This window comes from Pigmentiphaga sp. YJ18 (assembly GCF_038066655.1).
Lineage (GTDB): Bacteria > Pseudomonadota > Gammaproteobacteria > Burkholderiales > Burkholderiaceae_B > Pigmentiphaga.
The window spans coordinates 335,154-446,312 of the sequence record NZ_JBBUKU010000003.1 but is presented as its reverse complement, the minus strand read 5'-3'; the positions used below and the strand labels follow the sequence as shown (position 1 = coordinate 446,312).

The 111,159-nt window shown below is 67.8% G+C and carries 103 protein-coding genes, 1 tRNA gene and 2 pseudogenes (1 of these 106 cut by a window edge); 55 read left to right on the top strand and 51 right to left on the bottom strand.

The genetic code is table 11. The features are described from left to right. The first annotated feature begins 18 nt into the window (after positions 1-18). Together WKR98_RS21920 and WKR98_RS21915 are read left to right on the top strand one after the other, a co-directional pair. Positions 19-831 (top strand): DODA-type extradiol aromatic ring-opening family dioxygenase, encoded by an 813-nt coding sequence (locus WKR98_RS21920; RefSeq protein WP_124690912.1) that lies wholly within the window; start codon positions 19-21, stop codon positions 829-831. A 58-nt stretch (positions 832-889) separates the two neighbouring features. Continuing rightward, entirely contained in the window at positions 890-1,309 is a 420-nt protein-coding gene (locus WKR98_RS21915; RefSeq protein ID WP_124690911.1) for a RidA family protein, read from the top strand. Here WKR98_RS21915 and WKR98_RS21910 read toward each other — a convergent pair. From WKR98_RS21910 to WKR98_RS21870, 9 genes are all read right to left on the bottom strand, one after another. Then, positions 1,306-2,187: an alpha/beta hydrolase gene (locus tag WKR98_RS21910; RefSeq protein WP_124690910.1), complete on the bottom strand. Its 882-nt coding sequence runs from the start codon at positions 2,185-2,187 to the stop codon at positions 1,306-1,308. The genes WKR98_RS21915 and WKR98_RS21910 overlap by 4 nt on opposite strands. Positions 2,188-2,205: 18 nt before the next feature. Then, positions 2,206-3,195 carry an ABC transporter substrate-binding protein gene (locus WKR98_RS21905; protein ID WP_124690909.1) on the bottom strand — a complete coding sequence of 330 codons (990 nt, stop codon included), beginning with the start codon at positions 3,193-3,195 and terminating at the stop codon, positions 2,206-2,208. A gap of 54 nt (positions 3,196-3,249) precedes the next feature. Continuing rightward, a complete protein-coding gene (locus tag WKR98_RS21900; protein ID WP_124690908.1) occupies positions 3,250-4,035 on the bottom strand; it encodes an ABC transporter ATP-binding protein in 786 nt (261 codons plus the stop codon). Next, positions 4,032-4,775 (bottom strand): ABC transporter permease, encoded by a 744-nt coding sequence (locus tag WKR98_RS21895; RefSeq protein WP_161567908.1) that lies wholly within the window; start codon positions 4,773-4,775, stop codon positions 4,032-4,034. Before WKR98_RS21895 ends, WKR98_RS21900 begins: the two co-directional genes overlap by 4 nt. Continuing rightward, a complete protein-coding gene (locus WKR98_RS21890; protein WP_124690906.1) occupies positions 4,772-6,166 on the bottom strand; it encodes an amidohydrolase family protein in 1,395 nt (464 codons plus the stop codon). The genes WKR98_RS21895 and WKR98_RS21890 overlap by 4 nt, the downstream gene beginning before the upstream one ends. 15 nt (positions 6,167-6,181) lie before the next feature. Beyond that, entirely contained in the window at positions 6,182-6,979 is a 798-nt protein-coding gene (locus tag WKR98_RS21885) for an IclR family transcriptional regulator (protein WP_124690905.1), read from the bottom strand. 128 nt (positions 6,980-7,107) lie between these two features. Then, a complete protein-coding gene (locus tag WKR98_RS21880) occupies positions 7,108-7,467 on the bottom strand; it encodes a VanZ family protein (protein ID WP_124690904.1) in 360 nt (119 codons plus the stop codon). Positions 7,468-7,542: 75 nt separating this feature from the next. Continuing rightward, complete coding sequence (gene aqpZ / locus WKR98_RS21875) at positions 7,543-8,238, bottom strand: aquaporin Z (protein WP_124690903.1); 696 nt, start codon at positions 8,236-8,238, stop codon at positions 7,543-7,545. 138 nt (positions 8,239-8,376) lie between these two features. Further along, complete coding sequence (locus WKR98_RS21870) at positions 8,377-9,078, bottom strand: GntR family transcriptional regulator (RefSeq protein ID WP_124690902.1); 702 nt, start codon at positions 9,076-9,078, stop codon at positions 8,377-8,379. An 85-nt stretch (positions 9,079-9,163) separates the two neighbouring features. Here WKR98_RS21870 and WKR98_RS21865 point away from each other — a divergent pair, with 85 nt between their 5' ends. From WKR98_RS21865 to WKR98_RS21835, 7 genes are all read left to right on the top strand, one after another. Further along, positions 9,164-10,006 carry a fumarylacetoacetate hydrolase family protein gene (locus WKR98_RS21865; RefSeq protein WP_124690901.1) on the top strand — a complete coding sequence of 281 codons (843 nt, stop codon included), beginning with the start codon at positions 9,164-9,166 and terminating at the stop codon, positions 10,004-10,006. 67 nt (positions 10,007-10,073) lie between these two features. Then, positions 10,074-11,042: a tripartite tricarboxylate transporter substrate binding protein gene (locus WKR98_RS21860; protein ID WP_341434663.1), complete on the top strand. Its 969-nt coding sequence runs from the start codon at positions 10,074-10,076 to the stop codon at positions 11,040-11,042. Positions 11,043-11,077: 35 nt separating this feature from the next. Beyond that, positions 11,078-12,070, top strand: a complete 993-nt coding sequence (locus WKR98_RS21855; protein ID WP_341434662.1) for a zinc-dependent alcohol dehydrogenase family protein — start codon at positions 11,078-11,080, stop codon at positions 12,068-12,070. A gap of 16 nt (positions 12,071-12,086) precedes the next feature. Beyond that, positions 12,087-12,668, top strand: coding sequence for an amino acid synthesis family protein (locus tag WKR98_RS21850; RefSeq protein ID WP_341434661.1), 582 nt, complete (start codon positions 12,087-12,089; stop codon positions 12,666-12,668). Positions 12,669-12,693: 25 nt separating this feature from the next. After that, on the top strand, positions 12,694-13,236 hold the full coding sequence (locus tag WKR98_RS21845; RefSeq protein ID WP_124690898.1) for a VOC family protein: 543 nt from the start codon (positions 12,694-12,696) through the stop codon (positions 13,234-13,236). A gap of 108 nt (positions 13,237-13,344) precedes the next feature. Next, entirely contained in the window at positions 13,345-14,568 is a 1,224-nt protein-coding gene (locus WKR98_RS21840) for an IscS subfamily cysteine desulfurase (RefSeq protein ID WP_305037037.1), read from the top strand. Positions 14,569-14,701: 133 nt separating this feature from the next. Further along, on the top strand, positions 14,702-15,925 hold the full coding sequence (locus tag WKR98_RS21835) for a CaiB/BaiF CoA transferase family protein (RefSeq protein ID WP_124690897.1): 1,224 nt from the start codon (positions 14,702-14,704) through the stop codon (positions 15,923-15,925). Here WKR98_RS21835 and WKR98_RS21830 read toward each other — a convergent pair. Genes WKR98_RS21830 through thiS form a run of 3 tightly spaced genes read right to left on the bottom strand, consistent with a single transcriptional unit; the run spans position 15,862 to position 17,670 of the window. Further along, positions 15,862-16,647 carry a helix-turn-helix domain-containing protein gene (locus tag WKR98_RS21830; protein WP_161567907.1) on the bottom strand — a complete coding sequence of 262 codons (786 nt, stop codon included), beginning with the start codon at positions 16,645-16,647 and terminating at the stop codon, positions 15,862-15,864. The two genes, WKR98_RS21835 and WKR98_RS21830, sit on opposite strands and share 64 nt — an antisense overlap. Before the next feature lie 32 nt (positions 16,648-16,679). Then, positions 16,680-17,456 (bottom strand): tRNA (guanosine(46)-N7)-methyltransferase TrmB, encoded by a 777-nt coding sequence (trmB, locus tag WKR98_RS21825; RefSeq protein ID WP_370282526.1) that lies wholly within the window; start codon positions 17,454-17,456, stop codon positions 16,680-16,682. Positions 17,457-17,469: 13 nt separating this feature from the next. Then, complete coding sequence (gene thiS, locus WKR98_RS21820; protein WP_124690894.1) at positions 17,470-17,670, bottom strand: sulfur carrier protein ThiS; 201 nt, start codon at positions 17,668-17,670, stop codon at positions 17,470-17,472. Positions 17,671-17,958: 288 nt separating this feature from the next. Between thiS and WKR98_RS21815 the strand changes: the two genes are divergently transcribed. Genes WKR98_RS21815 through WKR98_RS21800 form a run of 4 tightly spaced genes read left to right on the top strand, consistent with a single transcriptional unit; the run spans position 17,959 to position 21,989 of the window. Further along, on the top strand, positions 17,959-18,975 hold the full coding sequence (locus WKR98_RS21815; protein WP_161567906.1) for an ABC transporter substrate-binding protein: 1,017 nt from the start codon (positions 17,959-17,961) through the stop codon (positions 18,973-18,975). Further along, entirely contained in the window at positions 18,968-19,774 is an 807-nt protein-coding gene (locus tag WKR98_RS21810; RefSeq protein ID WP_341434660.1) for an ABC transporter ATP-binding protein, read from the top strand. The genes WKR98_RS21815 and WKR98_RS21810 overlap by 8 nt, the downstream gene beginning before the upstream one ends. Before the next feature lie 6 nt (positions 19,775-19,780). Then, positions 19,781-20,545, top strand: a complete 765-nt coding sequence (locus WKR98_RS21805) for an ABC transporter permease (protein ID WP_124690891.1) — start codon at positions 19,781-19,783, stop codon at positions 20,543-20,545. 7 nt (positions 20,546-20,552) lie between these two features. Continuing rightward, positions 20,553-21,989, top strand: a complete 1,437-nt coding sequence (locus WKR98_RS21800) for an FAD-binding oxidoreductase (protein ID WP_124690890.1) — start codon at positions 20,553-20,555, stop codon at positions 21,987-21,989. Here the strand turns inward: WKR98_RS21800 and WKR98_RS21795 are convergent. Further along, a complete protein-coding gene (locus WKR98_RS21795) occupies positions 21,986-22,951 on the bottom strand; it encodes a Bug family tripartite tricarboxylate transporter substrate binding protein (protein WP_124690889.1) in 966 nt (321 codons plus the stop codon). The two genes, WKR98_RS21800 and WKR98_RS21795, sit on opposite strands and share 4 nt — an antisense overlap. A gap of 231 nt (positions 22,952-23,182) precedes the next feature. On the opposite strand from WKR98_RS21795, the gene WKR98_RS21790 reads away from it, so the two are divergent. The 11 genes from WKR98_RS21790 to WKR98_RS21740 all read left to right on the top strand — a co-directional run bounded on the left by WKR98_RS21790 (position 23,183) and on the right by WKR98_RS21740 (position 34,888). Further along, positions 23,183-24,784 carry a rhodanese-like domain-containing protein gene (locus WKR98_RS21790; protein WP_124690888.1) on the top strand — a complete coding sequence of 534 codons (1,602 nt, stop codon included), beginning with the start codon at positions 23,183-23,185 and terminating at the stop codon, positions 24,782-24,784. An 18-nt stretch (positions 24,785-24,802) separates the two neighbouring features. Further along, a complete protein-coding gene (locus WKR98_RS21785) occupies positions 24,803-26,191 on the top strand; it encodes an MmgE/PrpD family protein (RefSeq protein WP_341434659.1) in 1,389 nt (462 codons plus the stop codon). A gap of 32 nt (positions 26,192-26,223) precedes the next feature. Next, positions 26,224-27,591 carry an MmgE/PrpD family protein gene (locus WKR98_RS21780; RefSeq protein WP_341434658.1) on the top strand — a complete coding sequence of 456 codons (1,368 nt, stop codon included), beginning with the start codon at positions 26,224-26,226 and terminating at the stop codon, positions 27,589-27,591. Next, the gene (locus tag WKR98_RS21775) at positions 27,588-28,559 is read left to right on the top strand and encodes a Bug family tripartite tricarboxylate transporter substrate binding protein (RefSeq protein ID WP_124690885.1); all 972 of its coding nucleotides are present in this window, start codon (positions 27,588-27,590) and stop codon (positions 28,557-28,559) included. Before WKR98_RS21780 ends, WKR98_RS21775 begins: the two co-directional genes overlap by 4 nt. After that, positions 28,556-29,326: an SDR family NAD(P)-dependent oxidoreductase gene (locus WKR98_RS21770; RefSeq protein ID WP_124690884.1), complete on the top strand. Its 771-nt coding sequence runs from the start codon at positions 28,556-28,558 to the stop codon at positions 29,324-29,326. The genes WKR98_RS21775 and WKR98_RS21770 overlap by 4 nt, the downstream gene beginning before the upstream one ends. Before the next feature lie 40 nt (positions 29,327-29,366). Beyond that, positions 29,367-30,347: a Bug family tripartite tricarboxylate transporter substrate binding protein gene (locus WKR98_RS21765; RefSeq protein WP_161567905.1), complete on the top strand. Its 981-nt coding sequence runs from the start codon at positions 29,367-29,369 to the stop codon at positions 30,345-30,347. Positions 30,348-30,370: 23 nt separating this feature from the next. Then, positions 30,371-31,798, top strand: coding sequence for a 3-isopropylmalate dehydratase large subunit (gene leuC / locus WKR98_RS21760; RefSeq protein WP_341434657.1), 1,428 nt, complete (start codon positions 30,371-30,373; stop codon positions 31,796-31,798). Between the two features lie 10 nt (positions 31,799-31,808). Continuing rightward, positions 31,809-32,444 carry a 3-isopropylmalate dehydratase small subunit gene (leuD, locus tag WKR98_RS21755; RefSeq protein WP_341434656.1) on the top strand — a complete coding sequence of 212 codons (636 nt, stop codon included), beginning with the start codon at positions 31,809-31,811 and terminating at the stop codon, positions 32,442-32,444. Further along, entirely contained in the window at positions 32,441-33,802 is a 1,362-nt protein-coding gene (locus WKR98_RS21750; protein WP_341434655.1) for an MmgE/PrpD family protein, read from the top strand. Before leuD ends, WKR98_RS21750 begins: the two co-directional genes overlap by 4 nt. 30 nt (positions 33,803-33,832) lie before the next feature. Further along, the gene (locus WKR98_RS21745; RefSeq protein WP_124690879.1) at positions 33,833-34,024 is read left to right on the top strand and encodes a rubredoxin; all 192 of its coding nucleotides are present in this window, start codon (positions 33,833-33,835) and stop codon (positions 34,022-34,024) included. Between the two features lie 102 nt (positions 34,025-34,126). Continuing rightward, positions 34,127-34,888, top strand: a complete 762-nt coding sequence (locus WKR98_RS21740) for an IclR family transcriptional regulator (RefSeq protein WP_341434654.1) — start codon at positions 34,127-34,129, stop codon at positions 34,886-34,888. Here WKR98_RS21740 and WKR98_RS21735 read toward each other — a convergent pair. Further along, positions 34,880-36,244, bottom strand: coding sequence for an MmgE/PrpD family protein (locus tag WKR98_RS21735; protein WP_341434653.1), 1,365 nt, complete (start codon positions 36,242-36,244; stop codon positions 34,880-34,882). The two genes, WKR98_RS21740 and WKR98_RS21735, sit on opposite strands and share 9 nt — an antisense overlap. Before the next feature lie 11 nt (positions 36,245-36,255). Beyond that, positions 36,256-37,431 (bottom strand): amidohydrolase family protein, encoded by a 1,176-nt coding sequence (locus tag WKR98_RS21730; RefSeq protein WP_341434652.1) that lies wholly within the window; start codon positions 37,429-37,431, stop codon positions 36,256-36,258. A gap of 229 nt (positions 37,432-37,660) precedes the next feature. On the opposite strand from WKR98_RS21730, the gene WKR98_RS21725 reads away from it, so the two are divergent. The 9 genes from WKR98_RS21725 to WKR98_RS21685 all read left to right on the top strand — a co-directional run bounded on the left by WKR98_RS21725 (position 37,661) and on the right by WKR98_RS21685 (position 49,202). Next, complete coding sequence (locus WKR98_RS21725; protein WP_124690875.1) at positions 37,661-38,833, top strand: amidohydrolase family protein; 1,173 nt, start codon at positions 37,661-37,663, stop codon at positions 38,831-38,833. 33 nt (positions 38,834-38,866) lie between these two features. Beyond that, positions 38,867-40,354, top strand: coding sequence for an FAD-dependent tricarballylate dehydrogenase TcuA (gene tcuA / locus WKR98_RS21720; RefSeq protein ID WP_124690874.1), 1,488 nt, complete (start codon positions 38,867-38,869; stop codon positions 40,352-40,354). A gap of 5 nt (positions 40,355-40,359) precedes the next feature. Then, complete coding sequence (gene hglS / locus WKR98_RS21715) at positions 40,360-41,712, top strand: 2-oxoadipate dioxygenase/decarboxylase HglS (protein WP_341434651.1); 1,353 nt, start codon at positions 40,360-40,362, stop codon at positions 41,710-41,712. A gap of 4 nt (positions 41,713-41,716) precedes the next feature. Beyond that, positions 41,717-42,466 (top strand): electron transfer flavoprotein subunit beta/FixA family protein, encoded by a 750-nt coding sequence (locus tag WKR98_RS21710; protein WP_124690872.1) that lies wholly within the window; start codon positions 41,717-41,719, stop codon positions 42,464-42,466. 11 nt (positions 42,467-42,477) lie between these two features. Beyond that, complete coding sequence (locus WKR98_RS21705; RefSeq protein WP_341434650.1) at positions 42,478-43,410, top strand: electron transfer flavoprotein subunit alpha/FixB family protein; 933 nt, start codon at positions 42,478-42,480, stop codon at positions 43,408-43,410. Between the two features lie 21 nt (positions 43,411-43,431). Beyond that, positions 43,432-46,236, top strand: coding sequence for a molybdopterin oxidoreductase family protein (locus WKR98_RS21700; protein WP_341434649.1), 2,805 nt, complete (start codon positions 43,432-43,434; stop codon positions 46,234-46,236). 4 nt (positions 46,237-46,240) lie between these two features. Continuing rightward, positions 46,241-46,861: a 4Fe-4S dicluster domain-containing protein gene (locus tag WKR98_RS21695; RefSeq protein WP_124690869.1), complete on the top strand. Its 621-nt coding sequence runs from the start codon at positions 46,241-46,243 to the stop codon at positions 46,859-46,861. After that, positions 46,858-47,793 (top strand): dimethyl sulfoxide reductase anchor subunit family protein, encoded by a 936-nt coding sequence (locus WKR98_RS21690; protein ID WP_341434648.1) that lies wholly within the window; start codon positions 46,858-46,860, stop codon positions 47,791-47,793. Before WKR98_RS21695 ends, WKR98_RS21690 begins: the two co-directional genes overlap by 4 nt. A gap of 95 nt (positions 47,794-47,888) precedes the next feature. Beyond that, positions 47,889-49,202 carry a purine-cytosine permease family protein gene (locus WKR98_RS21685; RefSeq protein WP_341434647.1) on the top strand — a complete coding sequence of 438 codons (1,314 nt, stop codon included), beginning with the start codon at positions 47,889-47,891 and terminating at the stop codon, positions 49,200-49,202. Positions 49,203-49,208: 6 nt separating this feature from the next. Here the strand turns inward: WKR98_RS21685 and WKR98_RS21680 are convergent, their stop codons facing one another. Both WKR98_RS21680 and rarD read right to left on the bottom strand, forming a co-directional pair. Continuing rightward, entirely contained in the window at positions 49,209-50,840 is a 1,632-nt protein-coding gene (locus WKR98_RS21680; protein ID WP_341434646.1) for a tannase/feruloyl esterase family alpha/beta hydrolase, read from the bottom strand. Positions 50,841-50,981: 141 nt separating this feature from the next. Then, a complete protein-coding gene (gene rarD / locus WKR98_RS21675; RefSeq protein ID WP_341434645.1) occupies positions 50,982-51,899 on the bottom strand; it encodes an EamA family transporter RarD in 918 nt (305 codons plus the stop codon). Between the two features lie 187 nt (positions 51,900-52,086). Between rarD and WKR98_RS21670 the strand changes: the two genes are divergently transcribed. Continuing rightward, a tRNA-Gly gene (locus WKR98_RS21670) sits at positions 52,087-52,160 on the top strand. 87 nt (positions 52,161-52,247) lie between these two features. On the opposite strand, the pseudogene WKR98_RS29285 reads toward WKR98_RS21670, so the two are convergent. From WKR98_RS29285 to WKR98_RS21650, 4 genes and pseudogenes are all read right to left on the bottom strand, one after another. Then, positions 52,248-52,340: pseudogene (locus WKR98_RS29285) on the bottom strand (transposase); the annotation flags it as partial. 79 nt (positions 52,341-52,419) lie between these two features. Next, the gene (locus WKR98_RS21660; RefSeq protein WP_341434644.1) at positions 52,420-53,712 is read right to left on the bottom strand and encodes a type II toxin-antitoxin system HipA family toxin; all 1,293 of its coding nucleotides are present in this window, start codon (positions 53,710-53,712) and stop codon (positions 52,420-52,422) included. Further along, entirely contained in the window at positions 53,712-54,038 is a 327-nt protein-coding gene (locus WKR98_RS21655) for a helix-turn-helix domain-containing protein (protein WP_341434643.1), read from the bottom strand. Before WKR98_RS21655 ends, WKR98_RS21660 begins: the two co-directional genes overlap by 1 nt. Before the next feature lie 342 nt (positions 54,039-54,380). Continuing rightward, positions 54,381-54,875, bottom strand: a pseudogene (locus tag WKR98_RS21650) (HipA domain-containing protein); the annotation flags it as partial. A gap of 162 nt (positions 54,876-55,037) precedes the next feature. Between WKR98_RS21650 and WKR98_RS21645 the strand changes: the two are divergent. After that, positions 55,038-55,907, top strand: a complete 870-nt coding sequence (locus tag WKR98_RS21645; protein ID WP_341434642.1) for an alpha/beta fold hydrolase — start codon at positions 55,038-55,040, stop codon at positions 55,905-55,907. Positions 55,908-55,922: 15 nt separating this feature from the next. Here the strand turns inward: WKR98_RS21645 and WKR98_RS21640 are convergent, their stop codons facing one another. The 4 genes from WKR98_RS21640 to WKR98_RS21625 are packed head-to-tail and all read right to left on the bottom strand — an operon-like array spanning position 55,923 to position 59,574. Then, positions 55,923-57,125, bottom strand: a complete 1,203-nt coding sequence (locus WKR98_RS21640) for a mandelate racemase/muconate lactonizing enzyme family protein (RefSeq protein WP_341434641.1) — start codon at positions 57,123-57,125, stop codon at positions 55,923-55,925. After that, the gene (locus WKR98_RS21635; RefSeq protein ID WP_341434640.1) at positions 57,112-57,789 is read right to left on the bottom strand and encodes an RraA family protein; all 678 of its coding nucleotides are present in this window, start codon (positions 57,787-57,789) and stop codon (positions 57,112-57,114) included. The genes WKR98_RS21640 and WKR98_RS21635 overlap by 14 nt, the downstream gene beginning before the upstream one ends. Positions 57,790-57,805: 16 nt before the next feature. Further along, positions 57,806-58,591 carry an SDR family oxidoreductase gene (locus WKR98_RS21630; protein ID WP_341434639.1) on the bottom strand — a complete coding sequence of 262 codons (786 nt, stop codon included), beginning with the start codon at positions 58,589-58,591 and terminating at the stop codon, positions 57,806-57,808. Between the two features lie 2 nt (positions 58,592-58,593). Further along, the gene (locus tag WKR98_RS21625) at positions 58,594-59,574 is read right to left on the bottom strand and encodes a Bug family tripartite tricarboxylate transporter substrate binding protein (RefSeq protein WP_341434638.1); all 981 of its coding nucleotides are present in this window, start codon (positions 59,572-59,574) and stop codon (positions 58,594-58,596) included. Positions 59,575-59,673: 99 nt separating this feature from the next. Here WKR98_RS21625 and WKR98_RS21620 point away from each other — a divergent pair, with 99 nt between their 5' ends. After that, positions 59,674-60,597, top strand: a complete 924-nt coding sequence (locus tag WKR98_RS21620; protein ID WP_341434637.1) for a LysR family transcriptional regulator — start codon at positions 59,674-59,676, stop codon at positions 60,595-60,597. A 43-nt stretch (positions 60,598-60,640) separates the two neighbouring features. Further along, entirely contained in the window at positions 60,641-61,384 is a 744-nt protein-coding gene (locus WKR98_RS21615; RefSeq protein WP_161567901.1) for an IclR family transcriptional regulator, read from the top strand. 24 nt (positions 61,385-61,408) lie between these two features. Here the strand turns inward: WKR98_RS21615 and WKR98_RS21610 are convergent, their stop codons facing one another. Genes WKR98_RS21610 through WKR98_RS21595 form a run of 4 tightly spaced genes read right to left on the bottom strand, consistent with a single transcriptional unit; the run spans position 61,409 to position 65,061 of the window. After that, positions 61,409-62,404, bottom strand: coding sequence for a Bug family tripartite tricarboxylate transporter substrate binding protein (locus WKR98_RS21610; RefSeq protein ID WP_124690836.1), 996 nt, complete (start codon positions 62,402-62,404; stop codon positions 61,409-61,411). A 43-nt stretch (positions 62,405-62,447) separates the two neighbouring features. Beyond that, a complete protein-coding gene (locus WKR98_RS21605; protein WP_341434636.1) occupies positions 62,448-64,061 on the bottom strand; it encodes a rhodanese-like domain-containing protein in 1,614 nt (537 codons plus the stop codon). 30 nt (positions 64,062-64,091) lie between these two features. After that, complete coding sequence (locus WKR98_RS21600; RefSeq protein ID WP_124690834.1) at positions 64,092-64,643, bottom strand: hypothetical protein; 552 nt, start codon at positions 64,641-64,643, stop codon at positions 64,092-64,094. Between the two features lie 10 nt (positions 64,644-64,653). After that, positions 64,654-65,061, bottom strand: a complete 408-nt coding sequence (locus WKR98_RS21595; protein ID WP_161567900.1) for a VOC family protein — start codon at positions 65,059-65,061, stop codon at positions 64,654-64,656. A 146-nt stretch (positions 65,062-65,207) separates the two neighbouring features. Here WKR98_RS21595 and WKR98_RS21590 point away from each other — a divergent pair, with 146 nt between their 5' ends. Continuing rightward, entirely contained in the window at positions 65,208-66,164 is a 957-nt protein-coding gene (locus tag WKR98_RS21590) for an alpha/beta hydrolase (RefSeq protein ID WP_341434635.1), read from the top strand. Positions 66,165-66,175: 11 nt separating this feature from the next. Here the strand turns inward: WKR98_RS21590 and WKR98_RS21585 are convergent, their stop codons facing one another. Together WKR98_RS21585 and WKR98_RS21580 are read right to left on the bottom strand one after the other, a co-directional pair. Beyond that, entirely contained in the window at positions 66,176-66,976 is an 801-nt protein-coding gene (locus WKR98_RS21585; protein WP_124690831.1) for an IclR family transcriptional regulator, read from the bottom strand. Next, on the bottom strand, positions 66,976-67,785 hold the full coding sequence (locus tag WKR98_RS21580) for an IclR family transcriptional regulator (protein ID WP_341434634.1): 810 nt from the start codon (positions 67,783-67,785) through the stop codon (positions 66,976-66,978). Before WKR98_RS21580 ends, WKR98_RS21585 begins: the two co-directional genes overlap by 1 nt. A gap of 229 nt (positions 67,786-68,014) precedes the next feature. Here WKR98_RS21580 and WKR98_RS21575 point away from each other — a divergent pair, with 229 nt between their 5' ends. The 6 genes from WKR98_RS21575 (at position 68,015) to WKR98_RS21550 (ending at position 74,585) form a co-directional block, all read left to right on the top strand. Further along, positions 68,015-68,461: a MaoC/PaaZ C-terminal domain-containing protein gene (locus tag WKR98_RS21575; RefSeq protein ID WP_124690829.1), complete on the top strand. Its 447-nt coding sequence runs from the start codon at positions 68,015-68,017 to the stop codon at positions 68,459-68,461. 31 nt (positions 68,462-68,492) lie between these two features. Next, a complete protein-coding gene (locus WKR98_RS21570) occupies positions 68,493-69,632 on the top strand; it encodes an acyl-CoA dehydrogenase family protein (protein ID WP_341434633.1) in 1,140 nt (379 codons plus the stop codon). Between the two features lie 65 nt (positions 69,633-69,697). Continuing rightward, a complete protein-coding gene (locus WKR98_RS21565) occupies positions 69,698-70,678 on the top strand; it encodes a Bug family tripartite tricarboxylate transporter substrate binding protein (protein ID WP_124690827.1) in 981 nt (326 codons plus the stop codon). A gap of 90 nt (positions 70,679-70,768) precedes the next feature. Beyond that, the gene (locus tag WKR98_RS21560; RefSeq protein ID WP_341434632.1) at positions 70,769-71,428 is read left to right on the top strand and encodes an FABP family protein; all 660 of its coding nucleotides are present in this window, start codon (positions 70,769-70,771) and stop codon (positions 71,426-71,428) included. 162 nt (positions 71,429-71,590) lie between these two features. Beyond that, on the top strand, positions 71,591-73,897 hold the full coding sequence (locus WKR98_RS21555; RefSeq protein ID WP_341434631.1) for a PKD domain-containing protein: 2,307 nt from the start codon (positions 71,591-71,593) through the stop codon (positions 73,895-73,897). Between the two features lies 1 nt (position 73,898). Then, positions 73,899-74,585 (top strand): cohesin domain-containing protein, encoded by a 687-nt coding sequence (locus WKR98_RS21550; protein ID WP_124690823.1) that lies wholly within the window; start codon positions 73,899-73,901, stop codon positions 74,583-74,585. A 34-nt stretch (positions 74,586-74,619) separates the two neighbouring features. On the opposite strand, the gene WKR98_RS21545 is transcribed toward WKR98_RS21550, so the two are convergent. Then, on the bottom strand, positions 74,620-74,925 hold the full coding sequence (locus WKR98_RS21545; RefSeq protein WP_124690822.1) for a hypothetical protein: 306 nt from the start codon (positions 74,923-74,925) through the stop codon (positions 74,620-74,622). A gap of 164 nt (positions 74,926-75,089) precedes the next feature. Between WKR98_RS21545 and WKR98_RS21540 the strand changes: the two genes are divergently transcribed. Beyond that, positions 75,090-75,794, top strand: a complete 705-nt coding sequence (locus tag WKR98_RS21540; protein WP_341434630.1) for a hypothetical protein — start codon at positions 75,090-75,092, stop codon at positions 75,792-75,794. Positions 75,795-75,813: 19 nt separating this feature from the next. On the opposite strand, the gene WKR98_RS21535 is transcribed toward WKR98_RS21540, so the two are convergent. The 3 genes from WKR98_RS21535 to WKR98_RS21525 all read right to left on the bottom strand — a co-directional run bounded on the left by WKR98_RS21535 (position 75,814) and on the right by WKR98_RS21525 (position 78,395). Further along, positions 75,814-76,377: a hypothetical protein gene (locus tag WKR98_RS21535; RefSeq protein ID WP_238160159.1), complete on the bottom strand. Its 564-nt coding sequence runs from the start codon at positions 76,375-76,377 to the stop codon at positions 75,814-75,816. 100 nt (positions 76,378-76,477) lie between these two features. Next, positions 76,478-77,374: a hypothetical protein gene (locus WKR98_RS21530; protein ID WP_341434629.1), complete on the bottom strand. Its 897-nt coding sequence runs from the start codon at positions 77,372-77,374 to the stop codon at positions 76,478-76,480. Positions 77,375-77,474: 100 nt separating this feature from the next. After that, complete coding sequence (locus tag WKR98_RS21525; RefSeq protein ID WP_124690819.1) at positions 77,475-78,395, bottom strand: LysR family transcriptional regulator; 921 nt, start codon at positions 78,393-78,395, stop codon at positions 77,475-77,477. Positions 78,396-78,524: 129 nt separating this feature from the next. Between WKR98_RS21525 and WKR98_RS21520 the strand changes: the two genes are divergently transcribed. Genes WKR98_RS21520 through WKR98_RS21500 form a run of 5 tightly spaced genes read left to right on the top strand, consistent with a single transcriptional unit; the run spans position 78,525 to position 83,780 of the window. Then, a complete protein-coding gene (locus WKR98_RS21520; RefSeq protein WP_124690818.1) occupies positions 78,525-79,226 on the top strand; it encodes a pirin family protein in 702 nt (233 codons plus the stop codon). A 36-nt stretch (positions 79,227-79,262) separates the two neighbouring features. Further along, entirely contained in the window at positions 79,263-79,943 is a 681-nt protein-coding gene (locus tag WKR98_RS21515) for a hydrolase (protein WP_124690817.1), read from the top strand. 58 nt (positions 79,944-80,001) lie between these two features. Continuing rightward, positions 80,002-80,280: a XapX domain-containing protein gene (locus WKR98_RS21510; protein WP_124690816.1), complete on the top strand. Its 279-nt coding sequence runs from the start codon at positions 80,002-80,004 to the stop codon at positions 80,278-80,280. After that, complete coding sequence (locus WKR98_RS21505; protein WP_124690815.1) at positions 80,277-82,163, top strand: amidohydrolase; 1,887 nt, start codon at positions 80,277-80,279, stop codon at positions 82,161-82,163. Before WKR98_RS21510 ends, WKR98_RS21505 begins: the two co-directional genes overlap by 4 nt. Before the next feature lie 12 nt (positions 82,164-82,175). Further along, positions 82,176-83,780, top strand: a complete 1,605-nt coding sequence (locus WKR98_RS21500; protein WP_341434628.1) for an MFS transporter — start codon at positions 82,176-82,178, stop codon at positions 83,778-83,780. Here the strand turns inward: WKR98_RS21500 and WKR98_RS21495 are convergent. The 3 genes from WKR98_RS21495 to WKR98_RS21485 all read right to left on the bottom strand — a co-directional run bounded on the left by WKR98_RS21495 (position 83,759) and on the right by WKR98_RS21485 (position 88,057). Beyond that, entirely contained in the window at positions 83,759-84,139 is a 381-nt protein-coding gene (locus WKR98_RS21495; RefSeq protein WP_341434627.1) for a hypothetical protein, read from the bottom strand. The two genes, WKR98_RS21500 and WKR98_RS21495, sit on opposite strands and share 22 nt — an antisense overlap. Before the next feature lie 220 nt (positions 84,140-84,359). Beyond that, positions 84,360-86,855 carry a penicillin acylase family protein gene (locus WKR98_RS21490; RefSeq protein ID WP_341434626.1) on the bottom strand — a complete coding sequence of 832 codons (2,496 nt, stop codon included), beginning with the start codon at positions 86,853-86,855 and terminating at the stop codon, positions 84,360-84,362. A gap of 233 nt (positions 86,856-87,088) precedes the next feature. Continuing rightward, the gene (locus WKR98_RS21485; RefSeq protein WP_124690811.1) at positions 87,089-88,057 is read right to left on the bottom strand and encodes an AraC family transcriptional regulator; all 969 of its coding nucleotides are present in this window, start codon (positions 88,055-88,057) and stop codon (positions 87,089-87,091) included. A 99-nt stretch (positions 88,058-88,156) separates the two neighbouring features. Here WKR98_RS21485 and WKR98_RS21480 point away from each other — a divergent pair, with 99 nt between their 5' ends. Beyond that, positions 88,157-89,371 carry an MFS transporter gene (locus WKR98_RS21480; RefSeq protein ID WP_124690810.1) on the top strand — a complete coding sequence of 405 codons (1,215 nt, stop codon included), beginning with the start codon at positions 88,157-88,159 and terminating at the stop codon, positions 89,369-89,371. Positions 89,372-89,395: 24 nt separating this feature from the next. Here WKR98_RS21480 and WKR98_RS21475 read toward each other — a convergent pair whose 3' ends face one another. Beyond that, on the bottom strand, positions 89,396-91,687 hold the full coding sequence (locus tag WKR98_RS21475; protein ID WP_124690809.1) for an NADP-dependent malic enzyme: 2,292 nt from the start codon (positions 91,685-91,687) through the stop codon (positions 89,396-89,398). 132 nt (positions 91,688-91,819) lie between these two features. Here WKR98_RS21475 and WKR98_RS21470 point away from each other — a divergent pair, with 132 nt between their 5' ends. Then, the gene (locus WKR98_RS21470) at positions 91,820-92,818 is read left to right on the top strand and encodes a LysR substrate-binding domain-containing protein (RefSeq protein WP_341434625.1); all 999 of its coding nucleotides are present in this window, start codon (positions 91,820-91,822) and stop codon (positions 92,816-92,818) included. Between the two features lie 7 nt (positions 92,819-92,825). Here WKR98_RS21470 and WKR98_RS21465 read toward each other — a convergent pair whose 3' ends face one another. The 6 genes from WKR98_RS21465 to WKR98_RS21440 form a co-directional block, all read right to left on the bottom strand. Further along, positions 92,826-93,500 carry an ankyrin repeat domain-containing protein gene (locus tag WKR98_RS21465; RefSeq protein ID WP_341434624.1) on the bottom strand — a complete coding sequence of 225 codons (675 nt, stop codon included), beginning with the start codon at positions 93,498-93,500 and terminating at the stop codon, positions 92,826-92,828. Positions 93,501-93,851: 351 nt separating this feature from the next. Next, positions 93,852-95,579: a sensor histidine kinase gene (locus WKR98_RS21460; protein ID WP_341434623.1), complete on the bottom strand. Its 1,728-nt coding sequence runs from the start codon at positions 95,577-95,579 to the stop codon at positions 93,852-93,854. A 101-nt stretch (positions 95,580-95,680) separates the two neighbouring features. Further along, a complete protein-coding gene (locus tag WKR98_RS21455) occupies positions 95,681-96,343 on the bottom strand; it encodes a response regulator transcription factor (RefSeq protein ID WP_341434622.1) in 663 nt (220 codons plus the stop codon). Positions 96,344-96,518: 175 nt separating this feature from the next. After that, positions 96,519-97,610 (bottom strand): 4-oxalomesaconate tautomerase, encoded by a 1,092-nt coding sequence (locus tag WKR98_RS21450; protein WP_341434621.1) that lies wholly within the window; start codon positions 97,608-97,610, stop codon positions 96,519-96,521. Between the two features lie 2 nt (positions 97,611-97,612). Further along, on the bottom strand, positions 97,613-98,623 hold the full coding sequence (locus WKR98_RS21445) for a Bug family tripartite tricarboxylate transporter substrate binding protein (protein WP_341434620.1): 1,011 nt from the start codon (positions 98,621-98,623) through the stop codon (positions 97,613-97,615). A gap of 198 nt (positions 98,624-98,821) precedes the next feature. Next, positions 98,822-99,967 (bottom strand): 2-methylaconitate cis-trans isomerase PrpF family protein, encoded by a 1,146-nt coding sequence (locus WKR98_RS21440; RefSeq protein ID WP_341434619.1) that lies wholly within the window; start codon positions 99,965-99,967, stop codon positions 98,822-98,824. 144 nt (positions 99,968-100,111) lie between these two features. Between WKR98_RS21440 and prpR the strand changes: the two genes are divergently transcribed. Together prpR and WKR98_RS21430 are read left to right on the top strand one after the other, a co-directional pair. After that, positions 100,112-102,040, top strand: a complete 1,929-nt coding sequence (gene prpR, locus WKR98_RS21435) for a propionate catabolism operon regulatory protein PrpR (RefSeq protein WP_124690801.1) — start codon at positions 100,112-100,114, stop codon at positions 102,038-102,040. Positions 102,041-102,113: 73 nt separating this feature from the next. Continuing rightward, entirely contained in the window at positions 102,114-103,007 is an 894-nt protein-coding gene (locus WKR98_RS21430; RefSeq protein ID WP_341434618.1) for a LysR family transcriptional regulator, read from the top strand. Positions 103,008-103,016: 9 nt separating this feature from the next. Here WKR98_RS21430 and WKR98_RS21425 read toward each other — a convergent pair whose 3' ends face one another. The 5 genes from WKR98_RS21425 to WKR98_RS21405 all read right to left on the bottom strand — a co-directional run bounded on the left by WKR98_RS21425 (position 103,017) and on the right by WKR98_RS21405 (position 108,725). Further along, positions 103,017-103,169, bottom strand: a complete 153-nt coding sequence (locus WKR98_RS21425; RefSeq protein WP_161567898.1) for a hypothetical protein — start codon at positions 103,167-103,169, stop codon at positions 103,017-103,019. Positions 103,170-103,186: 17 nt separating this feature from the next. Beyond that, positions 103,187-106,132, bottom strand: coding sequence for a putative bifunctional diguanylate cyclase/phosphodiesterase (locus tag WKR98_RS21420; RefSeq protein ID WP_124690799.1), 2,946 nt, complete (start codon positions 106,130-106,132; stop codon positions 103,187-103,189). 78 nt (positions 106,133-106,210) lie between these two features. Beyond that, the gene (locus WKR98_RS21415; RefSeq protein ID WP_124690798.1) at positions 106,211-106,963 is read right to left on the bottom strand and encodes a hypothetical protein; all 753 of its coding nucleotides are present in this window, start codon (positions 106,961-106,963) and stop codon (positions 106,211-106,213) included. A 153-nt stretch (positions 106,964-107,116) separates the two neighbouring features. Continuing rightward, a complete protein-coding gene (locus WKR98_RS21410; RefSeq protein WP_124690797.1) occupies positions 107,117-107,869 on the bottom strand; it encodes a TSUP family transporter in 753 nt (250 codons plus the stop codon). Positions 107,870-107,921: 52 nt separating this feature from the next. Beyond that, positions 107,922-108,725: an IclR family transcriptional regulator gene (locus WKR98_RS21405; protein WP_341434617.1), complete on the bottom strand. Its 804-nt coding sequence runs from the start codon at positions 108,723-108,725 to the stop codon at positions 107,922-107,924. An 83-nt stretch (positions 108,726-108,808) separates the two neighbouring features. Here WKR98_RS21405 and WKR98_RS21400 point away from each other — a divergent pair, with 83 nt between their 5' ends. After that, complete coding sequence (locus tag WKR98_RS21400; RefSeq protein WP_341434616.1) at positions 108,809-109,780, top strand: Bug family tripartite tricarboxylate transporter substrate binding protein; 972 nt, start codon at positions 108,809-108,811, stop codon at positions 109,778-109,780. A 14-nt stretch (positions 109,781-109,794) separates the two neighbouring features. On the opposite strand, the gene WKR98_RS21395 is transcribed toward WKR98_RS21400, so the two are convergent. Further along, positions 109,795-111,159, bottom strand: the 3' portion of a protein-coding gene (locus tag WKR98_RS21395) for a class I adenylate-forming enzyme family protein (protein ID WP_341434615.1). Its footprint extends 129 nt past the window's final position; only the last 1,365 of its 1,494 coding nucleotides appear in the window; its start codon lies beyond the right edge, outside the window — the gene reads right to left on this strand; the stop codon is at positions 109,795-109,797.

The following is a 111,159-nucleotide window of genomic DNA, read 5'->3' as shown; positions in this document are numbered from 1 at the left end:
CCTGAAGAGAGAAAAGACATGCCCATAGCAAGCGCATTTCTGGTGCCGGGAACGCCGCTGCCGCTGCTGCGGCGGGACAATCCTCCCTGGGAGGCCATCGCCCGCGGCTATGAAGCCGCGGGGCAGGCGCTGGCCGCAAGCAAGCCCGACGTGGCGCTGATCTATTCCACGCAATGGATCGCCGTGCTGGACCAGTTGTGGCAGACGCGCGGCCGCATCCAGGGCTCGCACGTGGACGAGAACTGGCACGAGTATGGCGAACTGCCGTTCGACCTTCGCGTCGATACCGACCTGGCGAAGGCGTGTATCGCGTCCACGGCGCAGATCGGCGTGCGATCGCGCGAAGTGGACTACGACGCCTTCCCCATCGACACGGGCAGCATCGTTGCCACGCATTTCCTGTTGCGGGGACTGGACATCCCGGTGGTGCTGACGTCCAACAACCTCTATCACGACGGGCAGACCACCGAAAACCTGGGCCGCCTGGCCGCCCAGGCGGCGGATGCGCAAGGCAAGCGCATCGCGGTGATCGGCGTCGGCGGCCTATCGGGTTCGAGTTTCCGCCAGGACATCGACATCGCCACCGACCACATCGTCAACGACGAAGAAGACCGCGCCAACCGCGAGATGCTGGCGCTGCTGGAGCGCGGCGACGTGGCCGAGGTACGGGAGAAGGCGCCCGACTACGCGCAGTCCGCCCGGGCCGACATGGGCTTCAAGCATCTCTACTGGGTGCTGGGAGCGCTGGGAGGGCAGTACAAGAAGGCCCGCACCCATGCCTACGGCCCGGCCTTCGGCAGCGGCGCGGCGGTCGTCGAGTTCCAGCACTAGGGCTATGCCCGGCCTCTCGCGGCATGCCGCGAGGGGCTTTCATGCAGCGAGTCCCCTCATGGCATCTTCTTCATCCGCGGTCGTGTCCGGCCGCGCGGCTCCGCTCGGCCGCTACCCGCATTTCCGGCGGGCCGGTCCCTTCCTGTTCGTGTCCGGGACCAGCTCGCGCCGGCCGGACAACACCCATGCCGGCGTCGAGATCCTGCCGGACGGCGTCCGCCTGGACATCCGCGAGCAGACCCGCGCGGTCATCCAGAACATCGCCGCCATTCTGCAGGAGGCGGGAGCGAGCCTGTCCGATCTGGTCGAGGTGTCCACGTTCCTGGTCGACATGGATGACTTCGCCGGCTACAACGAGGTCTACAACGAGTTCTTCGGCTACGACGGCCCCGCGCGCACGACGGTGGCCGTGCGCCAACTGCCCCATCCCAACCTGCTGATCGAAATCAAGGCCGTGGCCTACGCGCCGCTGGACTAGGAGCAACGGGGCGCGGTGCCGTCGCGCAGCCAGGCCGAGACCTTCCGCACCCACGGGTGGGCCGGGTCCGCCAGTCCCAGCGCCGTGTCGAAATGGCCGTGCTCCGGATAAACCTCGCTCGTCACGCCCGAGGGCTGGCGCGCCAGAGTCTGGGCGGCCAGCAGGTTGCTGGCGATGATGCGCGGAAAATCGCGTTCGCCATGGCTCAGGAAAAAGGGCGTGCGGTTGCCTTCCATCTGGTGCAGGGGGCTGGCCGCCGGCGCATCTTCCGCCTGGGCCAGGAAGACCTCGTAGATGCGCGCTTCTCCGCTGCCCGGTTCGGGCGCGTCGAAGACGAGGTTCAACTGCGAGCTGACGGGAAAGCAGGCCTTGATCGTATCGGGCGGCAGGCCGGCCCGCCGGAGCAGGTCGTGCCTGAGCGTCGCCAGCGCGTACAGGTGCCCGCCGGCCGAATGCCCGCCCACGTGGATGCGATCCGGGCTGCCGCCGTAGTCCGAAATATGGTCGTGGACCCAGCGCAGGGCGGCCACGCAATCGTCCAGCGGAGCGGGAAACCGGACGCCGGGCGCGAGCCGGTACGAGACCGAGACGAAGATGGCCGGCGTAGCGACGATGGCGGGCGCCATCAACCCCATCCATTCCTTGTAGCCATGGCTCCAGGCGCCGCCGTGCGCGAACACCAGCACGGGCAGGCCGTCCAGTGGCTGGTCGGGCTGGTAGACGTCCACCTTCTGCCAGTAGTCGCTGCCGTAGGGCAGGTCCAGCACGCAGCGGGTGCGTCCCGCCGCTTCCCGCGATAGCGCCAGCGCCTGCCGGGCGTAGGTCTCGGCTTCCTCGGGATAGATGGGGGATTGGGCGGGCAGGTCGTCAAAAGCCATGGGATCGTCCAGGATGGGTCACTTGGGAACGAAGCGCGTGGTGAACGCGGCGGGCGGAACGCTGTCCAGGAAGCCGGCGCCCATGACCTCGTTGGACAGGCGCGCGAAGTTCCCCAGGTAGCGGATGTACTCGTCGTTCCAGGTCAGCACGTAGTCGGCGTTCACCCGTTCCTGCAGGATGCGCACGTTGTTGGCGTCGAAGCCGAACTGCTTGCCGTAGGCGACGAATACCTCGGGATGCGTCTTCACGTAGTTCACCGACTCGATCCAGGCGCGGACGAAATTGGCCAGCGCCTCGGGACGGGCCTTCATGAAATCGTCATTGGTCGCATAGCCGGTCCAGAGGAAGTCCTCGCCTACCTTCTCCTTGTAGACGTCGGCCAGGTTGCCGATGGAGCGGAACTTGCCCGAGGCGATTGCCTTGGCCGCCAGCGGATCGAACAGCAGGGCGGCCGAGATCTCCCCCTTTTCCAGCAACGAGGGCAGGAGGCCGGGGCCGGCATACTGCAATTGGCCACCGGTGCCCGGGTCATAGCCGAAATACTTGCTGGTCAGTACCCGCAGCAGCACCGTCGCGGTGCCGGCCGCGCCCGCGTACGAGCCGATGCGCTTGCCCTTGAGGTCGGCCAGCGAACGGATGGGGGAATCCTTGGCGACGAGCACGTCCAGCGAAGCGCCGCGGCCCACCGGATACAGCATCGTCACCGGCACGCCCTTGCTGCGGAATTGGGCGAAGGCCGTCCAGCCGCCGAAGCCGACGTCGACCTGCTTGCCGCGTATCGCGGTGAACAGGCCGTCCAGGGTGGGGTAGACCGAGTACTCCACCTTGAGTCCGTACTTCTTGTCGATGCCCTGGGACACCATGACCCCGGAGGCGATGCCGTTGACCGACTGCGCCAGGTCGCCCAGCCGGATCGTGACCGGTTCGGCGGCCTGCGCGGCCGGATACCAGGTTGCCGCGGCGAGCAGGGCCAGACGGCAAAGTCGAATTGCGAGCGATTTCCACATGCCAGTTCCTTGACGAAGATGATGGGCCGGCCGAGCCGGCGGATACGCCCGGAGCTAGGGCGTGGCAGGCGCCGCGGCTTCCGCGACTTCGAGAAACAGCTTCACCACCCTGCGGTTGATCTCGAAGATCTCGGGGTCGTCGTAGTCCCGCGGCCGGGCTACGTCTATGGGTATTTCCTGCTGCACTTCGCCCTGGGACATCATCAGGATGCGGTCCGACAGGAACGAGGCCTCGTACGAGTTGTGGGTCACGAAGATGATGGTCTTGCCGGTGTCGCGCCAGATGTCCAGCAGGTCCACGCGCAGCCGCCGCGCGGTCAGCTCGTCCAGCCCGCTGAAGGGTTCGTCCATCAGCAGCACGTCGGGTTCGACACACAGCGCGCGCACCAGCGCCAGGCGCTGGCACATGCCGCCCGACATCTGGTGGGGGTAGTGGCCGCGGAACGCATCCAGCCGCGTGAGGTGGAAGTGGCGGTCCTTCAGCTCGGCCCGGCGCGCGGCGGGAATGCGGCAGCTGCGCATGGCGAAGTCCACGTTCTGTTCCGCGGTCAGCCACGGCAGCAGGCGGGGTTCCTGGAACAGATAGCCGATGCGCAGCGGCGGCTTGCCCGCCTTGAACTTGCGGCCGCCCACGTCGATTTCGCCGCTGTAGCGGGGATCGAGGCCGGACAGGATGTTCAGGAAGGTGGACTTGCCGCACCCCGACGGGCCCAGGATGCAGATGAACTCGTTCCTGTGCACAACGAGGTCCAGGCCCTTGAGGACGCGCAGCGGCGCCGCGCCGTCGCGGCCCGGGAATTCCTTGACCAGGTTGCGGACGGAGAAGACGACATCGTTCATAGTTCCACCCTCGGGCGCCAGGAGAAGAGTCGATGCTCGATCGGCTTGAGAATCGCCAGTTCGATGATCAGCATCACGATGGTGAACAGCAGCGTCCACGCCAGCACCTGGGGCATGTCCGCGAGCTGGTACCAGTAGAAGAGCTGGAAGCCGACGCCGTTGGGGCGGCCGATGAGTTCGACCAGCACGGCGATCTTCCAGATGATCCCCAGGCCGAAACGCACCGAGGCCATCACATAGGGCAGTACCTGGGGCAGGACCACGCGCCGGAAGACGGTCCAGCGATCGGCTTCGAACACGCGGGCCATCGCCACCAGCCGGGTGTCGATGTTCTTGACCCCTTCCCACAGGTTGATGGCGATCGAGGGAGCGGCGGTGATGCCGATGGCCACGATGGTGGCCGCCTCGTTCAGCCCCAGCCAGATGAAGCACACCAGCGCGTAGCAGAGGCTGGGGACGGTCAGGCCCACCATCACCCACAGGTCCAGGGCTCGCTCGACCTGCCGGTACAGGCCCATCAGCACGCCGATGGGCACGCCTATCAGCAGCGCCAGCGCGAGGCCGGCGGTCACCCGGGCCAGCGTCATCCACAGGTGGACCAGGACGTTGCCGGCGGCGATGTTCTCCACCAGCGTCTGGAGCGTTAGCAAGGGGCCGGGCAGCACCGAGGCCGTGAAGGCCAGGGACAGCAGCCACCACAGCGCGATCGCCGCGGCGACGGAAACAAGCCTAATCATCATGGGGTTCCTTGGGAGGTCAGGGTGCGATGCCGCGGCTGGCGGACCCCGGCCTTGGCCAGGGCGTGCCCGGCCAGTTCCTCGGCGCGGTCCAGCAGGGCGGTTTCGTCGATCCGGGTCAGGCGGCGGCCCCGCATCAGCCATTCCCCGTCCACCATGGCATCGCGCACGTCCGTGCCCCGCGCGCTGAAGACCAGGGCCGCTTCGAGATCGAAGGCCGGCACCAGGTGGGGCTGGCGCAGGTCGAGCGTGATGAGGTCCGCCTGCTTGCCGCTTTCCAGCGAACCCGTCCGGCGATCCAGGCCGAGCGCGCGCGCCCCTTCGATGGTCGCCATGCGCAGCGCCCGCCGCGCGTCCAGCGCATGGGGATCTCCCGCCGCGGTCTTGGCGGTCGCACAGGCGTACTTCATGCTCTCGAACAGGTCCTGGCCGCAGTTCGCGGCGGGTCCGTTGGTGGCGAGCCCGCAGTTGATGCCGGCTTCGAGGAATGGCGTCAGGGCGGGAAATCCCGTGCCCCAGAAGAGCCGGGTCTGCGGATCGAGAACGACCGAGGTGCCGGTCTCGGCCAGCAGCGCGATCTCGTTGGGGGAAAGGTCCGACACGCCCACCGCCTGCACGTCGGGGCCGAGACAGCCGGTTTCGTGCAGCAGTTCGACGTTGCGCACCGGCCGGCCGTAGTGGCGCTCGATGATGCGGTTGAACTCGCGCGACTCGGCCACGTGCATGTGCAGGCTAATCCCCAGTTCCGTGGCGAGCGCCCGACTGGCGCGCAGCATGGATTCGTCCAGCGTCCACGGCAGCAGCGGGCCGAAGGACAGCCCCAGGCGCCCCTGGGCACGGCCGTGCCAGCGCGCATGCAGGCTGCGCACCCGCTGCGCCTGCTGCGCCGGTGTCTCGACGAATGCCGGATCGAAATGGATCGCCTCGAAGGCACGGGCCACCACGCCGCGAACACCCGTGCCTTCCATGGCGGCGAAGGCGCTGTCTTCCGGCGACACCGAGTCCGACCGGGGGGCGAACAGGTTTTCCACCAGCGTCGTGTTGCCATTCTTCAGGTTCTCGACGCAACCCAGCGTCTGCGCCGCCAGCATGGCCTCGGCATCCAGCGCGCGCATCAGCGGCATCTGCAGGTCCAGCCAGGACAGCAGGTCGGTATTCGTCGCCAGCGTGCGGCCGAAGATCATGCACAGATGCGTGTGGCAGTTGACGAGGCCCGGCATGACCACGTGGCCGGCGGCATCGTGGCGTCGCGCCTCGAGGTCGCGGGGCAGGCCTTCCCGGGGGCCGACATACGCCAGGCGGGAGTCCTCGACCAGCACGCAGCCGCGCTCGTGGATGTCGCCGGCCTGGTTCATGGTCAGGACCACGCCGTTCTCTATCAGTATCCGTGTCATGGCAACTCCGATGGGTCAGGCGGCGGAGGCGCGGCGGGACTGCGTGGCCGAGGCCGCGTCGCTGATGTGGCGCGCGGCGGCCACCACGTGCAGCACGGCCTGTTTCAGCACCTTGTCCTGGAGGCGGAAGGCCGGCGCGGCAAGGGTGATGGCGCCGATCAGCGAACCGGATGGAAAGAAGGCGGGGGCCGATACGCTGCGCACGCCGGCCTCGATCTCGCCATCGCTGATGGCATAGCCCTGCTCGCGTATGGCCGCCAGGGACCGCTCCAGCGCCTGCGGGTCGAAAGGCTTGCCCCCGGGCCGCGCCGCGCGCAGGCGCGGCAGCACGCGCGCGCGTTCCTGTTCTTCCAGGTAGGCCAGGTGGACCTTGGCCGATGAACCCAGGTGCAGCGGCACGTTGCGGACCGGATCGACCGAGACCCGGACGGCTTGCCGGCTTTCCAATGCCACCGTGCAGATGACGCGATCGCCGATGCGCGTGGTGAAGAGCACCGTTTCACCGCTCGTCAGGGCCAGCTCGTGTACGAAGGGCTCGGCGATGGAGGCCGAGGTGCTGGGATCCTCGCAACTGCGCACGAGATTGACGAAGGCGGATCCCAGGCGATAGTTGCCCGCTCCGTCCACGTCCTCGATCAGGCCGCGTTCGCGCAGGATCTGCAGGTAGCGGTAAGTGGAGCTGCGCGAGGTCCCGAACTCCCGGGCGATGGCTTGCGCGGAATGGACGGCGCCAGGGGTGACGAACGACAGCCAGATGTCGATGATGCGTTCGAACGACGGGTAATGCTCCACACCTTCTGCCTGGATCGCCATGATCGCTCCCTGCTGAGTCCGGCTATATCGGACAAGGTGTGTCTCATTATAGGAATGCGTTTTCGTCCCTCAACGGCCAGTCCAGCCATGAGGGAATCCGGTGCTCCTATGAGGGAAACTCCCAGGCTCTAGGCCCGTCGCTGCGATCCGATCGTGGCTACCCAAGCCACGCACCAGCCGATCGCGATGCCCAGGCTGTCCGCGAACAGGTCCGCCCATTCCGCTGACCGGTCGGGTGTCATGGATTGCAGGATCTCGATCAGCGCGCCATAGGCCAGGAGGCCCAGCAGGCGCGGCCACGCGGGGCCGGGATAGGCGAAGCGCGCCAGCGCGGCCAGCACGCCGAAGCCCAGCAGGTGATTGGTCTTGTCCCACCCCGTGGTGGGCAGGGGAGTGGCGGAAGGCAGGAGGGATAGCGCGAGTATCCCCAGCAGGGCCGCCCAGAACAGCGGTTTCCATCCGCCGAAGGCGGTCAGGCGTAGATTCATCGGTGTCCGAAGTAGGCGAAGGGCGGGGAAGCTTCCCCGCCCGCCATTATCGCCGTGCTTCGAGAACGCCCGGTGTCAGTTCGTTTCTTTTTCCAGCAGGTGCCGGTAGATCAGTCCGCCGATCGCGCCGCCGACCAGCGGCACGAGCCAGAATACCCACAGCTGTTCCAGCGCCCAGCTGCCCTGGTACACGGCCACGCCGGTGCTGCGGGCGGGGTTGACCGAGGTGTTGGTGACCGGGATGCTGATCAGGTGGATGAGGGTGAGCGTCAGGCCGATGGCCAGCGGCGCCATGCCGGCGGGCGCGCGCTTGTCGGTCGCGCCGTGGATCACGATCAGGAAGAAGGCCGTCAGCACCAGTTCGCAGACGACCGCCGCGGCCAGCGTATAGCCGCCGGGGGAGTGTTCGCCGTAGCCGTTGGAGGCGAAGCCGGCGCTGGCATCGAAGCCCGCCTTGCCGCTGGCGATCAGGTACAGGACCCCGCCGGCGGCGAGGCCGCCCACGACCTGGGCGATGATGTAGGGCACGGCGTCCTTGGCCGGGAGACGGCCGCCGGCGACCAGGCCTACCGTGACCGCCGGGTTGAAGTGCCCGCCGGAGATGTGTCCGACCGCGTAGGCCATGGTTACCACCGTCAGGCCGAAGGCCAGCGCGACGCCGGCGAATCCTATGCCCAGCTCCGGAAACGCCGCGGCCAGGACCGCGCTGCCGCAGCCACCCAATACCAGCCAGAACGTACCCAGGAATTCCGCGCAAAGCTTTTTGCTCATATATCCCCCATGTCGTGCAATGGTCGAGTAGCACGCGGAGCATGCTCCCACTGCGTTTCGTGCGCAATCGCGCCGTGATTCTATGAGGCATTTGCGCAACGCATGGCGCGGTGTTTGGGTTTGTTTAGCGTGCGGCCGTCAGGAGGCGGGCGCGGTCTCCATGGCCTGGAGGGCGTCGAGCACGTTGCGCTCGGTGCCGCCGATGTGACGGCGCAGCAGTTCGACCGCGCGGTCGGTGTCGCGCGCCAGCACCGCGTCGACGATGCGCTGGTGTTCGTCGTTCTTGCTGCGGTCGGTCTGTCGGTGGCGGGCCGAGAAGCGGCGGAAACGCTCCGCCTGGTCGAACAGGTTCTCGACCAGCCCCAGCAGCAGCGGCGAACTGCAAGCCGAATAGATGCCCAGGTGCAGGGATCGATGGCGGTCGGACCAGTCGTCGTCCAGCACCACGGGGCCGGACGCCAGGCGCTTTTCGACCAGGGCCAGGTTGTGGTGGGCCGCCACGACCCGGCCTTCCCAGAGGTCGTCGCCGTGTTCGATGGCGTCGCGCAGGGTCTCGGTTTCGATCATCAGCCGCAGGCGGGTCAGGTCGCGCATCGCGTCGGCATGGATGGGCGCGACGCGAAAGCCGCGGTTCTCCAGCGTCCGGACCAATCCCTGCTGCACCAGCCGGCTCAGGGCTTCCCGCAGCGGACTGCTGCTGAGCCCGAAGCGACGTTGCAGTTCTTCCACGCGCAGGCGCTGTCCCGGCTCGAAGTCGCCGCGCACGATGGCCCGGCGCAGGGCGAGATAAGCCTGCTCGGTCAGCGGCAGCGCCTCGGCGGCGGGGGTCTCCTGGATCATGCGGCGACTATGCCAGAAACGGATGTTGCGCACAAACCGAGTTTTATGCACAATAAATAAAAATATGCATAAAAAAGGAGCATGCATGCGATTCGTTTCTTTCCTCAGGAATGGGCGGGCCGGCTACGGCGTGGTCAAGGACGGCGGCATCGTGGAGCTGGGGGGGCGGCTGGACGCTCCCGACCTGCGCACGCTGCTGGCGCGCGGCATGCAGGATCAGGCCCGGGCGCTGTCGGCGCGGCTGGCGGCGGATTGCTCGCTGGCCGAGGTCCAGTTGATGCCCGTCATTCCCGAGCCCAGCAAGATCATCTGCGTGGGCATCAACTACGTGGCCCATGCCGCCGAGGCCGGCCGCACGGTCGGCAAGCATCCGGTCATCTTCCACCGGTTCGCCGACACTCTGATCGGCGCCGGGCAGCCGCTCCGGCGGCCCCGCGTGTCGGACCAGTTCGACTACGAGGGCGAACTGGCCGTGGTGATCGGCAAGGGCGGACGTCATATCGCGCCCGGCGACGCCATGTCCCATGTCGCGGGCTACACCATCTTCAACGACGCGTCGGTGCGCGACTGGCAGTTCCACACCCATCAATACGGCATGGGCAAGAACTTCGCCGCCAGCGGGCCGCTCGGTCCCTGGATGGTGACGGCCGACGAGATCGCCGACTACCGCGAGCTGGAGCTGCGCACCTACGTGAACGGCGAACAAGTCCAGGAAGGCCGGCTCGACGAGCTCGCCTTCGACATTCCCCATCTGATCGCCTATGTCTCGCAGGCGCTGCCCTGGAATCCGGGCGACATCCTGGCGACCGGCACGCCCAGCGGCATAGGCTTCAAGCGCACGCCGCCGCTGTTGCTCAAGCAGGGGGACAGCGTGCGCATCGAAGTGACCCGGATCGGAGAACTGGTGAACCCGGTCATGGACGAGTAGCGCCCCCGGGGCGCCGTCCGCGCAGCCGGCGCCCGATCCATTCCTACAAGAACCAGGAGGAGACATCATGCGCATGTGGAGATGGGTGGCGGCGGGCGCTTGCCTGGCCGCCGCGGGGACCGCGCACGCCGGCGATTTCCCGCAGCCGGGGCAGGCCGTGCGCATCGTGCATGGCTACGCGGCGGGCGGCAACGCCGACATCATTTCCCGGGTGGTCGGCCAGGAGCTGTCCAGGAACCTGGGCGTACCCGTCGTGATCGAGCCGCGCACGGGCGCGGGCGGCAACATCGCCTCGCAGTCGGTGGCGAAGTCGGCGCCCGACGGCCATACGCTGGTCATGCTCATGGGCGGCCACAGCGTGGCAGGCGCGCTGAGCGACAAGCTGGGCTTCGATCCGGTCAACGATTTCTCGATGATCTCGACCGTGATGGATTTTCCGTTCTTCATCATGGTCAAGCGCGATGCGCCTTACCGGAACATGGACGACCTGCTGCAAGCGATGAAGCGGCGCAGCGGCGGCGTCACGTACGGATCGGCCGGCGTGGGCACGACCCAGCACCTGACGGGCGAACTGCTGGCCGCGCAGGCGGGCGTGCCGCTGCTGCACGTACCCTATCGCGGCGGCGCCGCGGCGCTGACCGGCATGCTGGGCGGAGAAGTGGATTTCGTCATCGACACGGCCACCGTGGCCGTGCCGCAGCTCAAGGCCGGGACCGTACGTGTGCTGGCCGTCACCAGCCGCGAGCGCTGGAGTGGCCTGAAGGACGTGCCGACGCTGGACGAGTCGGGCTTCGCGGGTTTCGACGTCAGTTCGTGGGCGGGCCTGGCCGCGCCGGCCAGGACGCCGGCCGCCGTGGTGGACCGCCTGAACGCCGAGTTGCGCAAGGCGCTGGCGGCGCCCGAGGTGCAGTCCCGGCTGGAACAGATGGGCGGCGCGGTCGCGCCAAGTTCCCCGGATGCGATGAAGCGCCGCATCGCCGGCGAGATCGACCGCTACCTGGCCGTGGCCAGGGACAAGAACATACCCCGGCTCTAAACTGCGGCCACTTCTAGACTCCAAGGCATGGAACCGTGAAACTCGTACAGATCCACCAGCCCGGCGGGCCCGACGCGCTCGTCATCGCCAACGTGCCGGCGCCCGTGCCCGGGCCGGGCCAGGTCCGCGTCGCGGCGCGCGCCATCGGCGTGGGCCGCCCCGACGTGCTGATGCGCAACGGCACCTATAAATGGATGCCGCCGCTGCCGGCGACGCCGGGGGGCGAGATGGCCGGCGTGATCGACGCGGTGGGCGAAGGCGTCGCGCCGGAACTGGCCGGCCGGCGCGTGCTGGTCAGCGCGCGGGAACTGGTCCAGCGCGGCGGCTGCTATGCCGAAGCGATCTGCGTGCCGGCCGATGCGCCGTTCGAACTGCCGGCGGCGATCTCCTTCGAGGCCGCGCTCAGCCTGCCCAATTTCCTGATGGCCGATGCGCTGCTGAATCGCTGCAACCCCGGTGTACGGGCGCGCCGCGTCCTGCTGACCGGCGCCGCCGGCGGCGTGGCCTCGGCCGTGATCCAGCTGGCCCGGCTGCAGGGCAGCGAGGTCATCGGCGTGGTCAGTTCCGACGAGAAGGCGGCCTTCGCCACCGCCATGGGGGCCGCGCACGTGATCGATCGCCTGCGGGAGTCCATCCCGGAGCGCGTCATGGCGCTGACCGGCGGCGAAGGCGTGGACCTGGCCCTGGATCACATCGGCGCGGGCATCCTGGTGGACTGCCTGCACGCGCTGGCTCCCTTCGGCATGGCTGTGTCCTACAACATCGTGGGCGGACCGCCGCAGCCGGAGATTTTCGGGGAGCTGCGCAAGCTGGTGGGCCGCAGCCTGGCCTTGCGCTGTTTCTCCATCCATAGCTTCGACCACGATCGCGCCACGCGGCGCGCCGCCACGGAAGGCCTGATCGGCCTGTTGGCCGAAGGGCGCATCACGCCGCCCGCGGCCACCCGCATGCCGCTGGACGCCGTCCGGGATGCCCATCGCATCCTCGACGCCGGCGAAACCATAGGCAAGATCATCCTGATCCCCTGACACCCTAGGAATCCTCATGCCGCTCGTTGCCGTTCGCAAGACCCAGTTGTCCATCGAAACCATCCTGCACGAACGCGGCCCCGCGGCGGCGACGCCGCTGCGGGTGGGCACGGCGCTGGCCGTGGTCGCCAACCCCTACGCAGGCCGCTACGAGCCCGACCTGCTGCCCTTCATGCAGGCGCTGCGCGAGCTGGGGCGCGACCTGTCGCGCCAGTTGGCCGACGCGTTGGGCGGGGCCGCGAACGTGCAAGCCTATGGCAAGGGCGCGATCGTGGGCGAGGATGGTGAACTGGAACACGGCGCCGTCTGGCACGAGGCGGGAGGCTGGGCCATGCGCGAAGTGCTGGGCGAGCGCAAGGCCATCGTGCCCGCCGCCAAGACCATCGGCCACGCGGGAACGCGGCTGATGATCCCGCTGGGCCATACCCAGGCAGCCTTCGTGCGCAGCCATTTCGGCGTGGCCGAGATGACCCTGTGGGATGCACCGCGGCGCGACGAGATCCTGTTCGGCCTGGCGATGGCCACGGGAGGGCGCGTCCATGCGCGGCTGGGCGGGCTGGCTGCCCGGGACGTACAGGGCCACGACGGCCTGCGCTGACGATGGACGGATAAGGGAGAAACCCATGGCGGTATCGGCATTGCCCAGCTTGTCCCATTTCGGCATCTACGTGCACGACGTGGAGCGCATGGTGGCTTTCTACACGCGGGTGTTCGGCCTGAAGGAGACCGACCGGGGCGAGGGATCCACGTTCCGCAACACCCTGGTCTTCCTGAGCGCGCGGCCCGAGCAGCACCATCAGCTCGTGCTGGCATCGGGCCGGCCCGCGGACGCCACCTTCAGCACCGTGATGCAGATGTCGTTCAAGGTGCCGGCCATCGACGACCTGCGGCGCATCCACCGCGATGCCCTGGCCCAGGGCGCGACCGGCATGCGCGGCCTGAACCACGGCAACGCGCTGTCCATCTATTTTTCGGACATCGAGGGCAATACCGTCGAGGTCTATATGGATACTCCCTACCACGTGGCCCAGCCGCATGGCGATCCGCTCGACCTGGACCTGCCCGATTCCGTGCTGCTGGAGCAGACCGAACGCCTGTGCCGGCAGGACCCGACCTTCATGCCGCGCGAGGAATGGGAGCGTCGCTTCGTCGCGTCGCTTGGCTAGGCCGCGGGCCCGGGTGTCAATGCTGGCAGCCGGGGTATTACCTTATGGGAAGGAGGGGCAGGCTACTATGGCGGCCATCTGCAATACCGCACGTTCCAGGAGCGAAACATGCCCCAAGCCCCCATGCGCCTTCCCGTCTATATGGACTACAGCGCCACGACGCCGGTCGATCCGCGCGTCGTCGACGCCATGGTGCCCTATCTGTACGAGAAGTTCGGCAATCCCGCCTCGCGCAGCCACGCCTATGGCTGGGAGGCCGAGGAAGCGGTCGAGGCCGCGCGCGGCCACGTCGCGGCGCTGCTGAACGCCGATCCGCGCGAGATCGTCTGGACCTCGGGCGCCACCGAAGGCAACAACCTCGCCATCAAGGGCGCGGCGAATTTCTACGCCGAGCGCGGCAAACACATCATTACCGTCAAGACCGAGCACAAGGCGGTCCTGGACACCTTCCGCGAACTCGAGCGCCAGGGCTTCGAGGCCACCTACCTGGACGTGGACGAGGACGGCCTGCTGCCGCTCGAGCGCCTGGAGGCGGCCATCCGCCCCGACACCATCCTGGTCTCGGTCATGCTGGTCAACAACGAGATCGGCGTGATCCAGGACGTGGAAGCCATCGGCAAGCTCTGTCGCGAGCGCGGCGTGCTGTATCACTGCGACGCCGTGCAGGGCGCGGGCAAGGTACCCATCGATGTCCAGTCCTTCCCGGTCGACCTGTTGACGGTGACCGCGCACAAGCTCTACGGCCCCAAGGGCATCGGCGCCCTGTACGTGCGGCGCAAGCCGCGGGTGCGCATCGAGGCGCAGATGCACGGCGGCGGCCACGAGCGCGGCATGCGCTCGGGCACGCTGGCCACGCATCAGATCGTCGGCATGGGCGAAGCCTTCCGCCTGGCCAGGCTGGAAATGCAGCTGGAGTCGGCGCGCGTCGGCAAGCTGCGCGACCGGCTGCTGGCGGGACTGTCCGAGATGCAGGAAGTCTATGTGAACGGCAGCCTCGAACACCGCGTGCCGCACAACCTCAACATGAGCTTCAACTTCGTCGAAGGCGAGTCGCTCATCATGGCGATCAAGGACGTCGCCGTCTCGTCGGGGTCGGCCTGCACCTCGGCGTCGCTGGAGCCTTCCTTCGTGCTGCGCGCCCTGGGCCGCAGCGACGAACTGGCACACAGCTCCATCCGCTTCACGCTGGGCCGCTTCACCACCGAGCAGGAAGTCGATTTCGTCGTCGATCTGATCAAGGGCAAGGTCGCCAAGCTGCGCGAGCTCAGCCCGCTGTGGGAGATGTACCAGGACGGCGTGGACCTGAGCACCATCCAGTGGGCCGCCCACTAAGGGACGAGACCGGAACGGCGGGGCCGCCGTTTCGCGTGCCGAAATAACCGAAGAAAGCCCGTCACGCCGCGGTCCGGCGGGGCTATGCTGCGCGGATCCGTTTGTTTCCGGCCGCGCAGCGCGGCCTTCCGCCATGTCCGATCCTTCCGCTTCCGGCGCCCGGCGCGCCCTGTCCGGCATTCGTGTCCTCGATCTCACCTCGGCGGTGGTCGGGCCGTATGCCGCCAAGATCATGGCCGACCACGGCGCCGACGTGATCAAGGTCGAGGCGGCCGACGGCGACGTCATCCGCTGGATTGCCGGGCCTTCCCCCACGCCCGGCATGTCGGGCAAGTTCATGCACCTGAACCGGGGCAAGCGCAGCATCGTGCTCGACCTGAAGCAGCCGCGCGGCCGCGAGGCCGTGATGCGGCTGGTCGCGCGCGCCGACGTGCTGCTGATCAACATGCGCCCGCAGGCGGTCGAGCGCCTGGGGCTGGACTACGGCAGCGTGGCGCGCGCCAACCCCCGGCTGGTGTATTGCGCGATGGTGGGCTTCGGCCCGGGGCCGTACCGCGACACGCCCGCCTACGATTCCATCATCCAGGGCGGGGCGGGCGTGGCCGCGCTGTCCGAGATGGCGACCGGCCAGCCGCGCTACGTGCCCTACGTCGTGGCCGACCGCACCGTGGGCCTGATGGCGCTCAATGCCGTCATGATGGCGCTGTTCCAGCGCGAGCGCACCGGCGAAGGCCAGTGCGTGGAAGTGCCCATGTTCGAGAACATGGCGGCCCTGATGCTGAGCGAGCATCTGTACGGCGCGACCTTCGAGCCGCCGCTGTCTCCGCCCGGCGACCTGCGCCTGATCGATCCGCAGGCCAGTCCCGTCAAGACGTCGGACGGCTACGTCTGCCTGACGACCAACACCGATGCCCAGGCCTTCGCGCTGATGCGCGCCATGGGGCATCCCGAGATGCAGACCGATCCGCGCTTCAGTACCAAGCAGGCCCGCGCCGCCCATAGCCGCGAGTACTTCGGCATCCGGGCCGAGGCGATCGCTCGCCGCACGACCGCCGAGTGGCTGGCCCTGCTGAAGGAAGCGGACATTCCGGCCATGCCCTACAACACGCTGGACAGCCTGCGCTCGGATCCGCACATCGTGGCTTCCGGCCTGCTGCGCGAAGTCGATCATCCCACCGAGGGGAAGATGTGGGACCTGGCCGATCCCACCCGCATGAGCGGCCGGGACGACGCGCCATCCCGGCCGGCGCCCAAGCTGGGCGAACACGGCGCCGAGATCCTGGCCGAGGCGGGTTATTCGCCGGAAGAGATCGAGGCGTTGGCCGGCACCGGCGCGCTGGGGCCTTCGTCGGCCTGATCCATGTGCCGCAGCGGCGCATGGGCCGCCAGGATCTCCAGGGCGGTCTGCCGCAGGATGGGGATGTGGCGGTCCAGGAAGTCCCGGGTCATCGTGGAGCCGAAGGTGGTCATGCTCAGCACGGCCAGCAGTTCGCCGTCCTCGGCCACCGGCACGGCGCAGGTCGCGCTTTCCCACTCCGCGGTGGGTTGCCGGACCGCGTAGCCGCGGGCCCGCGTGGCGTCCAGGACGGCCTGGAGTTCCGCCGGGGCTCCCTCGGGCAGCAGGAAGCGCCGTTCGGGTTCGGAACAGAAGGCCAGGTAGGCCAGCCCGACCGAGGATTGCGTCATCGGATGGCGGCGCCCGTACGTGGTGGGCAGGTAGGCCAGGGGGCTGTAGGGCATGGTGCTGTAGCGCACGGCCATGCGGTCGCCGTCCAGGGTCGACAGCCCCAGCGGCCACTTGATCCGGCGCGTGGTCCGGATCATGCAGGGAATGGCCGCGTCCACGATCAGCAGCCGTTCCGAGCAGCCGTCGCTCAGGTCGCGTACCTTGCCGGTCAATTGATAGCTGCCGCGGGCGTCGACCTCGCGTACATAGCCTTCATCCCGCAGCGTTTCCAGGATGCGGAAGACGGTGGGCTTGGGCAGGCCCGTGTCCCGGTGCAGGTCCGCCAGCGTGGAATGCATGCGCGCGTTCATCGCGCGCAATACCGCCAGTCCCCGGGAGATGGACCGTATCATCGCCGCGGTTCCTTCAGGTCCGGGCGTGGCGGTCAGGCATCGGCGCGAGGAGAATAGCGGGAGGCGGGCGGGCGTTCGAAGATCAGGTCCCATACGCCGTGGCCCAGCCGCAGGCCGCGGGTCTCGAACTTGGTCTGCGGCCGCCAGGCCGGGCGCTCGGCATAGCCTTCGCAGGTATTGCACAACTGCGACTCGCCGCTCAGCACTTCCAGCATCTGTTCGGCATACGGCTGCCAGTCGGTCGCGCAATGCAGATAGGCGCCTGGCGCCAGCCGGCTGGCCAGCAGCTCGATGAAGGCGGGCTGGATCAGGCGCCGCTTGTGGTGCCGCTTCTTGGGCCAGGGATCGGGAAAGTAGATGTGCACGCCCGCCAGCGAGGCCGGCGGAATCATGTCGCGCATGACTTCCACCGCGTCGTGCTGGACGATGCGCACGTTGCGCAGGCCCGAATCCTCGATGCGCCGGAGCATGGCGCCCACGCCGGCGTTGAACACTTCCACGCCCAGGAAGTTGCGCTCGGGCTGGGCCAGGGCGATCCGCTCGGTGGTCTCGCCCATGCCGAAGCCGATCTCCAGCACGGTGGGCGCCTCGCGGCCGAACACCTGGGCGAACGAGATGTGGCGGTCCGTGTAGGGCAGGGACCAGGTGTCGGTCAGGGTCTCGAGCGCTTCTTTCTGGCTGAGCGTGATGTGGCCGCGGCGGTGGACGAAGCTGCGGATGTGGGTGCCCGGCCGCGTGGCCTTGGGCAGTTCGCCGCCGGCCAGGGCCGGATCGGCCGGAATGGGCAGGGCGGGAGAAGGAGTGGTCATGTTCATCGTGATCCTAGCCTCCGCCGACGGCGACGACGATTTCGAGCCGGTCGCCATTGGCGATGAGGGTGTGCTGGTGCGCGCTGCGCGGGACGATCTCGCCGTTGCGCTCGATGGCCACGCGCTTGCCCGCGTAGCCCAGCGCCTGGATCAGATCGGCCACCGAGGAGGCTGCCTCGATGGTGCGCGGTTCCCCGTTCAATACGATATTCATGGCCGGGATTTTAGTCGGTCTCGGGCCGGTGGTGCGGCAAGCTCCGCGTCAGGTCGGTAACGGATTGCGGGTACCGGGCGATCATTCATGCGACTGATTGATTCGGGTTTACCCCATAGACCCGTGTCCAAGTGTGACCTACTATGTATTTATGCCATATATAAATCATCGTTTTATATATGGTACAAACCGGCCCTTCCGGTTTTCTCCCACTCATATGCCGGCGGGATGCTTCCCGCGCCAGGCCAGGCCGCCGCAATGGCCGGCGGCCACAACTGGAGTCCTTTCATGAAACGTCGTGAATTCCTCGGCAGCGCTGCTGCCGCTGCCGCCACGCTGCTGCCGCTGCCGGGCCTGGTGTCCGTGGTGCACGCCCAGGGCAAGGGCAAGCTGACCTTCCTGACGCCGTCGTCGTTCTCGCTGGCCTTCTCGCCGGTGCTGTACGCATCGGTGGCCGGCCATTTCGCCAAGGAAGGCCTGGACCTGAAGGTCGAGGCCGGACGCGGCGCCGCCCAGGTCGTGCAGTTGACCGCTGCCAAGCAGGTGCAGACCGGCCGCACCGGCGGCGCCAACTATATGATGGCGCGCGTCAACAGCAACGCCCCGGTCATCGCCATTGCCACCATCGCCCAGCGTTCGCCGTTCGCGGTGATCTCGTCCAAGGACGCCCCGATCCGCACGCCGCAAGACCTGGCGGGCAAGGTCATCGGCGTGCAGTCGGCCGGCGGCTCGATGGAAGCCACGCTGGACCTGATGCTGATGCGCGCCAAGGTCGATCCCAAGTCGGTGCGCCGCGAGCGGGTAGCCGATTCCGCCGCCTCCTTCGGCATGATCCAGTCCAAGCGCGTGCAAGGCTTCCTGGGCAATGCCAGCTCGGCCATCCGGCTGACCGCGCAGAACTTCCCCGTCTCCACCATGCAGATGGACGACGGCGTGCCGGGGCAGGTCTACCTGGCCGAGGAAGCCGAACTGGCCGCCAACAAGGACGCGTTCGTGGCCTTCCTGCGTGCCGCCTATCGCTCGGCCCAGGAACTGATCGCGATGGACGACGCGGCGTTGCAAAAGGCCGTGGCCCTGATGCGTGGCAAGTACGATATCCCCGGGTCGGACAACACGCCGATCGCGCTGGCCGACATGCGCGCCAACCGCGAGCTGTGGGCGACCGCGAACCCCAAGCAGGTCCTGCGCTGCAACGAAGCGCAGTGGACCGAGGGCGAGTCGCTGCTGCGCCAGGCCGGCCTGCTCAAGCAGCCGACGACCAAGCCGCTGTACACCAACGACATCTGGGAGGCCGCCAATGGCTGACAACATCGTGCGCGCGGTACCGCCGGCCGGTAACGTGCATGCGCTGAACGCCAGCCGCGGAACGGTGGTCCGCGTGGATGGCGTGTCCAAGCGCTTCGACACCAAGTCGGGTACCGTCCAGGCCCTGGAGGGCATCCGCCAGTCCATCGGCGCGGGCGAGTTCGTCGCCATCGTCGGACCCTCGGGCTGCGGCAAGTCGACCTTGCTGCGCATCCTGTGCGGCCTGGAAGAGCCCACCGAGGGCCGGATCGACTGGGGCCGGGAAGGCCAGGCGCCGCGCATGGGCGTGGCGTTCCAGGACCACCGCCTGCTGCCCTGGCTCAGCATCGAGCAGAACATCATGCTGCCGCGGCTCATGCAGGGCCGGGCCTCGGCCGCCGACATCGACCGCGCGCTCGCGCTGTGCAAGCTGGTCGGCCTGACCGGCTTCGAGAAGCGTCGTCCGGCCGAGCTGTCGGGCGGCATGAAGCAGCGCGCCTCGGTGGCGCGCGCGCTGTTCACCGATCCCGAACTGCTGCTGCTGGACGAGCCGTTCGGCGCGCTGGACGCGCTTACGCGCGAACAGATCACGGCCGATACCGAACGCATCTGGACCGAACAGGGATTCGCCGCGCTGCTGATCACCCATTCGATCAGCGAAGCCGTGCACCTGGCCGATCGCGTGATCGTCATGTCGGCCCGCCCCGGCCGCGTGGTGGCCGAATTCAAGATCGACCTGCCGCGTCCCCGCACGGAAGCCCTGGGTTCGCCCGAGTTCGGCAAGCTGTGCAGCGACATCCGGAAAAAGCTGGAGCTCTGACCCGACATGAAACGACTCGCGCTACAAGTATCCGCCGTCGTGGCCTTCTTCCTGATCTGGAAGGGATACGTGCATTTCTTCGACGTCTCGCCGCTGGTGCTGCCGGCGCCCGAACTGGTGGTGGTGGCCCTGTTCCGCCTGCTCGGTTCCACCGACACCTACTACCACCTGGGCATCACGCTGACCGAGTGCCTCGGCGGCTTCCTGTTCGCCATCGTGTTCGGCACCGTCGTCGGACAGCTCCTGGGCCGCGTCGCCATCCTCGACACGGTGTTCAAGCCCTTCGTGATCGCCTTGCAGGTCACGCCCAAGGTCGCGCTGATCCCGCTGTTCATCCTGTGGTTCGGCTTCGGGCTGGAGTCCAAGATCATCGTCTCGGCGGTGCTGGCTTTCTTCCCCGTGTTCGCCAACAGCTACCTGGGCGCCAAATCGGTGGACCGCGGGCTGTCCGAGGTGTTCACCGTGGGCCGCGCCAGGCAGTCGCGGCGTTTCCGGCTGCTGGTCATTCCCAGCTCGCTGCCCTACATCCTGACCGGGATGGAAATGGCCATCGTGCTGGCCATCATCGGCGCGGTGGTGGGCGAGTTCGTGGCCGGCACGCGCGGCCTGGGCTACCTGGCCACCATCAAGCTGCAGGAGCTGGAAGTCGACACGCTGTTCGCGGTCGTACTGCTGCTGGCGGCCATCGGCTTCTCGCTGTATTTCGCCGTCGGCTCGCTGCGCAAGGTGATGATCCCCTGGCACGAGTCCGCCAACAGGGTCGCCATCTGATGTCCAGATGCCGACACTGATGCGGGCGCTGGACGAACTGCGCGCGGCGTTGGGCGACGAGGTCGTCCGCGCCGCGGCCGACATCCCCGAGCGCCACCTGCGCGACTGGGTGGTGGCGGCGGGGCCCGAAGACCAGCCGCTGGCGCTGGCCTTGCCGCGCACGACCGACGAGGTCGCGCGCCTGCTGGCCTGCTGTGCCCGGCTGCGCGTACCCGTCGTGCCGCAGGGCGGCCTGACGGGCCTGTCGGGCGGCGCCACGCCGGTGCGCGGCAGCGTGCTGGTGTCGTTGCAGCGCATGCAGGGCATCGAGGAAACCGACGCCCAGGCCGGCACCCTGACCGTGCTGGCCGGCACACCCTTGCAGCGCGTGCAGGAGGCCGCCGACGCGGCCGGCTGGATGTTCCCGCTGGACATCGGCGCGCGCGGTTCGTGCAGCATAGGCGGCAACGCCGCCACCAACGCGGGCGGCAACCGCGTACTGCGCTACGGCATGATGCGCGACCTGGTCCTGGGGCTGGAAGCGGTGCTGCCTGACGGCACCGTCGTTTCCTCGCTCAACAGGATGCAGAAGAACAATGCCGGCTTCGACCTGAAGCAGCTTTTCATCGGCAGCGAGGGCACGCTGGGCGTCATCACCCGCCTGGTGCTGCGCCTGGCGCCCCGGCCCGCCAGCCAGAACACCGCGCTGTGCGCGCTGGCCGATTACGCCGCCGCCAGCCGGCTGCTGCGCCTGGCCCGCACGCGGCTCGGCCCGGCGCTGTCGGCGTTCGAGTTGATGTGGCCCGAGTTCTACGAACTCGCGCTGGCGCATGCCGCCCGGCAGGGACGCGGTGCCGCGCCTCTGGCCCACGGCCACGGGCTTTATCTGCTGATCGAGTCCTCGGGCTTCGAGCCGGAGCAGGACGCCGATCAGTTCACCTCCCTGATCGAGGCCGCCGTCGAGGAAGGGCTGGTCGAGGACGCCGCGCTGGCGCAGTCGCTGCGCGACACCCAGTCCTTCTGGGAACTGCGCGAATCCGGCAGCGACTTCCTGCCTGCGCTCGGCGCGCGCGTGGGGTTCGACATCAGCGTGCCCACGGCGCAGATCGGCGATTTCGTCGAAACCTGCCGCGAGCGCTTGCGAGCGCGCTGGCCGTCCTTGCGCAACATCGCCTTCGGCCATGCCGGCGACGGCAACGTCCACTTCATCGTGCAGGTGGACGACCGGCCGCTGCCGGTGCACGAGATCGAGGAAACGGTCTACGGCTGCGTGCAGGCAAGAGGCGGCTCCATCGCCGCCGAGCACGGCGTCGGGCTGCACAAGCGGCCGTTCCTGCACTATTCCCGTTCCGCCGCCGAGATTGCGCTGATGCGTACGATCAAGGCCGCGGTGGATCCGCTGGGAATCATGAATCCGGGGAAAGTGGTGGCGCGAGACGGCCAGCCGCGCGCCTCGGTGTCTTAGCGGGCGGCCTCCAGCCCCGACGCGCGGGCCAGTTCCGTCGCCTGCTCGACCTCGTCCTTCAGGAAGCCCGCGAACTCCTCGCGCGTCGTGCTCTTGGGCTCCAGCCCCTGCTTGATGAACGCCTGTTTGACGTCCGGCGCGCCGACCACCGCGACGATGGCGGCGTTCATGCGATCGACGACCTCGGGCGGCACGTTCTTCGGCATCACGACCCCATACCAGCCGTAGCGCGCGTATCCCGGCAGGCCGGATTCCCCGACGGTGGGCAGGTCGGGCATCACGGCGGTGCGGTACGGCGTGCTGACCGCCAGCAGCTTCACCTTCTTGGCGGCGGCCAGCGCCATGACGGACGGAAAGCTGGCGAACACCATGTCGATCTGGTTGGACGCGACCGCCGTGACCCCTTCCGCGACACCCTTGTACGGGATGTGCACGATCCGGGTCTTGGCCATGGTGTTGAACAGTTCATTGGACAGGTGCGCCGCGCTGCCCATGCCGGACGACGCGTAGCGCAGCTCGCCGGGGTGGGCGCGGGCCAGTGCGATCAGCTCGGCCACGTTCTCGACCGGCAGGGTCGGCTTGGCGACGAGCGCGAACGGCACGGTGACGACCAGCGAGACCGGCGCGAAGTCCTTCAACAGGTCGTACGAAAGATCCTTGTGCATCAGGTGTTGCGCGGCGTCGGCCGCCGACGCCATCAGCATGGTGTAGCCGTCGGGCGCGGAACGCGCGACCGCGGCCGTCGCGATCATCCCGCCCGCTCCGGGCCGGTTCTCCACGATGACGGACTGTCCGAGTTTCTCGGACAGCTTGGTGGCGAGCAGGCGGGCGGTGACGTCGGTGCCGCCTCCGGGCAGGAAGCCGACGAGCATCTTGATCGGCTTGTCGGGATACCCCGCCGCACAGGCGGGGACGGCGGTGGCAAGTCCCAGTACGGCAGCTACGACGGCAATCGCTTTCATGGTTGTCCCCTTGAATTATTTGGAACGTCGTATGGAGTGTCGAGGCATCGCGTCGCCTAGGCTACTTTCGGAAACTTCATGGCGCAATTGGTATTTCTAAATATTGGAACGCTTTTCTAAAAAATTGACATGCGCGCGGATTGACCCGTACATTACGCAGCCAGAGGGTGCGTGATTTGCTGCGCGAACATCGCGTCCGAGGGTATTCCCCGCCATCAGGAGGAGCAGTCCATGATTCAAGGCGTCGTCGATGCGGCAACCCTGAAGCGCATGCTCCACGACGGCGGCGAGATCGCGTTGCTCGATGTCAGGGAAGAAGGCGTGTTCGCCAAGGGGCACATGTTCCTGGCCGCGCCGGTGCCGTTGTCCCAGCTCGAGATCCGCATGCCCGTGCTGGTGCCGCGCCGCTCGACGCGCATCGTGGTGACGGACGGCGGCGAGGGCCTGGCCGAACGCGCGGCGGCAACGCTAGCCCGGTACGGTTATGGCGATGTCTCGGTGCTTGAAGGCGGCCTGCAAGCGTGGGTCGATGCCGGGTACGAGGTGTACACGGGCGTGAACGTGCCCAGCAAGGCTTTCGGCGAGTACGTCGAGCTGCACGACCAGACCCCTCGCATGGAAGCCGCCGACGTCAAGGCACGCGTCGACCGCGGCGATGACATGGTCATCCTCGACAGTCGGCCGTTGGCCGAGTACCGCAAGGTCAGCATTCCCGGCGCCATCGATTGTCCAGGCGCGGAACTGGCCTACCGCATTCACGATCTGGTGAAGTCCGATTCCACGCTGGTCGTCGTGAACTGCGGCGGGCGCACGCGCAGCATCATCGGCGCGCAGTCGCTGCGCAACGCCGGCATTCCCAACCGCGTCGTCGCCTTGAAGAACGGCACGATGGGATGGCATCTGGCCGGTTTTCCGGTGGACAACGGCAAGGACAGGACGGCGCCGCCCCCGACCGAGCCGGGCCTGCGCAAGGCGCGGGAATCGGCCCGACGCGTCGCCCGGCGCTTCGGCATCCGCTTCCTGGACGCCGCCGGCCTCGACGCATTCCGGCGCGAGGCCGACGCGCGCACCGTCTACCTGCTCGACGTGCGCAGCCCGGAAGAATATGCGAGCCGTCACTTGAAGGGCAGCGTCTCGGCGCCCGGCGGCCAGCTCGTGCAGACGACCGATACCTATGTGGCGGTGCGCAATGCCCGCCTGGTGCTGATCGACGACCATGGCGTGCGCGCGACCATGACCGCCTCGTGGCTGATGCAGATGGGCTGGAACGAGGTCTACGTGCTGCGTGATGCCTTGCAGTACGGCGAATGGGTGAGCGAGCCGCCGGCGGCCGAGGTTCTGGGATTGGACGGCATACGGTGCGAGAGGATTTCTCCCCGGTCGCTCGCGGCGCTGTCCATCGAAGGAGCGAGCATTCTCGACCTCGATTCCAAGCCGCGCTATCGCGACGGCCACATTCCCGGGGCCTGGCACGGCATCCGCGCCAACCTCGCACGCAATCTTGCCCGGCTGCCCGCGGGTGGCTGCATCGTCGTGACCTCGGCCGACGGCCTCCTGGCCACGCTGGCCGCGCCCGAGATCGCCGCGATCACGGGCGGCGACGTCCGCGTCCTGGAGGGCGGCACCCAGGCCTGGCGCGCGGCGGGCCATCCCATGGAAGAAGGCGAGACGCGGCTGACCGACGACACGGACGACGTCTGGGTGAAGGTGCACGACCGCATCGAGAACCGCGACCAGGCGATGAAGGACTACCTGACCTGGGAAGTCGATCTGATGACGCAGATCGGGCGCGACGACGACGCCGGGTTTCGCCGCTATCCCACCGCTGAATAGGACCGCAAAGGAATCCGCATGAGCCAGAACTCCGCGATCGTGAAGAACGAGGCGAGCGCCGACGCGCGCTCGGTGTCGCAGCGCATCGCCGCGCATGTGGCCGGGCTGCGCCACGGCGCGCTGCCGCCCAGCACCGTCGAGGCGTCCAAGCGATTGATGCTGGACACGCTGGCCTGTGCGTGGGCCGGCCGCGATGCGCCGGGGGCGCCCGCGGCACATGGACTGCTCGCGGCCGATGGCGGCACGCCCGAGGCCACGGTGTGGGGCTATGGCGGGAAGCTGCCCGCCGCATCGGCGGCGTTCCTGAACAGCCTGTTCGGCGCGGCGCTCGACTATGACGCCGTGAACACCGTGCACGCGGACGTCTGCGTGCTGCCGGCGGCCCTGGCCGTGGCGCAACGGCAGCGCACGAGCGGCAAGGAGTTCCTGGTCGCCTACGCGCTGGGGACCGACCTGGCCTCGCGGCTGGGAGGATCGATCACCGGACAGCACCGGGGCTGGTTCACTACCTCGATCTATGGCGTGTTCGGCGCCACGGCCGCGGCCGCCCGCCTGCTGGGGCTGGACGAGACAGCCATCGCCCATGCCTTCGGCATCGCGCTCAGCCAGGCCTCGGGCACCCAGCAGGCCAATATCGAACAGGCCCTGACCAAGCGGCTGCAATCGGCCTTCGCGGCGCGGGCCGGGGTGTTCTCGGCGCTGCTGGCCTCGCGCGGCGTGACCGCGCCGCGGGAAGCCTTCGAGGGCCGGTTCGGCCTGTTCCAGCTGTACCAGGAAGGCAATCCGCTCAAGGTGCTCGACGGTCTGGGCCTGTCCTTCGCGCTGGAGCAGACCAATCTCAAGAAGTATCCGACCTGCGCCTGCAGCCATGCCGCGCTCGACGCCGCCTTCGCCCTGATCCGGGAGCACGATCTGAAGCCGGAGGATGTGAGCGCGATCGAGGTCGTGCACTCGCCGTTGATGCACCGGCTGGTCGGGGCGCCGTTCGATCCGTCGGGCAATCCGCAGGTGACGGCGCAGTTCAGCGTTCGCTACGCGCTGGCCAGCGCGCTGCTGCGCCGCAAGGTCGCCATCGACGACATCCAGGAAGCCGCGGTGCTCGACCCGGCCATCCGCGCCATCACGGAACGAATCGCCGTCGTGGTCGACGAGGACAACAAGAGTGCCCGCGCGCCCGCCACCGTCACCATGCAGACCCGGCACGGCAGGCTGTCGCGGACGGTGCATGAATTCCCGTGGAGCGCGGAGGCACCGCCCAGCGGCGAGGAACTGGCCGCGAAGGTCGATGCCTGCTTCGGCTACGGCGGCGACGCATTGGCCCCCGCCGCGAGGAAGACGCTGATCGAACGGGTGCGCCGCATCGAGGAAATCGACGACATGTCGGCGTTCTTCGCCGGCGTGCTGTAACGCTTCAGGATCCCTTGCCAGGACGAGCGCCGATGGACACCAGCATTTCCCGCCTGGCGGATTTCGCCGCCGGACTGCGTTTCGAGCATCTGGCCGCGAGCGTGGTTCACGATTGCAAGCGCCGTCTCATCGACGCGCTGGGCTGCGGCCTTGCCGCGTGCGACGCGCCGCCTTCGCGTATCGCGCGCAGGCTGGCCGCCCGCGTGGATCTGCCGGATGGAGTCCCGGTGCTGGGAACGCGCCGGCGCACGCTGCCCGAGCTCGCGGCTTTCGCCAACGGCGTCATGATCCGCTATCTGGACGGCAACGACACCTTTCCAGGCGGGGGCGGCCATCCGAGCGACGTCATGGCGGCGGTACTGGCCGCCGCCCAGGAAGCCAAGGCAGATGGCCGCGCCGCGATCACGGCCATCGTGGCGGCCTACGAGGTATACGCGGCGCTGTTTCGCGCGGTCAACATGCGCGAGCGCGGCCTCGACCATGTCTTCTACACGGCGGTGGCCGGCGCCGCCGGCGCCTGCAACGTCATGGGGCTGGATGCGGGGCGGACCGCGCAGGCGATCGCGCTGGCCGTGACCCCCAACCTCGCGCTGGAGGCCACCCGCCGGGGCGCCTTGTCCGAATGGAAGGGCTGCGCCGCCGGCAACGCGGCGCGCAATGGCCTGTTCGCGGCCCTGCTCGCGCGCGAGGGGTTGACCGGTCCGGAACAGGCCATAGAGGGCGCGCATGGCCTGCGCGAACTGGTCGGCGGCTTCGAGCTGCCCGACCTTGCCGCGCGGGGCGCGGACTTTCGCATCGGCCAGGCACACCTCAAGCGTTTCCTGGCCGAGTTCCATGCGCAGTCGCCGATCACGGCGGCGCTCGAGCTGGCCCGCAAGGTATCCCATGCCGACATCGCGCGGATCACCTTGCACACCTACCATTTCGCCTGGAGCGAGGTCGGCCACGAGCCCGAGAAATGGCGGCCCACCACGCGCGAGACCGCCGATCACAGCCTGCCCTACATGATCTCGGCGGCCCTGATCGACGGCGATTTCAGCGACGCCGTCTTCGAGCCCGAGCGGCTGGCGGACGAGCGCATCCACGCGCTGGCGGCCAGATTGACGGTCGAGGAAGACCTGGACCTGAGCGCGCGCTTTCCGGCCTTCGTCCCCTGTCGCCTGGAAATCGTGACGCATGGCGGCATGCGCCACGTCGCGACGGTCGACTACCCCCGCGGCCATGCCGCCAATCCCATGGACGATGCCGAGGTCGAGGGGAAGTTTCTGCGCCTGGCCGGCCGTCGTCTGGACGAGGCGAGCGCGCGCCGCGCGCTCGACATGCTGTGGCGCCTGGACGCCGGCAAGACGCTTGAGGAGCTTTGGTCGGTTCTGACCATAGGGGCGGAGGAGAGACCATGAAACACGGATTGCAGGGAATGCTGGCCATCGCGCTGGCGGTGGCGGCGGGGCCGGCCTGGCCGGCGGACGCCTATCCGTCGAAACCGATACGCATCGTGATCCCGTTCGCGCCGGGCGGCACCGTCGACATCCTGGGGCGGGTGCTGGGCGAACAACTCGGCACCCGGCTGGGGCAACCCATCATCATCGACAACCGGCCCGGCGCCGGGGGCAACATCGCGGCGGCCAACGTCGCGCGCGCCGACCCGGACGGCTACACGCTGTTCCTCGGCTCCATGGGCACACAGTCGATGAACGGCGCCATCTACGCCAAGCTCCCGTTCGACCCGATCGCCGATTTCGCGCCGATCACGCGCCTGGTCACCAGCGCCAACCTGCTGGTGGTGCATTCGTCGATCAAGGCGAAATCGGTCAAGGAACTGATCGACTACCTGAAGGCCAGGCCGGGGCAGGTGAACTACGCCAGCGCGGGTATCGGCAGCTTCAACCACATCTCGGCCGCCCTGTTCGAGATGATGGCGGACGTGAAGATGACGCACGTGCCCTACAAGAGCGGCGGCCAGGCGCTCAACTCCGTGCTGGCCGGCGAAACGCAACTGGTGTTCCAGACCATTCCGGCCGCGGTGCCCTACATCCAGTCGGGCAAGCTCAGGGCGCTGGCGGTCTGCTCGGAAGAGCGCCATCCCTTGTTTCCCGACCTGCCCACCGCCAGCGAGTCGGGGCTGCCCGGCTTCGAGATCAATACCTGGTACGGCATGCTGGCGCCGGCCGCCACGCCGCGCGCGGTGATCGACAAGCTCCACGGCGCGCTGGTGCAGACGCTGCAGGACACCGCGATCCGCAAGCGCCTGACGGAGCTGGGCCTGGATGCCGCGCCGGACACGCCCGAGCAGTTCGCGGCGCTGATCAAGACCGATGCCGTGAAGTGGGGCAAGGTGATCAAGACGGCCGGCGTGGTGGCCGAATGAGCGCGGCGCCATCCCGGTCCATGCAGGATGCCGTCGCCTGGGTGGTCGGCGGCGCCGGCTCCCTGGGGCAGACGATCGCCGCGGCGCTTGCCGAGGCCGGGGCCCGGGTGGTGGTGTCGTCCCGCAGCGTGGAAGGCCGCTGGCCGGTCCGGGAACCGGACGGCATCTGGCCGCGGGGCGCGGTCGCGCTCGACCTGGGGTCTGGCGCCCGGGTCGATGCGGCCGCGCGGGAAATCGAGGGTCGATGCGGCCGCATCGACCTGCTCGTCAATTGCAGCGCCGCGCCGGTCTTCGGCGATTTCCTCGAACTGGACGACGAGGACTGGGATACGGTGCTGCAGGCCAAGCTGCTGGGCTACATGCGGACCATGCGGGCCGTCCTGCCCGGGATGGCGGAGCGCGGCGCCGGCGCCATCGTCAACATCAGCGGACGCGGCGGGCGCCAGCCGACGCCGGCGCACCTGCCCGGTTGCTGCGCGAACGCCGCGGTCAACGTACTGACCAAGGGCGTGGCCGATATCTACGGGCCGCGCGGCGTTCGGGTCAACGCCATCGCGCCCGGTCCCATCGATACCCCGCGCCACCAGGAAATCGTCCAGGGCAATGCCCGGGTCGGTTCGCCCGCCTCGAAGAAGCTGCCGCCCGTGGGGCGCCTGGGCGAGCCCCGGGACGTCGCCGGCGCGGTGCTGTTTCTTGCCAGCCCGGCGGCCGCGTTCATCACCGGCATCACCCTACCCGTGGATGGCGGCGGAACCGCCACCGTATAGGCGAGCAAAGCGCGTAGACCAGGCGCGAAAAGGAGAGGAGATGAGGAGCATTCGAGGCATTGCCCGGCTCGCGGCCGGGTGTCTGTGCATCACCGCCGGTTCGGCGGTGGCGGACGGTTTCCCGACCCGCCCGCTTCGCGTCATCGTCGGCTACCAGCCGGGCGGGGCCGCCGATCTCGTGGCGCGGGTGGCGGCCGAAGGGCTGGGCGCCAAACTGGGCCAGCAGGTGGTGGTGGAGAACCGCCCGGGCGCGGGCGGGTTGATCGCCAACGAGATGGTCGCGGCGTCATCGCCCGACGGCTATACGCTGCTGCTGGTGAATTCGTCGTTCGCCTATCTGCCCACGATGTATTCGAAGCTGAAGTTCGACACCGTCAAGGACTTCGCGCCCGTCGCGCTGCTGGCGACGACGCAGAACGTGCTGGTGGTCAACGCCAATTTGCCGGCGAAGAACGTGAAGGAACTCGTAGCCCTGGCCAAGGCCAGGCCCGGCAAGCTGACCTATGCCTCGGGCGGTCCGGGCGGCTCCACCCATCTGTCGACGGAATTGTTCAAGAGCATGACCGGCACCGACATTCTGCACATTCCCTACAAGGGCAATGCGCCGTCCATCGCCGATCTCAGCTCCGGGCAGGTCGACATGACCATCGGCCCCATCCCGGCGCTGCTGCCCTTCATCAACGGCGGCGCGAACGGCAAGCTGCGCGCGCTGGCCACCAGCGGCGCCCAGCGCACGCCCATGCTGCCCGACCTGCCGACCATTGCCGAGGCGGGTGTGCCGGGCTACGACGCGGGGTCCTGGTACGGCTTCATGGTGGCAGCCAAGACACCCAAGGATATCCGCGACAAGCTGGAGCAGGCGCTGTTGGCGGTCGGCAAGTCGGACAAGTTCATCGAGCAGTTGAAGAGCGCGGGCGCGGAGCCGTCGGTGATGCCGGCCGACGAGTTTCGGCGCTTCGTTGCGAGCGAGACCGACAAGTGGGGAAAGATCATCCGGGAAACCGGCATCCGGGGCGATTGAGCACCCGCCGCAAGGAGCACTTCATGGTTGACACCACGCGCGCGGCGCAGCGCCCGCGCAGCATGTTCGAGAAGATCTGGGCCCGCCACGTCATCACCGAGCGCGAGGGTGGCGAGTCGCTGATCTACATCGACCGGAACTTCGTGCACGAAGGGCCGTTCTATGCCTTCGACGGCCTGCGGCTGGAGAACCGCAAGATCCACCGCCCGCTCAAGCAGTTCGCGATCGCCGACCACTACGCGCCCACACAGCATCGCGAAGCGGGCGTGGTGGCCATCCAGGATCCGGACATCCGGAGAATGATCGAACAGCTCGAACAGAACGCCCGCGATTTCGGCGTGCCGCTGATCGGCATGACCGATCCGCGCCAGGGCATCATGCACGTCGTCGCTGCCGAACTGGCCCTGGTGCAGCCGGGCATGATCACGACGGCGGCGGATTCGCACACGACCAGCATAGGCGCGTTCGGCGCGCTGGCCTTCGGCGTGGGGGCGTCCGAGATCAAGCACATACTGGCGACGCAGTCGCTCTGGTTCCGCAAGCCGAAGACGATGCGGGTCACCGTGGCGGGAAGCTTGTCCCGGGGCGTGGCGGCCAAGGATGTGATCCTGGCGGTTGTCGGCAGGGTGGGGCTGTCCGGCGGGACGGGCCACGTCATCGAGTACGCGGGGCCGGCCATCAGCGGGATGACGATGGACGAGCGCATGACGATCTGCAACATGTCGATCGAAATGGGCGCGAGGGCCGGCATGGTGGCGCCCGACGAGACCACCTTCGCCTACCTGAAGGGACGCCAGTACGCCCCCCCGCCCGAGTACTGGGACCAGGCGCTGGCGTTCTGGCGCGGACTGCCGACCGAGCCCGGCGCGCACTTCGACCAGGAGCTTGCCCTGGATGCCTCGCGGATCGAGCCCATGGTCACCTGGGGCAATCTGCCCGAGCACGCGCTGCCCATCAGCGCGCGGGTGCCGCACCCGGACGAAGCAGCCACCGAGAAGCAGCGCGGCCACTACGAACGCGCGCTGGCCTACATGCAGCTGGAGCCGGGCATGCGGCTCACCGACGTGGCCGTGGACCGCGTCTTCATCGGTTCGTGTACCAACGCCCGTTTCGAGGACCTGGCCGCGGCCGCCGAGATCCTGAAGGGCCGCCACGCGGTCGTGCCGGCCATGGTGTCGCCGGGCTCGACCGACGTGAAGCGCCGCGCCGAGGCGGCGGGGCTGGACCGCATCTTTAAGGAAGCCGGTTTCGAATGGCGCGATTCGGCCTGTTCGATGTGCGTCGGGTCGAACGGCGACTTCGCGCTGCCGGGCGAGCGTTGCGCATCGACGTCGCCGCGCAACTACGAGAACCGGCAGGGGCGCGGCGTGCGCACGCACCTGATGAGCCCGGCGATGGCGGCCGCAGCCGCCGTGACCGGCAGGCTGACCGACGTTCGCAACCTGGGCTAGGAGATCCCGCATGGAGCCGTTTACCCGCCTGACCGCCATCGCGGCGCCGCTGGACCGCGCCGACGTCGACACCGACATGCTGATTCCGCAGCGTTTCCTGCGCAAGCCCCTGACGGTGGGGTACCGCAGCTTCCTGTTCTACAACGACCGCTACGACGCCGCGGGCAAGCTCAAGGGCGACTTCCTGCTCGATCGCGAGCCCTATACCCAGGCGCGCATCATCGTCTCGGGGCCGAACTTCGGCTGCGGCTCGACGCGCGAAGGGGCGGTCTATGCCGTGGTCGATTTCGGCATCCGCGCCGTGATCGCGCCGAGCTTCGGGCCGTTCTACGCCAGCAACGCCTACCAGAACGGGCTGCTGCCTGTCGTGCTGCCCGAGGACGCGGTGCGCGGGCTGCTGGAACAATTGGCGGCCGAGCCGGGGGCCGAGATCACCATCGATCTGCCCAGCCAGACGGTGACCGATCCGGCGGGCAGGCAATACCGCTTCGAGATCGAGCCGGCCCGCAAGGAGCGCATGCTGGGCGGCATCGACGACATCGCGGCCACGGGCGAGTTCGCCCAGATGCGCGATGCCCTTGAACGCAAGCTCGAGGCCGAGACGCCCTGGCTGACCGGCAAGGAGCTGGCGGAGCTCACGTCGTGACGCATGCGCCGCTGACCGCCGCGCTGGGCGATTTCGTCGCGAACCTCCGGTACGAGGACATCCCGGAGGCGGCCGTGGCCATTGCCAAGCAGGGCATCGCCGACTGCGTGGGCGTGATGCTGGCCGGCTCGGCCGAGTCGGCCGTCGAAGCGGTCCGAAAAGGGTTCGCGCCAGACACCGCCGGAGGCGGCTCGTCGATCTGCTTCGGTCCGGCGCGGGCGCCCGCGCACGTCGCGGCCTGGGTGAACGGCACCGCCGCCCACGTGCTGGACTACGACGACGTGGCGCTCAAGGGCAGCCATCCGAGCGCGGTATTGGTGCCGGCCATCCTGGCCGAAGCCGAGGCGGTGGGCGCGAGCGGGCGCGACATGCTGCGGGCCTATGCGGCCGGGTTCGAAACCTGGGGCGAACTGATCTCGCGCGACAGTGGCAACTATCAGCGCAAGGGCTGGCATCCGACCGGCGTCTTCGGCGCCATGGGCGCGGCGGCGGCCTGCGCGGCCCTGCGCGGGGCGACGGCGCGGGAAGCGGCGCACGCCCTGGGCATCGCGGCCTCGCAGGCCAGCGGGGTGATGGCGAACCTGGGCTTCATGACCAAGCCCATGCATGCGGGCAAGGCGGCGGCCTGCGGCCTGCTTGCCGCGCGTTTCGCGGCCGCCGGGCTGACGGCCGCGCCGGACGCGATCGAGCACGAACAGGGCTATCTGGGCGCGCTGTCGCCCGCGGGCGAGATCGACCGCGAGCGCGCGCCGTCGCTGCCCCCCGCGCGCTGGCGCCTGGTCGAACAGGGCCTGGCGATCAAGCAGTACCCGGTCTGCTACCGCGCGCACCGCGCGATCGATGCCATGCTCGGGCTCGTCCGCGATCGCGGGCTGGAGGCCGACGCCGTCAAGGCGATCACCGTGCGGTTCAGTCCGTCGCACTCGGTGATCCTGAAGAATCACCGGCCCCGCACGGCCATCGACGCGAAGTTCAGCATCGAGTTCGCCCTGGCCTGCGCGCTGGTGGCGGGCAGGGTGGGGCTGCGCGACCTGGTCGACGAATTCGTGCTGAGCGAACCGATCCAGCGCCTGGTGCCGCGCGTGGCCATCGAGATCGAATCCGAGGAAATGCCGGGCACGTCGGGCTATGCGCCGTACGACCTGGTGCGCGTCGAGACCGCCGCTGGCGAGGCGATCGAGAGCGAGCACGTGCGCCACGCGCGCGGCGATCCCCAGGCGCCGCTCTCGGCCGACGCGTTGTGGACGAAATTCGAGGATTGCGCGCTGTGGTCCGGCCTGCCGCTGGATGCCCGCGCGCTTTTCGACAGACTGAACACGCTGGAGACCTGCCGCTCGGCGGCGGAGCTGCTGCGATGACCCGACTACTGATCGAATCGGAGATAGGCAATGAATCAGCCGGCAGATGCGGGATTCAAATCCTGGCTGTGCATCACGTGTGGCTTCATCTATGACGAGGCCGCGGGCCTGCCGGGCGAAGGCATCGCGCCGGGAACCCGCTGGGCCGACATCCCGGACGACTGGTCCTGCCCCGACTGCGGGGTGAGGAAGGTGGACTTCGAGATGGTGGAATTCGCCTGAACCCGCAGGGGAGCCTGCCGATTCCAATATATGAAATCACGTTCTTTGAATTGACCCCCATGCTATAGTCGTTCCACGTTCAACCCCCGATGTCGTATCGCTTTGGACAAGACCGCCGCCAAGACCCTGCGCGCATTCGAACACATGTGCCGCATCGAAAAATCCATCGGGGTCAGCGCGCTCGCCGCGAAGCTCGACATCACCAAGAGCAACGCGCACCGCATCCTGACCACGCTGGTCGAGACCGGCTACGTGCAGCAGCTGGAAAGCGGCGAGTACTTCCCGACGCTCAAGATCTGGGAACTGGGCAGCATGCTGCTCAGCCGGCTGGACTTTGTCCAGATCGCCAAGCCCCATCTTCGGCGCCTGAGCGAGGCCACGGGCGAACAGGTCTATCTGGCATCGATGAGCAGCGGCGCCGTCGTCTATCTGGACGTGATCGCCAGCAAGCATCCCATACGCACCTATGCCTCCATCGGCAGCGCGGCGCCCCTGCATTGCAGCGCGTCGGGCAAGGTGCTGCTGGCGTACAACCAGGCGCTGGCCGATGAATATCTCGCGGCGCCGCTGGAGAAATACACGCCGCGCACGGTGACCAAGGAGGCCGACCTGCGCAAGGTGCTCGACGAGGTACGCAAGAAGGGTTACGCCACGAATGACGGCGAGTGGCACGAAGGCGTATGCGGCGCGTCCGCGCCCGTCCATACGGCTTTTCGCGAAGGCGTGGCGGCCGTCGGCATCTCGGCGTTGAAGGAACGCACGCCGCGAACCAAGCTGATCCGCTTCGGCGAAGAACTCAGGCAGGTGTCGGTCCGCATCTCGCGTGAACTGGGCTATCACCCGGCCTTGCAGGTCCTAGGCTAGGTCCTTCAGCAGCTCGCGGGCGTTCGCCAGCCGGTCCAGTCCCAATACCCGGTCCACCAGACGTTGTGCCTGTTCACCGTCCAGAGGCTGCACGCCCGCCCGCAGGCAGTCGAGCGCCTTCTCGCTGCGGTCGGCCTCGGCCAGGGGCGCTTCCCGCGACCCGGGGATATGGGCGACGTGGCGTTCGCGCCGCTCTCCCGAATGCAGGCGGACCACGACGGTGGCGGCGCGGCCGTTACCCCAGGATTCGTCGACGTGGACCGTTACCCGGCGCGCAAGCGCAAGCGTGGCCGGATCCAGCACGGCTTCGGGTTCGATGTCGCCCACGCCGAAGCGCCCGCGCAGCATGGCCGCGGCGACCGAATACTGGACGCTGAATTGCGCGGCCACCTGTGGGTCGCTGGAGGGATCGAACGGCGCGCCCACCAGGCGATGGACGTAGGGAGAGATGGTGACGTCCAGGTCCGCGATCCCGGATGACTGAACCGGATGTTCCCGCGCCAGTTGCAGCGCCGCCTCGATCGCGGTGTGGTTGCAGGCGCAGCTCGGAAAACGCTTCACGCCGGTTTCCACGTGCGGATAGGACACGCCCAGGCCATCCAGCAGCCGGTCGGGTTCCCCCGGCTGGTACAGCTCGTAGAACCCGAACCGGCCTTCGAATGCCTGGCGCGCGGCGGTGATTCCCCGCGCGGCCAGCAGCGCGGCCAGGACGCCGCCCTGCGCGGCGAAGGCCGAGGAGTAGCGCTTGACCAGACTGCGTTCGATATTGGGCAACTGCGTCGAGCAGGCCTGGTTCACCGCGATGCCGAAGGCGTGCATGGTCTGTTCGGCGTCGAGCTTCATCAGGCGCGCCGCGGCCGCGGCGGCGCCCATGATCCCGTAGATCGAGGTCTGGTACCACCCCCGGTGCGGCAGCGCCGATGCGGCGCCCAGGCGGGTGACGATGTCGTTGCCCAGGACCAGCGCCGCCACCAGTTCCTGGCCCGTGGCGCCGTGCTGTTCGGCCACCGCCAGCGCGGCCGGCAGCACGACGCTGTCCGAATGCACGCTGCCGCGTTCGGAGGCCCGCATGCCGTCGAAGTCCAGCGCCGCGGCGGCGGCGCTGTTCAGGAAGGCGGCGGAGCGGGCGGGAATCTTCGCGCTGGTTGCCCAGACGGCGCTTTGCGGCTTGCCGCCTTCGTCGATGAGCGCTTCGCGCACGGGCGGGATGCCCGGCGCGGAGGTGCCGGCCCAGGCCACGGCCAGGGTGTCGAGCGCCATGTGCTTGGCGGCCAGGACGGCCGCCGGCGGCAGCGCGTCCCAGGGGGTGTCGATGACGTGGGCGGCGAGCCGGGCCGAGAGCGTGTCGGGCGACATGGCGGCGGCGCTCAGGCGGCCGCGGGCCGGACGGGCGCCAGCAGCCGTTCGGCGTTGCCCGAACGGATCAGCGCCTTGTCGGCGTCCGAGATGTCCGGGTTGGCGGCCAGGAGCTGGACGTCCTTGTACTTCATGCGGCCGCCCGGGTCGTCGTGCGGATAGTCGGTGGCGAACAGGAACTGCGAGGCGCCGAACAGGTTGACGGCTTCGGGCAGTTCCGCTTCCTCGGTCTCGATGGTGAAGAACAGGTTCTTCCTGAAGTAGTGGCTGGGCGCCTGCTTGTTCTTGGGCTTGTAGTCGTCGACCGAGACGATGCGCTTGCCGCCTTCCAGCTTGCGGTAGTTGAAGCGCGGCGCGGCGTCTTCGGATTCGTAGTCGACGATCTCGTTGTTGAAGACCGAGTCCAGGTGCGAGACCAGCGGCTTGATGAAGCCGACGCCGGCCTCGGTGAAGACGAATTTCAGATCGGGGAAGTCATCCAGCAGTCCGCTCGTGACGAGCGAGACCAGGCTCATCTGGCCTTCCTGCGGCGCCAGCACGTCCAGTCCGTTGAACTGATAGTTCAGCAGGTTGGTGATGCGGTGGCCGTGCTGGATGTTGTGCAGGAACAAAGGCATGCCCAGTTCCTCGGCCCGCTTGAAGAAGGGCCAGAGTTCGCGATGGTTGCCCAGCGGATCGGAATAGCAGTGCTCGTGCACCGGAAAGACCTTGTCCATGATCACGGCGCGAAAACCATTGGCGGCGGCCCACTCCATCTCGGCGATGGCGCCGTCCACGTCCTGCAGCGCGACCAGGGCGCCGCCGATGAGGCGGTCGGGATAGCGCTTGAGCAGGTTCAGGATGGACAGGTTCCAGGAATGGGCCATGGCCGTGGCAAGGCGAGGTTCGACCAGGTAGGAGAACACCGTCGCCGTGAGCTGGGGGAACAGGAACTGCTTCTCGATGCCCAGCTTGTCGTAGTCGGCCAGACGCTCCTCGATGTAGTAGGTGCCCCGGTAGCGCGAACCGGTGCCCGGCGGAGGCAGCGGCGTGGCTCCGGGGACGCGCGGCGGTTCTCCCGGGAACTGGACGTCGACCAGCAGTCCGGCGTCATCCCAGGTCAGGCGTGGGCGAAGCGCCTCGAACTCCGGTCCGAGGTAGTCGTAGACATCGGGAGGCAGGAAATGGGTGTCGGCATCGATGATCATGGCTGGGTCTCGTCCAATCGTTTCTCGGGCAACGTCTCGCTTGGCCGAAACGCGCTGGAAACAGACTACTCCGCGGGTTTGGCGCCCGCAATACTGATTTTCTAAATAATAGAACAGCTTTCCAAATTTATTGACAGTCTTGCCGCTTGTCCGTAAATTACCCAGCCAATACGTCGTATCGCCACGAGCGTTTTCTTCCCTCCCACCCTTACACCCAGCGGGCCCGCACATGATCATCGACATGGACACCCACATCCTTCCGCGTGACATCTACGACCATGTCACCGGCAAGACCGCCGACCTGCGGCCGAGATTCGAGTTCGACAACGCGGGCATCCTGGTGAACTGGAGCTTCCCCGGCAACTACATCGTCAAGGGCTCGACGCCGTTGCCGCCGCCCGGCGCCGGCGGCAGGCATGTCGGGCTGACCGACATGGAATATCGCCTGGAGGAATACGACAAGCTGGGCATCGAGAAGCAACTGCTGCTGCCGCAGTTCTCGGCGATCTATTTCAACTACACGCTGGATCCCGAGCTTGCCGGCCAGATGGCGCATTCCTACAACCTGTCCATCCTCAATCTGCTGCAGAAGTACCCCGGCCGCCTGATCGGCTCCGCGCTGGTCGCGCTGCAGGACGTGGACGGTGCCATCGCCGAAATGGAATGGGCCCGCAAGAACGGCTTCCAGTCGGTCGCGGTCGACAAGGTGTTTCCCGTGCGCGAGCACCAGTTCTCGGAAACGCTGGGCAGCCGGCGCGAGCTGTGGCCCTTCTTCAAGCGAGCCGAGGCGCTGGGCATGCCTATCGTCCTGCACAACATCCAGCACGGCCATCGCATCAGCAACCTCAACATCTTCCAGCGCGACGGGCTGGACGTGGCGTCGCCGGCAGAAGGCCAGCTCAGCCTGATGTCGCTGTGCACCAGCGGACTGTTCGACGATTGCCCCAACCTGAAGGTGGTGTTCACCGAGGCCGGTTCGGCCTTCATCAGGCCGCTGGTGGAGCGTTTCGACGCGGCCTATGTGAAGCCGCCGCTCAACTACGAGGACGAGGACGCGCAGGCTCGCTTCCATCGCCGCGTCAAGCCGGGGGCCGAGCGCCTGTCGGCCGGCAAGCGCATCACCTCGGTCGAGGAATACGAAAGCCGCAACAAGGAGCCCGCCAGCTACTACTTCCGGAAGAACCTGTTCTTCACCATCGAGACGGAAGAACCCGAACTGCCGGATTCCATCGCGTTCCTGGGCGCCTCGCAGTTCCTGTTCGCCACCGACTATCCGCACGACGATCCGGGCGGCCGCATGAAGTACAAGGACGTCCAGCTCCTGCACGACCACCCCGGCATTTCCGAGGAAGACAAGGACATCATCCGCAGCGGCTCGGCCCTCGACATGCTGCCGGCCTGAACGGCCCACACACTTACCGGCTAGGGAGCGAGGATGGCTATCCAGACTGATGTGCTGATCGTCGGCGGCGGAAACGCCGCATTGTGCGCGGCGCTGGCGGCACGCGCGCACGGCGTCTCGGTGATGGTGCTCGAACGGGCGCCCGAGGACGAGCGGGGCGGCAACAGCCGCTTCACCGAAGGTTCGATGCGCTTCGCCTTCAACGGCGTGGACGACCTGCTGAAGGTCGTGCCCGACCTGACCGAGGACGAGAAGCAGAACACCGACTTCGGCGCCTACACCGAGGACGATTTCTTCGACGATCTTTTCCGCGTCACCGATTTCCGCAGCGATCCCGACCTGGCCGAGGTCCTGGTCAGGCGCAGCTTCGACACCGTGTGCTGGCTGCGTTCGCTGGGGCTGCGCTACGTGCCCAAGTACGGCAAGCAGGCCTACAAGATGGGCGGCCGCTTCAAGTTCTCCGGCGGGGTCGTGGTGGAGGTGGTGGGGGGCGGCGCGGGCCTGGTCGACTCGCTCTACAAGCTGGTCGCAGATCGTGGCGTCGACGTGCGCTACAACGCCCGCGCGCTGTCCCTGCTGGCCGACGACAGCGGCGTCCACGGCGTTCGCGCCCGCATCGACGGCAAGACCCAGGATATCGAAAGCCACGCGGTGATCCTGGCCTGTGGCGGCTTCGAGGCCAACGCGGAATGGCGCGCCCGTTACCTGGGGCCGGGCTGGGACCTGGCCAAGGTGCGCGGGTCGCGCTTCAACACCGGCGACGGACTGCGCATGGCGATCGACGCCGGCGCGCTGCCGGTCGGCAACTGGTCGGGCTGCCACGTGGTCGCGGGCGACCTGAACGCGCCGAATTATGGCGACCTCAAGTTCGGCGATGCCTTCCAGAAGCACAGCTACCCGTTCGGCGTGCTGGTCAATGCCGAAGGCAAGCGCTTCTTCGACGAAGGCTACGACTTCCGCATGTACACCTATGTGGAATGCGGGCTGGCGCTGGCGCGCCAACCCAAGCAACTGGCCTACCAGGTGTTCGACGGCAAGGTGCTGCATCTGCTGCGCGACGAATACCGGCTGCGCAGCGTGACCAAGGTGCGCGCCGACACCCTGGAAGAGCTGGCCGAGAGCCTGGAAGGGGTCAACCCCCAGCAGTTCCTGGCCACGATACGGGAGTACAACGCGGCGGTCCGCACCGACCGCGCATTCGACCCGAACAGCAAGGACGGGCGCTGCACGGAAGGCCTTGCCCTGAACAAGTCGAACTGGGCCAATACCCTCGACGAAGGTCCGTTCGAGGCCTATCCGGTCACCACCGGCATCACGTTCACCTTCGGCGGGCTCAAGATCAATGCCCGTGCCGAAGTGGAGGACGTCGATGCGCGCGTCATCCCGGGCCTCTACACGGCCGGCGAGATGGTGGGGGGACTGTTCTATTCGAACTACCCCGGCGGCAGCGGCCTGATCTCGGGCTCCGTCTTCGGGCGGGTCGCGGGCGACGCCGCCGCGGAATACGTGCGTTCGCGCTAGATCCCATGGAAACAACCGGTTTCGCCGACGGCGACGAGATCCGCACCCGGTTCTCCCGCCGCATGTCGGAAATGTACCGGCGCGAGGTACCGCAGTACGGCGCGCTGCTCGACCTAGTCGCGGACGTCAATGCCGCCGCGCTGCGGCGCGATCCGTCGTTGCGCGAGCGCCTGGCGCGCGCCGGAGAGCTGGAGCGCCTGGGTGTCGAGCGCCATGGCGCGATTCGCCTCGGCTCCGCCGGGGAGCTCGCCACGATGCGGCGCGTCTTCGCCGTCATGGGCATGCAGCCTGTCGGCTACTACGATCTGTCGATCGCGGGCGTGCCCGTGCACGCCACCGCCTTTCGCCCCGTGGACGACTCGTCCCTGGCGCGCAATCCGTTCCGGGTGTTCACGTCGCTGTTGCGCCTGGATCTGATCGAGGATGCCGGCCTGCGCCGGGTCGCGACGGAAATCCTGGAACGGCGCCGGATCTTCACCCCCCGTCTGCTGGCCCTGGTCGAGCGGGCGGAAGGGCAGGGCGGGCTGGCCGGAACCGAGGCCGACGAACTGGTGGCCGAGGCGCTGCAGACCTTCCGCTGGCACAGCGCGGCCACGGTGGACAAGGCGACCTACGCCAGGCTGCACGATGCCCATCGCCTGGTTGCCGACGTCGTCTGCTTCAAGGGACCGCACATCAATCACCTGACGCCGCGCACGCTGGACATCGATGCCGTGCAGGCGGCGATGCCGGCGCGGGGCATCGCCGCCAAGACGGTGATCGAAGGGCCGCCGCCGCGCAAGGTGGCGCTGCTGCTCAGGCAGACCAGTTTCAAGGCGCTGGAGGAGCGCATCGCCTTCGCGGGCGAGGACATCCGGGCGCCGGGCACCCATACCGCCCGCTTCGGCGAAATCGAGCAGCGCGGCGTGGCGCTGACCCGCAAGGGCCGCGCGCGCTATGACGCGCTGCTGGCGCGCGCCCGGCGCGGCGCGTCGGGGCAGGATTACGCCGGCCGGCTGGCCGGCGCGTTCAAGGACTTCCCCGACGATCTGCCCACGCTGCGGCGCGAGGGGCTGGCTTTCTTCCGCTATGCGCGCACCGGCCGGGGCAACCGGGACGGCGTCAGCGCGCGCCTGCCCCTGGAGACGCAAATCGAGCGCGGCCTGGTCCGGGCCGATCCCATCGTCTACGAAGACTTCCTGCCGGTAAGCGCCGCGGGCATCTTCCAGTCGAACCTGGGCGAAACCGGACCACGCAGCTATGCCGGCAACGCCGCGCAAGCGGCGTTCGAGCAAGCCCTGGGGGCGCCGGTGCTGGACGAAATCGCGCTGTACGAGGCGGCACAGGCCCGTTCGCTCGACGCGCTCGCGCAAAGGTGAGGCTATGAAGGTATTGGTCGCGGTCAAGCGGGTGGTGGACTACAACGTGAAGGTCCGCGTCAAGGCGGACGGCTCCGGCGTGGACATCGCCAATGCGAAGATGAGCATGAATCCTTTCGACGAGATCGCCGTCGAGGAAGCCGTCCGGCTCAAGGAAAAAGGCATCGCCACCGAGGTCGTGGCCGTCTCCTGCGGCGTCGCCGCGTGCCAGGAGACCTTGCGCACGGCCATGGCCATGGGCGCCGACCGAGGTATCCTGGTCGAGACCGACGAAGCACTGCAGCCGCTGGCCGTGGCCAAGCTGCTCAAGGCGCTGGCCGATCGGGAACAGCCGCAGCTCATGCTGCTGGGCAAGCAGGCCATCGACGACGACGCGAACCAGACGGGCCAGATGCTGGCGGCGTTGGCGGATCTGCCGCAGGCGACCTTCGCGGGCCGGATCGAGCTGCGGGACGGCGAGGCGGTGGTCACCCGCGAGGTGGACAAGGGCGTGGAGACCGTCGTGCTCTCCCTGCCCGCCGTCGTCACCGTCGATCTGAGGTTGAATGCGCCGCGTTTCGTCACCTTGCCCAACGTCATGAAGGCCAGGAAGAAGGCCATCGAGGTCGTCAAGCCCGACGAGCTCGGGGTCCAGGCCGGATCGCGCCTGCGCACGATCCGTGTCACCGAGCCGCGTCCGCGCACGGCGTCCGCCAGGGTGCCCGACGTGGCGACGCTGGTCGACAGGTTGCGCAACGAAGCCAAGGTCCTTTGAGGGAGAGTCGCATGGCCGCACTCGTCGTTGCCGAGCACGACAACGTTTCCATCGGTTCCGCCACGCTGTATACCATCGCGGCGGCCGCCGCCTGTGGCGGCGAGGTCCACGTATTGGTGGCGGGCAGCGGGGTGGACGCAGCCGCGCGGGCCGCTTCCCGGATCGCCGGCGTGGCCCGGGTACTGCAGGCCGAGGCGCCCTGCCTGGCCGATGGCCTGGCCGAAAACGTCGCGGCCCAGGTGCTTGCCGTGGCGGGCGGCTACAGCCACATTCTCTTTCCCGCGAACGCCAGCGGCAAGAGCGTCGCGCCCCGCGTCGCCGCGAAGCTCGACGTCTCCCAGATCAGCGACATCGTCCGCGTGGAAAGCGCGGACACCTTCGAGCGGCCCATCTATGCCGGCAACGCGCTGGCCACGGTGCAGAGCGACGATCCCGTCAAGGTGATCACCGTGCGTGCCACGGGCTTCGATCCGGTGGCGGCGACGGGCGCAGACGCGCCGATCGAAGCCATACCGGCGGTGGCCGGCCACGGCAAGAGCCGCTTCGCCGGGCGTGAGATCAGCAGCAGCGACCGCCCCGACCTGACCGCGGCGAAGGTCGTGGTGTCGGGCGGCCGCGGCCTGGGCAGCGCCGACCGGTTCCGCGAGATCATCGCTCCGCTGGCCGACAAGCTGGGCGCGGCGATCGGCGCCAGCCGCGCCGCCGTCGATGCCGGCTATGCCCCGCACGACCTGCAGGTGGGCCAGACCGGCAAGGTCGTGGCGCCGCAGCTCTATATTGCCACGGGCATCTCGGGCGCCATCCAGCACCTGGCGGGCATGAAGGATTCCAAGGTGATCGTGGCGATCAACAAGGACGGCGAGGCGCCGATCTTCGGCGTTGCCGACTATGGGCTGGAGGCCGACCTGTTCGAGGCGGTCCCGGAACTGCTGGCGCGGCTCTGACGCCTTTGCGCAAGGAATGCCATGTTTGATTTCCTGCGTTCCACCCCGCCCGTCCACGATCCGCTCGAGCCGCCCGCGCCCGGCGCCGCGAACGAGGTCAAGCACACGACCTGCTACATGTGCGCCTGCCGCTGCGGCATCCGCGTACACCTGCGCGATGGCGAGGTCCGCTACATCGACGGCAATCCGGACCATCCGCTGAACCAGGGGAAGATCTGCGCCAAGGGCTCGTCCGGCATCATGAAGCAGCACTCGCCCGCGCGGCTCACGGTGCCGCTCAAGCGCCGGCCGGGCACCGCCCGCGGCGACGGGGAATACGTCGAGATTTCCTGGGACGAGGTCTATGCCATCCTGACCGAGCGCCTGGGCCGCATCCGCGCCACCGACCCCAAGCGCTTCGCGCTGTTCACGGGCCGCGACCAGATGCAGGCCCTGACGGCGCTCTGGGCGCGCCAGTTCGGCACCCCCAACTACGCCGCGCATGGCGGATTCTGTTCGGTCAACATGGCCGCGGGCATGATCTACAGCATAGGCGGCTCGTTCTGGGAGTTCGGCGGCCCGGACCTGGAGCATGCCAGGCTGTTCGTCATGATAGGCACCGCCGAGGACCACCATTCCAATCCGCTGAAGACCGCGATCTCGAAGTTCAAGCGCGCCGGCGGCCGCTTCATCTCCATCAATCCCGTGCGCACCGGGTACTCCGCCATCGCCCATGAATGGATCCCGATACGGCCAGGGACCGACGGGGCGCTTTTCATGGCGCTGATCCGGGAACTGATCGCCACGGGCGAATTCGACCGCGATTTCGTCGCCCGCCATACCAATGCCATGGACCTGGTCGATCTGGACAGCGGCCTTATCGTCGGCACGGGCGACGCGCTGGAGGGCGAGCGCGAGGTGGCGGGCAAGCCCGCCAGGCCCGCCTTCGAGCTCCTGCGCGAACGCGTGGCGGACTGTACGCCGGAATGGGCCAGCGCCATCACCGGCATCCCGGCGGCGCGCATCGTCGCTCTGGCCCGCGAGATGGGCGAGACAGCCATGCGCGGCGCGTTCGAACTGCCCATTCCCTGGACGGATACCGACGGCGTGGAGCATGCCGGCGTCGTCGCCCGTCCCGTGGCGTTCCACGCGATGCGGGGCCTGGCTGCGCACTCCAACGGCTTCCAGACCATTCGCGCGCTGGCCATCCTGATGAGCCTGCTGGGCACGATAGACCGGCCCGGAGGCTTCCGCCACAAGGCACCGTTCCCGAAGGCCATCCCGCCGGGCGTGCGGCCGCCGAACTCCTGGGACCAGGTGCGGCCGATGACGCCGCTGGGCGCCGCCCCGCTGGGATTCCCGGCCGGCCCCGACGACCTTGCCGTCGGGCCGGACGGCGAACCGATACGGATAGACAAGGGGTTCTCGTGGGAGCATCCGCTCTCGGCCCACGGCCTGATGCACAACGTCATCACCAACGCCTGGCGCGGCGATCCGTACCGCATCGACACCCTGCTGATCTTCATGGCGAACATGGCGTGGAACTCGACCATGAACACCACCCAGGTGCGGGCCATGCTGAACGACCGCGACCCGGGCGGCGAATACCGGATTCCCTTCATCGCGGTGTGCGATGCATTCGCTTCGGAGATGACCCAGTACGCCGACCTGATCCTGCCCGACACCACCTACCTGGAGCGGCACGACGCGATGTCGCTGCTCGATCGGCCGATTTCCGAGTTCGACGGCCCGGTGGACTCCGTGCGCATACCCGTGGTCGCACCGAAAGGGCAGTGCAAGCCTTTCCAGGAGGTGCTGATCGAACTGGGCTGGCGCCTGAAGCTGCCGGTGTTCACCGACCCGGACGGCGGGCGCAAGTACCAGGGCTACGAAGACTTCATCGTCCGCTACGAGACCGCGCCCGGCTCGGGCATCGGCTTCCTGGGCGGCTGGCGCGGCGCGAACGGCGACAAATCGCTGGTCGGCGAGCCCAATCCGCGCCAGTGGGAAAAGTATGCCGAGAACCATTGCGTGTTCCATCACGAGCTGCCGCCCGGCATGCAGTACATGCGCAACTGGAACCGCGACTATCTTGCCTTTGCCCGGCAGGCCGGATTCAACGGCGCGCCCGAGCCCATCCGCATCCATCTGTACTCGCCGGTCATGCAGGAATTCCGGCTGGCCGCCCAGGGCCGGCGCGCGGGCAAGCAGCCGCCGCCGCACCTGCGCGCGCGCATCGAACGCCACTTCGATCCGCTGCCTTTCTGGTCGCCGCCGCTCGAATACGCCGCGACCGATCTCGAGAAATATCCGCTCAACGCCATCACGCAGCGGCCCATGGCCATGTATCACTCGTGGGATTCGCAGAATGCCTGGCTGCGCCAGATCCACAGCCACAACTACCTCATGGTCAATCCGGCCACGGCGCGCGCCGCCGGAATCGAGGACGGCGGATGGATATGGGTCGAGTCGCAGTGGGGCCGGCTGCGATGCATGTGCCGCTACAGCGAGGCGGTCGAGCCCGGCACCGTCTGGACCTGGAACGCCATCGGCAAGTCGCGCGGCGCCTGGAACCTGGGGCCGCAGGCGGACGAATCCAGCAAGGGCTTCCTGCTCAACCATTTGATCTCGGAAGAGCTGCCCCTGCCGGGCGGGGGCCCGGTCGGAACGGTTTCCAACAGCGATCCGGTCACTGGCCAGGCCGGATGGTACGACGTCCGCGTGCGCATCAGTCCGGCGGACCCCGGCGAACCCAAGGAGGTCTGGCCACGGTTCCCCGCCATGAAGCAGATGCCGGGCACCGGCATCATCCGCAAGGTCCAGGCCTATTTCGCCGGCAACAAGTGATCCCATGACCCAACTCGCGCTAGTCATCGATCTGGACGTCTGCGTGGGCTGCCACGCCTGCGTGACCTCCTGCAAGCAATGGAACACCTCCGGCTCGGCCGGTCCGCTGGAGGACGCGAATCCTTACGGCGAAAGCCCGAGCGGCACGTTCTTCAATCGCGTGCAGACCTTCGAGGTGGGTGAGTTCCCGCTGACCGAAACACTGCATTTCCCCAAGAGCTGCCTGCACTGCGAGGATCCGCCCTGCGTGCCCGTTTGCCCCACTGGCGCATCGTACAAGCGCAAGGAGGACGGCATCGTGCTGGTGGACTACGACAAGTGCATAGGCTGCAAGTACTGTTCGTGGGCCTGTCCGTACGGCGCGCGCGAACTCGACGAAGGGCGCAAGGTGATGACCAAGTGCACGCTGTGCGTGGACCGCGTCCATAACGAAGCGCTGCCCGAGAGCGAGCGCAAGCCGGCCTGCGTGATGGCCTGTCCGACCAATGCACGGCTGTTCGGCGACGTGCACGACGAGGATTCCGAGGTATCGCGGGCGATACGCGAGCGCGACGGCTACACCTTGATGCCGGAGTGGGGCACCCGGCCGGCCAATCACTACCTGCCGCGCCGGAGCCGCCCATGAAGCCCGCCTGGTCGGTCATCTTCCTGACCACGCTGTGCGGCATGGCGCAGGGCCTGATGCTGGCGCTGGTCGGCGCGGACGTGTTCGGCGCGCCGCTCGAGCCGCTGGCGGCACAGCGTTTCTTCGGCGGCGGGGCGCTGCTGTGCGTGGCGCTGGCGGGCCTGGGGCTGTTCGCGTCGTTCTTCCACCTGGGGCGGCCGGAACGCTTCTGGCGCAGCGCGGCCATGTGGCGCACGTCGTGGCTGTCGCGCGAGGTGATCGCCGTGCCGGCCTTCATCGGCGCCGCGTCGTGGTATGCGTGGGCCCACCATGCCGGACAGGGCTACGCCCCGGCGGTGGGGCTGCTGTGCGTGGCCTGCGCGCTGGCGCTGTGGGTGTGCACGGCGATGATCTACGCGTGCCTGCGCTTCATCCGCGAATGGGCCAGCCCTTACACCCTGGCCAACTTCGCCGTACTGGGCTGCGCGTCGGGCTTCACCGCGGCGTCGGGCTGGGCGGCGTGGATGGCGCCCGGCTGGATGCCGGCCTACCTGTCGGCCGCTTATGTGACGCTGGCCGCCGGCCTGGCGGTCCGGTTGCTGATGCTGCGCCGCAATGCGCGGCTGCGGCCGGTGTCCACCTTGCAGAGCGCGCTGGGCGTCCGGCATCCTGCGATCGCGCAGAAATCCATGGGCGCGATGGGCGGCACCTTCAACACGCGCGAGTTCTTCCATGGCCGCAGCGCGGCCGTGATCCGCGGCGTGCGCTGGGCGTTCCTGCTGCTGCTGTTTCCCGGTTCGGCGCTGCTGCTGGCGTGGGGGCAGCTTCGGGCCAGCGGCATGCTGATGGCGGCGGCGCTGGCGGTGCAGTACCTGGGACTGCTGGCGGAGCGGTGGTTCTTCTTCGCGCAGGCCAACCATCCGCAAAACCTGTACTACCAGGTGATCTCGTAGGGCCTGCTTGAAAAGCCTGTTCGGCGAAGCCGTCTATGATCGTCAATTATCGTGCGGCATCACCCGGCCGCGATTCTTGATTCGTGCGAACATTCATGGCAAATCCCTTATCCGCAAGCTCCGGCGACGGCCGTGGCAACGAGGCGCTCGCCGCCGTACCCGGCGAACTGCGTGTCTTTCAATGGCATGACCACGCCTCGCTCTGGTTCAGCCTGGGCGTGGGGCTGCTGGTCATGCAGATGGGCTCATACCTGGTGCCCGCCCTGAGTTCCACCCAGGCCTTGTTGGTCATCGTGCTGGGCTCCGTAGTCGGGGCCGGCCTGCTGGGCTGGGTCGCGCGGATCGGCTGCCGCAGCGGCCTGTCCAGCGCCGGGCTGATGGTGGCCGTTTACGGGCGCCGCTTCGCGCGCCTGCCCATCGTCCTGAACATCGTGCAGTTGCTGGGCTGGGGCGCGTTCGAGCTGGTGGTGATGCGCGATGCCACGGTCGCCGTCGGCCGCCATGGCGGCGCCATGACCGCCGATTACTGGCCCTACCTGGCCACGCTGCTGTGGGGCGCCGTGATCCTGCTGCTCATCGGCGGTTCCATGGTGCGTCTGGTGCGCCGCATCGTCTCGCGCGTGGCCCTGCCGCTGGTCGTGCTTTCGCTGCTGTGGCTGAGCTGGCAGTTCCTGTCCATGGCGCACAGCCAGGGCATGGCCGCCTTGTGGAGCCGGAGCGGCACGGGCGGCATGAGCACGCTGTCGGCCCTGGATCTCGTGATCGCCATGCCCATCAGCTGGCTGCCCCTGGTGGCCGATTACGCCCGCCACGGCAAGAGCGGCCGTTCGGCGCTGACGGGCGCCTGGGTCGGCTATGCCGTGGCCAACATCTGGTGCTACGGGCTGGGTGTGCTGGTCGCGCTGACGCTGCCGAGCCAGGACCTGATCATGGCCCTGCTGCAGGCCCAGGGCGGCCTGATCGCGCTGTCCCTGGTGCTGATCGACGAAGTCGACAACGCCTATGGCGACGCCTACTCGGCTTCCGTGTCGGCGCACAGCATCGCGCCGCGCTGGAGCATTCGCCGCTGGGGGCTGCTGATCGCCACGGCCTGCTGCCTGCTGGCGATGGTGCTGCCCATGCACAGCCTGGAGCCGTTCCTGCTGCTGCTCAGCTCCTGCTTCGTGCCCTTGTTCGGCGTCATGCTCGGCACCCTGGGCCTCGGCGCCGACGCAAACCGGCTACTGCGCCAGGCACCCGCGATACGGGTCAAGGCCGTGCTCATCTGGGTCGCCGGCATTGCCTGCTACCACCTGCTGCCGCTGGCCGGCACGGCGCTGGGTTCGGCCCTGCCCACCCTGGCGCTGAGTTTCGGCCTGGCCGTGGTGTTCATGCGGCGGCGGGAACAGGTAGAACCCGTTCCCGCCTAGCCGGCTTCAGCGACAGACGTAGTTCGCCGCGTCATCCGGGTCGCCTGTTCCCTCGTAGGCCGCCTGCTTGGGGTAGGCGCACAGCGGGCGGGTCCTTTGTACCGATCCTCCCGCCATCCGTGATGCGACGAAGTCGTCCGGGGGCTTGCCTTGTTCCACCCACCGGTCCATGAGGGCCAGGATGTCGCGGCTCGGGTCCGGCGCGGCGTCGCCGTCGGCGCGCAAGGTGGTCGCGCCGGGGCCGCCGCTGCAGTGGCCCATGCCGGGAACCAGGAAGAGCCGGTAGAACTCATCGAGCGCTGTCCGGGATCCTTGCGCGGCGAGTACGCGATCGTAGTAGCCGATGCTGTCATAGGCACTGACCACCGGATCGCTCCAGCCGTGATAGACCATCAGCTTGCCACCCCTCGCCTTGAACGCCGACAGGTCGGCGCTGGTCTGGTCGACCAGTGGCGCGATCTTCGCATACGCATAAGAAACGTCGCGGTCGAAATCGAATGTCCACCAGTTCCACTGCGGATCGTCGAAAACCCAGTAGCGCCAGAAATCGGCCCGCACCGGTTCGGTCGATCCCATGTAGCCCGACCAGCCCGACTCGCTGCCCACGGGCCAGCCGGGATAGAGCTGGGCCTTCGTGCGGGGATTGCGCGGACCCTGATAGATGTTCCGCGCGGCGCCAAGCTGGTCGGGTGTGAGGCAGTCCGCGGCATCGCCCGCGGTGCAGAGCAGGCTGGCGACGTCGAACTTGCCCGCGGTACAGGCGCGGGGATCGTCGATGACGCCGTCCGCCACGCCATCCAGCGTGTCGCAGGCCGCGACGGCGCGGTCCGTGATGAGGCGGAGCTTGGCCGTCGTCAGGAACTGCGTGAGGTTGTCGTTGGCGGGACGGTTAGAGCGGAAACGCCACATGAATTCGATGTTCAGGGCCGTGCGGTTATTGCCCGGCGCGCCGGCGATGATGCCGTCGAAATCCTCGGGATAGCGCTGCGCCTCCGCGAACCCCTGATGGCCGCCCGTGGAACATCCCAGGTAGTAGGCCCGGTTGGCCGGCGCACCGCGCAGCTCGGTCAGCAGTTGCTTGCCGGCGACCGTGATCGCATTGACCGATCGGGAGCCCCAGTCGATGATTTTCTCGGCATTGCCGACGCCCCACAGCATGTCCTCCGTCTGATGGCCGGTATCGCCACCCAGGACGGCATAACCTTGCCGCATGGCGTAGGCCATGTCGGCGTAGCTCAGCGCCGGGCTGTAGCCGCCGTTGCCGGTCGTGACCAGCTTGCCGTTCCAGGAGGCTCCCTCGGGCACCCAGAGCTGGAAGTTGATACGCGAGCTGGCCGTGGGCATGGCCACGGCGTCGATGCGGCAGAACGCGGGAACGTCGTTCAGGTCCTGGCGGCTGTCGGCGGGGCGATAGGTGCCGGCGGGAACGGACGATACCGCCGTGATGCTCGCCGAGGGAATCCGCACGTCGGCGAAGCTTTCCAGCTGGCAGGCGCGGGCGACGGGTTCCGGGGAGACGGGCGGCGGAGTCCCGCCGCTGCCGTCACCGCCTCCGTCGCCGCCGCCGCAGGCCGCGAGCGACGCGGCCAGGACAAGCGCGACAGGCAATGCGGTGCGTGCGGGAAGTGGATATCCCATGATTTCTCCTTTGGTGTGGCGCCGCGCTCGTTGTCGATCTTGTGCGCGTGGCGAGGGTGGGCGCAGCCTTCTTGTCCGCCGCACTCTAAGCCGGGAGATTTCATTTGGGAATTCGAAAATTTACATGAATTGATCGATTGTTCAGGATAATCGGGGCGGCGAACGATGACGCGCCATGGTGAACGCCCCCTCGGCCACCAGGACCAGCACGGCCACCCAGATCGCCAGGTAGGTGGGCCAATGCGAGAAAGGAATCGATTCGCCCAGCACCCCCGCGGCGACGACCACCAGCAGGACCGGTTCCACATAGATCAGCAGGCCGAACAGCGTCACGTTCAGCTTCGGCGCCGACAGCGCCTGCAACCCCAGCGCCGAGGCGCTGATGATCCCCAGGCCGAGGATCAGCCATGGCAGGCTGGGCGGCGCATCGGCCGGCAGCGCGTAGCCGCCCTGCAGGACGAAGAGCACACTGACGGGCAGGCCCAGCGTCATGTCCAGCCACAGCGAACCCAGGGTATTGGTATGGGTGGCGCGGCGCAGCCAGAAATAGCCGGGATAGCCCAGGCACACCAGCAGCGCGGGCCAGGATACGGTGCGGACGATCGCCAACTGGTAGGCGATGCCCACGAGCGCCAGCGCGCCGGCCAGCAACTGCATCCGGCTGATGCGCTCCTTGAACGCGAGCCGGCCCAGCGCGACCATCGCGATCGGCAGCAGGAAATAACCCAGCGACACGTCGAGCCCGTGGCCGTTGACGGGCGCCCACATGAACAGCCAGAGCTGGGCGCCGAGCAGGGTGGCCGACAGCACGCGCTGCGCCCAGAAGAACCGCTCGCGGCGCACCCGCGCGGCGAGCTGGCGGATTTCGTGCCAACGCCCCATGGCCAGGACCAGGAGAGTCAGCGCGGGGACCGTCAGCAGCATGCGCCAGCCATAGATGGCCGCGCCGTCCAGGGGGCGCAGCAGGGTGGTGTAGGCGGACATCAGCGCGAAGAGCGCCGAGGATACGACGTTGAGCAGGACGCCGGTGGAGGTGTTGAGGGAGGGGGGGGCGGTCATCGGGATGGATAGGACGCAGGCAGGGAATGCCGCGTAGTGGGGCGTCCAGATAAGTGAGAATGACTACAATCTACAATATGAGGGCTTGCCCCTTATTTGCCGGCCTTCGAATTCGGGCTTAGAATTGCAGTCCTGTCGCGTCTAGCGGTAGTGTCTTCCGTCCAAGCGGTCAGCCTGGGCGTCCAAGGCGGGTGTAGTTCAATGGTAGAACGGCAGCTTCCCAAGCTTCATACGAGGGTTCGATTCCCTTCACCCGCTCCAGTCTTTCAGGCCGTTCTGGCCATCGCTGTCTTTCCCATAGTTCCAAAGCTGAGTCCGACCGTTGCCAACCACAGGTGTTGATGGGGGGCTGTTGCGGGTCAGGTAGACGATGCAGGTCTTCAGGGTGGTCGCCGGAAACACGGCTGCCAGTGCCTCGGGCATGCCCTTCAGGCCGTTACTGCCTTCTCGATCTCGGGGCACGTCGATGCGGATCGGATCGTCCTGCAATCCGGCACTGGGGACATAGGAGTCGCCATTTTCAATGCCCCAGCAGCGCAGCCGTAGCATCCATCTGTTCATGCTCGAAAGCCGCTGCGAAATCATCCAGTTCGTTCGCACGTAGTCCGACATCCGCTCCAAGAGCAGTCTGCCGCCAGTGCACGACGGCCCCATAGACGTCTGCCAAGACACCCAATGCTTGTTTTTTATCCAGTGCGAAGTAGGACGCGCGGGCTAGCAGCATCTGCACATCGGTGATCGGACCATCTGTTTCAGATAACCAGGTCTTGGATTCCCGTTCCTTGTCCGGAAAAGGGTTGACGTCGAAGGCGGGCGCAAGACGCCACAGTCCATGCGCTACATGCAGGAAACCATGGTTCTGCAAATGGTCGTCTACGTTCGTAATCAACAAGTTGAATACAAGGCGACGCCATAGCTGGCGCAAATCCCGTGTAGGTTCATGACCGTGGGAACGGATGGCATCCGCGATTTCCGTGTAGCTGCGATCTTCCTCACGCGAGGCCTGCAACAACGATGCAGCTGATTGGTATGGAATACGGCCATCGGCGCCGTCACGATCAAAGCGGCGGATGACGGCTATCGGCACGTCTGCCAGGGAGACGATGCGCGCAGGTGCGGCGTCGATGCCTGCCAGCGTTGCCAACTTTAGAGCCAAGACCTCACCGCGAGCGACGCTGCGCGTGTCGTTCACACTGGGGAACTTGCCGATTGCGAGCCAGCCGTCTTCGTCCACCATGGTGCACTTGGGCCGCATGCCGCCCAGCGAGGTGCCTTTGCCTTGCAGGTAGCGCAAGTCTTCGGCCGTCTCCTGCCCACGCTCGACAGCGCGGCTGGCTTGATAGATGTGTTCGAGCTCGATCAACGGTGGGGTAGTGCGTCGGCCTTCGGGCACTGTTCGATGCCAGGCCCCGTCCGGGCCGTGTAAGCGCAGTGCGCCGACGCGACTGAAGTCATCGACCGCCAATAGATAGTCCAACTCCGTCAATGCAGCCAATTTGGGATCGATTCGGCGCCGTTTGGCATGATCGCGGGCGATGACGCGCCGGCCCCAGGCGTCTGGGGCAGTATCGGCGATCGCACCATGGAATACGGAGTCATGGGGCGAGGCAGCCTTGTGCGGCTGGTGGCCAGGCATCAGTTGCAGGTCGGCCGATACGTTGAAGCGCTCGGGGTTGGCCAGCCACGCCTCGTCATAGGCAAAGGCGCAGTTTTCACGCCGACCTTGCTGGACGTATACAAGCGAGCCGAGCGGTAGCCCAGCCTTGCCGATGCAGACTTGAACTTGCTGACGGATCGGTGCGGCGGTAGCCATCACAATGCTCCCGAGGATCCGCCGGACTTGTTGCGTACGCGTTTGGGCAAGTTTTCGTCCATCAGCGTCAGCCCAATCTCGTCGTTCGGTGTGTCCAGCAGATGCTCCAGCGCTTGGATCTCGCCGAAGACGTGCAGCGCCCGAGCGAAGAAATGGATGGGCACGCGCACATCGCCTTTCTCCATGCGGCGCACCGTGGACAAGGATGCCCCCATGCGCTCGGCAAGCGAAGCCTGGGAGATATGGCGTCGCCTGCGGGCCAGAGAAATGTCGCCGCCGAGCTTCCGAATCGCTCGTTCGACGGGCAGGGGGATGTGGGAATTCATTTAAGTGATCCCAGAGGAGCTTAAATTATAGATAAGAGTTCCCAATGGAGCAATTATTTGATAACCGGAAGGCTGCTACCCGGCCCTTGCCACCCTTCCCAACCAAGTCCATAATCAAGTCCATCTCTACATCACCGCAGCGATCACCCCTTTAAAAATCAAAGGGTTAGGGACTGGATGCGATTCCCTTCACCCGCTCCAGTTAAATCTCCATACTCGTCGAGAGACCGTGGGAAATTTCCTAAGCTCCATCGACGTCTACAGAGACGCGATGAAATGTCTTGGGAACAGCGGCGACGGATCTGCACGTTGTCGCGGCGCCCTTGCTCTACGACCAGCCGAGTCGATATCGAAGGCGGGCGCTAGACGCCACAGCCCGTGCCCCACCTGCAGAAAACCATGGTTCTGCAAGTGGTCGTCTACGTTCGTAATCAACAGGTTGAATACAAGGCGGCGCCATAGCTGGCGCAGATCCCGGGTAGATTCATGACCGTGGGGACGGATGGCATCCGCGATTTCCGCGTAGCTGCGATCTTCCTCGCGCGAGGCCTGCAACAACGATGCGGCTGACTGATAGGGAATACGGCCATCGGCGCCATCACGATCGAATCGGCGGATGATGGCTATCGGCACTTCCGCCAGGGAGACGATGCGCGCAGGTGCGGCGTCGATGCCTGCCAGCGTCGCCAACTTTAGAGCCAGGACCTCGCCGCGAGTGACGCTGCGCGTGTCGTTCACACTGGGAAACTGGCCGATCGCGAGCCAGTCCAACTCCGTCAATGCAGCCAATTTGGGATCGATTCGGCGCCGTTTGGCATGGTCGCGGGCGATCACCCTTTATGCTCCACGCCCGTTTCGTACCTTGACCCCAAGTTCGACGCATTTGCCGCAGAACGGCATCCGGACCACCCCCGGCGCGGACCATGCGGGCACCGCGATTGCTGATGAGCGACAGTCGCCCAGCACATATCCCTTGCCCTGCCGTCTGAGGAGCCTCGCATGGTCGAGCCTGTCCAGCATCGCCGCATCCGCGTCGACAATATCGATACCTTCTACCGCGTAGCGGGCCCGCCGGACGCGCCGGCCATCCTGCTGCCGCATGGCTACCCCTGTTCTTCCTACGAATTCCGCAATCTGATGCCTCGGCTGGCGGATCGTTGGCGGCTGGCCGCGCCCGACTATCCCGGCGCAGGCTACAGCGCCACGCCCGACGATTTTGATTACAGTTTCGACGGCTATGCGGCCTTCCTGGAGCGCTTCGTCCTGGCCCTTGGCCTGGACCGTTTCGCGCTCTACCTGCACGATTTCGGTTCGCCGATCGGGGCGCGGCTGGCGATCCGGGCGCCCCATCGGGTGACGGCGCTGATCATCCAGAATGGCGACGTTCCCTACGAAGACGCCTTGGGTCCCAAATACGCGGACATCGAAGCCACCTGGACGCTGCCGCCAGCCGACATGCGTCGGACCATCGGCAGCAGCATCACCGAAGCGAGTTTTCAGGAGGAGTTCCTGAATCATGTCCGGCCGGACATCGCGGAGCGAATTTCCCCGGACTTATGGAGACTGCATTGGTCCCTGATGACGCCACGCCGCAAGGAGGTTGCCATCGACTTGATCGCCGGCCTGAAACAGAACCGATCGTGGTTTTCACAGCACCGGCAATACCTGGCGGACCACCAGCCGCCCACATTGATTGTCTGGGGGCCGCAGGACCACTACATGCCTGAAGCCTCCGCCCGTGCCTATCTGCGCGACTTGCCGGATGCCGAACTCCACCTGCTGGACGGCGGCCATTGGTTGCTGGAAACGCATCTGGACGAAGTGGTCGCGCTGATACGGGGGTTCCTGCAACGGGTGCAGGCGGCCTGATCGGCTGATACCGCTTCAGGTGAACGCTACACCCGCCGCCGCGATGCTGAAGCTGTCCCGGACATGGGTGGAAATGCCGGTGACGTCCAGGCCGACGCCTATGCCGGGTGCGTCCGGCAGCGTGATCGATCCCTGGGCGATCCAGCCCGCGTAGCTGGTGCTGGCCCGCAAGGGATTGTCGTTCACATCGAGCTCCAGGTAGCCTCGGCCGCCCACGGCAGCCAGGACGTGGGCCGACGTCATTGCCGCGATGTGGGTACCGAACGAATGGGGGCAGAACAGGCCGCCGCGGCGTTCCACCTCCCGCCCGATGCGCAGTGCCTGCGAGACGCCCCCCCACTTCGCCACGTCGGGCTGGACGACGCCGAGCCAGGCGGACGCGCGCGAGAACTCCGCTTCGCTGAACAGGTTCTCGCCGCCCGCCAGCGCCGTCGCGGCAGCCTCGCGCAGCCGCATCCAGTCGTCGTCGGCGCAGTCCGGCCGGATCGGCTCTTCTATCCATTCCAGTTCGACCTCCCGGAGTTCGCGCACGGCGGCAAGGGCGGACCGCGGGGTCCAGCCGCAGTTCGCGTCGATCATCATGCGCTCGGACGGCATGAGCCGGCGCCGCTGGTCCGCCAGCAGGGGCAGGGTACGGGCGTCGTCGAAACCCGCCTTGAACTTGAAGGCGCGGTGCCCCTGGGACCTCAAGCGGTCCAGGGCCGCCTCGGAGGCATCGGGCGCTATGCCGCTGGCGTAGCAGCGCAGGGTGGGGCTGCCGGTTCCCAGCAGTGCATGAAGCGGGAGGCCCGCCACCCTCGCGCGCAGGTCCCAGAGCGCGCTGTCCAGCCCGGCCAGGATCTGTGAGACGGGGCCGCGTTCGCCCGCCAGGATTTCCACTGGCGCCAGCCGCGTCCCCAGTGTCCGCACGCATGCCGGAATGTCCCGCACGAGCTGCCCCGCCAGGAAGGGCGCGACGAATTCGCGCAGCAGTGCGAGGCGGTGCAGGGCGCCGGCCGCCGGCATCCCGCACCAGATTTCTCCCCACCCGACGTGGCCGCTCTCGTTTTCGAGCGCGACCAGCAGGGCGCCTCGCTCCCGGCGGGCGCCGAAAGACGAGACGACGGCGGGCGTGGGTGCGAGGCAGGCGTAGGCGGAGACATTCGTCACGCGAAGCGCGAAGAGGGCGTGCAGGTCCGCTGGCAGGATGCCGCACTCGTCCGCGCTAGACGTGTCCATACTTCTCCAGGGCGGCGGACAGCGACAAGCCGTTGGCGAGTTCCTGGCGGATGCGGGCTTCCTGTTCGGTCAGGCGCTCGGCCTCGACCAGCACCTTCTCCGCATGGGCCGACGGGATGACGATGGCGCCGTCGGCATCGGCCAGGATGAAGTCGCCGGGGGACACGGCGACCAGGTTGCCCGTCGCCCCGGCCAGGTAGACCTTCTCCTGCCAGCCTGTGACGCGCCAGCGTCCGATGGACTGGACCGGCGTGCGGTAGGTCGCGAAGATGGGGAACTGCATGGCGTTGAGCCAGTGCAGGTCCCGGATGCCGCCGTCGATCAGGGCGCCGACGCAGCCGCGTTCCTTCATGCCTATGGCGATGAGTTCGCCGAAGTAGCAGATGCCGCGGCCGTCTCCGCTCCATACGCTGACCTCGTCGTCCGAGATCTCCTGGCAGGCCCGCATTTTCTGCGCGTCGCCCCCCTGGGGGCCGGGCACCATCTGGCCGCGGATGGTGAAGGCCCAGCCGGCCAGCTTGCCGGTGCCGATCAGTTGGCGGAATTCCGGTGCCAGGCCCTGGTCGAACAGGCCCAGTTCGTCGAGCACGTCGGCCACGTTGGCCGTGTCGACCTTGGCATAGCGCTCGCGCAGGGTGCGGCGTTGCTCTTTCGTCATGGTCATCGATGTTCTCCTTGGTCTAGATGCTGGCAATCAGGCCGCCGTCCACGCGCAGGACGCTGCCGGTGATGTAGCTGGCCCGTGCGCTGGCCAGGAAGGCGACCGCGTCCGCGTATTCGCCAGGGTCGCCATAGCGGCCGGCGGGGATGCTGGCGAGGCTGGCCGCCGACACCTGGTCCGTCGAGAGGCCCGAGGCGGCGGCCCGGGCCTGGTCGAGGGCGGCCACGCGGGAAGTGGCGATGCGCCCTGGGACCGCCACGTTGACCGTCACACCGTCGCGGGCGACCTCGTTGGCCAGCGACTTGGACCAGCCGACCAGGCTCAGGCGCAAGGCGTTCGAGACGGCAAGATTGGCGATGGGGGCGACCACGCCCGACGACGTGGAGGTAATGACCCGGCCCCAACCGCGTTCGCGCATGCCCGGCACGATGCGGCGGGACAGCGACATCAGCGTCAGCACCATCGCGTCGAAATGGCGGCGCCAGTCGTCGTCGGGAACCTCCAGGGGCGTGGAGGGTTTCGGCCCGCCGGAGTTGTTGACCAGGATGTCGACGGGACCGAGGGCCGCTTCCAGCGCCGCGAGCTTCTCGTCGTGCTGGTCGAGCCGGCCGAGATCCCATTGCAGCGCGACGGCTTTTCCGCCGCGTTCGGCGATGTCGGATGTCACCGCCTGCGCCGCCCCCAGGTTGAGATCAGCCACCGCCACGCGGCAGCCTTCGCGGCTCAAGGCCCGCGCGATGGCGCCTCCCAGGCCGCCGCCGCCGCCCAGGACCAGGGCGACCTTGTCCGAGATTCCTAGATCCATGCTCAACGCTCCAATTGCAATGCCGGTGCGCTATCCACCGTTTTTTTCCACATGGCCGATTCGGCCAGCCACAACTTCTGGAACTCCACGGGCGATGTTTCGCCGGGCAGAAAGCCGGCGGCGGCGATCTTCCGCACCAGTTCGGGATTCTTCAGCGCCTTGGCCACCGCGGTGGCGATCCGGTCCAGCCTGTTCGCGGGCAGGTCCTTGGCGGCGAAGAGACCGGCCCAGGTCGTCACCGCGAATCCCGGAAGGCCGGACTCGGCCACCGTGGGGACGTTCGGGGCGAGTTCGAATCTCGCGGGTCCCGTCATGGCGATGCGGCGCGCCCTGCCGGTGGCGACCACCGACTCGGTGGACGGGATGGTTTCGAACAGCATGTCCGCGTCGCCGGCGGCTACCGCCAGCACGGCGGCGGGGCTGCCATTGAAGGAGACCGTATAGATGTCGACGCCGGCGGCCTGCTTGAAGCGTTCGGCCGACACATGGGAGGCGCTGCCGGGCGCGGCGTAGGCCGCCGTCAGCTTGCCGGGCGCCTTCCGGGCCGCGGCGATGACGTCGTTGACCGAGCGCAGGCCCGAGGCGTTGCTGACGATGAGGCTGAAGTCGGTTCGATAGATCTGGCCGACCGCGACGAAGGCCGTCGGAAAGGCGCCGGCCTGCCTGGGATAGACATGCGGGCTGACCGACATGGTGCTTTGCGGGGCGATCAGGAAGGTGTAGCCGTCGGCCTGCGCCTTGAGTACTTCCCGCGCGGCCAGGATGCCGTTTACGCCGGGTTTGTTCTCGACGACCACGGGCTGTTTCAGGTCCTCCGCCAGGAAATGTCCCAGCAGGCGCGCGCCGATGTCCGGCGTCGAGCCGGGAGGCGTGGCGACGACCAGGCGGATGGGCCGGTCGGGATAGGCCTGCGCGGAAGCGGCGCAGGGAAGGGCGCTCAGCAAGAGCAGGCCCCATGCGAGGGGAAGCGGTAGGGAGCCCATGATTTCTCCTGGCGGGTTCATTGCACGGCTGTTGTGGTGCTGGCTGTAAGATGGCAGGGGTAATGCGTCCAATATCTTTCAGCGTGAAGGCGATACATGATGGATATACCCTCGGCCTTGCCCGACCTGCGGGTGCTGCGCCAGTTCGCGGCGGTGGCGGAGTCCGGAAGCTTCAGGCGTGCCGCCGACATGCTGCACATGTCGCAGCCGCCCCTGAGCGTGGCGATGCACAAGCTGGAGACCCAGCTGGACGTGCGGTTGTTCGAGCGTTCTTCCGCCGGAATCCGCCTGACGGAGGCGGGCGCGGTCCTGCTCAAGGAGGCCACGCTGCTGCTGGCCCAGGCGCGGCGGTCCGTCGAGTTGACCCAGGCGACCGCGCGCGGCGAACTGGGCGAGGTGCGGATCGCTTTCATTACCTCGGCGATGGTGAGCTTCCTGCCAGAGGTGCTAAGCCGCTTCTCCGCGGAGTATCCGGACGTCCGGCTGCGCCTTGTCGAGGGCGTATCGGTGGACGTAGCCGACCTGGTATCGAGCGGCCGCGCCGACGTCGGACTGCTGAGTCCGCCGGTCGAGCTCGCGGTGGGGGTGGAAAGCGAAACCGTCCTGGCGGACCGCCTGTGCGCCGTGCTGCCCGATGACCATCCCCTGGCGTCGCGTCGTTCGATCCCGTTGGCGGCGCTTTCGCGCGAGCGGTTCGTTTCCTATTCCGCCGACCGGGTTCCCGCTTTCCATCAACGGATCGTCGGGGCCTGCATCGAAGCAGACTTCCAGCCCAACATCGTCCAGGAGGCGGCGCATATCTACACGATCATGGCGCTGGTCGCCGGACGCCTGGGCGTCGCGCTGATACCCGGATCGGCGGCGGCGAGCGGGCATCGCGGCGTGGTTCGTGTGCCGATCGCGGGGAACAGCCGCTTGCTGGAGACGCGCATCGACGTCGTCCATCCACGTAGCGGAGCATCGGCTGCCGTGGCCAATTTCCTGTCGCACTGCCGGCGGTCGAGCGAGGCGTCTTTGCTATGATCAGCCGCGCAAGGCCGGTACTCATTGAAAATCTAGACCGCGAATGGATAAAACAGTCATCAAAGCCTTCCAGGTGTTCGAGCGCCTGTGTCAGCACGACGGGCCGGTAAGCCTGTCCGAACTGACCCGCGAGACCGAGCTGCAGAAAAGCAATGTCCATCGCCTGCTCAACACGCTGATGCATCTGGGCTACGTGTGCCAGACGCCCGACGCGAGCTACATGCCCACGCTCAAGACCTGGACGCTGGGCAGCAGCATACGCGAGCGCTACAACGTGGCGGCGTTGGCCCGGCCGGCCTTGGTTGCCTTGCGCGATGAACTGGGCGAGACCTCGTATCTGGCCGCCCTGGACCGGGACAGCATCGTGTATCTGGACGTGGTCGAAGGCACTCACCGCATCCGCGTCAACGCGAAGACGGGCGGGCAGGCGCCCATGCACGCGACGGCTTCGGGCAAGGTGCTGCTGGCGTTCTCGTCCGGGGCCGTGCTGGATGCGCTGGCCGAGCCCTATCCGCGCTTCGGCCCCAACACGCCGACCACGCGCGCCGCGCTGGAGAAGATCATGGCGAAGGTCCGGCGCGACGGCTACGCGGTCAACAACGAAGAGTGGGCCGAGGGTGTGATGGGCATTTCCGTGCCCATCCGCGATGCCAGCGGCGAGTGCGTGGCGGCGATAGGCGTGACGGGCCTGGCCGTGCGACTGGCCAAGGCGCCGCCCAAGCGGATCATTGCGCTGCTGCAGGAGCATGCGCAGGCGATATCGGCGACGCTGGGCTTTCCCGGCTGAACGGGAAAGCCTTTGTCCGCGGGGTCAGTTGGACGCGGCGAGCTTGCCGTCAACGATGACCTTGTTCCAGTAGGCGGTTTCGGACGCCATGAATTTCGCGAAGGTGGGCGGGTCGCTGAAGTCCACCGGCATGCCCGCCGCATTGAAGCGTTCGATCACGGCGGGTTCCGACAATACCTTCTTCAAGACGCTGCTGTAGCGCTGGACGATGGCCGGCGGCATGCCGGCGGGTCCCGCCAGCCCCATCCAGCCTGACCAGTCGATGTCGCCGAAGCCTTGCTCGCTCAGCGTCGGCACGTCGGGAAGGTCTTTCGAGCGTTCCTTCGAGGTGACGGCCAGCACGCGCATCTGCTTGCTCTGGATATAGGGCATGACCTTGCTGGGAAAGCCGACCACCATGTCTATCTGTCCACCTAGCGCATCCTGCAGCGCGGGCGCGGCGCCTTTGTAGGGCACGTTGAGTAGTTCGAAATTGCCCAGGCGCTGGAGTTGCAGCATGACGAGGCTGCCCAGCGTGCCCTGCGAGACGCCATAGCTGGCGCTTCGGGGTTTCGCCCGGGCGGCTTCGGCGACGTCGCGGAAGGTCTTGTAGGGCCGTTGCGCGTTGACGCCGATGGCCATGGGCGCGCGCGTGACCAGGCCGATGGGCGTGAAGTCTTCCAGGGGGCGATAGCCGGCGTCCTTCAGCAGGCTGGGCACGATGGTGTGGGCATCCATGATCAGGCTGATGGTGTAGCCGTCGGGCTCGGCGCGGCGGACGAAGTTGGCGCCCAGCGAGCCGCTGGCCCCACCGCGGTTGTCGACGATGACGGGCTGGCCGAGTTCTTTCGCCATCTCGTTCGAGAAGGCGCGCGCCATCTGGTCGACCGGACCGCCCGCGGGGTAGGCGACGATCAACTTGATGGGCCTGGCCGGTTTCCACGTGGCGTCCGCGGCCTGCGTGGCGGGCAGGCCGCCCGCGCAGGACAGCGCGAGCACCGCGAGGCCAAGGACGGGCTTGCCGAGTCTTTGCTGTGTCATGAGATGTCTCCGGTGTTTTTATCGTTGCGCACGGCGCGCGGCCTCAGGCGGGCCGCTGCGGGGCGTAGGCCTGGAAGTTCAGGCTGCCGTCCAGGCGGGCCTGTTCCAGCAGGTCGACCTCCCACGACAGGTACTCGTCCATCGCCTGCCGGGTCTGGGTCGGCCTTTCGAAGGGGCGCAGCCAGACGTCTTCGGGTTCCACCGACCAGCGTTGTCCGTCGCTGGTCAACGGCTGGCCCGCCGCGGACCAGGCCGCGATCCCGCCCGCCAGGTAGTGGACGGGCTTGCTGGTCAGGGCCTGCGCCTCGGCCAGGGCGAAGCCCGAGATGCGGCCGTCCTCGCAGGTCAGCAGGTAGCCGGCGCTGTCGGCATGGGCATCCATGGCCGCATCCAGGTGGCTGCGCGAGGCGAACACGGCGCCCGGCACGTGGCGCCGCTTGTAGTGGCGGCTCCAGGACAGGTCCAGCACCGTCACGTCCATGGCCTGCATGTAGGCCTGGGCTTCGGCGACGTCCAGCCCCGGGCGGGCGGGCGTCGGCAGCGGCGCCGGCCGCGTCGCCAGCAGGGCGGCCATGTCGCGGACCTGGTGCGGCGGCGCCACGTAGACGTCGCGCCAGCCCATGCACCGCAGCCAGGCGCCCGTCATCAGCGCCCGCGTGTGTTCCGGATCGAGCAGGAGGATGCGCGATTGCAGGGTGCCGATATAGAGATCGGTTGCCTGCACGAGTTGGCCGCCAGGCGCGGGCAGTGTCCCGGGCAGCGGATCCCGCGCGGTTTCATCGGGTGTGCGCACGTCCAGCGCATAGAGCGTGCGCGCCTCGCGCTCGTCCAGCCACTGGTGGAGCATGGGCAGGTCGGCCGTGCGTACGCCGGCGGCGTCGGCGAAGCGCTGCGCGGCCGCGCGCGAGGCCTGCGCGGCAGCGCGCGAAGGTGCGGCCAGGCGGCGTTCCGCGCCGGTTTCCACCGCCAGTCCCGCCAGGCGCCATCCCATGGTGCCGTTGCGCAAGGCGACCACGCGCTGCGGCAGGCCGGCATTGATGACGGACTGCGCCCCCAGGATGCTGCGGGTGCGGCCGGCACAGTTGATCACCACCAGGGTGTCGTCGTTCACGACGGCTTCGGGAACGCGGAACGCCAGTTCCGCACCCGGCGCGCTGGTGGACGTGGGGATGGTCTCGGCGGTGTAGTCGTCGTAGGGACGCGAGTCGAATACCTTCACGTCGGCTTGGGCGTCGAGCAGGGCCTGCAGCTCCTGAGCGTCTATCGACGGCGTGTGGTAGGCATGCTCGACGAATTCCCCGAAGGCCTTGCTGGGCACGTTGACGCCGCTGAAGACCGGCAGGCCGGCCTGGGCCCAGCCCTCGAGCCCGCCTTCCAGGGCGGAGACGTCCGTATAGCCGAGACGGGCCAGCCGCCCGCGCGCCCGCTCGTTCAGCGCCGAGTCGGCGCACAGCACGATGGGCGTCGATCGCCGGGGAACGCGCTGCGGCATCAGTACTTCCAGCCGCGACAGCGCGATGCAGCGGGCCTGCAGCAGGTGCGCGCGCGAGAAGGGCAGTTCTTCGCGAACGTCGACCAGGGCGAGCTCCCCGTCGCGCCGCAGGCGCTCCCGCAAGTCGGCGGGTGTCACGATCCGTTCCTGTCCAGGCGTGTTCATGTCGGTTGTTCCATGGTGCGGGGGGACACGTCAGCTCGCCCGCTGCGGGGTCATGCGGGTGACCGTTCCCGCCTCGAGATCGAACATGTCGCGATGGAAGGCATCGAGGTCGCGGCCGGTGACGCGCGCGAACACGGCCTGGTCGGGATAGTCGATCGCGTGGATGGCCCCCTGGGGAAACAGCCGGGCCTGCCCGGGTTCCAGCCGGAAGGACTCGGTCAGCGTGAGGTCGGCGTGGCCGGGCTGCCGGCCGTCGTCGTTGCGCCGGTAGTTGGTGATGTCCACCCAGCGGGTGACCTGGCCATAGATCGCCCACGATTCGCCGTGGTCGTGGGGCGGGGACTTGCGCGCCGCCTTGTTCAGGTGGACCAGGACCTCGAAGCCGAGCTCGGGATCGGTGTGGACGCGGTACAGCTTGCGTTCGAGCTCCGGCCCGCAGTACTTGTCGACGAATGCCGGCGATTGCAGCAACCGTTCGAAGTCGGCGCAGACGCGCTCCTGGCCGGCGCGGCCGGGGTCCTGGCGCAGCGTGGCGCGGGTGTTCTCGCAAAACTGCTCGAGCGTGTACGGATGATTCGACATGGATCGCTCCTTACACGATCTGCGGCAGGCACCACACGCGCTCGGCGTGCTCGCGCGTGACGATGTCGAACACGACGCCGTTCGGGTCGCGGTACTTGCGTTCGGTGGCCGGGCCCTTGCCCACGCCGTTTATCTGGCCGTGGTACTCGGCGCCGGCGCCCAGCACCCGGTCCGCGGCGCTTTCCATTTCGTCGATCAGGAAGCCCATGTGATGAAGGCCTTCGCGTTCTTCGGCGTTGGGATTCTTGGTCGAGCTGATGATGGCCAGGCTGACCACGCCGTCGGACATCATGACGGCGACGTTGGACTGGCGCACGCGGAACATGCCGAATGCCTGTTCGTAGAAGCGCGCGGTTTCTTCGATGTCCTTCACCGAAAGGGAAATGTGGCGGAGCTTGCCAAGCAGGGGTTGAGCCATGGTGGGGATGTGCCTTGTCATGTGTACCGAGTGCATCCGCCGGCCCCGCACCTTGTACATTCCAAATATTGGACCGACTGTTCTAAAATAATAATTGGCTGATCCAATCCGGGTCAAGCACGAAAAAACCATGGAGAAGTCGCACGATGTTTCATCCACATCCCGGCACCTTTGCCGATGCGCCCGCCGTTCCGGACAGCGTGCGCGCGCTCATGCGCGAACTGGGGCCCATCTGGGGCCGCGACATCAAGAATCACACCCGCCGCATGATCGAGGCCTATGACGCGCTGCACGCCGCCGCGCCGAAGGTGGGCAGGCGCGAGATGGACCTGTCCTACGGTCCGCACGAGCGCAACCGGCTCGATGTTTACGTGCCGCCTTCCTCTGAATCTGAAGGGACGGGCACCCGCGCCTCCCGTCCCGTCCTGATGTTCGTGCATGGCGGGGCCTTCGTGGATGGGGAAAAGAACCGCACGCCCGAGATCTACGCCAACGTGCCGTGGTTCATGGCACGCCACGGCATCGTGGGCGTGAACGTGGAGTTTCGTCTCGCGCCGGACCATCCCTTCCCGAGCGCGACGCAGGACATCGCCGCCGCGGTCGCCTGGGTGCGCAAGCATGCCGGGGAATGGGGCGGGGATCCCGACCGGATCTTCCTGATGGGGCATTCGGCGGGAGGTACCCACGCCGGCCACTATGCCGGCGACAGCCGCTTCCATCCGGCGGGGCGGAGTGGCCTGGCCGGGCTCATCCTGGTGTCGGGACGGGTGCGCGCCGAGGCCGGCGCCGAGAATCCCAACGCCCGTCGCGTGGAGGCCTATTACGGGGTCGACCCCCGGCGCATGGAGGAAGGATCGCCGGTCACCTATGCCGCCCGGGGCTTGGCCAGGCTACCGATCATGCTGGCGGTGGCGCAGTATGAGAACCCGTTGATCGACGTGCACAACGCGGAGCTGTATCACGCCCTGAGCGCCCACCGGCGCAGGTCGCCGCGCTTCATGTGGCTGGCCGGGCATAACCACACTTCCATCATCGCGCACCTGAACACCGCCGATGCGGACTTCGGAATGGCATTGGTGGACTTCATTCGGGACGGTGCTTGACAGGCCGGCGGCTACTGGACCTGGGCGCGGCGTATCGTGGCGGCCGCCTGCAGCAGCGCCGCCGCGCACTCGTGTTCGATGCGGCATCGCTCATGCGGCATCGAGCAGGTATGCACGCCGGCGATCACCGCGCTGTCGCCGCCGGCCAGCGCGAACGGAGCGGCGATGAAGCCCACGCCGGACCGCCACGTGCCGAACGACGCGCAGGTGCCGCCTTGGACGAGGTCGTGGAAAGCCTGGTAGATGGTCGCGGCGTGGGTGTGTTCGGCCGGGTTCGCCGATGCGCGCATCGGCGTCAGCCATTCGCCCTGCGTGGCGGCCGGCTGGGTCCACAACCAGGCGTGGCCCGGTGCGGTGCGGGCGATGGGCAGCCGCGTCCCGGCCCTTAGCGGGCAAGGCTCCGTGCCGGTGCCGGCCTGGTGCGCGAGCACCAGCATGTCGCCGCGGTCGCGCACGCACAAGAGGCAATGCAGGGCGTGGCGGTTGGCGAGCAGTTGCAGCACCGGCGTCGACCTGCGCACCAGTTCCGAGCCCGACAGCACCGCCTGGCCCAGGACGAAGCTGGCGACGTGCAGGCGGAAGGCATCGCGATCCGGGACGCTGAACAGGAAGTCATGCGCGGCCAGTGTGTTCAACAGCCGGCGTGTGGTGGTCCGCGGCAGGGCCAGCCGGCGGGCGATCTCGGCAACGGTCAAGGCATTTTCGCCAGGCAGGAAGCAGCGCAGGACTTCCATTCCCCGCTGCAAGGAGTCGATGCCGCGATTGCCTTCGTCGCCGTTCGCGGCGTCCAGCACCGGGGTGCGCTTGCGCATCAGGAGCCTCCCGCGCCGCCGGCCGTTTCCAGGTCGGCTTCGATCCGGCCGCGCAACCCGAGCAGCAATGGACCGATTTCGGCGATGCAGCGCTCGCGGGGATAGCGAAAAGCCGGTACCGAGCAGCCGAGTACGTATGCGCCTGGGGATTGTGCGAAATCGATGGGCGTCGCGACGCTGTTGACGTCGGGCTCCAGCGAGCCGACCGTGACGCAGAACCGGGACCGGGCGATCTCGGCCGCCGCCTCGTCCAGCGCCGGATGAAGCGTGTCTTCGGGGAAGGCCTGTTCCAGTTCGCGCAGCATGGCCGCATGCCGGGCGGGGGCAAGAGAGGCCATCCAGGCACGGCCCATGGCCGAGCGCGGCAGCTTCAGCCGCGAACCCGCGGCGACGCGGATCGTGAGCGCGCCCCGCCCACGGCAGACCTCGTGGCAGACCATCACATTGCCTTCGCGTACGGCCAGCACGACCACCAGGTCGTTGTCATCCGCGAAGCGCTGCATGTGCTCGCGGGCCCGCACGCGGATGTCCTGCGTGGACAAGGCGCCGAAACCCAGCGCGACGGCGGCGTGAGCCAGGCGGTAGCGGGCCGATTCTTCCAGGTATTCGAGGTAGCCCAGGCGGGTGAGGGTCGCGGTCAGGCGCGACACGGTGGCCTTGGGCAATTCGGTCATTCGCGCCAGTTCGCCGTTCGAGCGGGCGGCGTTGCGCGGACAGAACGCCTTCAGCAAGGCCAGGCCGCGAGCCAGGACGCGGATTTCGCCGGTGGGCGCCGCAGTCCTAGGGAAAGTCCCTAGCATGTCGTTCATGGAATGGAATTCGATGTGATGGAAAGAAACGATCCGGTGAATTTCCGCGCAATATCAATGACTTCGCGTCGATGTGCCGCGCCGTGGCATTGTGAAATTTGCCTGCTTTCCAGGCATTCCATGCCGCCATTCTACATAATTAAAATGGAATTAGACTTTTAAAAACGGAATAAGAATCTAGAATTCGGCCATCCCCTTTTCGCCATTCCCGCATGGAGGCCCGGATTCGATGATCACCCAGCCTTTCGACGAGCTGTCCGTGGGCCAGCGCCGGCGCTCCGGCGGCCGCACCATGACCGAGACGGACGTGGTCAATTTCTGCGGCCTGACCGGCAACTGGCTGGCCATCCACGCGGACGCGGAGTTCTCCAAGCGATCGCTCTATGGCCAGCGCGTCGTGCAGGGGGGATTGGTGTTCGTGGTCGTGAATGCGCTGCTCGGCTTCGATTCGAGCGTCGTCGAAGCGTTTTACGGCGTGGACAAGCTGCGCTTTCTCAAGCCCACTTTCATCGGCGACACCCTGCATGCCGAAAGCGAAATCATCAACCTGCGCGCCAAGGGCGACCGGCACGGCATCGCGACCACGAAGCTGGTCGCGGTCAATCAGCGCGACGAGACCGTGCTGAGTTGCGAGTTCAGCCTGCTCGTGCGCCGCCAGCGCCTGCCGGCCCAATGACGATTCCCCACCTTCCCACAAAGAGAGCGACATGGATTTCCTGAACGAAGAGCAGACGTTGTGGCGCGATACCGTCGCGCGGGTGATGGAGCAGGAGATCGGCCGCGAGTATGTGCGCCAATGCGACATCGACCGCGCCTATCCCTATGAAGCCTATGAAAAGGTGGCCAAGCTGGGCTGGCTGCGCCTGCTGATACCCGAGGACCAGGGCGGCGATGGCGGCACGATCTTCGACTACGCGCTGATGTGCGAGGGCCTGGCGCGCTATGGCTTCGATTTCGCGACCGCCTTCATGGTCGCGACGTTCACGGGCATGAACATCGTCAAGTTCGGCACGCCGGAGCAGAAAGCGCGCTACCTGCCCGCGTTCATGCGGGGCGAGCTGCGTTTCTCGATCTCGATCTCCGAGCCCCAGGCGGGTTCCGACGCGGCGTCGACGCGCACGCGGGCCGAGCCGCGCGACCAGGGCTGGGTGATCCGGGGCCAGAAACTGTGGTGTTCCGGCGCGGCGGCCCGGAACGTCGTGATCGCGATGCTGGTGCGTACCGACAAGGAAGCGAAGAAGCACAAGGGCCTGTCGGTGCTGCTGGTGCCCAACGACACGAAGGGCCTGGACATCCGGCGCCTGCCGACGATGGCGCGCCGTGCCACGGGCACCACCGAGATCTTCGTCGACGATGCGTGGGTGCCCGAGGCCAACATGATGGGCGAGCCGGGCGATGGCTGGCGCATCATCACCGACCACCTGGAACTCGAACGGATAGCGGTGTCCGCCGCCTACGTCGGCAACGCGCAGCAGGCCGTCAGCGACGCCCTGCGCTATGCGCACGAGCGCATCCAGTTCGACCAGCCGATCTACGACTTCCAGGTGATACGCCACATGCTGGCCGACATGCAGACTGCGGTCGATGCGTCGCGCCTCATGGTGTATCGCGCCGCCGACATGGCTTCGCGGGGCTTGCCCTGCTCGCGGGAAGTCAGCATGGCCAAGCTCATGGCGTCGGAGACCCTGCAGACGGTGACGCGCCAGGGCATGCAGATCCTGGGCGGGCACAGCATGCTGCCCGAGTCCGACATGGAGCGCTATTTCCGCGAAGGCATGCAATCGACCATAGGCGGAGGGACCTCGCAAATCCAGCGAAGCATCATCGCCAAGGCGATGCGCATGTGACCGCAGGCCGGGCGATCCCGGCGTTCCCCCCGTTGGACGTGCAAGGCCATCAAAGGAGACATGACATGAGAAAAATCCACACACTGCAAGCCCTGTTGCTGGGGGGATCGCTGGCGCTGGCCGCCTCGCCGCAGGTCCGGGCCCAGGCGGCGAGCTTCCCCAGCAAGCCCATCACCATCGTCGTGCCGTTCGGCGCCGGTACGACCACGGACCTCGCTGCCCGCTTCGTCGGCAAGCACATCACCGAGATCACCAAGCAGCCGGTCATCGTCGACAACAAGCCCGGCGCCAGCGGGTTCATCGCTTTGCAGCACGTGCTGCGCCAGCCCGCGGACGGATACACCATCGTCGTCGGCACGAACACGACGCATGCCGCGAACCTCGCGCTGTTCAAGAAGCTGCCGTACGATCCCGTGGCGGACTTCGTGCCTATTACCGCGATGATCGTGGGCGGCGTGGTGCTGACGGTCGCGCCCGGCGCGCCTTACCACAACGTCCAGGAGCTGATCGCCGCGGCCAGGAAGAACCCTGGCAAGCTGACCTTCGGCTCCGGCAACTCCTCGTCCAGGGCCGGCGGCGAAGTGCTCAAGGAACTGGCCGGCATCGACATCCTGCATGTGCCGTACAAGACGCTGCCGCTGGCCGTCACGGACGTGATGGGCGGTCAGATCGACATCGTGTTCGGCGATGCGCCGGCGGTGATGCCGCACGTGCGCGCCGGAAAGCTCAAGGCCCTGGGCGTGTCCACGCCCACGCGCATGCCCGGCTACGAGGACATCCCGACGATCGCGGAGCAGGGCGTTCCCGGCTACGAGGCCAGTGGCTGGCTGGCGGTGTTCGCGCCCAAGGGTACCCCGAACGACATCGCCGACAAGCTCAATGCGCTGATCGTTCCCATCATGCAATCGCAGGAGGCCGCCAAGTACTTCGGCGACAACGCCTGGAAGCCGATCGCGGGGACCCGGCAGGAGCTGGCGGAGTTCCAGAAGGTCGAAATCACCCGGTGGACGAAGCTGGTCAAGGCGGCGGGCATCGAGCAGCAGTGACGGCGCACGAGGATTCCGCTTGACATCGGTTCAGCCTGCTTACATAAATCTGGCTTTTCTTCATTACAACGCAAGCAGGCTGGACCGATCATGGAAAATTACCCCAAGGACATCTACACCGAGCCGGAACCGGATGTCCACACGCTGGCCAATCTCGGGCCGCTGACCGGCATGGCCGGCATCTGGACGGGCGCGCGCGGGCTCGACATCAACCCCAAGGCCGACGGTCCCGAGAAACAGGCCTTCATCGAGCACATGGAGCTGCAGCCCATCGACGCGCAGACCAACGGTCCGCAATTGTTCTACGGGCTGCGCTATCACACCCGCATCGTCAAGCCGGACGACGTCGAGACCTTCCACGACCAGGTGGGCTACTGGCTGTGGGAGCCCGCGACGGGCGCGATAATGCAGACGCTGTCCATCCCGCGCGGGCAGACGGCGATGGCCGTGGGCCAGGCCACCGCCGATGCGAAGCGTTTCAGCCTCCAGGCCGTGCGTGGTTCGCTGACGAACGGGATCGTGTCGAATCCCTTCCTGGAATATGCGTTCAAGACCGAGAGCTACACCATCACGGTCACGATCAACGACGACGGCACCTGGTCCTATGAGCAGGACACGATACTGGTCATCCCCGGCCAGGCGGAGCCCTTCCACCATACCGACCGGAACACGCTGCGCAAGATCGGCGAGGCCACGCCGAATCCCACGGCACAGGCGGCCATGAAGCAGGGGCTGCCGCAACTGTCCTGACGTGGCGCACCTCTTTTGTGTGTTAGTGCTTGCTACGTTTTGTAGCAACTAAATTCCGATAGTTACGAGAAAACGGGTAATTTTCGTGCGGTGGCAAGGGGGTATTGCCACAACACCGAAAATAAGCGCAACACACACCGGGGGGATCCGATGAGAGGATCAATGTGCACCCGCGCCCGCCATCTATGGCTGGCGCTGGCGGGTAGTATCGTGCTGACGCTGGCCGCCTGCGGCGGCGACGGCGCCAAGCCGGGGGGCGAGGAACCGCCTCCGGCATCGAGCAGCAAGGCCGTGATCGAAGTCCAGGCCGATCGCAGCAATGCTTCCGTGGGTAAACCGGTAGGCTTCAGCGTCGCCGCCGTGACGGACGGCACGAAGATCGACCAATACCGCTGGACGTTCAGCGATGGGCAGCGGGCCACGGGACAGCGGGTCTCGGCTTCCTTTGGCAAGGCGGGACCGGTGACGGCAACCGTGCAGGCCATCTCCGGTGGCCAGTCCGTGGCCGAGGCCAGCGCCGCGGTCGTCGTGATGGATGCCGGCAATTCGCCGTATGCCGAGTTCGGCATACCCTCGAAGATCGGCAACATCGCCGGCAATGCCAAGCCCGGCCTGGTCGATGCCATGCGCCTGGGGCAATACGTCGGGGGGTTGAACACGCTGAACGAGCTCCAGGTGGCGCGTGCGGACATCAACCTGGATGGCACCGTCGACGAAGCCGATGTCGCGCTGGCCATGCAGGCGGCCGCCGCCGGCCAGGAACTGCCATCGGCGCTTCTGCATCCCCAGGCCTATCCTGGAGCCGTGGTCGCGATGGTGTCTCCGGCGTTGTTGAATCCGGAAGCCCAGGTGGCCATCAAGGTGGACGGCGTTGCTTCGCCCCAGGTGTTCCGCATGCTGCCGGGCTATGCGTCGTTCCTGGTCCCGGCCGGGTTGGCGCGCAACGCGAAGGCGCAGGTCGTGGTGTCGGTCAACGGCGTGGCGAGCGAGACCCTGGCGCTGGACCTGCTGGCGCCGCTCCAGCCCAATGTACCGGCCGCCCAGGACGTGCGCGCCTTTTTCGATCGGATCGATCGCCTGATGCAGGCGCAGCACGATGCCATCGTGGCCGAACCCAGTGGCTTGAGCGCCGAAGGCGCCGAGCAGTTGCGCAAGGTGGCGGCCGCCGGCCGCAGCGCCTTCGGCAACGCCAGGCTGGAACTCGAGCGCGTGCTGGCCGGGCCCAACGGCGATACGCTGGCCAAGGTGTTCCAGAAGGCGCTGCTGGCCAACGGCATGCGCGAGTTCCAGGCCGAAAGCCAGGAAGTGCTGGGCAAGGTGTCCGCGAATGCCGCCGCCGGTCCCATGGCGGCCGCCGTCTCGCCGGACCAGATCTGCGATTTCGTGCTGCCCGAGCTTTGCCGGTTGAAGAAGACCGCCGACATCCTGGGCGAGGCGTCGTCGATCGCCAGCGCGGCGTGCAGCGCGGTGACCGCCACCATCTTCATCGCCGGCGCGGTCATTCCCGCCGACGGCCCCGCCATCGAGATCGGTGCCGTGGCCGCGTTCGTGAAGTTCTGCGTGCCGCTGAGCGCGACGTTGTCTGTGGCATCCACGCTGGGCGAGATCGTCAAGCCCATCGATCCCAAGCTGTACCTGACGGTGAGCCCGCTCAGCCTGAAGCCGGGCGAGTCGGCGCTGGTCAAGCCGGAAGTGGCTTTCATCGGCCTGCAGCATCTATGCGGCATGGGCGCCAGCCAGGGAGCCGGGTATCTGGTCAAGCAGATCATCGGCAAACGCGTGGTGGCGGGCATCCTGCGCAGCAATACGGCAGCGCGGACGCTGGCGGATTTCTTCGCGAAGTATGCGGAGGATCTCTATGTCAAGCTGCTGGACGGCTTGGCCGATGCCGCCGGCAATGCCCTGGATGCCGCCGGCGTGATGGGCGCGATCGAGAGCTTCGTGACCAACCGCTGCGCCGTGGTGCCTGCGGGCCGGGCGCCGATGCCGGCGAACCGCGTGCTGACGCCGCTGAGCGCGGACAAGGGCAGCTACAGCTTCAACTCCGACGGAACGGCGAACTACAACTGCCCGAGCGCGTCGCCCACGGCGGCCGGCACGGCCACGCTGGAGGCATCCTGGCCGATGTGCGACGGACTGGGCAGGGCGACCGAGATCGTCGGCTGCAGCACGTCGGATGTCACGATCACGATGGGAGACAATGGTTCCGCGCTGGACGACATCTTCGAGGTCGTCGTGTTCGGCCAGACGGTGCTGACCAGCAGCTCGCCGGTGCGCAGCGTTTCCGCTTCGGTGCCGATTCCGGCAGGCCAGGCCGAGGTGCTGATGCGCGGCCTGGCCGCGCCGGACGGGATCGGTACGTACTTCATCACCTTCGGCGGCAATGCGAGGGTGGTGGGCGGGGATGCCTTGTCCGGCAGCGACCTGACACCGGGCGTGACCAAGCGATTCATTCTCGAGGTGCAATGACATGCGTATTCGTTCGTTCATTCTCCGGTCCGTGCTGGCCGGCCTGCCGCTGGCGGCGGCCATGAGTGGCGCCGCGCATGCCCAGTTCGTCGGCGACGCCTTCTTCGTCGATCCTTCGGTGACGGCGGTGGCCGGCGCCGAGGGCGCCATACAGGTGGCCGTGTTCTCCGGCACCCAGGCGGTGGGGGCGGCCCACGCCACGGTCACCTACGATCCGGCGGCGCTGGAGATCCTGGCCATCGAGCCGGTGGCGGCCGGCCGCGTCACGCCGGCCGTCCAATGGCGCAAGGACGGCAACGTCCTGCATATCGTGATGGTCAACGGCACGTCGCTGACGCAGCCCATCGGCACCGTGCCGCTGGGCAACATCCGCTTCAAGGTGCTGGGCCCGGCGCAGGCCACGACCACGCTGACGGCCAAGGCGACCGAGATCCTGAAGCCGGATGCGACGGCCATTCCGCCGGGTGCCGATGGCTACGACGGCGAGGTGACCTTCGTCGAGTCGGTGGCGTCGCCGGCGCCCCGGTTGGCGGGGGTGGTCCAGAAGTCCTCCAGTCCCGACCTGGTGTCGCGCGCGCGGCGGATGCGGCCGGCCGGCGGCACGGTGACGCTGCAGGTCGCCAACGGGTCGGGGCAGGCGCAGCCGGTGCAGGTTCGGATACCGGCCGCTACGGCGCCCAGGGAGTAAGGAAAAGGAAGGTTCGAGCCGGCGCCCCGCCGGCTCAGCCCGCCGTCAGGCTGTCCAGCAACTGGACGGCCAGGTACCCCAGTAGCGCCAATGCGATGACGGCCTGGAACACCGCGACGAACCCGAAGAGCAGGGGCGTTTCCCGGCGCCGGATGGTGCGCGGCGGGATGACGAGTTCGCCCTCGCGCAGCCCTTGCAGGTAAAGGGGAAGAAACGCCAGCGGCAGGCACAGCAGGAGGGCCTGCATGAGGCTGTCGGGCAGCGCGATCCATCCCTGCTGCCTGGCCCAGGCGGCAAGCACGATGGCGGCGAGCACCCCGGCGAAGATGGCCTGGCGCATGGAACGGCTCCTGGGATGACCGGAGGGATGAGGAAGTCTAACAGCCCTGGCTGCCATTGTTTTGGTTCCCGCCGCGGCGATGGTACGCTTGGCCGCGGCTGGATGTTCCGACCGTGCAGTCAGGACTTGCCGGCTACATTCCAATAAGACCTGCGGAGACTTCCTTGAACGCCCTTGTGCGCATCATCCCGTTCGCTTGTAGCCTGGCCGCTGCCGGAACCAGCCTGGGCGCGACCCCCGATTCCCGGGACATCCTCGAAAGCGCCAATACGCAGGCCGCGCAGGTGCAGGCCGCGCTGGATTTCTGCAAGCGGGATGCAACCCCGGTCGTCCGGGCCCTGGATGGATTGATCGGCGCCGCGGGCCTGTCCTTGCCCCAGCGCGACCACTTGCGGCGCGCCTACGAGCAGGCGAAGCGCGACGAGACGGCGCGCATCGCCGGCATCGCCAGCCAGAAGGGCTTCGCCCAGGGCGCCTGTCCGGCCGCGACGCTGGATACGCTGGACAAGCAGACGCCCGTCATCGTCAAGTCGCTGGACGACATGCGCCGCGGATGGCGGCAAACCGCGGCTCCAGCTCCAGCGCCCGTGCAGGCCGCCGACATCGCACCTGGCAAGTACACCTGCTACACCTTCGATGCAGGCCAGTTGAACTACGCCTATACCGATGTCGTCGTGCAGAAAAGCGGCCAGTACGCGGTGGGCGCCAAGGGCGGCAGCTATCAGCTGAAGGATGGCCGCGTCAGCTTCACCGGGCCGCTGTCCAACGCGACCGGACGCTACGCGGTCAAGCAGACCGGCGTGCCGCAGCTAGACCTCGTGTTCAACGGCGACAACCGGGCGTCGATGACCTGTCCGCGCGGTCGCTGAGCGGGAAGTTATCGCCGCCTTAGTTGCCGGGCTGGCCGGCGGGGCCTTCCGCGGCCGGCGCCGCCGCGGCCGGTGCATCGTTCCGCGCGACCTCGGCGGCGCCCGCGGGACCTTCCTTGGCTTTCTCGACGGCCGCCAGGCTTTGCGTGGGCTTGCCATCCTCGCGATGCATCCGGTCGAAGACCTGGGGCTCGCCGAAGATCAGTTGTACCCAGTCGGGATAGTTGTAGGCCACGCCCTTGCTGTGGTCGATGATGGCACCGATGCCGCCGCCGATGATGATGTTGCCGAACATGCCGGCGCCGGCGCGAGAGATCAGCCGGCCGGTGGCTGCTGCCGGCTCGCCGTCCTTCTTGCAGTCGATGGAGAGGTCTTCCGAGGATTTCCTGACCGAGACCGTGGCCGGGGTCGTGGCATTGAAGACGCCCCGGTCATTGGACAGCGTGCACGCCGCGCCCGCCACGCTCTTGCCGTCCTTGTCGAGTGTTTCGACCCGCAGGGTCTGCATGCTGTCGCTGGTGATCGACGCGCATGCGCCCAATGCGCCGATGCAGGCCGCGGCCATGGCTGAACGAATGAACATCTGCAACTCCCCCGGTGCTTTTCTATGAGGGAGTGAATGTAATGAAATATTTCAGAAGGAGCAAACGCCGGCGCCCCGGCACTGGCCGGGGCGCCGGCGATCAGAACGGCTGCGCCGTGGCCGACGCTTCCATTTCCGCGCCCTGGCTGGTCGAGCAGAACGACGGGTTGTACTGATAGACCCAGTTCGTCTTCGGAATGGCGGTGGGCGCCGTCCAGGAATTCATCCGGGTCATGGTGTCGAAGATGAGTTCGGAACGCTGGGTGACCTTGGTCGTGAAGTCGCCGCCGCTGGCTTCGACCGTGAACGAGGCCTCGGCCACGACGGGGGTGCTGTCGTTCTCGTTCAGGTACCAGAGCGAGACGGTGAAGTCGGCCCCTTGCTGGCCCAGGTCGCTGTCCGGACCATCGTAGGTTTTCTCCCAGATCGACAGGCCGCCCACCACGACGAGCGGGTCGTCCCGCACGACGTCCAGGCCGGTCGCGACGGGATAGAGGTCCGTGACGTCCTTCATCTTGTTCAGGTTCTTGCCGTTCGAGAAATCCTGCTTGGTCGAACGGGAATAGGCCGTGGCCGAGGCGGTCTTGTCCATCTCGAACTTGGAGTCGGCGCCCGATTCGCTGCCGGCGATGGTGACGCCCGCGGCAGCGGACTGGGAGGTCGAGCGGAACTTCAGCGTCGATTCGCGCTTGTCGCTCACGCGTTCGCGGAAGGAATAGGACTGCGCGCGCAGCTGGCAGCTGCCCGGCGAGTCATAGAAGCGCACGGTGCGTTCCTTGTCCTTGGCGAAGCTGCCGCCGATGCTGCGGTCGAAGCCGGCGGAGGCCAGCGCGGCCTTCAGGTCGGCCAGGTACGCGTTGGACGCGTTCTTGGGATGGTCCGCGAACAGCGCGGGCTTGAGCAGCACCTTGTATTCCCGCGATGTCGGGACGTCGGCCTGCGCCGCTCCGACCATCGCCCACGCCGCGCCCAGCGCCGCGACCTTCAGCCATGCCATGGTTTTCTCCTTTGTAGGGACCTCGCGCCCGCGGGAATGATCGTCGGCGCGTGTGTCAGGCATGTGTCGGCCGCATCGATCGATGATACGGCAGGCCGGGTCAGTCGATCGCCTGCGCCCACGGTTCGCCGACGAAGTGCGTGGTCAGGTACTCCATCAGCGCCTGCACGCGGGCCGGCCTGCCGCGTCCGGGCGGCGTGACGAGGTGCAGCGCGATGGGGTCGACCTGCCAGTCGTCCATGGCCGTTTCCAGCGTGCCGGATTGCAGGTCCTGCCAGGCCAGGAATTCGGGCTGCAGGGCCAGGCCGGCGCCGGCGCGCAAGGCGGGCGTCAGCGCCTCGGCATTGTTCACGCGCAGCGGCGTGGGCATGGCCTGGGTGAATTCTCCATGGCGCGCATGGCGGAAGCGCCAGCTCGACCCGCCGCGCGCGTAGGCGTACTGCAGCGCGCGATGCCGGGCGAGTTCACGCGGATGCCGGGGCCGTCCGTACTGTTCGAAGTAGGCGGGGGAACCCACCAGCAGGATGCGCACGGTGCACAGCCGGCGCACGAGCAGGCTGGAGTCTGCCAGCGTGGAAATGCGCAGCGCCAGGTCGAAGCGCTTTTCCACCAGATCGACCTGTTCGTCGCTGAAGTGGACATCCAGGTTGACCTCGGGATAGCGCGCGAGGAACGGAGGCAGTACCGGCGCCACGTGCGAGATGCCGAAGGACATGGGTGCGGTCATCCGTATCGGCCCGCGCGGGCTGCTGGACTGCTCGGCCACTTCCGCCTCGACGGCCTCGCCCTCTTCCAGGATGCGCGAGGCGCGCTCCAGCGCGGCCAGCCCGCTCTCGGTCAGGGAGATGCGGCGCGAGGTGCGGTGGAACAGCACGGCCTTCATTCGTCCCTCCAGGCGTGAGACCGCCTTGGAGACGGTGGCCTGGGACAGAGACAGTTCGGCCGCCGCCCGGGCGAATGACCCGGTTTCGGCCACCTTGGCGAAGATCGCCCAGGCTTCCAGGTCGGGGAGTCTGCTCATGGATTCCTCTCGAATGCGTCGGTGTAGACCTAAAAAATGGAAAGTATGGTTTTCAATTAATTCTATTTCAATGGTGCCGACGAGTTCTTATAGTTCTCTACATCGAAGCAAACGAAAGCGGAGAACATCATGATCGAACGTCGTCCCTACGAGAGCCTGGGTGGAGCCAACCACGGATGGCTCGATGCCAAGCACCATTTCTCGTTCGCCGGCTATGTCGACCCGGCCCGCATGAACTGGGGCGCCCTGCGGGTCTGGAACGATGACACCATCGCCCCGGGCACCGGCTTCCCGGCGCATCCCCATGCCGACATGGAAATCATCACCTACGTCCGGGAAGGCGCCATCACCCATCAGGACAACCTGGGCAGCCGCGGCCGCACCGAGGCGGGGGACGTCCAGGTCATGAGCGCGGGTTCGGGCATCCGGCACTCCGAATACAACCTGGAACCCGGCGTGACGCGCATCTTCCAGATCTGGATCTTTCCGGACAGCCGCGGCGGCCAGCCGTCGTGGGGGGCCAAGCCGTTTCCCAAGGGCGACCGTTCTGGCCAGTTCGTCGCGCTGGCCAGCGGCATGCAGGGAGACGAGGATGCCTTGCCCATTCGCGCCGATGCGCGGGTTTCCGGCGCCACGCTGAAGGCGGGCGAGACCGCGGAGTACCGCCTGGGAGCCGGCCGCTACGGCTACCTGGTGCCGGCCACCGGCCGCGTGGACGTCAACGGCGTGGAGTTGCGGGCGCGGGACGGCGCCGCGATCCGGGACGAGGACGTGATACGCCTGACCGCCATCGAAGATACCGAACTCGTCCTCGTGGACGTGGCCGGCTGACACATTTCCTGATCGTTTCCCCAACGGAGAACCGCCATGTCTCATTATCTAGACGTCCTGACCCCGCAGAACAGCCAGATCATCTTCATCGACCAGCAGCCGCAGATGGCTTTCGGCGTGCAGTCGATCGACCGCCAGGTCCTGAAGAACAACGTCGTGGCGCTGGCCAAGGCGGCCAGGGTGTTCGATATCCCGACCACCCTCACGACGGTGGAGACCGACAGCTTCTCGGGCAACACCTACCCCGAGCTGCTGGCGGTGTTCCCGCAGAACAAGATCCTCGAACGCACCTCGATGAATTCGTGGGACGACCAGAACGTGCGCGACGCGCTGGCCGCCAACGGGCGCAAGAAGATCGTCGTGTCGGGGCTTTGGACTGAGGTCTGCAACACCACCTTCGCGCTGTGCGCGATGAAGGAGGGCGGCTACGAGATCTACATGGTGGCGGATGCCTCGGGCGGTACGTCGCTGGATGCGCACAAGTACGCGATGGACCGCATGGTGCAGGCGGGCGCCGTGCCGGTGACCTGGCAGCAGGTCATGCTGGAATGGCAGCGCGACTGGGCCCGCAAGGAAACCTATGACGCCGTGACCGGCATCGTGAAGGAACATTCGGGCGCCTACGGCATGGGCATCGACTATGCCATCACCCACGTGCACAATGGCGCGGAGCGCGTCCAGCACGGCGAGCGGATCGGCCCCAACCCGGCCAGGTAAACCTCCGCGCGCGTGCCGGCTCCCGGCCGCGCGCGACAGTCGATCGTCGAGGTCAGCGATGAAACTCTATGTACTGTCATTGGGGGCCGGCCTCTTGGTCGGCATCGTCTACAGCCTGCTGAACGTCCGCTCGCCCGCGCCTCCGCTGGTGGCCCTGGTCGGCCTGCTGGGCATCCTGGTGGGCGAACAGGTCATCCCCGTCGGCAAGCAGTGGCTGGCCGGGTCCGCGTTCATGTCCGCTTGCGACAAGTCCTCGGCCGTCGCGCACGTGTTCGGCCAACTGCCCGGCCGCAACCAGGCCGCGCCTTCCACCCGGTCCACCGAGGAGCAATCATGAGCGCATCCACCGCCGACCTCATCCTGCGGCATGGCCGCATCACCACGTTGGATCGGGCCAATCCGTCGGCCTGCGCCGTCGCGGTCAAGGACGGGCGTTTCCTGGCCGTGGGCGACGATCGGGAAATCATGGCCCTGGCGGGGCCGGCGACCCGGATCGTCGATCTGGGCGGCCGCGGCGTGCTACCCGGATTGATCGACAACCACACCCACGTGATACGCGGCGGGCTCAACTTCAACATGGAGCTGCGCTGGGATGGCGTGCGTTCGCTGGCCGACGCGATGGACATGCTGCGCCGGCAGGTCGCGATCACGCCGCCCCCGCAGTGGGTGCGCGTGGTGGGCGGTTTCACCGAGCACCAGTTCGCCGAGAAACGCCTGCCGACCATCGCCGAGATCAACGCGGTGGCGCCCGATACGCCGGTCTTCCTGCTGCACCTGTATGACCGCGCGCTGCTCAACGGCGCGGCGCTGCGAGCGGTAGGCTATACCAGGGATACGCCCGAGCCGCCGGGCGGAGAGATCACGCGCGACGCCCAGGGCAATCCCACGGGGCTGTTGCTGGCCAAGCCGAACGCGCAGATCCTGTACGCCACGCTGGCCAAGGGCCCCACGCTGCCGTTCGACTACCAGGTCAACTCCACGCGGCACTTCATGCGCGAGCTGAACCGGCTGGGGGTGACCGGCGTGATCGATGCCGGAGGCGGTTTCCAGAACTACCCCGACGATTACGCGGTGGTCCGGAAACTGGCCGACGACGGCCAACTGACGGTACGCCTGGCCTACAACCTGTTCACGCAGAAGCCGAAACACGAGAAGGAGGATTTCCTGAACTGGACCTCCAGCGTTACATACAAGCAGGGCGACGATTACTTTCGCCACAACGGCGCGGGCGAGATGCTGGTGTTCTCGGCCGCCGATTTCGAGGACTTCCGCCAGCCGCGTCCCGAGATGCCGCCGCAGATGGAAGGCGACCTGGAGGAGGTGGTGCGCATTCTGGCGCAGAACCGCTGGCCGTGGCGCCTGCATGCGACCTATGACGAGACCATTTCGCGCGCGCTGGACGTGTTCGAGAAGGTCGACCGCGACATTCCGCTGAAGGGCCTGAACTGGTTCTTCGATCATGCCGAGACCATCTCCGACCGGTCCATCGACCGCATCGCGGCGCTGGGCGGGGGGATTGCCGTGCAGCATCGCATGGCCTACCAGGGCGAGTATTTCGTCGAACGCTACGGCGCCGCCGCGGCCGAGGCCACGCCGCCCATCGCCCGCATGCTGGAGAAGGGCGTGAAGGTGTCGGCGGGTACCGACGCCACGCGCGTGGCGTCCTACAACCCCTGGGTGTCGCTGGCCTGGATGATCACCGGCAAGACGGTGGGCGGGCTGTCGCTGTATCCGCGGCGCAATTGCCTGGATCGCGAGACGGCGCTGCGCATGTGGACCGAGAAGGTGGCCTGGTTCTCGAACGAGGAAGGACGGCGGGGCCGTATCGCCCCTGGGCAGTTGGCCGACCTGATCGTGCCCGACAAGGATTTCTTCGCCTGCGGCGAGGACGAGATCTCCTTCCTGACCTCGGAGCTGACCATGGTGGGCGGCCGCATCGTCTACGGCGCGGGTGGCTTTGCCGGCCTGGACGACAACCCGTTGCCGCCGCCGATGCCGGACTGGTCTCCCGCGCGCGTGTTTGGCGGCTATGGCGCCTGGGGCGAGCCCGAGGGCGCGGGCCGCCATTCGCTGGGCTACCGCCGGGTGGCCGCGTGCGGCTGCGCGCAGGCCTGCGGCCTGCATGGGCACGAGCATGCCCGGGCCTGGGCGTCGAAGCTGCCGGTGTCCGATGCGCGGGGTTTCTTCGGAGCGCTGGGCTGCTCCTGCTGGGCCGTCTGAGGAGGACGCGACGTGAGCGTAGCGGTCAAGAGCACTTCCCAGGGCGGCTTCGGTCCGCTGAAGCAGAAGCTGTTCGCCGTGCTGTGGGGCGCGACGATCATCGGCAACACCGGCAGCTTCATCCGCGACGTGGCCAGTTCCTGGCTGATGACGGACCTGTCGACCTCGCCCACGGCGGTGGCCATGGTGCAGGCCGCCGCCACGCTGCCCGTCTTCCTCCTGGCCATTCCGGCCGGCGTGCTGTCGGACATCCTGGACCGGCGCAAATTCCTGATCGCGATCCAGGTGCTGCTGGCCTGCGTCAGTATCAGCCTGATGCTGCTCACGGCCTGGGGCTTGCAGACCATCGGTTCGCTGGTCGCGCTGACCTTCCTCGGCGGCATCGGGGCGGCGCTGATGGGGCCGACCTGGCAGGCCATCGTGCCCGAGCTGGTGGACAAGAAGGACATCAAGAATGGCGTGGCGCTGAACTCGCTCGGCATCAACATCGCGCGCGCCATCGGCCCCGCGCTGGGCGGCTTGATCCTGGCGAGCCTGGGCGGTGCGGTCACCTACGGCGTGGACGTCATCAGCTATGCCTTCGTGATCGCCGCGCTGCTGTGGTGGCGCCGGCCGCCCACGCCTCGCGACGAACTGTCGGAGCAGTTCCCGGGCGCGTTCCGGGCGGGATTGCGCTATGCGCGGGCCAGCCGGGAACTGCACGTCGTGCTGGTGCGCGCGTTCTGTTTCTTCGCGCTGGCCAGTTCGGTCTGGGCGTTGCTGCCGCTGGTGGCGCGCGGGCTGCTGGGGGGCGGGGCGGGGTTCTACGGCATTCTGCTGGGCGCCGTGGGCATGGGCGCGATAGGCGGGGCCGTGGCCATGCCCAAGCTGCGCGACAAGCTGGATGCCGACGGCCTGCTGTTGACGGCGGCGCTGGTGACGGCGGCGGTCATGGCTGGCCTGTCCTTCGCGCCGCCGCAGTGGTTGGCGGTGGTGGGCCTGCTGGTGCTGGGGGCGGCGTGGATCACCGCACTGACCACGCTCAACGGCACGGCGCAGGCCATCCTGCCCAACTGGGTGCGCGGTCGTTCGCTGGCCGTCTACCTGACCGTGTTCAATGGCGCGATGACCGCTGGCAGCCTGGCCTGGGGCGCGGTGGCCGAGTGGGTAGGCGTGCCCGCCGCCTTGCTGGCGGGCGCCGCGGGGCTGGTGATCGTGGGCGTGGTGTCCCACGTGCTCAAGCTGCCCAAGGGCGAGGCCGACCTGGTGCCCTCGAATCACTGGCCCGAACCCTTGACGGCCGCGCCGGTGGAGAATGACAGGGGGCCGGTGCTGATCCTGGTCGAGTACCGGATCGACCCCGCCGATCGCGTGGCCTTCCTGCGCGTGCTGGAGCGGCTATCGGCCGAGCGGCGCCGCGATGGGGCCTATGCCTGGGGTGTGACCGAAGACGCGGCCGAGCCGGGGCTGATGCTGGAATGGTTCCAGGTGGAGTCCTGGGCCGAGCATCTGCGCCAGCACAAGCGGGTCTCGAAGGCCGATGCCGATATCCAGGCGGAGGTGCTGCACTTTCACCGGGGGCCGGAGCGGCCCGCGGTGCGCCACCTACTGGCGGTTCATAGCCGGACGGCAATCTGATCGTATGTGTCCGAGATGTCGATCGTCTCGGTCGCGGGTTCTTCGCCGGCGTGCCAGGCCTCGGCTTGCTGGCTGTCCTGCAGAGCGGCCTCGGCGGCGGCCGGGCAGTCGGTCTGCAGTCCGCCGGGGTAGAGCATGAAGCCTTGCGGAATGCCAAGCTGGCTGAAGCGCATGACCCACCGGGTCTGGCATCGCAGGCAGACATAGCGGAGCTGATAGACGGGCGGGGGCTGCGAAGGATCCAGCGTGGTGCGTGCGACTTCCGTGGCTTCGAGACGAAGGTGGGAGTGCGGCGGGCAGTTGGGCTGGCAATCGAACAGCTGATCGCAGCTCTTGCAGACAAGGGAACTGAGTTTCATGCGTGCTTCCTTGGCCGAGCGCTAGGGGCTCTGCGGCTAAGCCGAGATGACGCACGGGCATGGGTCTTGGATAGAAGGATGGCGGACAGGCTCTTGGCGAGCGCTTTTCACAGGCTCGTTCGGAGGATAAAGAGGTGTCGCGTGCTTGGGTAGGCAAAGCTCCCGATACTAGCCATCGGTTCCATCGGGGCGCGGTCGCGGCGGCCGCGCCCCGGACCGCTCAACGCGCCGGTTGCAGCGTGATGCTGTCCGCCTTCAGGCTGTCGACCTTTTGCCGGCTGAAGGCCATGGGGAAGAGTTCCCCCTTGACCCACAGCGGCAGCAGGTTCTTGTAGTAGGGGCTTTCGGGATCGGATGACTGGCCCGGCACGTTCATGGCCAGCGAGTTGTCCCAGTTGCCCACATCGATGGCCTGCCGGTAGGACGCGCCGTGGATCTTGCGGAAATCGGCGCCATAGGCGCCCAGGTACACCGTCTCGATGTTGCCGCTCATCGGATAGCGTTCGGTCCCCAGCGCGGCGCGCTGGCCGGCCGGCAGCAGCGCCGCCAGCTGGTGGTCGAACTTGATGTGGAACAGGTCCCCCCATTTCCACTTGGCGGGATCGTTGCCCAGCACCTCCTTCAGGTTGGCGAGCCCCGCCTTCAGCGCATCGACCAGCAGCGCGTCGCGGCCCTGGACGGGTTCAGCACCGAAGGTCGCGTCGGGTTCCTTGAGCTTGTTCATCACCAGCCGCTTGTCCAGGTCGCCGAACGTGTCGCGGCTGGCGGCCGGCACGTACAGGTCCGAGACCTTGGCGACGATGACGTACTGCCAGAACTCATAGATGGTGGCGGCCACCGAGTCGGCGGACATGCGGTGGTTCCAGGCCTTGAGCCGTTGCAGCGCGTCGGCGACCTCGGCATCGGGCGAGGACAGGCCCGATGCCAGGCCCATCAGCTCGCGCGCGGGGATGGACAGATCGTCGTACTGCAGCTTGGCCGTGTCCTGTACGGTCAGGCCGCGCGCGCTGCCCAGGACCTCGCCGATGCGCTGCACCCGATTCGGGTCCGACCATTCGCGTGCCGACATGTCCTTGCGCGCATAGTCGTCCGGCACGTTGTACTCGTTGGCCGTGGCGTAGAACCCCTTGGCCGGATTCAGCACGCGCGGCAGCGAGGTGCCCGGCAGGATGCCGTCCCATTCGTAGGTGCCGTCGCCCGGGACCGGTAGCAGGCCCGACCATCCGGCCTTGGGCCGGATGGGGGCGAGCGCGCCGCCGAACCAGCCGATGTTGCCGTCCACGTCGGCATACACCATGTTCTCGCCGGGGGTGTAGTGGCGAGCCATGCCGGCGGTGAACTCGTCCCAGTTCCGCGCCTGGTTCAGGCGCAGGCTGGCCAGGTAGGCGGCGGTGCCGGGAAACTCCAGGTAGGCGGCGCGCACGGCGTAGGCCTTGCCCCGGGCGGCGTCCTCGTGCAGCACGGGGCCGTGGCGGGTGAATTTGATCGTCGCCTTCACGTCGGCCTGGCCCCGCACCTTGATCGTTTCCTCGATCCGGCGCATCTTTTCCCACTTGCCCTGGTAGCGGTATTCGTCGCGGTTGGCGGGATTGGTCTCGTAGACGTACAGGTCCTCCTCGTCGCCGAACGAGAAGATGGTCAGGCCGAAGGCGACGCGGTCGTTGTGTCCGATGGATACGCCGGGCAGCGCCGGCTCGCCCGCGCCGATGACGTTCCAGCCGGGCGAGTTCAGGTGCACCATGTAGCGCAGCGAAGGCATGGACAGGGCCCGGTGCGGATCGTTGGACAGGATGGGTCTGCCCGATGCGGTGCGCGCGCCCGAGATCGTCCAGTTGTTGCTCTCGTAGCGGGCGATGCGGCGCGTGTTGGCGCGGGCCATGCCCTCGGCCGCGCTGCTGGCGGCGGCGGGCTCGTCGGGACCCGACAAGGCCTTGGCCAGCGTGTCGCGGGCCTTCGCGCCCAACGGACTGCCGGGGAAGTCGCTGGCCTGGAAGCGCGCGGCGGCATGGCCGAGGTTGTAGGCGTTCATGATCGAGCCATCGATCTGCGACAGGTCCACGCCGCCGGGCACCTGCAGGTCGATGGGCGGTTCGAACAGGCTGAGTTCCTGCACCTTCTTCGCGCCCATCGCCGTGACGTCGCGCGCGAGAGCGACTTCGGAACCGATGTTGCGGGTGATGCCGTACTTGCGCACCAGCACCGTTTCCGGACGCCAGTGGCCGGGTTCCGTGCCTGTGAGCCGGAATTCCAGGGGTAGCCTGGACGGATCGGCCTTCACCTGGTCGATGTAGGCGTTGATGCCGGCCACGAAAGCGGAAATGATGGCCTGGCTTTGCGGATGGTAGCTGGCGTATTCCTTTTCCAGGTCGCCCCGGTACAGGAACATCCGGGCTGCCCGGTCGGCTTCGACGAAGCGCGGTCCGAACTGTTCGGCCATCCTGCCTTCGCCCTGGCGTCGCCATTGGTCCAGTTGCCACAGCCGGTCGCGCGCGGCGTTGTAGCCCTGCGCGTAGAACATGTCTTCCTGGTTCTTGGCGTAGATGTGCGATACGCCGTATTTGTCGCGGATGATCTCGACGCTTTCCTTCAGGCCGGGAAGCGTGTTGCCGCCGCCGGGCGGCGGTGCCGGGTCGTCGTCTCCTCCGCCGCAAGCGGCCAAGAGCAGCGCGGCGCTGACCGAACAGGCCGTGGCGGTTCGTCTCCATGCGTGGTCCATCGATGTCTCCTGTCTAAAGGATAGATATGTGCCGCGCATTGCGAGCCGGAGCACGGTGGGGCTTTAGCAGGCGACGTACCCAGCCGGCAGGATCGTGCCATCCGGGCCTAACGCATTGATAGGAATGAGGATTTCTCTTTCGACGGGAGGGAATGGGCGGCACCGCTTTCCGGGATTCCGCATAAAGCGGGGCGGCGGGTTGGCGGGCCGCCGGAACGGCGGGCGCCGGTTGCCTAGGCCTGGGCGGCCAGCGGCCTGCCGCGTAATGCGCCGGGCGGCTGCCCGACCACGCGCTTGAAGGCCCGGCTGAAGGCGGCCAGCGAACCGTAGCCCAGGCGGTAGGCCACCGTTTCGAGGGGCTGGCGTTCCCGTTCTATCCATTGCACGGCAAGCTGCATGCGCAGTTCGGTCAGGTAGCGCAGCGGCGTCATGCCGGTCACGGCCAGGAAGCGTTCGGCAAAGACCGAGCGGGAGCTGCCCATCTGCGCCGCCAGCTCCGCGACCGTCCAGGGGCGGCCCGGATCGCGGTGCAGCGCGACGATGACCTTGCCCAGGCGGGGGTCGCGCAGCGCCTGCACCCAGCCCGTGGCATCGCCGCATCCGCACTCGACCCAGCCGCGCACGATGAAGGCGGACACCACGTCCGCCAGCCGCGCGAGGATGCCGGCGAAACCGGCGCGCCGTGTCCGCGCCTCGCGCTCCATGGCATCGAGCATGGGCCGGATTTCGGGGTAACGGTCGAGCAGGGTGCCAACCAGCATGACTTCGGGCATCGAGGCCACGAGCATCTGCATGCCGCCCAGATGGAACTCCATGCAGCCGCTGAAGACCAGCGGACCGCCGGCCGGGCAGGCGACCGGCTTGACCGCGCAGACCTGCTCGCAGATGTCGACCGACTCGAAGGCGGCGATGTCCCGGCTGGGCGTCTCGGGCGAGGACAGCAGTTCGTGCATCCCGCCATGCGGCAGCAGCACGGCATCACCTGTGTCGAGCCGGTGCAGCGCCCGGCTCGCGGTGCGCAGCAGCAGCGGGCCGCGGCCGACGAAGTGGAACTGCGCGCGCCCCGGCGCCTGGCCGAAACGCACGCCGCAGGGGGGCGCGAGTTCGATCCGCCGGTACTGGACGCCAACCAGCCGCATGCCGAGCAGCAGCTCACTGGCGGGATCGAAGTCGGGGACGGGTTGCAGGTCGGGCGTGTCCATGATTTCCGGACGATAGATCAATAAAACAGGATCCTACGTCATAGACAGTCCTGGCGTGCGGCCGATACGCTGCGGTTTTCGGCAATCCTGGAAGTCGTCATGAGTGAATGCATTTCTCCCGGCCGCCTGGCCGCCGCGCCGGACCGGCCCGCCTGGGGCGCGGTATTCGGGTTGGCGCTGGGCGTGTTCGGCCTGGTCACGGCCGAGTTCCTGCCCGCCAGCCTGCTGACGCCGATGGCCGCCAGCCTGGGGGTGACCGAGGGTCTGGCGGGGCAGACGGTGACGGCGACCTCGGCGGTCGCGCTGGTTGCCAGCCTCCTGATCGCGGCGGCGACGCGCGGCATCGACCGCAGGTGGGTGTTGATGGCGTTTTCCGTCCTGCTGATCGCCTCGAACCTGCTGGTCGCCTTCGCGCCCAGCCTGGCTGTCATCCTGTTGGGACGGGTGCTGCTGGGCATCGCCATCGGCGGGTTCTGGACGATGTCGGCCGCGACGGCGATGCGGCTCGTGCCCGAGGCCATGGTGCCGCGTGCGTTGTCCCTGATCTTCGGCGGCGTGTCGGTCGCGACGATCGCGGCGGCGCCGCTGGGCAGCTATTTCGGCCATCTGCTCGGATGGCGCAACGTCTTCCTGCTGGCCACGTCGCTGGGCGTGGTGGCGTTGATATGGCAGGCCCTGACCTTGCCGCGCATGGCGCCCTCGGGCACCACGCGCCTGGGCACGCTGGTCGATGTGTTGCGGCGGCCGGGCGTGGCGCTGGGCATGGGGGCCTGTATCATGGTTTTCACCGGGCACTTCGCCTTCTTCACCTATCTGCGGCCGTTCCTGGAAAGCGTGCCCGGCGTGGACGTCAACGGCCTGTCGGCCATGCTGCTGGGATTCGGCGTGGCCAATTTCGTCGGCACGTCGCTGTCGGGCCTGCTGCTGCAGCGCAGCCTGCGCATGACGCTGCTGCTGATGCCGCTGGCGATGGGCGGCATCGGCCTGGTTCTGGCCGCCACGGGGACGCTGCCCTGGATCGCGGCCGTGCTGGTCGCGCTGTGGGGCATGGCCTTCGGCGCGGTACCGGTGGCCTGGTCCACCTGGTTGACGCGGGTCGTGCCCGACGAGGCCGAGAGCGGCGGCGGGCTGATCGTGGCGGCCGTGCAACTGGCCATCACCGTAGGCGCGGCCGCAGGCGGCGTGGTGTTCGACGCGGGAGGCGCGCACGGCGTCTTCGCGGCCAGCGCGATGCTGCTGCTGGGGGCGGCGCTGGTGGTGTTCAGGGGGTTCTGGCGGCGGCCGGTACTGGCCGCCGCGCCCCTGGCCCGATAAGGCTCCAGGCCCGCGGCCGGTACGCTAGCCCAGGCCGGCGTTGGCGCCCAGCACCGCGAGGGCGGTCATGTTGATGATGCGGCGGACCGTCGCGCTGGACGTCAGGATGTGCACCGGCGCGTTCACGCCCAGCAGGAAGGGCCCCACCGCCACGTTGCCGCCAGCGGCGGTCTTGAGCAGGTTGTAGGCGATGTTGCCCGCGTCCACGTTGGGGCAGACCAGCAGGTTGGCTTCGCCCTTCAGCGTGGAGGACGGCAGAATGCGCAGCCGCAGGGCCTCGTCCAGCGCGCAGTCGCCGTGCATTTCGCCGTCCACCTCCAGGTCCGGCGCCTGTTCGCGCAGCAGTTCCAGCGCGCGGCGCATCTTGCCGCCCGACGCGGAACTGCCCGAGCCGAAGTTCGAGCGCGACAGCAGCGCGGTCTTGGGTGCCAGGTCCAGCCGGCGCATGGCCTCGGCCGCCGCCTGCGTGTATTCGGCGATCTGCTCGGCGCTGGGGTCGTCGTTGACGTGCGTGTCCACCAGCGCGATGGTCCGTTCGTTCAGCAGCAGGATGTTCATCGCGGCGTAGACGCCGTGTCCGGGCCGCCGGCCGATGACCTCGTCGACGAAACGCAGGTGGTCGTGGTAGGCGCCCACGGTGCCGCAGATCATGCCGTCGGCGTCGCCCAGGTGGACCATCATGGCGCCGATCAGGGTCATGCGGCGGCGCATCTCCACGCGCGCCATCTCCTTGGTGATGCCGCGGCGGCACATCTTTTCCCAGTACGTCGTCCAGTACTGGTGAAAGCGTTCGTCGAACTCGGGATTGGTCACCTCGACGTCCTGGCCCAGGCGCAGACGCAGACCGAATTTCTCGATGCGCGCGAGCAGCACGGCGGGGCGGCCGACCAGGATGGGCTTGGCCAGCCCTTCGTCCACGATCACCTGCACGGCCCGCAGCACGCGCTCGTCCTCGCCCTCGGTGAACACGATGCGGGCCTTGCCGCCGTCGCGCACGAAACGCTTGGCGTTGGCGAACAGCGGCTTCATGAAGGCGCCTGAGCGGTAGACGAACTGCTGCAACTGCTCGGCATACGCGTCCAGGTCCGCCAGCGGGCGGGTTGCCACGCCGCTCGCCATCGCGGCGGCGGCCACGGCGGGCGCGATGCGCACGATCAGGCGCGGATCGAAGGGCTTGGGGATCAGGTAGTCGGGGCCGAAGCGCAGGTCATAGGTGCCGTACGCGGCGGCCACCACCTCGTTCTGTTCTTCCTCGGCCAGGGCGGCAATGGCGTGGACCGCGGCTTTCTCCATTTCGCGCGTGATCGTGGAGGCGCCTACGTCCAGCGCGCCCCGGAAGATGTAGGGAAAGCACAGCACGTTGTTGACCTGGTTGGGAAAATCCGAGCGCCCCGTGGCCATGACCACGTCGTCGCGCACGGCGTGGGCGGCGTCGGGAAGAATCTCGGGCGTGGGGTTGGCCAGCGCCAGGATCAGCGGCCGGGCGGCCATGGCCGCCACCATGCCGGGCTTGAGCACGCCGCCGGCCGACAGCCCCAGGAACACGTCCGCGCCGGCGATGACCTCGGCCAGCGTGCGGGCGTCGGTCGGCTGCGCGAAGGACGCCTTCTGTTCGTCCATCAGCACCGTGCGTCCCTCGTACACCACGCCTTCGATGTCGGTGACCCAGATGTTCTCGCGCGGCAGGCCCAGGTCCATCATCAATTCCAGGCAGGCCAGGGCCGCGGCGCCCGCGCCGGAGGTCACGACCTTGACCTGTCCGATGTCCTTGCCGACCACCTTCAGGCCGTTGATGAACGCGGCGCTGACCGTGATGGCGGTGCCGTGCTGGTCGTCGTGGAAGACGGGGATCGTCATGCGCTCGCGCAGCTTGCGCTCGACGGCGAAGCACTCGGGCGCCTTGATGTCCTCGAGATTGATCCCGCCGAAGGTCGGGCCCAGCGAGGCGATGATGTCCACCAGCTTGTCCGGGTCGGTCTCGTCGATCTCGATGTCGAATACGTCGATGCCGGCGAATTTCTTGAACAGCACGGCCTTGCCTTCCATGACCGGCTTGGAAGCCAGCGGGCCGATGTTGCCCAGGCCCAGCACTGCGGTGCCGTTGGAGATCACGCCCACCAGGTTGCCGCGGGCGGTGTAGCGGAAGGCATTGGCGGGGTCGGCGACGATTTCCTCGCAAGCGGCGGCGACGCCCGGCGTGTAGGCCAGGGCGAGGTCGCGCTGCGTGACCAGCGGCTTGGTCGGGTAGATCGACACTTTTCCCGGAACGGGGAATTCATGGTAGTCGAGGGCGGCCTGGCGAATCGTGGTGCTCATCTTCCTGTCCTTCCGTGCCCTGGGGCATAGGTTTGCATCAAGATCCCGCCATTCTAGGCAGCGGTTATCATTGAAATATTCTAATTGGCGATATATCCATAATATTTAGCTGATATCTCGGCGACTCCTGGCATGCCGGATTCCGTATTTCCCTCTGATGACGTGGTCCGCCGGCTGGTTTCCCGGCTGAAGATGCGTCACCTGCAACTGATCGTGCAGGTCTATCGGCTCGGCTCCCTGACGCGCGTGGCCGAACTGATGGCGACCAGCCAGCCGGCGGTGACCAATGCCTTGTCGGAACTGGAAGCCATGTTCGGCGCGCCGCTGTTCGTCCGCACGGCGCGTGGCATGGCGCCCACCGACATCGGGCGGATCGTGGCGGGCCGGGCGCGGGCCATGCTGCAGGATCTGGGGCATCTGGTCCGCGACATGGAGGCTTCCAGCGCGGGCCTGGCCGCGCGCTTGCACGTGGGGGTGACGCCCTTCGTGTCCGGGCGGTTGGTGGCCGAGGCTGTCTCCGCCGTGCAGGCGGAGCCCCGGCGGCTGGCCGTGCGCATCCACGACGGCACCAGCGAGAGCCTGTTGCGCGCGCTGCGCGATCACGCGCTGGACGTGGTCATCGCGCGGGCAAGTCCCATGCTGGATTTGCAGGGGCTGGCGTTCGAGCCGTTGTACCGCCAGCAGGCCCGGCTGATCAGCAACCGGCGCCTGGCGGCGCAACTGGGGCGCGCGCCGCTTTCATGGCACCGCCTGGCCGAACTCGACTGGGTCCTGGGCGAACCCCACACCGCGCTGCGCGAGCAGGTCGCCGGCCTGTTCATCGGGGCGGGCGTCACGCCGCCCGTGCCCATGACCGAAGGCTACTCCGCCAAGCTCATCGGCGAGATCATCGCCGCGTCCGAGCGCGCGGTCTCGCTGCTGCCCGCCGACATCGCCGAAGAACTGGTGCACGTGGCGGGCGTGGCCATCGTCCCGTATTCCATCGCCTGGAGCCTGCCGCCGATCGCGGCCATCGTGCGCGAGGACAGCGGCGAGAGCGAATCGCACCGGCGTTTCCTGGAGGCCGTGCGCCAGGCTTGCGGGGGCATGCGGCGGGACGCCCCGGATCCGGGGCGGCAGACCGAGTTCTGACGGGCGGCTAGCGCGCGCCGGCTTGGAGCAGGATGCGCTCGATGGCGGTGAAACCGCGTTGGCGGGCATGCCGCAGCGGGGTGACGCCGTTGCCGTCGGCCAGGTTCACATCGGCATGCGCATCGACCAGCAGGCGGACGATGTCCGTGTGGCGGGCGCCGCCCGTGCCCAGGATGATGGCTTCGAGCAGCGCGGTCCAGTGCAGATTGTTGACGTGGTTCACGTCCACGCCCGCCTTGATCAGCATGCGGACCGTCTCGACGTGGCCGCGTTCGGCGGCCGGGATCAGCGCCGTGCCGCCGTAGCGGTTGGTGCTTTTCAGGTCCGCCCCATGCGCCAGCGTCATCCGGAGGATTTCGTTGTGCCCCCGCGCGCCCGCATACAGGTAGGGGCTGTCGTTGATCCTGTCCTTGGCGTTGACGTCGGCGCCCGCGTCGATCAGGGCCCGGGCCGCTTCCACGTTGTTGCGGTGGGTGGCGGCCAGCAGGGGAGTGGCGCCCGCGGCATCGCGCGCTTCGATGTCCGCCCCCTGGCCGATCAGGGTGCGGACGTCGGCGGCCGTGCCCCGTTCGGCGGCGGCGCGCAACTGGCCGTCCAGGCTGGCGCCGTTCACGGGCGCCGACAGCGAGGCGAGCAGGGTCGCTGCGACCCCGAGGTGGATGGATAGGCGCTTCCACAGCATGCACGAGTCTCCTTGGATGAACGGAGACGTGATGTTAAGAGCGCCGTGGCGGATTGGAAAATCGTATATATGAATGGGCCGCAGTGGAAAAAGCTATGAATCCGGCAGGGTCAGGTGCGGTGCGCGGCCGGGTTGTCCACGGCTACCAATCGCAGGGGGTGGACGAATAGCGTCGCCTGGCAGCCGTGGCACCGGAAAAGCCGTCGCCCCGGGACGAGCCGCAGCCAGAAGCCCCGGGGCAGGCGCGATTTGCGTGCTTGGCACGGGCAAGGACGAAAAAGCATGGGAATCCTCAGGACTGTCCCGGCCACGTGCCGGGACAGCAATTAGAGGATGGGGCGAGTCCGGCGGCTATCCCGAGAAATGGGTAATCGGGGGCAGGTGGACGCGCAGGCGCGTGCCGCCCGCGTCCGACTCGATCTCCAGCCGTCCGCCTATGCGGGCGATGCGGGCCCGCATGCTGCGCAGCCCGATGCCCGCCATGGGGTGGTCGGCCAGCCCGACGTCGAATCCCGCGCCGTCGTCCTCGACGCTCAGCGCCAATACTCCGTGGCCGGCATCGGCCAGGGTCACGGTGATCGCGCTCGCGCGGCTGTGCTTGATCACGTTGGTCAAGGCTTCTTCAAGAAAGCGGGTCAGGGCGAGCAGGCGGGCCGGGTCCGGCTCCGCGGGCCAGTTCCCGGCGATCCGCCAGGCGCACCGGACCTCTTGTTCGTCGAACAGTTCGCCGTAGCGGCGCCGCAGCGGCGCGATCCAGTCCGCAGGCGAGGCCACGGCCGCGGGAGTGGCCGCGAAGCTCTGGTCCAGGATCTGCCGCAGGTCGTCCCGCAGGCTTTTCAGGATGGACACGTAGTGCTGCGGCGGCAGCGTGGCGTTGCCTGTTTCCGCCATGACGATGGATCGCACCAGCGAGCTGCCCAGGCCGTCATGCAGGTCGTGGGAGATCTGCAGCCGCTCGCTCAGCCGGGCATTGGCCACTTCCAGCTCGTGCTGCCGGCCCAACGTGTGCGTGAGTTCCCGCCGGGCCCGGTCGACGTGGTCGGCCAGTTCGCGGTTGAACCTTTCCACGCGTCCGAGGGTGGTGGTGAAGCTCCAGGCCAGGACCAGGGCCATGCCTATCATCATCAACGGTGCGGTGGCGGAGGTGTAGCCATGGACGTCGTCGATGATGCGCAGGAAGGCCAGCATGTCGTGGGTGACGGCCACCAGGAAACTCAGCATGCAGGCCGCCAGGAACAGGTGTTCGGGGCGGCGCGTGCGCAAGGCGTGTAGCTGGAATTGCACGCAGGTTCCGACGAACACGGCGGCATAACCCATCGCCACCAGATAGAACACGATCTTGGGCTGGACCGGCCCCAGTGCCAGCAGCGCGACGCACACCGCGCCCGTGAGGGTCCACAGCGCCCTTTCCAGGCGCGGGAACCGCTGGCCGCCGAAGCGCCAGGCGAACATGGCGAAGGCGCTGCAATAGATGGTGAACACCAGGGTGATCCACGTGGACCAGCCGTGCGTGGTGGCGAATGGCCAGGGGGAAGTGACGGCCGAATTCAGGCCGAACAGCAGCCAGGCCAGCGATGTCAGCGCATACCATCCATAGGCCTGCTCGTTGCGCCGCAGAAGCCAGACCACCAGGAAGAAGCAGCCCAGCGTGATGGAGATGATCAGGTTGACCTGCGGGAGGACGCGTCGCAGCAGCCATTCCCGTTCGTAGAGCGGGCGGATTTCGTCGGGCGGGCCGACGTGTACGCCGCCCAGCCCGGAGCTGTAGCGGTCGTAGCCCACCGCCCTGAACCACAAGGTGTTGGTGCCGGCGCGCAGCGCCGAGGGCGGCAGCAGGGAGTAGCGCGGCAGGTTCCAGCCGCGCGACAGGGGTTCGACCAGGCTTGCGTCCGCCCAGAGCGTATCGTCGTTGAGACGTCCCGCGCCTGCCATCGAGAGGTATTCGAGGAAGACGGCCACGGCCTGGCCGGGGCAGTGCGTCCATTCGACGCGGTACCAGACCGTGCCGTCATGCCCGGGCCAGCGCGTCGACCAGATGTCGGGCAGGGTGACGGTCTCCCAGCCCGTGGCGGGCGGCATGTCGGGGGCGTGGTCCGCGCGCGCGGCGCTGATGGAGGAAATCGCCGGACGGCAGGCATCCGCGCGGACCGTGTCCGCCAGGCCCAGCCAGAGCGCCAGGATTACAGCAAGCCAAGCGAGCGCGCTTCGTGGATCGCGCGCGTGCGGGACGTGACCGCTAGTTTCCGATAGATGTTCTTGATGTGGCATGCGGCGGTGTGGGGGGAGACGAACAGCTGCTCGGCGATCTCGCGATTGGTGTGGCCCTGGGCGACCAGTTCGAGGATTTCCCGCTCGCGTTTGCTCAGCGGCGCCTCGGCCGGTGCCGGGGCGGGCGAGGCGGGCGGGGGCAGCAGCGCCAGCAGGCGCCGGGCGACGAACGGGTCGATGGGCGCGCCGCCGCGCAGCACGCTGCGCAGGGACATCGTGATTTCCAGGTCGTCGCGTTCCTTCAGGACGTAGCCGGTGGCGCCCAGTTTCAGTGCCGCGAGGATCATGTCCTCGGTGGTGCAGGCCGAGATCACCAGGATGGCGGTCCGGGCATCGCGCCTGTGCAGCGTTTCGATCAACTCCAGGCCGCTGCCGTCCGGCAGGCCGAGATCGATCAGGGCGAGCGCGAAGCGGGCGTTGCCGTCGAAGTGGAAGCGGGCCTCGGCCAGCGTGGCGCATGAGACCAGCGCGCCTGGGGGGTAGCCGAGCCCGGTCAGCAGACTCAGGATCCGTTGGCGCATCGAGGGCTCGTCTTCGACGACGAGGACCGGTGCGGAAAGAGGGAGGTCGGTCATGGTGAAACGGAACTGGCGGGCCGGGAACTTTCCGTCGGCCGTGTCCCGTGCCTGGCAAGGGACGGTAACGCGATGTTGCGGATATGAGGACTGTACCACCACGAAATGAAAAACGGCCGCGCCGGCGGGTCCCGTGGGGATTCCGCCGGCGCGGCCGTACGTCCGGACCCCGGTGTCAGGCGTCCTGCCAGACCTCGGACGGAATCAGCACGCTGCCTTCGAACAGCCGGCGGGCGGTGCGGATCACCGCGGCGCGCCGGATGGTGGGCGTGGCGCTGACCAGGTCCACGTCGAGGTCGATGGAGATCGTGCCGGACGGATGCTCGATGCGCACCACGCCCTGCGGCGGCGTGCTGTCCAGGCCCGACAGCCGGGATGCGATGGTGCCCGGCACGGCGCAGGCGGAAGCCACGCACAGCGCGCCGGTGACGGCGTGCGCGCGGTGGCAGGAATAGGGCACGAAGTAGCGCGACGAGATCGTGCCGCCGTTCTGCGGTTCGGCCAGCAGCCCGATCTTGGGCACGACCGACGCGCTGACGTCGCCCAGCCCCATCAATTCGCCCGCCTTGCGCCGGATGGCCTCCATCCTGGCGATCAGTGCGGTGTCGGCATCGAGGTCCTCGGCGCTTTCATGGCCGGTCTTGCCCAGTTGCGCCGCCGAGAACAGCACCATGGGCATGGCGACGTCCACGCAGCTGACTTCGATGCCGTCGATCACATCCAGCGGCCGGCCGGTGGGCAGCAGCTTGCCGGTGATGGAGCCGATGGCGCTGCGGAAGTTCAGCTTGACGGGCGCGGCGGTGCCGGGCACGCCGTCGATCGCCGCATCGCCCGAGTAGGTCACTGAGCCGCCCGGCGTCTGCACGATGGCGTGGACTTCCGCCTGCGTGTTGACGTTGAAGATGCGCACGGTCGTCTCGTCGCCCTGCGCCGGCACCAGTCCGGCGTCGATGGCGTAGGGGCCGACCGCGCCCAGGATGTTGCCGCAGTTCGGGCGCGTGTCGACCAGGCGTTCGTTCACCAGGACCTGGGCGAACAGGTAGTCGACGTCTATGCCGGGGCGCTGTGAGGGGCTGATGATGGCGACCTTGCTGGTGAAGGGCGTGGCGCCGCCGATGCCGTCCACCTGGTAGGAATGGGGCGATCCCATGGCGGCCAGCAGCACCTCGTCGCGTCGCGCCGGATCGGACGGAAGGTCCGAGGCCAGAAAGAAAGGCCCGCGCGAGGTCCCGCCTCGCATCATGACGCACGGTATCTTCGTCTGCATGGTCATTCCACCTGGATCTTGGCGTCGGTCACGACGCGCTTCCAGAGCGTCAACTCCTTCTGGATCTGCGCCATCAACTGCTCGGGCTTGCCGATGGCGGGTTCTTCGCCGTTGGCCTTCAGTTGCTCCACGGTGTCAGGCAGCGCCAGCGCGGTGTTCATTTCCTTGTTCAGCCGCTGCTGGATGTCGGCGGGCAGGCCCTTGGGGGCGATCAGCCCATACCAGACGATCACCTCGTAGCCCGGTACGCCGGCCTCGGCCACCGTGGGGATGGACGGCTCGGCCTGGATGCGCTTGGGCAGCGTCTCGGCCACGACCTTCAGCCGGCCGCTTTTCATGTAGGGAAAGGCGGCGCCCGCGGTGCTGAAGAAGAGGTCGGTCTGGCCCGCCACGGTGTCCGTCAGGGCCGGGGCCGTGCCGCGGTAGGGCACGTGGGTCATCTCGATGCCGGCGGTGCGCTGGAACAGTTCCGTGGCCAGGTGGGAGATGCCGCCCTGGCCGGACGAGGCGTAGGTCAGGCCGCCCTTCTTGGTCTTGGCGAGCTGGATCAGGTCGGCCAGGCTGTTGACCGGCAGCGTGGTCGGCACCGAGATCAGGAGCGGGCCGCGCGCGATCATGCCGATGGGCGTGATGTCCTTGATCGGGTCGAACTTGATGGGATAGAGGCTGGGGTTGACGGAATAGCTGTTGGAGATCAGCGTGAGCGTGTAGCCGTCGGGATCGGCCTTCACGCCGGCTTCCACGCCCAGCTTGCCGCCGGCACCGGCGCGGTTCTCGATCACCACCGGCTGGCCCAGCGAGTCGCCCAGGCGCCGGCCCAGGGTGCGGGCGATGGCGTCGTTGCCGCCGCCGGGGGCGAAGGGCACGATCAGCTTGATGGGCTTGGTCGGATAGTCGGCTGCCTGCGCGGCCTGCCACGAGGTCGCGGCCAGCGTGCCCAGCAACGCGGACAGCAGGGTGCGGCGCAAGGCCTTGAACGCCGAACCGGCGCGAGGCGTGAGGGGGTACGTCATGTAGGTCTCCGGGGACGGTTCTTGTGTCTGGAATGGTTGAACTGCCGAGCAAGGCGCGTGCCATGGGCCGCGGCCGGCGGGGTATCCAGCGGCAAGTCTTTGATTCGTATGAAATTTCGAAGCGCGGCCGCGGTTCATGGTGGAGCGCTTCGGAATAAGTGGTGTTTCAATAATGTAACGTGTTTCGCCGAAACGGCATCATCGCCCGGTGGGCGCGTAGACCTCGCCCCGCATCAGCCGGCGCGCGGTACGCGTGACGGTGGTGCTTGCGACATGCGGTCGTGGTCCGCCGCTGACGGCGGCGCCTACGGGCAGCGAACCCGAGGCGTGGCCGATGACGATGTCGCGGCCGTCCGCGGGCACGCGGCCCAGTTCGGCGCCCAGGGTGCCGGGCAGGCGGACGCAGGCCGCCAGGCACATCGCGCCCGTCAGCGGCGTTGCCCGGTGCGGCTGGCCGGCCGAGAACATGCGGGCGGTGATGTCCACGTCCCGGGCCTGCAGCGGGGCGCCCGAGGGCAGCACCACGTCGGCGGGCGGCGACAGCAGGCAGACCAGCGGCAGGTTGCGCAGGCGCGTGCGCGCCTCGTCCTCGGTGGCGAGCCCCATCAGGACGGCGGCGGCCACGCGCAGTTCCTCGCATTGCCGGACCAGGTCCGGCCGCGCGTCGATCTGCGCCGCCGATTCGGTGCCGGCCAGGCCGAAGTCGGCGGCGCGCGCGAAGACCGTCGGATTGGAGACGTCGATGCACGAGACCTCGATCGTGCCCACGCCGGGGATCGTCACGGTGTCGCGCGCGGCGCCGGTGGGGAACAGCTTGCCGGTCGTGGCGCCGCCCGGGTCCAGGAAGGACAGCCGGATGGGCGAGCCGGTGCCCGCCACGCCGGGCAGCACGAAATCGCCGGCGACCGCGGCGCGGCCGTCGCTAAGGGCGAAATCGGCCACGATGATCTTGCCGGTGTTGGTGTTGTGGATGCGGACCGAGGCGCGGTCGCCCGATGCCCGCACCAGGCCTTCGTCCACGGCATAGGGGCCGATGGCCGCCGAGATGTTGCCGCAGTTGCCCCGGTACTGGACCAGCGGCGCGTCGATCGCGACCTGGCCGAAGGTGTAGTCCACGTCGGCATCGTCGCGCGAAGGCGCGCCCACCACGGCGATCTTGGACAGCGACGAGATGCCTCCGCCCAGGCCGTCCAGTTGCCGCTTGCCGGGATCCGGGCTGCCCAGCGTGGCCAGGAAGACATGGTCGCGGGCGTCGCGGCCGGCGGGCAGGTCGCGGTCGTGAAAGATCAGGGCGCGGCTGGTGCCGCCGCGCATGTAGACGGCTGGATAGGCTGATTGGGGCATCGAAGTCTCCGAATGGGATGGCCGCCTGTTGCAAGGCCCATGCCAGCCGGCTCCATGGTGCGGGAGCCCGGCACGGCGCGGCAACGGACGTGGTGTGTTTCACCGGATCTCGTGTTCATGTTTCAATATTGAAAAGGAGTGAACATGAGCATCGCCGCATCCGATGACCGCCGGCCCCTGATCTGGGCCATCAGCGCGCACCGGCTGACCGAAGTCTTCCGCACCGTCAGCCCCGAACTGGCGGACCGGGCCGCCATCGAGATCATCGACAAGGGCTTCGACGACGCGATCGCCGAGATCGCCCGGCGCAGCGAAAAGCGGGCCTGCGACGTCATCGTCGCGGCGGGCGCCCATGGCGCCTATCTGCGCCAGAACGTCAGCATCCCCGTGGCCTTCGTCAAGGTGGGCGGCTTCGACCTGATGGCCGCGATCTGCAAGGCGCGGCAGTTCTCCGACCGCATCGCCATGGTCATGCACCGCCGCGTGCCGCCGGCGTTGAACCGCTTCGCGACGCTGTTTTCTTTGCCCATGCAGATCCGCGCCTACCAGACCGCCGAGGATGCCCGGCATTGCATCCAGGAGCTGGCGGCGGCCGGCGTCGAGGTGGTGGTCGGTCCGGGCTTGATCGCCAACCTGGCCGACGAGGCCGGCCTGACGGGCATCCTGGTCTATTCGCTGGATTCGGTGCGTGCCGCCTTCGACGACGCCATCGAGATCGCCGCCGCCCAGAAGGCCGAGAAATCGCGCCGCACGCAACTCGACTCGGTGCTCTACCACTTGAACGACGGCGTCATCGCGGTGGACATGGCCGGCCGCATCGTCGCCGCCAATCCGTCGGTGGACAAGCTGACCGGGCGCCGCGTGCGTGACGCCCTGGGCCAACCGCTGCGCCAGGTGCTGCCCGACCTGGAGCCGGGGCAGGTCATGACACGCGGGGCGAGCGAGATCGGGACCGTGCAGGAGATGGGCGGCAAGTCCGTCGTGGTCGACCGCGTGCCGCTGCTGGACGAGGGCATGCAGACCGGCGCCATCTTCACGCTGCACGGATCCAGCGAACTGGAGCGCGCCGTCAGCAAGCTGCGGGCGCATACGCACCGGCGCTCCCGCGTGGCCCGGTACCGGCTGGACGATGTGGTGGCCGAGTCCGCCGCCATGCGCCAGGTGATCGCGCAGTGCCGGGTCTTCGCCGAGCACAGCGACGCGGCCGTGCTGATCCACGGCGAAAGCGGCACCGGCAAGGAGCTGCTGGCCCAGGGCCTGCACAATGCCAGCCGGCGACGCCGGCATCCCTTCATCGCCATCAACTGTGGCGCCTTCACCGAGACCCTGCTGGAAAGCGAGCTGTTCGGCTACGACGAGGGCGCCTTCACGGGCGCGCGCCGGCAGGGCAAGCCGGGCCTGTTCGAGTCCGCCAACGAAGGCACGCTGTTCCTGGACGAGATCGGCGAGATGCCGCTGCCGTTGCAGACGCGGCTGCTGCGTGCCTTGCAGGAGAAGGAGATCACGCGCGTGGGCAGCGTCGACACCATTCCGGTCGACGTGCGCATCGTCGCCGCCACCCATCGCGATCTGCTCGCGATGGTCAGGGCCGGCGCCTTCCGCGAGGACCTGTACTACCGCCTGAACATCCTGCAGGTGATGGTGCCGCCGCTGCGCGACCGGCCCGAGGACATCGAGGCGCTGGCGCGGCTGCTGCTGCCGGCGGCGCTGGGGCGGGCGGGGTTGCGGGAGGCCGTGGCGCCCATGCTGGAGGCGGCGCTGCCGGTGCTGAAGGAAGGTGCGTGGCGGGGCAACGTCCGGGAACTGGAGAACGTGTCGGAACGCCTGACCATGGCCTGCCTGACCGAGGGGCGGCCGCTGTCGCGCCGCGAGGTGCGGGCCATGCTGGCCGATGCGCCGGCCCGGCGCCAGGCGCCCGCGGCGCGCAGCCTGTCGGCGGTGCGCGCCAGCCAGGAGGCCGAGCATGCCCGCGCCGTGCTGGCCGAGTGCGCGGGCAATCACCAGGAAGCCGCGCGGCGGCTGGGCATCAGCCGTACCACGCTGTGGCGCAAGATCAAGGCGGCGCAAGCCTAGGCGCGGCGGTGCAAAATACAGGCAAACCCGCCGGCCGCAACGGCGGGCCATGGATCGGTACTGGAGAAGCCCGGTGAAACTCACGACCCTGAACGCGCTGGTTGCGGCGGTGGAGGAAGGCAGCCTGCGCGGCGCGGCGCGGCGGGTGGGCACGTCGCAGCCGGCGCTGACCAAGATGGTCAGGGAACTGGAACTCGAGCTGGGCGTGACGCTGTTGCAGCGGACCTCGCGCGGCGTCATGCCCACGGGCCAGGGCCGCATCCTGTACGAGCGCACGGTCAAGGCCCGGCGCGAGCTGAACCTGGCGGTGGACGAGATCCGGCAGATGTCGGGCTCCATGGTGGGCGAGCTGCACCTGGGCGCGGTGCCGGTGGCCGTGATGCTGCTGGTGCCCGAGGCCCTGCGGACCTTCAGCCAGGAGTTCCCCGGCATCCGGCTGCGCGTGAGCGAGGAGCTCTACGTCGCGCAATTGCAGAAGCTGCGGTCCCAGGAAGTGGATGTGACCCTGGGCGGCATACCGGAGGATTTGTCGGCGGGCGAGTTCCACATCGAACCCCTGATCCGTACGACCATGGTGCCCACCGCGCGCCGGGGCAGCCCGTGGCTGAAGGCGCGCACGCTGGCCGATCTGCAGGGGGCGCGCTGGGTGTTCACCGGCGCCGACGGAGAATCGGGCTACGCCCGGCCCCTGTTCGAGCAACACGGCCTGGAGCCGCCGGCGGTGGCCGCGGTGGCCAACTCGACCCTGGCGCTGCTGTCCCTGCTGGCGGCGGGCGACTATGTGGGCCTGATGCCGCGCCAGATCGCCATGCAGCCGCTGGCGTCCCAATTCATGTCGGTGATCGACGTGGAAGAGAAAGGCTACGACCTGACGGTGGGCGCCATGCTGCGCAGCGATTCGCTGCCGTTGCCGCTGATGCGGCACCTGATCACCCACCTGCACCGTGCCGCGCACCACATCGGGTAGGACGCGGTCCTAGCGGACGACCACGCCGGCGTCGATCGTGCCGTACACGCTGATGCCGTTGCCGCTTTGCGCGGAGCCGGAGGGGGACCGAGGCGCGGGCGTGCAGGCCACGCAGAAGGCCGCCAGCAGCGGCCCGGTCGTCTTGAGCAAGAATCGAAGCATAGGGTTTCCTGTCCGCGTCAATGCAGGCCCCAGGCGGACATGCCGTCCGACGTCCCGGGCTGGGAGCCGCCGGCGACGAAGGCCCGGACCTGTTCGTCGACGATGAAGCTCGCGGAAGAGCTGGCGCGCAGGATTTCGTCGGGCGCCATGGGCTTGGCGATGGCCCAGCCCTGCACATAGTCTACCCCCAGCTCCGCCAGCGCTTCCACCGTGGGATAGTCCTCCACCCATTCGGCGATGCTGCGCATGCCGAGGTTGCGCGCCAGCTCGACGATGGCCTCGACGATGGCGTAGTTGGCCGGGTGCTCGTGCATGCGCTTGATGAAACCGCCGTCGATCTTGAGCGCGTCGGCGGCGAATTCCTTCAGGTACGAGAACGAGGTGTAGCCGGCGCCGAAGTCGTCCAGCGCGATCTTGGCGCCGCAGGACTTGAGCCGGTCGATGAAGCGGCGGGAGTTGGCGATGTCGTGCAGGGCCACGCTTTCGGTGATCTCCATGCACAGGTATTTCACCACCGGCCCGAAGCGCGACAGGATGCGGAAGGTGTCCTCGATGAAGGCCTCGTCGTTCAGCGACGCGCCGCTCAGGTTGACGCAGACGAACCGGGTGTTGGGCAGGCGCGGCAGGTTCTCGGTCAGCCACACCAGCGTCGAGGTCAGCACCCATTTGTCCAGTTCGCCGATGGTGCCGTTGGCCTCGGCCGCCGCGATGATCTTGCCGGCCGGCACCATCGAGCCGGACGAGTCCTGCATGCGGATCAGTACTTCGAAGTCCAGCGAGGCCTCGGGCGCGCGCAGCGACATGATGGGCTGCATGACCAGCGACAGGCCCGTGGGCGTGAAGGTGCTGCCGAGCTCTTCGATCAGCCGCAGTTCCTCGGCGCGTTCCTGGAAGGCGGGCGCGTTTTCCTTGTAGATGACCAGGTGGCCGTGCTTGCCCTTCTTGGCTTCGCGGCAGGCGCGATCGGCTGCCGAGACGGCGTCCTGGACCCGCATCTCGGGCGTGATCTCGATCAGTCCGATGGACACCTTGACCTGGAACGAACGCCGGCGCAGCTGGAAGGGCATGTCGCAGATGTCGCTGATGATGCGGCGGCAGAGGTCGGTGGCCGGCAGCATGGCGGTGTCGCGCAGCACCAGGATGAACTCGTCGCCGCCGATGCGGCCGATGTGGTGGTGGTCGCCCAGCGACCACTTGACCCGCTGGCAGACCTGCTTGAGGACTTCGTCGCCGGTCTGGTGGCCGTACAGGTCGTTGATCAGCTTGAAGCGGTCCAGGTCCAGGTAGGCCAGGGCGATCGGGTGCGCCGGGTCGAACTGTTTCAGCGAGGTTTCGAGGATGTGCTCGATGCCCCGGCGGTTCAACGCGCCGGTCAGGGTGTCGTTGTTGGCCAGGAAGCGCAGCCGTTCGGTGGCCTTGCGCCGCTCGGTGATGTCCTGCAGCGAGCCTTCGATCCGGGTATGGGCCAGCGTGGCCTTGGCCAGGTACCAGCGCGGCTCCATGCCGCCTATGGGCTGGGCCTGGATCTCGGCCTCGCCGCCGCGGTCGGCGATCTCCTTGAGCCGCGCCAGCGCGCCGGGCTCGAAGTAGTTCTGCCAGCGCAGTTCGTGCAGCGGCCGGCCTTCCAGGCCCAGCTTTTCCTGCATGGCGGTGTTGGCGCGCACGAAGCGGCCGTCGGGCTCCAGCGTGAACAGGCCCACCGGCGTGACTTCGTAGGCGCGCTGCAGCTCGGCCTCGGCATGTTCGCGCTCGACCCGTTCCACGCGTATCTGCTCGGCGAACGCAAAGGCGGCCACGAGGCTGGACGCCAGCGCGGCGGTGACGCTGTTCAGGGCGCCGACCAGGGCCTTGAAGTCGAAGGCCGCGGCGATGACTTCGGAGAAGGTGGAGAACAGCACGATGCCCAGCGCCGCCGCGTACCAGAGCGCGATGCGCGAACGCGTGACGATGACGATGCGGGCCAGGAAGAAGATGACGACGAAGATGCCGAACGAGGCCACCACCCACATGGCGGGCAGGAAGGCGGCGAAGCTGAGGAAGACGGCCAGGACCAGCAGTACCAGGCCGGCGCGCGAGCCGGCGCGCAGCAGCCAGCCGTAGCCCACCCGGCTGAGCTCGGTGCGCATGAACTGGGCGAACAGCGTGTAGGTGACGATGTAGTAAGCGGCGATGGTCAGCTTGCGGGTCATCGCCATCCATTCGTTGGGAATGGTGCGTTCCAGCCACTGGGTGTCGAATCCCATGGTGATGCCGCCCAGGCGCAGGTTGCCGACCAGCCAGATCGCGAACAGCAGGTAGCGTGCGTCGCGGTTGATCAGCGCCGTCATCAGCGTGAGCACGGCCAGGGTCAGCAGCCCGCCCTCGAGCACGCCCGTGGCGTGGTGGTAGGCGAGATGGGAGAGGGCCAGCTCGGCTTCGGGCCAGGCCTCGACCGTGATGCGGGCCGGACCCGAGAAGTGCGCGCGGCACAGTAGATCGAGGGGCCGCGCGTGCACGCCCAGGTCCAGCGCGAAGCCCGATTTCACCGACTGCAGGATGCCCGACGTGCCGCCGCGCGTGGCCGCGCCCAGGGGCACCAGGCCCGCAGCGTTCCAGCACGAGACTTCCTGCGCATGGCGAGAGGGGAGTTCCACGCTTTGCGGCGTGTTCGAAGGCGGAACGGTGAAGCGGAACCAGAACGGGGTCTCGGCCAGGCGGGTATCGTGGAACCGGACGGCGGGCGCGGACGCGAGGGCGGCCAGCGCTTCGGAAGGGGGCTGGCCGGTCTTGTCGGCGACCACGGCGAAGGGCAGGACGCGGTTGTCGTTGGTGTCGTAGATGCTGTGTTCCAGCGTGAGCGCCACCAGCGAGAATACGAAGATCGCGGCCGGTACGAGGTAGTACGAGAAGTTGCTTAAGAACCAGTCGATCTTGGCCGTAACCCAGGCAACGCGGGTAGAGGGTTCCGCCGGAGGGGGCTGCATGTTCGCCTTGTTCAGGAGGGGGGGCTTGTCGTTTCGCGGGCGGCCCGCCCCCCCGGATGGGCCGCTGATCGTGCCGGATCAGGCCTGCGGTTGAAGGAGATCTTCCCGTTCCCGCGAAGCGCTGCGCAGCGCGTCAATGTTAATCAAATTCCCATCGATGCGAATGTCCGGGTGATGGGTCTTGAACACAAACTGATACAAAGGGTGGCTGCCTTCGCGCCACCGCTTTTCGGCCGTCGCGATTTCGAAAGCCAGTACGCGGTGGGGGATGTTGCCGGCGTGGCGCATCGGCATGAAGCCTTGGCCGGGGAACACTTCGCGGAACATCAGCGCCTCGTACTGGCGATCGAGCGGGGACCGTCCGGCGATGACCATCCAGTCTATGCCCGCTTGCACGCAAAAAAGGAAATAAGCCTTGAAAAGGGCTGTTTTCGCGACGCGGCCCATGCGCTCGCTGGCCACGCCCAACCGGGTGGCCTCGGCCAGGGCATAGCCCGAGAGCCAATCGGGCAGCGTGACCGACTGTTCCAGCCACAAGGGGCCGCACATGTTGGTCTGGACGCGCATGGTGCCCAGCGGCGCGCCGTCGAACTTGGATTCGGCCAGCAGCACGACCGAGCCGGGATCGGAGTCGTGCAGCTCCGGTTCGCCCAGGTTGCGGGCGATCTCCGGCACGTGGCGGCCGTAGGCCGACTGGCGCATGGAAATGGCTTTTTCCATGGCTTCACCGTCCCGGGCGATGCGGATGGTGAAGGGCAGGTTCTCGGGGGTCTGCTCGGAAAGCGGCAGCAGCAGGCCGGACCGGGTAGGCAGAGCGTTGTCGTAAGACATTTGGACTTCCTTGTAAGAGTGAGACGGTATGGCCGTTGCGGATATCGCAGCGGTAACACCAGATTCGCACGTCTGGGCGGGAAGTTGCTTACAACTGTCGGGAAAAAGGGGGTTATGGGCCGGTTTTTGTTGTGCGCTGCACAATAAGCGGTTTCAACCGCCCAGGCTGGCCCAGATCAGGCTGGCGCCGGCCAGCATCAGCAGGCCGCAGACCAGCCATTCCACGGCGCGCCGGGAAATGGGGGGCGGATGCCGGGCCTGCCACCACGATACGCCCGCGACCACGGGAACGGCGCAGACGCCCAGCAGCAGCGAACTCCATTCGAAATGTCCGCTGGCGGCCACCAGCACCAGGCGCAGGGCGGCGCTGGCGGCGAACATCATGAACAGGCACTCGCGCACCAGGTTGCGGTCCAGGGGCTGCCGGTACAGGTGATAGACCATGGGCGGCCCGGAGGTGGAGAAGAGGCCGCCGAGCAGCCCCGACAGCACGCCGAAGAACCACAGCGCCGGCTTGCCCGACGGCTGGGCGCGGGGGGCGGTCTGCACGAGCAGCAGGATGGAGCAGCCGATGATGGCCACGCCCAGCAGCAGGCGCAGCGTCGTGACCGCGTTGGTGCTGAGCCAGGCCAGCAGCGCGACGCCGCCCAGCACGCCGACGAGGCTGCTGGTCAGGATGGGACGCAGCAGCGTCCAGTCGAAGGTGACGCGGTTGTAGCGCCAGTAGGCCCAGGCGTTCGCCAGGCTCAGGACGCTGGCCACGTTGGCCGCCTCGGGAATGGGCATCAGTCCGAAGGCGCCGACCATGCCGAGCAGCAGCAGGGCGAAGGCAAAGCCGGTGAGGTTCTGGCAGTAGGCCGAGAGGCCCACGCAGGCGAGAAATAGCAGGAAGGTCAGTACGGTCATGAGCCCGAAATACTAACCCGAAAAGCAGGGGTTTTCCGGGGGCGGAGCGCTTTCAGCTCGCGCGCAGCACCGCCGAGATGCTGGCCGCGCTGCGCAGCGCGTGCTGGGCCAGCGGCGCCTCGGGATCCAGCTCGTCTTCCAGCGCCAGCCCGGCCACGATCAGCGCGGCCACTGCTTCGTCGCCACGGCCGAACACCGGGCAGGCGAGCGTCCCCACGCCGGGCCGCATCTCGCTCAGTCCGAACGACAGGCCCCGGGCCGCGCGTATCGCTTCCAGCCGTTCCGAGACGGCCGCGTAGCGTTCCTCGCCCATGCGCGCGATGCCTTGCTCGCGCGGCCACGCGGCCAGGATGGCGCGCCCGCTCACGCTGGCGTCCAGCGGGAAATGGGTGCCGATGTCGGTGATGATGTTGAGCGGCACCGAGGGGGCCCAGATGCGTTCGATGATGACCACCTCGTCCAGCGCCGGCACCGAGAGCGAGACGATCGCCCGGCGCTTGCCCACGCCTTTCTCCTGCAGCTCGATCGCGTGCGGCAGGGCGGCCCGCCGTATGCCCAGCCGGTCGTGCTGGGCCGTTCCCAGCACCAGGCACTTGGGGCCCAGCGCATAGACGCCGTCCCGCGCCTGCACCATGCCCCAGAACGCCAGGGTGCGCAGCACGCGATGGACCGTGGTGCGGTCCAGTTCCGTGACCTGGGCCAGTTCGAGTGCCGAGGCGCCGCGCGGCATCCGCATCAGGACGTCGAGCAGGAGCATGGCCCGGTCGATGACCTGGACCCGATTGCCGGGCGGCGCTGCGGAGGGGGAAGGCTGGCGGGGCATGGGCACGGTCGGGAATCGTTGACGTCGCGACATGGTATCGCTAATCTCTGGAGTGCGTATTGCAAGCTTTAAGTGCGTAATATGCACATAACCCCAGATCATGAGAGGTTACCGCCATGTCGTTCCTGCGTGTTTCCTGGTTTGCGTCGTTCCTTGTGCTGGCCGCGGTTCCCGCCGTCGCGGCGGATGGCTATCCCTCCCGGCCGGTCAGGCTGATCGTGCCGTTCGCGGCCGGCGGCGCGGTGGACGCGATCGCGCGCACGCTCGCGCTCCGGCTGTCCGAGCAGTTTTCGCAGAAGGTCGTGGTCGAGAACCGTGCCGGCGCTTCCGGCAACATCGGCGCCGAGGCGGTGGTCAGGTCGCCGGCGGACGGCTATACGCTGCTGTTCACGGCCTCGACCCTGGTGGTCAACCCGCTCATCATGAAGGACAAGCCGCCCTTCGATCCGGCCCGCGACCTGACGCATCTCGCGCTGGTCGCCTCGGGACCGCTGTTGTTCGTCACGCCCGCGTCCGCGCCGGCCGGGTCGGTCCAGGACTTCGTGGCCCAGGCCAAGGCCGCTCCCGACCGGTTCAATTTCGCGGTGGGCGGTTTCGGCGCGGCGGGCCACCTGGACGTGGAGTCCTTCAAGCATCGGGCCGGGCTGGCCGTGCCCACGGTGCTCTACAAGGGCACGGGGCCGGCGCTGGTCGACCTGATGGGCGGCCAGGTCAGCGGCATGATCGATCCGCTGCTGACTTCGCTACCCCCGGTCAAGGCCGGCAAGCTCAAGGCGCTGGCCATCACCGGGAACAAGCGCAGCACGCTGGCTCCCGACGTGCCGACGTTCGCCGAGGCAGGCTACCCCGAAGTCAATTTCTCGACCTGGTATGGCCTGTGGGGACCGGCGGGACTGCCGGCCCCCGTGGTGGACAAGCTGGAGGCCGCCGTCAAGCGCTTCGTGGCCGAGCCCGACACGCGCGCCTGGTTCGAGCGCCAGGGGCTCGAACCGTCGGGGGTGTCGGGCGCCCGTTTCCGGGCCTTCATCGACCAGGAAACGGCCAAGTCGCGCGAGATCGTGAAGCTGGCCAATATCGCCGAGCAGTGACGGGGCCTGCGGGCTCAGGCTTCGTCCACCAGCAGGGCCCGCACCTTGGCCCGCTGCACCTTGCCGTAGTGGGACTTGGGGATGGCCGGGGCGAAGCGGATCACGCGCGGTTTCTTGAATCCCGACAGAGACCGGCGGCAGTGTTCCATCAGTTCCTCGGCCGTGGCCGCCGCGCCCACGTGCAGCACGACGGCGGCGCCGACGATCTCGCCCCACTCGGGGTCGGGCAGTCCGGCCGCGGCCGCTTCGGCCACGGAAGGGTGGCTGCACAGCGCGCGTTCCACCTCGTCCGGAAGTATGGACTTGCCGCCGCTGCGTATCACTTCCTTCAGGCGGCCGGTAATGCGCAGCACGCCCGAGGCGTCCAGGATGCCGAGGTCCCCGGTGCGGAACCAGCCGTCGCGGAAGACCCGGGCGGTCAGTTCCGGCTGCCGCCAGTAGCCGGCCGCGACGTGGGCGCCGCGTATCAGCACTTCGCCTTCCGTGTCCGCCGGCGCGGTTTCCCCATCGCGCTCGATGCGGATCTCGCAGCCGAACAGCGGCCGGCCTACGCTGCGCACGGCCCGCGCCCGGGTCGCGGGGTCGGCCAGGGCATCGGGCGGCTGATAGCAGCTCCACGATGCCTCGGTCAGCCCATACAGGATGCCGAAGCGCGGGCCGAAGGCCTCGATGGCGGCCAGGAAGGTGTCGGGCGGAATGGCGGCCGCGCCCACGTCCATGCAGCGCAACGCGCCCAGGTCGTGGTCGGCGGGCCGGGTCTCCTTCAGCAGCCGCACCAGATGGGTGGGCACCAGGGAAGTCGAGGTGGCGCGGTGGTGCGCCAGCAGCTCCAGGAAGCGCGCCGGTTCGAAGCGGCCCGCCAGCACGACCGCGCCGCCCGCGGCCAGCTGGGCCAGCACGATGATGGCGGCGATCGGCCATAGCGGCCGCATGTTGAGCATGACGTCGCCGGGATGCTGGCCGCGCGCCATGACGATGTTCTGCAGCGCGGAGGTGATGCTGCCGTGGGTGATGACGACGGCCTTGGGCGCGCCGGTGCTGCCGCCGGTGTAGTTGAGCGAGGCCATGGCGTCGGCCGCGGGCGTGGCCGCGGGCGCCTCGCGGCTGCCCGCGTCGGCTTCCAGTGGACGCAGGCGCAGGCCGGGCACGCGGGCGGCCAGCTCGCGCGCGCGTTCGCCGTATTCGGCGCCATGGGCCAGCAGGCCGGCCTGGGCATCGATCAGCTGCGCGGCCTGTTCGTCGGCGCTGAGCGCCGGGTCGAGCGGCACCCGGACCAGTCCGGCCGACATCGCGCCGTAGTCCCACAGCAGGTAGGCGGGGGTGTTGTCCCCCAGGATGGCAACGCGGTCGCCGTCGCCGAGCCCGTCCGCGCGCAGCGC

What these genes read in the sequence shown, in the direction of transcription:
- WKR98_RS21920 (WP_124690912.1), top strand. Translation starts at nt 19, where the DNA reads ATGCCCATAGCAAGCGCATTTCTGGTGCCGGGAACGCCGCTGCCGCTG.
- WKR98_RS21915 (WP_124690911.1), top strand. Translation starts at nt 890, where the DNA reads ATGGCATCTTCTTCATCCGCGGTCGTGTCCGGCCGCGCGGCTCCGCTC.
- WKR98_RS21910 (WP_124690910.1), bottom strand. Translation starts at nt 2,187, where the DNA reads ATGGCTTTTGACGACCTGCCCGCCCAATCCCCCATCTATCCCGAGGAA.
- WKR98_RS21905 (WP_124690909.1), bottom strand. Translation starts at nt 3,195, where the DNA reads ATGTGGAAATCGCTCGCAATTCGACTTTGCCGTCTGGCCCTGCTCGCC.
- WKR98_RS21900 (WP_124690908.1), bottom strand. Translation starts at nt 4,035, where the DNA reads ATGAACGATGTCGTCTTCTCCGTCCGCAACCTGGTCAAGGAATTCCCG.
- WKR98_RS21895 (WP_161567908.1), bottom strand. Translation starts at nt 4,775, where the DNA reads ATGATGATTAGGCTTGTTTCCGTCGCCGCGGCGATCGCGCTGTGGTGG.
- WKR98_RS21890 (WP_124690906.1), bottom strand. Translation starts at nt 6,166, where the DNA reads ATGACACGGATACTGATAGAGAACGGCGTGGTCCTGACCATGAACCAG.
- WKR98_RS21885 (WP_124690905.1), bottom strand. Translation starts at nt 6,979, where the DNA reads ATGGCGATCCAGGCAGAAGGTGTGGAGCATTACCCGTCGTTCGAACGC.
- WKR98_RS21880 (WP_124690904.1), bottom strand. Translation starts at nt 7,467, where the DNA reads ATGAATCTACGCCTGACCGCCTTCGGCGGATGGAAACCGCTGTTCTGG.
- aqpZ (WP_124690903.1), bottom strand. Translation starts at nt 8,238, where the DNA reads ATGAGCAAAAAGCTTTGCGCGGAATTCCTGGGTACGTTCTGGCTGGTA.
- WKR98_RS21870 (WP_124690902.1), bottom strand. Translation starts at nt 9,078, where the DNA reads ATGATCCAGGAGACCCCCGCCGCCGAGGCGCTGCCGCTGACCGAGCAG.
- WKR98_RS21865 (WP_124690901.1), top strand. Translation starts at nt 9,164, where the DNA reads ATGCGATTCGTTTCTTTCCTCAGGAATGGGCGGGCCGGCTACGGCGTG.
- WKR98_RS21860 (WP_341434663.1), top strand. Translation starts at nt 10,074, where the DNA reads ATGCGCATGTGGAGATGGGTGGCGGCGGGCGCTTGCCTGGCCGCCGCG.
- WKR98_RS21850 (WP_341434661.1), top strand. Translation starts at nt 12,087, where the DNA reads ATGCCGCTCGTTGCCGTTCGCAAGACCCAGTTGTCCATCGAAACCATC.
- WKR98_RS21845 (WP_124690898.1), top strand. Translation starts at nt 12,694, where the DNA reads ATGGCGGTATCGGCATTGCCCAGCTTGTCCCATTTCGGCATCTACGTG.
- WKR98_RS21840 (WP_305037037.1), top strand. Translation starts at nt 13,345, where the DNA reads ATGCCCCAAGCCCCCATGCGCCTTCCCGTCTATATGGACTACAGCGCC.
- WKR98_RS21835 (WP_124690897.1), top strand. Translation starts at nt 14,702, where the DNA reads ATGTCCGATCCTTCCGCTTCCGGCGCCCGGCGCGCCCTGTCCGGCATT.
- WKR98_RS21830 (WP_161567907.1), bottom strand. Translation starts at nt 16,647, where the DNA reads ATGATACGGTCCATCTCCCGGGGACTGGCGGTATTGCGCGCGATGAAC.
- trmB (WP_370282526.1), bottom strand. Translation starts at nt 17,456, where the DNA reads ATGACCACTCCTTCTCCCGCCCTGCCCATTCCGGCCGATCCGGCCCTG.
- thiS (WP_124690894.1), bottom strand. Translation starts at nt 17,670, where the DNA reads ATGAATATCGTATTGAACGGGGAACCGCGCACCATCGAGGCAGCCTCC.
- WKR98_RS21815 (WP_161567906.1), top strand. Translation starts at nt 17,959, where the DNA reads ATGAAACGTCGTGAATTCCTCGGCAGCGCTGCTGCCGCTGCCGCCACG.
- WKR98_RS21810 (WP_341434660.1), top strand. Translation starts at nt 18,968, where the DNA reads ATGGCTGACAACATCGTGCGCGCGGTACCGCCGGCCGGTAACGTGCAT.
- WKR98_RS21805 (WP_124690891.1), top strand. Translation starts at nt 19,781, where the DNA reads ATGAAACGACTCGCGCTACAAGTATCCGCCGTCGTGGCCTTCTTCCTG.
- WKR98_RS21800 (WP_124690890.1), top strand. Translation starts at nt 20,553, where the DNA reads ATGCCGACACTGATGCGGGCGCTGGACGAACTGCGCGCGGCGTTGGGC.
- WKR98_RS21795 (WP_124690889.1), bottom strand. Translation starts at nt 22,951, where the DNA reads ATGAAAGCGATTGCCGTCGTAGCTGCCGTACTGGGACTTGCCACCGCC.
- WKR98_RS21790 (WP_124690888.1), top strand. Translation starts at nt 23,183, where the DNA reads ATGATTCAAGGCGTCGTCGATGCGGCAACCCTGAAGCGCATGCTCCAC.
- WKR98_RS21785 (WP_341434659.1), top strand. Translation starts at nt 24,803, where the DNA reads ATGAGCCAGAACTCCGCGATCGTGAAGAACGAGGCGAGCGCCGACGCG.
- WKR98_RS21780 (WP_341434658.1), top strand. Translation starts at nt 26,224, where the DNA reads ATGGACACCAGCATTTCCCGCCTGGCGGATTTCGCCGCCGGACTGCGT.
- WKR98_RS21775 (WP_124690885.1), top strand. Translation starts at nt 27,588, where the DNA reads ATGAAACACGGATTGCAGGGAATGCTGGCCATCGCGCTGGCGGTGGCG.
- WKR98_RS21770 (WP_124690884.1), top strand. Translation starts at nt 28,556, where the DNA reads ATGAGCGCGGCGCCATCCCGGTCCATGCAGGATGCCGTCGCCTGGGTG.
- WKR98_RS21765 (WP_161567905.1), top strand. Translation starts at nt 29,367, where the DNA reads ATGAGGAGCATTCGAGGCATTGCCCGGCTCGCGGCCGGGTGTCTGTGC.
- leuC (WP_341434657.1), top strand. Translation starts at nt 30,371, where the DNA reads ATGGTTGACACCACGCGCGCGGCGCAGCGCCCGCGCAGCATGTTCGAG.
- leuD (WP_341434656.1), top strand. Translation starts at nt 31,809, where the DNA reads ATGGAGCCGTTTACCCGCCTGACCGCCATCGCGGCGCCGCTGGACCGC.
- WKR98_RS21745 (WP_124690879.1), top strand. Translation starts at nt 33,833, where the DNA reads ATGAATCAGCCGGCAGATGCGGGATTCAAATCCTGGCTGTGCATCACG.
- WKR98_RS21735 (WP_341434653.1), bottom strand. Translation starts at nt 36,244, where the DNA reads ATGTCGCCCGACACGCTCTCGGCCCGGCTCGCCGCCCACGTCATCGAC.
- WKR98_RS21730 (WP_341434652.1), bottom strand. Translation starts at nt 37,431, where the DNA reads ATGATCATCGATGCCGACACCCATTTCCTGCCTCCCGATGTCTACGAC.
- WKR98_RS21725 (WP_124690875.1), top strand. Translation starts at nt 37,661, where the DNA reads ATGATCATCGACATGGACACCCACATCCTTCCGCGTGACATCTACGAC.
- tcuA (WP_124690874.1), top strand. Translation starts at nt 38,867, where the DNA reads ATGGCTATCCAGACTGATGTGCTGATCGTCGGCGGCGGAAACGCCGCA.
- hglS (WP_341434651.1), top strand. Translation starts at nt 40,360, where the DNA reads ATGGAAACAACCGGTTTCGCCGACGGCGACGAGATCCGCACCCGGTTC.
- WKR98_RS21710 (WP_124690872.1), top strand. Translation starts at nt 41,717, where the DNA reads ATGAAGGTATTGGTCGCGGTCAAGCGGGTGGTGGACTACAACGTGAAG.
- WKR98_RS21705 (WP_341434650.1), top strand. Translation starts at nt 42,478, where the DNA reads ATGGCCGCACTCGTCGTTGCCGAGCACGACAACGTTTCCATCGGTTCC.
- WKR98_RS21700 (WP_341434649.1), top strand. Translation starts at nt 43,432, where the DNA reads ATGTTTGATTTCCTGCGTTCCACCCCGCCCGTCCACGATCCGCTCGAG.
- WKR98_RS21695 (WP_124690869.1), top strand. Translation starts at nt 46,241, where the DNA reads ATGACCCAACTCGCGCTAGTCATCGATCTGGACGTCTGCGTGGGCTGC.
- WKR98_RS21690 (WP_341434648.1), top strand. Translation starts at nt 46,858, where the DNA reads ATGAAGCCCGCCTGGTCGGTCATCTTCCTGACCACGCTGTGCGGCATG.
- WKR98_RS21685 (WP_341434647.1), top strand. Translation starts at nt 47,889, where the DNA reads ATGGCAAATCCCTTATCCGCAAGCTCCGGCGACGGCCGTGGCAACGAG.
- WKR98_RS21680 (WP_341434646.1), bottom strand. Translation starts at nt 50,840, where the DNA reads ATGGGATATCCACTTCCCGCACGCACCGCATTGCCTGTCGCGCTTGTC.
- rarD (WP_341434645.1), bottom strand. Translation starts at nt 51,899, where the DNA reads ATGACCGCCCCCCCCTCCCTCAACACCTCCACCGGCGTCCTGCTCAAC.
- WKR98_RS21660 (WP_341434644.1), bottom strand. Translation starts at nt 53,712, where the DNA reads ATGGCTACCGCCGCACCGATCCGTCAGCAAGTTCAAGTCTGCATCGGC.
- WKR98_RS21655 (WP_341434643.1), bottom strand. Translation starts at nt 54,038, where the DNA reads ATGAATTCCCACATCCCCCTGCCCGTCGAACGAGCGATTCGGAAGCTC.
- WKR98_RS21645 (WP_341434642.1), top strand. Translation starts at nt 55,038, where the DNA reads ATGGTCGAGCCTGTCCAGCATCGCCGCATCCGCGTCGACAATATCGAT.
- WKR98_RS21640 (WP_341434641.1), bottom strand. Translation starts at nt 57,125, where the DNA reads ATGGACACGTCTAGCGCGGACGAGTGCGGCATCCTGCCAGCGGACCTG.
- WKR98_RS21635 (WP_341434640.1), bottom strand. Translation starts at nt 57,789, where the DNA reads ATGACCATGACGAAAGAGCAACGCCGCACCCTGCGCGAGCGCTATGCC.
- WKR98_RS21630 (WP_341434639.1), bottom strand. Translation starts at nt 58,591, where the DNA reads ATGGATCTAGGAATCTCGGACAAGGTCGCCCTGGTCCTGGGCGGCGGC.
- WKR98_RS21625 (WP_341434638.1), bottom strand. Translation starts at nt 59,574, where the DNA reads ATGGGCTCCCTACCGCTTCCCCTCGCATGGGGCCTGCTCTTGCTGAGC.
- WKR98_RS21620 (WP_341434637.1), top strand. Translation starts at nt 59,674, where the DNA reads ATGGATATACCCTCGGCCTTGCCCGACCTGCGGGTGCTGCGCCAGTTC.
- WKR98_RS21615 (WP_161567901.1), top strand. Translation starts at nt 60,641, where the DNA reads ATGGATAAAACAGTCATCAAAGCCTTCCAGGTGTTCGAGCGCCTGTGT.
- WKR98_RS21610 (WP_124690836.1), bottom strand. Translation starts at nt 62,404, where the DNA reads ATGACACAGCAAAGACTCGGCAAGCCCGTCCTTGGCCTCGCGGTGCTC.
- WKR98_RS21605 (WP_341434636.1), bottom strand. Translation starts at nt 64,061, where the DNA reads ATGAACACGCCTGGACAGGAACGGATCGTGACACCCGCCGACTTGCGG.
- WKR98_RS21600 (WP_124690834.1), bottom strand. Translation starts at nt 64,643, where the DNA reads ATGTCGAATCATCCGTACACGCTCGAGCAGTTTTGCGAGAACACCCGC.
- WKR98_RS21595 (WP_161567900.1), bottom strand. Translation starts at nt 65,061, where the DNA reads ATGGCTCAACCCCTGCTTGGCAAGCTCCGCCACATTTCCCTTTCGGTG.
- WKR98_RS21590 (WP_341434635.1), top strand. Translation starts at nt 65,208, where the DNA reads ATGTTTCATCCACATCCCGGCACCTTTGCCGATGCGCCCGCCGTTCCG.
- WKR98_RS21585 (WP_124690831.1), bottom strand. Translation starts at nt 66,976, where the DNA reads ATGCGCAAGCGCACCCCGGTGCTGGACGCCGCGAACGGCGACGAAGGC.
- WKR98_RS21580 (WP_341434634.1), bottom strand. Translation starts at nt 67,785, where the DNA reads ATGAACGACATGCTAGGGACTTTCCCTAGGACTGCGGCGCCCACCGGC.
- WKR98_RS21575 (WP_124690829.1), top strand. Translation starts at nt 68,015, where the DNA reads ATGATCACCCAGCCTTTCGACGAGCTGTCCGTGGGCCAGCGCCGGCGC.
- WKR98_RS21570 (WP_341434633.1), top strand. Translation starts at nt 68,493, where the DNA reads ATGGATTTCCTGAACGAAGAGCAGACGTTGTGGCGCGATACCGTCGCG.
- WKR98_RS21565 (WP_124690827.1), top strand. Translation starts at nt 69,698, where the DNA reads ATGAGAAAAATCCACACACTGCAAGCCCTGTTGCTGGGGGGATCGCTG.
- WKR98_RS21560 (WP_341434632.1), top strand. Translation starts at nt 70,769, where the DNA reads ATGGAAAATTACCCCAAGGACATCTACACCGAGCCGGAACCGGATGTC.
- WKR98_RS21555 (WP_341434631.1), top strand. Translation starts at nt 71,591, where the DNA reads ATGTGCACCCGCGCCCGCCATCTATGGCTGGCGCTGGCGGGTAGTATC.
- WKR98_RS21550 (WP_124690823.1), top strand. Translation starts at nt 73,899, where the DNA reads ATGCGTATTCGTTCGTTCATTCTCCGGTCCGTGCTGGCCGGCCTGCCG.
- WKR98_RS21545 (WP_124690822.1), bottom strand. Translation starts at nt 74,925, where the DNA reads ATGCGCCAGGCCATCTTCGCCGGGGTGCTCGCCGCCATCGTGCTTGCC.
- WKR98_RS21535 (WP_238160159.1), bottom strand. Translation starts at nt 76,377, where the DNA reads ATGTTCATTCGTTCAGCCATGGCCGCGGCCTGCATCGGCGCATTGGGC.
- WKR98_RS21530 (WP_341434629.1), bottom strand. Translation starts at nt 77,374, where the DNA reads ATGGCATGGCTGAAGGTCGCGGCGCTGGGCGCGGCGTGGGCGATGGTC.
- WKR98_RS21525 (WP_124690819.1), bottom strand. Translation starts at nt 78,395, where the DNA reads ATGAGCAGACTCCCCGACCTGGAAGCCTGGGCGATCTTCGCCAAGGTG.
- WKR98_RS21520 (WP_124690818.1), top strand. Translation starts at nt 78,525, where the DNA reads ATGATCGAACGTCGTCCCTACGAGAGCCTGGGTGGAGCCAACCACGGA.
- WKR98_RS21515 (WP_124690817.1), top strand. Translation starts at nt 79,263, where the DNA reads ATGTCTCATTATCTAGACGTCCTGACCCCGCAGAACAGCCAGATCATC.
- WKR98_RS21510 (WP_124690816.1), top strand. Translation starts at nt 80,002, where the DNA reads ATGAAACTCTATGTACTGTCATTGGGGGCCGGCCTCTTGGTCGGCATC.
- WKR98_RS21505 (WP_124690815.1), top strand. Translation starts at nt 80,277, where the DNA reads ATGAGCGCATCCACCGCCGACCTCATCCTGCGGCATGGCCGCATCACC.
- WKR98_RS21495 (WP_341434627.1), bottom strand. Translation starts at nt 84,139, where the DNA reads ATGAAACTCAGTTCCCTTGTCTGCAAGAGCTGCGATCAGCTGTTCGAT.
- WKR98_RS21490 (WP_341434626.1), bottom strand. Translation starts at nt 86,855, where the DNA reads ATGGACCACGCATGGAGACGAACCGCCACGGCCTGTTCGGTCAGCGCC.
- WKR98_RS21485 (WP_124690811.1), bottom strand. Translation starts at nt 88,057, where the DNA reads ATGGACACGCCCGACCTGCAACCCGTCCCCGACTTCGATCCCGCCAGT.
- WKR98_RS21480 (WP_124690810.1), top strand. Translation starts at nt 88,157, where the DNA reads ATGAGTGAATGCATTTCTCCCGGCCGCCTGGCCGCCGCGCCGGACCGG.
- WKR98_RS21475 (WP_124690809.1), bottom strand. Translation starts at nt 91,687, where the DNA reads ATGAGCACCACGATTCGCCAGGCCGCCCTCGACTACCATGAATTCCCC.
- WKR98_RS21470 (WP_341434625.1), top strand. Translation starts at nt 91,820, where the DNA reads ATGCCGGATTCCGTATTTCCCTCTGATGACGTGGTCCGCCGGCTGGTT.
- WKR98_RS21465 (WP_341434624.1), bottom strand. Translation starts at nt 93,500, where the DNA reads ATGCTGTGGAAGCGCCTATCCATCCACCTCGGGGTCGCAGCGACCCTG.
- WKR98_RS21460 (WP_341434623.1), bottom strand. Translation starts at nt 95,579, where the DNA reads ATGCCGCCCGCCACGGGCTGGGAGACCGTCACCCTGCCCGACATCTGG.
- WKR98_RS21455 (WP_341434622.1), bottom strand. Translation starts at nt 96,343, where the DNA reads ATGACCGACCTCCCTCTTTCCGCACCGGTCCTCGTCGTCGAAGACGAG.
- WKR98_RS21450 (WP_341434621.1), bottom strand. Translation starts at nt 97,610, where the DNA reads ATGCAGACGAAGATACCGTGCGTCATGATGCGAGGCGGGACCTCGCGC.
- WKR98_RS21445 (WP_341434620.1), bottom strand. Translation starts at nt 98,623, where the DNA reads ATGACGTACCCCCTCACGCCTCGCGCCGGTTCGGCGTTCAAGGCCTTG.
- WKR98_RS21440 (WP_341434619.1), bottom strand. Translation starts at nt 99,967, where the DNA reads ATGCCCCAATCAGCCTATCCAGCCGTCTACATGCGCGGCGGCACCAGC.
- prpR (WP_124690801.1), top strand. Translation starts at nt 100,112, where the DNA reads ATGAGCATCGCCGCATCCGATGACCGCCGGCCCCTGATCTGGGCCATC.
- WKR98_RS21425 (WP_161567898.1), bottom strand. Translation starts at nt 103,169, where the DNA reads ATGCTTCGATTCTTGCTCAAGACGACCGGGCCGCTGCTGGCGGCCTTC.
- WKR98_RS21420 (WP_124690799.1), bottom strand. Translation starts at nt 106,132, where the DNA reads ATGCAGCCCCCTCCGGCGGAACCCTCTACCCGCGTTGCCTGGGTTACG.
- WKR98_RS21415 (WP_124690798.1), bottom strand. Translation starts at nt 106,963, where the DNA reads ATGTCTTACGACAACGCTCTGCCTACCCGGTCCGGCCTGCTGCTGCCG.
- WKR98_RS21410 (WP_124690797.1), bottom strand. Translation starts at nt 107,869, where the DNA reads ATGACCGTACTGACCTTCCTGCTATTTCTCGCCTGCGTGGGCCTCTCG.
- WKR98_RS21405 (WP_341434617.1), bottom strand. Translation starts at nt 108,725, where the DNA reads ATGTCGCGACGTCAACGATTCCCGACCGTGCCCATGCCCCGCCAGCCT.
- WKR98_RS21400 (WP_341434616.1), top strand. Translation starts at nt 108,809, where the DNA reads ATGTCGTTCCTGCGTGTTTCCTGGTTTGCGTCGTTCCTTGTGCTGGCC.